The organism is Streptomyces sp. NPDC001933, assembly GCF_042890955.1.
Lineage (GTDB): Bacteria > Actinomycetota > Actinomycetes > Streptomycetales > Streptomycetaceae > Streptomyces.
The window spans coordinates 1-82,269 of record NZ_JBIASS010000023.1 but is presented as its reverse complement, the minus strand read 5'-3'; the positions used below and the strand labels follow the sequence as shown (position 1 = coordinate 82,269).

At 68.9% G+C, this 82,269-nt stretch carries 78 protein-coding genes and 18 pseudogenes; 57 read left to right on the top strand and 39 right to left on the bottom strand.

The features are described from left to right. Positions 1-328: 328 nt before the first annotated feature. The 9 genes and pseudogenes from ACFYY7_RS37540 to ACFYY7_RS37500 all read right to left on the bottom strand — a co-directional run bounded on the left by ACFYY7_RS37540 (position 329) and on the right by ACFYY7_RS37500 (position 5,016). The gene (locus ACFYY7_RS37540) at positions 329-553 is read right to left on the bottom strand and encodes a hypothetical protein (protein WP_388668415.1); all 225 of its coding nucleotides are present in this window, start codon (positions 551-553) and stop codon (positions 329-331) included. After that, positions 550-1,131 (bottom strand): hypothetical protein, encoded by a 582-nt coding sequence (locus tag ACFYY7_RS37535; RefSeq protein ID WP_388668412.1) that lies wholly within the window; start codon positions 1,129-1,131, stop codon positions 550-552. The genes ACFYY7_RS37540 and ACFYY7_RS37535 overlap by 4 nt, the downstream gene beginning before the upstream one ends. Positions 1,132-1,155: 24 nt before the next feature. Continuing rightward, a complete protein-coding gene (locus ACFYY7_RS37530) occupies positions 1,156-1,464 on the bottom strand; it encodes a sulfurtransferase TusA family protein (RefSeq protein WP_388668409.1) in 309 nt (102 codons plus the stop codon). After that, positions 1,461-2,126 carry a class I SAM-dependent methyltransferase gene (locus tag ACFYY7_RS37525; protein ID WP_388668406.1) on the bottom strand — a complete coding sequence of 222 codons (666 nt, stop codon included), beginning with the start codon at positions 2,124-2,126 and terminating at the stop codon, positions 1,461-1,463. The genes ACFYY7_RS37530 and ACFYY7_RS37525 overlap by 4 nt, the downstream gene beginning before the upstream one ends. A gap of 374 nt (positions 2,127-2,500) precedes the next feature. Continuing rightward, positions 2,501-3,214, bottom strand: coding sequence for a cation transporter (locus tag ACFYY7_RS37520; protein ID WP_388668403.1), 714 nt, complete (start codon positions 3,212-3,214; stop codon positions 2,501-2,503). Continuing rightward, positions 3,215-3,550, bottom strand: coding sequence for an ArsR/SmtB family transcription factor (locus ACFYY7_RS37515; RefSeq protein ID WP_388668400.1), 336 nt, complete (start codon positions 3,548-3,550; stop codon positions 3,215-3,217). 56 nt (positions 3,551-3,606) lie between these two features. Further along, entirely contained in the window at positions 3,607-3,906 is a 300-nt protein-coding gene (locus ACFYY7_RS37510) for a hypothetical protein (RefSeq protein WP_388668397.1), read from the bottom strand. Between the two features lie 534 nt (positions 3,907-4,440). Continuing rightward, positions 4,441-4,597, bottom strand: a pseudogene (locus ACFYY7_RS37505) (FAD-dependent oxidoreductase); the annotation flags it as partial. Continuing rightward, complete coding sequence (locus tag ACFYY7_RS37500) at positions 4,594-5,016, bottom strand: arsenate reductase ArsC (protein ID WP_388668429.1); 423 nt, start codon at positions 5,014-5,016, stop codon at positions 4,594-4,596. The gene ACFYY7_RS37500 and the pseudogene ACFYY7_RS37505, both read right to left, overlap by 4 nt. A gap of 95 nt (positions 5,017-5,111) precedes the next feature. Between ACFYY7_RS37500 and ACFYY7_RS37495 the strand changes: the two genes are divergently transcribed. From ACFYY7_RS37495 to ACFYY7_RS37465, 7 genes and pseudogenes are all read left to right on the top strand, one after another. After that, complete coding sequence (locus ACFYY7_RS37495; RefSeq protein WP_388668395.1) at positions 5,112-5,420, top strand: ArsR/SmtB family transcription factor; 309 nt, start codon at positions 5,112-5,114, stop codon at positions 5,418-5,420. Next, complete coding sequence (gene arsB / locus ACFYY7_RS37490; RefSeq protein WP_388668392.1) at positions 5,417-6,535, top strand: ACR3 family arsenite efflux transporter; 1,119 nt, start codon at positions 5,417-5,419, stop codon at positions 6,533-6,535. Before ACFYY7_RS37495 ends, arsB begins: the two co-directional genes overlap by 4 nt. Then, positions 6,535-7,008: pseudogene (locus tag ACFYY7_RS37485) on the top strand (NAD(P)-binding domain-containing protein); the annotation flags it as partial. The gene arsB and the pseudogene ACFYY7_RS37485, both read left to right, overlap by 1 nt. Positions 7,009-7,186: 178 nt before the next feature. Beyond that, entirely contained in the window at positions 7,187-7,957 is a 771-nt protein-coding gene (locus tag ACFYY7_RS37480) for a MerR family transcriptional regulator (protein ID WP_388668389.1), read from the top strand. Further along, entirely contained in the window at positions 7,954-8,265 is a 312-nt protein-coding gene (locus ACFYY7_RS37475; protein ID WP_388668386.1) for a hypothetical protein, read from the top strand. The genes ACFYY7_RS37480 and ACFYY7_RS37475 overlap by 4 nt, the downstream gene beginning before the upstream one ends. 96 nt (positions 8,266-8,361) lie before the next feature. Beyond that, positions 8,362-9,354 carry an arsenic resistance protein gene (locus ACFYY7_RS37470; RefSeq protein ID WP_388668383.1) on the top strand — a complete coding sequence of 331 codons (993 nt, stop codon included), beginning with the start codon at positions 8,362-8,364 and terminating at the stop codon, positions 9,352-9,354. A gap of 107 nt (positions 9,355-9,461) precedes the next feature. After that, positions 9,462-9,779 carry a DsbA family protein gene (locus tag ACFYY7_RS37465; protein WP_388668381.1) on the top strand — a complete coding sequence of 106 codons (318 nt, stop codon included), beginning with the start codon at positions 9,462-9,464 and terminating at the stop codon, positions 9,777-9,779. Here the strand turns inward: ACFYY7_RS37465 and ACFYY7_RS37460 are convergent. After that, a complete protein-coding gene (locus tag ACFYY7_RS37460; RefSeq protein ID WP_388668426.1) occupies positions 9,754-10,512 on the bottom strand; it encodes an NAD(P)-binding domain-containing protein in 759 nt (252 codons plus the stop codon). The two genes, ACFYY7_RS37465 and ACFYY7_RS37460, sit on opposite strands and share 26 nt — an antisense overlap. Positions 10,513-10,532: 20 nt before the next feature. Next, on the bottom strand, positions 10,533-10,838 hold the full coding sequence (locus ACFYY7_RS37455; RefSeq protein ID WP_388668432.1) for a hypothetical protein: 306 nt from the start codon (positions 10,836-10,838) through the stop codon (positions 10,533-10,535). A 14-nt stretch (positions 10,839-10,852) separates the two neighbouring features. On the opposite strand from ACFYY7_RS37455, the pseudogene ACFYY7_RS37450 reads away from it, so the two are divergent. Together ACFYY7_RS37450 and ACFYY7_RS37445 are read left to right on the top strand one after the other, a co-directional pair. Continuing rightward, positions 10,853-10,942 (top strand): annotated as a pseudogene (locus ACFYY7_RS37450) (helix-turn-helix domain-containing protein); the annotation flags it as partial. Between the two features lie 3 nt (positions 10,943-10,945). Next, positions 10,946-11,068: a hypothetical protein gene (locus ACFYY7_RS37445; protein ID WP_388668378.1), complete on the top strand. Its 123-nt coding sequence runs from the start codon at positions 10,946-10,948 to the stop codon at positions 11,066-11,068. Between the two features lie 21 nt (positions 11,069-11,089). On the opposite strand, the gene ACFYY7_RS37440 is transcribed toward ACFYY7_RS37445, so the two are convergent. Continuing rightward, positions 11,090-11,455, bottom strand: coding sequence for an ArsR/SmtB family transcription factor (locus tag ACFYY7_RS37440; RefSeq protein WP_388668376.1), 366 nt, complete (start codon positions 11,453-11,455; stop codon positions 11,090-11,092). 104 nt (positions 11,456-11,559) lie between these two features. Here ACFYY7_RS37440 and ACFYY7_RS37435 point away from each other — a divergent pair, with 104 nt between their 5' ends. The 3 genes and pseudogenes from ACFYY7_RS37435 to ACFYY7_RS37425 all read left to right on the top strand — a co-directional run. Then, the gene (locus tag ACFYY7_RS37435; RefSeq protein ID WP_388668373.1) at positions 11,560-12,960 is read left to right on the top strand and encodes an NAD(P)-binding domain-containing protein; all 1,401 of its coding nucleotides are present in this window, start codon (positions 11,560-11,562) and stop codon (positions 12,958-12,960) included. 59 nt (positions 12,961-13,019) lie between these two features. Further along, positions 13,020-13,486 (top strand): annotated as a pseudogene (locus ACFYY7_RS37430) (ArsI/CadI family heavy metal resistance metalloenzyme). Then, positions 13,483-13,656: pseudogene (locus tag ACFYY7_RS37425) on the top strand (MFS transporter); the annotation flags it as partial. The pseudogenes ACFYY7_RS37430 and ACFYY7_RS37425, both read left to right, overlap by 4 nt. On the opposite strand, the gene ACFYY7_RS37420 reads toward ACFYY7_RS37425, so the two are convergent. Continuing rightward, entirely contained in the window at positions 13,625-13,864 is a 240-nt protein-coding gene (locus ACFYY7_RS37420; RefSeq protein ID WP_388668371.1) for a hypothetical protein, read from the bottom strand. The pseudogene ACFYY7_RS37425 and the gene ACFYY7_RS37420 sit on opposite strands and share 32 nt — an antisense overlap. Before the next feature lie 153 nt (positions 13,865-14,017). Next, on the bottom strand, positions 14,018-14,236 hold the full coding sequence (locus ACFYY7_RS37415) for a hypothetical protein (RefSeq protein WP_388668368.1): 219 nt from the start codon (positions 14,234-14,236) through the stop codon (positions 14,018-14,020). Between the two features lie 313 nt (positions 14,237-14,549). Between ACFYY7_RS37415 and ACFYY7_RS37410 the strand changes: the two genes are divergently transcribed. From ACFYY7_RS37410 to ACFYY7_RS37400, 3 genes and pseudogenes are all read left to right on the top strand, one after another. After that, on the top strand, positions 14,550-15,668 hold the full coding sequence (locus ACFYY7_RS37410; RefSeq protein ID WP_388668365.1) for a PP2C family protein-serine/threonine phosphatase: 1,119 nt from the start codon (positions 14,550-14,552) through the stop codon (positions 15,666-15,668). Between the two features lie 150 nt (positions 15,669-15,818). Then, positions 15,819-15,968: a hypothetical protein gene (locus ACFYY7_RS37405; RefSeq protein ID WP_388668362.1), complete on the top strand. Its 150-nt coding sequence runs from the start codon at positions 15,819-15,821 to the stop codon at positions 15,966-15,968. A 26-nt stretch (positions 15,969-15,994) separates the two neighbouring features. Beyond that, positions 15,995-16,451: pseudogene (locus tag ACFYY7_RS37400) on the top strand (transposase); the annotation flags it as partial. A 27-nt stretch (positions 16,452-16,478) separates the two neighbouring features. Here ACFYY7_RS37400 and ACFYY7_RS37395 read toward each other — a convergent pair. Further along, on the bottom strand, positions 16,479-16,973 hold the full coding sequence (locus ACFYY7_RS37395; protein ID WP_388668359.1) for an AAA family ATPase: 495 nt from the start codon (positions 16,971-16,973) through the stop codon (positions 16,479-16,481). A 181-nt stretch (positions 16,974-17,154) separates the two neighbouring features. Between ACFYY7_RS37395 and ACFYY7_RS37390 the strand changes: the two are divergent. The 5 genes and pseudogenes from ACFYY7_RS37390 to ACFYY7_RS37370 all read left to right on the top strand — a co-directional run. After that, positions 17,155-17,349: pseudogene (locus ACFYY7_RS37390) on the top strand (hypothetical protein); the annotation flags it as partial. 113 nt (positions 17,350-17,462) lie between these two features. Further along, positions 17,463-18,257 (top strand): annotated as a pseudogene (locus ACFYY7_RS37385) (DUF6919 domain-containing protein). Between the two features lie 413 nt (positions 18,258-18,670). Then, a complete protein-coding gene (locus tag ACFYY7_RS37380) occupies positions 18,671-18,868 on the top strand; it encodes a hypothetical protein (RefSeq protein ID WP_351267202.1) in 198 nt (65 codons plus the stop codon). Positions 18,869-19,939: 1,071 nt separating this feature from the next. Next, a complete protein-coding gene (locus ACFYY7_RS37375; RefSeq protein WP_388668423.1) occupies positions 19,940-20,560 on the top strand; it encodes a hypothetical protein in 621 nt (206 codons plus the stop codon). After that, entirely contained in the window at positions 20,557-21,267 is a 711-nt protein-coding gene (locus ACFYY7_RS37370) for a hypothetical protein (RefSeq protein ID WP_388668354.1), read from the top strand. The genes ACFYY7_RS37375 and ACFYY7_RS37370 overlap by 4 nt, the downstream gene beginning before the upstream one ends. A gap of 816 nt (positions 21,268-22,083) precedes the next feature. Here the strand turns inward: ACFYY7_RS37370 and ACFYY7_RS37365 are convergent. Further along, positions 22,084-22,242 (bottom strand): hypothetical protein, encoded by a 159-nt coding sequence (locus ACFYY7_RS37365; protein WP_388668351.1) that lies wholly within the window; start codon positions 22,240-22,242, stop codon positions 22,084-22,086. Between the two features lie 102 nt (positions 22,243-22,344). On the opposite strand from ACFYY7_RS37365, the gene ACFYY7_RS37360 reads away from it, so the two are divergent. Next, the gene (locus ACFYY7_RS37360; RefSeq protein ID WP_388668349.1) at positions 22,345-23,526 is read left to right on the top strand and encodes a hypothetical protein; all 1,182 of its coding nucleotides are present in this window, start codon (positions 22,345-22,347) and stop codon (positions 23,524-23,526) included. Here ACFYY7_RS37360 and ACFYY7_RS37355 read toward each other — a convergent pair. Beyond that, entirely contained in the window at positions 23,489-23,974 is a 486-nt protein-coding gene (locus tag ACFYY7_RS37355) for a hypothetical protein (protein ID WP_388668346.1), read from the bottom strand. The two genes, ACFYY7_RS37360 and ACFYY7_RS37355, sit on opposite strands and share 38 nt — an antisense overlap. A 163-nt stretch (positions 23,975-24,137) precedes the next feature. On the opposite strand from ACFYY7_RS37355, the pseudogene ACFYY7_RS37350 reads away from it, so the two are divergent. The 6 genes and pseudogenes from ACFYY7_RS37350 to ACFYY7_RS37325 form a co-directional block, all read left to right on the top strand. Continuing rightward, positions 24,138-24,324 (top strand): annotated as a pseudogene (locus tag ACFYY7_RS37350) (IS701 family transposase); the annotation flags it as partial. A gap of 471 nt (positions 24,325-24,795) precedes the next feature. Beyond that, positions 24,796-25,896, top strand: coding sequence for a hypothetical protein (locus ACFYY7_RS37345; RefSeq protein ID WP_388668343.1), 1,101 nt, complete (start codon positions 24,796-24,798; stop codon positions 25,894-25,896). A 3-nt stretch (positions 25,897-25,899) separates the two neighbouring features. Then, positions 25,900-26,763: a DUF3592 domain-containing protein gene (locus ACFYY7_RS37340; protein WP_388668340.1), complete on the top strand. Its 864-nt coding sequence runs from the start codon at positions 25,900-25,902 to the stop codon at positions 26,761-26,763. A 26-nt stretch (positions 26,764-26,789) separates the two neighbouring features. Then, complete coding sequence (locus ACFYY7_RS37335) at positions 26,790-27,110, top strand: hypothetical protein (protein ID WP_388668337.1); 321 nt, start codon at positions 26,790-26,792, stop codon at positions 27,108-27,110. 424 nt (positions 27,111-27,534) lie between these two features. Next, a pseudogene (locus ACFYY7_RS37330) lies at positions 27,535-27,749 on the top strand (ATP-binding protein); the annotation flags it as partial. 110 nt (positions 27,750-27,859) lie between these two features. Then, positions 27,860-28,078 carry a hypothetical protein gene (locus ACFYY7_RS37325; protein ID WP_388668334.1) on the top strand — a complete coding sequence of 73 codons (219 nt, stop codon included), beginning with the start codon at positions 27,860-27,862 and terminating at the stop codon, positions 28,076-28,078. A 371-nt stretch (positions 28,079-28,449) separates the two neighbouring features. On the opposite strand, the gene ACFYY7_RS37320 is transcribed toward ACFYY7_RS37325, so the two are convergent. The 7 genes and pseudogenes from ACFYY7_RS37320 to ACFYY7_RS37290 all read right to left on the bottom strand — a co-directional run bounded on the left by ACFYY7_RS37320 (position 28,450) and on the right by ACFYY7_RS37290 (position 35,562). After that, complete coding sequence (locus tag ACFYY7_RS37320; RefSeq protein ID WP_388668331.1) at positions 28,450-29,079, bottom strand: sigma-70 family RNA polymerase sigma factor; 630 nt, start codon at positions 29,077-29,079, stop codon at positions 28,450-28,452. A gap of 249 nt (positions 29,080-29,328) precedes the next feature. Further along, complete coding sequence (locus ACFYY7_RS37315; RefSeq protein WP_388668328.1) at positions 29,329-30,069, bottom strand: hypothetical protein; 741 nt, start codon at positions 30,067-30,069, stop codon at positions 29,329-29,331. A 136-nt stretch (positions 30,070-30,205) separates the two neighbouring features. Next, a pseudogene (locus tag ACFYY7_RS37310) lies at positions 30,206-30,577 on the bottom strand (copper chaperone PCu(A)C); the annotation flags it as partial. Between the two features lie 146 nt (positions 30,578-30,723). Continuing rightward, a pseudogene (locus ACFYY7_RS37305) lies at positions 30,724-33,013 on the bottom strand (heavy metal translocating P-type ATPase). Next, positions 33,013-33,222 carry a hypothetical protein gene (locus ACFYY7_RS37300; protein ID WP_388668325.1) on the bottom strand — a complete coding sequence of 70 codons (210 nt, stop codon included), beginning with the start codon at positions 33,220-33,222 and terminating at the stop codon, positions 33,013-33,015. The pseudogene ACFYY7_RS37305 and the gene ACFYY7_RS37300 overlap by 1 nt, the downstream one beginning before the upstream one ends. A gap of 187 nt (positions 33,223-33,409) precedes the next feature. Continuing rightward, a complete protein-coding gene (locus tag ACFYY7_RS37295; RefSeq protein WP_388668322.1) occupies positions 33,410-34,069 on the bottom strand; it encodes a DUF5134 domain-containing protein in 660 nt (219 codons plus the stop codon). Beyond that, positions 34,066-35,562: a PepSY-associated TM helix domain-containing protein gene (locus tag ACFYY7_RS37290; protein WP_388668319.1), complete on the bottom strand. Its 1,497-nt coding sequence runs from the start codon at positions 35,560-35,562 to the stop codon at positions 34,066-34,068. Before ACFYY7_RS37290 ends, ACFYY7_RS37295 begins: the two co-directional genes overlap by 4 nt. Positions 35,563-35,863: 301 nt before the next feature. Here ACFYY7_RS37290 and ACFYY7_RS37285 point away from each other — a divergent pair, with 301 nt between their 5' ends. From ACFYY7_RS37285 to ACFYY7_RS37250, 8 genes and pseudogenes are all read left to right on the top strand, one after another. Next, positions 35,864-36,913: an ABC transporter substrate-binding protein gene (locus tag ACFYY7_RS37285; RefSeq protein WP_388668316.1), complete on the top strand. Its 1,050-nt coding sequence runs from the start codon at positions 35,864-35,866 to the stop codon at positions 36,911-36,913. Positions 36,914-36,942: 29 nt separating this feature from the next. Further along, a complete protein-coding gene (locus tag ACFYY7_RS37280) occupies positions 36,943-37,935 on the top strand; it encodes a FecCD family ABC transporter permease (RefSeq protein ID WP_388668313.1) in 993 nt (330 codons plus the stop codon). Continuing rightward, positions 37,932-38,717, top strand: coding sequence for an ABC transporter ATP-binding protein (locus ACFYY7_RS37275; RefSeq protein WP_388668310.1), 786 nt, complete (start codon positions 37,932-37,934; stop codon positions 38,715-38,717). Before ACFYY7_RS37280 ends, ACFYY7_RS37275 begins: the two co-directional genes overlap by 4 nt. A 156-nt stretch (positions 38,718-38,873) precedes the next feature. Beyond that, entirely contained in the window at positions 38,874-39,080 is a 207-nt protein-coding gene (locus tag ACFYY7_RS37270) for a hypothetical protein (protein ID WP_388668307.1), read from the top strand. A gap of 448 nt (positions 39,081-39,528) precedes the next feature. Then, complete coding sequence (locus ACFYY7_RS37265) at positions 39,529-40,119, top strand: hypothetical protein (RefSeq protein WP_388668304.1); 591 nt, start codon at positions 39,529-39,531, stop codon at positions 40,117-40,119. Positions 40,120-40,711: 592 nt separating this feature from the next. Beyond that, positions 40,712-45,550: a discoidin domain-containing protein gene (locus ACFYY7_RS37260; RefSeq protein ID WP_388668301.1), complete on the top strand. Its 4,839-nt coding sequence runs from the start codon at positions 40,712-40,714 to the stop codon at positions 45,548-45,550. 155 nt (positions 45,551-45,705) lie between these two features. Further along, entirely contained in the window at positions 45,706-45,936 is a 231-nt protein-coding gene (locus ACFYY7_RS37255; RefSeq protein WP_388668298.1) for a transposase, read from the top strand. Between the two features lie 4 nt (positions 45,937-45,940). Beyond that, positions 45,941-46,297: pseudogene (locus ACFYY7_RS37250) on the top strand (DUF4259 domain-containing protein); the annotation flags it as partial. 399 nt (positions 46,298-46,696) lie between these two features. Here ACFYY7_RS37250 and ACFYY7_RS37245 read toward each other — a convergent pair. Both ACFYY7_RS37245 and ACFYY7_RS37240 read right to left on the bottom strand, forming a co-directional pair. Further along, positions 46,697-46,834: pseudogene (locus tag ACFYY7_RS37245) on the bottom strand (type I methionyl aminopeptidase); the annotation flags it as partial. A gap of 93 nt (positions 46,835-46,927) precedes the next feature. Continuing rightward, positions 46,928-47,785, bottom strand: coding sequence for a phytanoyl-CoA dioxygenase family protein (locus ACFYY7_RS37240; protein WP_388668295.1), 858 nt, complete (start codon positions 47,783-47,785; stop codon positions 46,928-46,930). 71 nt (positions 47,786-47,856) lie between these two features. Between ACFYY7_RS37240 and ACFYY7_RS37235 the strand changes: the two genes are divergently transcribed. The 3 genes from ACFYY7_RS37235 (at position 47,857) to ACFYY7_RS37225 (ending at position 50,627) form a co-directional block, all read left to right on the top strand. Beyond that, positions 47,857-48,753 carry a helix-turn-helix domain-containing protein gene (locus tag ACFYY7_RS37235; RefSeq protein ID WP_388668291.1) on the top strand — a complete coding sequence of 299 codons (897 nt, stop codon included), beginning with the start codon at positions 47,857-47,859 and terminating at the stop codon, positions 48,751-48,753. Between the two features lie 207 nt (positions 48,754-48,960). Further along, positions 48,961-49,725, top strand: a complete 765-nt coding sequence (locus ACFYY7_RS37230; RefSeq protein WP_388668287.1) for a phytanoyl-CoA dioxygenase family protein — start codon at positions 48,961-48,963, stop codon at positions 49,723-49,725. Next, a complete protein-coding gene (locus ACFYY7_RS37225; protein WP_388668284.1) occupies positions 49,722-50,627 on the top strand; it encodes a helix-turn-helix domain-containing protein in 906 nt (301 codons plus the stop codon). The genes ACFYY7_RS37230 and ACFYY7_RS37225 overlap by 4 nt, the downstream gene beginning before the upstream one ends. A gap of 98 nt (positions 50,628-50,725) precedes the next feature. Here ACFYY7_RS37225 and ACFYY7_RS37220 read toward each other — a convergent pair whose 3' ends face one another. The 3 genes and pseudogenes from ACFYY7_RS37220 to ACFYY7_RS37210 all read right to left on the bottom strand — a co-directional run. Next, complete coding sequence (locus ACFYY7_RS37220) at positions 50,726-50,974, bottom strand: GH36 C-terminal domain-containing protein (RefSeq protein ID WP_388668281.1); 249 nt, start codon at positions 50,972-50,974, stop codon at positions 50,726-50,728. 27 nt (positions 50,975-51,001) lie between these two features. Continuing rightward, positions 51,002-51,496, bottom strand: coding sequence for an alpha-galactosidase (locus tag ACFYY7_RS37215; protein ID WP_388668420.1), 495 nt, complete (start codon positions 51,494-51,496; stop codon positions 51,002-51,004). After that, positions 51,390-52,265: pseudogene (locus ACFYY7_RS37210) on the bottom strand (glycoside hydrolase family 36 N-terminal domain-containing protein); the annotation flags it as partial. The gene ACFYY7_RS37215 and the pseudogene ACFYY7_RS37210, both read right to left, overlap by 107 nt. Before the next feature lie 164 nt (positions 52,266-52,429). On the opposite strand from ACFYY7_RS37210, the gene ACFYY7_RS37205 reads away from it, so the two are divergent. The 10 genes from ACFYY7_RS37205 to ACFYY7_RS37160 all read left to right on the top strand — a co-directional run bounded on the left by ACFYY7_RS37205 (position 52,430) and on the right by ACFYY7_RS37160 (position 67,427). Beyond that, entirely contained in the window at positions 52,430-53,587 is a 1,158-nt protein-coding gene (locus ACFYY7_RS37205; protein ID WP_388668278.1) for an ROK family protein, read from the top strand. Between the two features lie 180 nt (positions 53,588-53,767). After that, positions 53,768-55,039 carry an ABC transporter substrate-binding protein gene (locus tag ACFYY7_RS37200; RefSeq protein WP_388668275.1) on the top strand — a complete coding sequence of 424 codons (1,272 nt, stop codon included), beginning with the start codon at positions 53,768-53,770 and terminating at the stop codon, positions 55,037-55,039. After that, the gene (locus tag ACFYY7_RS37195; RefSeq protein WP_388668272.1) at positions 55,039-56,028 is read left to right on the top strand and encodes a carbohydrate ABC transporter permease; all 990 of its coding nucleotides are present in this window, start codon (positions 55,039-55,041) and stop codon (positions 56,026-56,028) included. Before ACFYY7_RS37200 ends, ACFYY7_RS37195 begins: the two co-directional genes overlap by 1 nt. 5 nt (positions 56,029-56,033) lie before the next feature. Further along, the gene (locus tag ACFYY7_RS37190; RefSeq protein ID WP_351265419.1) at positions 56,034-56,879 is read left to right on the top strand and encodes a carbohydrate ABC transporter permease; all 846 of its coding nucleotides are present in this window, start codon (positions 56,034-56,036) and stop codon (positions 56,877-56,879) included. Positions 56,880-56,963: 84 nt separating this feature from the next. Beyond that, entirely contained in the window at positions 56,964-58,949 is a 1,986-nt protein-coding gene (locus ACFYY7_RS37185) for a glycoside hydrolase family 5 protein (RefSeq protein WP_388668268.1), read from the top strand. 54 nt (positions 58,950-59,003) lie between these two features. Next, on the top strand, positions 59,004-60,761 hold the full coding sequence (locus ACFYY7_RS37180; RefSeq protein ID WP_388668265.1) for a beta-galactosidase family protein: 1,758 nt from the start codon (positions 59,004-59,006) through the stop codon (positions 60,759-60,761). A 49-nt stretch (positions 60,762-60,810) separates the two neighbouring features. Then, positions 60,811-62,490, top strand: a complete 1,680-nt coding sequence (locus tag ACFYY7_RS37175) for a glycoside hydrolase family 13 protein (protein ID WP_388668262.1) — start codon at positions 60,811-60,813, stop codon at positions 62,488-62,490. A gap of 48 nt (positions 62,491-62,538) precedes the next feature. Next, the gene (locus ACFYY7_RS37170) at positions 62,539-65,607 is read left to right on the top strand and encodes an alpha-mannosidase (protein ID WP_388668259.1); all 3,069 of its coding nucleotides are present in this window, start codon (positions 62,539-62,541) and stop codon (positions 65,605-65,607) included. A gap of 739 nt (positions 65,608-66,346) precedes the next feature. Beyond that, entirely contained in the window at positions 66,347-67,306 is a 960-nt protein-coding gene (locus ACFYY7_RS37165) for a recombinase family protein (protein ID WP_388668256.1), read from the top strand. After that, positions 67,293-67,427, top strand: coding sequence for a hypothetical protein (locus tag ACFYY7_RS37160; RefSeq protein WP_388668253.1), 135 nt, complete (start codon positions 67,293-67,295; stop codon positions 67,425-67,427). Before ACFYY7_RS37165 ends, ACFYY7_RS37160 begins: the two co-directional genes overlap by 14 nt. A gap of 151 nt (positions 67,428-67,578) precedes the next feature. Here ACFYY7_RS37160 and ACFYY7_RS37155 read toward each other — a convergent pair whose 3' ends face one another. From ACFYY7_RS37155 to ACFYY7_RS37140, 4 genes are all read right to left on the bottom strand, one after another. Beyond that, the gene (locus ACFYY7_RS37155; protein ID WP_388668249.1) at positions 67,579-69,261 is read right to left on the bottom strand and encodes an IPT/TIG domain-containing protein; all 1,683 of its coding nucleotides are present in this window, start codon (positions 69,259-69,261) and stop codon (positions 67,579-67,581) included. Between the two features lie 270 nt (positions 69,262-69,531). Next, positions 69,532-70,251, bottom strand: a complete 720-nt coding sequence (locus tag ACFYY7_RS37150) for a glycosyltransferase (protein WP_388668245.1) — start codon at positions 70,249-70,251, stop codon at positions 69,532-69,534. Beyond that, complete coding sequence (locus ACFYY7_RS37145; protein WP_388668242.1) at positions 70,248-70,442, bottom strand: hypothetical protein; 195 nt, start codon at positions 70,440-70,442, stop codon at positions 70,248-70,250. The genes ACFYY7_RS37150 and ACFYY7_RS37145 overlap by 4 nt, the downstream gene beginning before the upstream one ends. After that, positions 70,439-70,885 carry a hypothetical protein gene (locus ACFYY7_RS37140; protein ID WP_388668239.1) on the bottom strand — a complete coding sequence of 149 codons (447 nt, stop codon included), beginning with the start codon at positions 70,883-70,885 and terminating at the stop codon, positions 70,439-70,441. The genes ACFYY7_RS37145 and ACFYY7_RS37140 overlap by 4 nt, the downstream gene beginning before the upstream one ends. Before the next feature lie 347 nt (positions 70,886-71,232). Here ACFYY7_RS37140 and ACFYY7_RS37135 point away from each other — a divergent pair, with 347 nt between their 5' ends. Continuing rightward, positions 71,233-71,376 carry a hypothetical protein gene (locus tag ACFYY7_RS37135; RefSeq protein ID WP_388668236.1) on the top strand — a complete coding sequence of 48 codons (144 nt, stop codon included), beginning with the start codon at positions 71,233-71,235 and terminating at the stop codon, positions 71,374-71,376. A gap of 399 nt (positions 71,377-71,775) precedes the next feature. On the opposite strand, the gene ACFYY7_RS37130 is transcribed toward ACFYY7_RS37135, so the two are convergent. Beyond that, positions 71,776-72,276, bottom strand: coding sequence for a GNAT family N-acetyltransferase (locus ACFYY7_RS37130; protein ID WP_388668233.1), 501 nt, complete (start codon positions 72,274-72,276; stop codon positions 71,776-71,778). A gap of 133 nt (positions 72,277-72,409) precedes the next feature. Here ACFYY7_RS37130 and ACFYY7_RS37125 point away from each other — a divergent pair, with 133 nt between their 5' ends. Next, positions 72,410-73,132 (top strand): ArsR/SmtB family transcription factor, encoded by a 723-nt coding sequence (locus tag ACFYY7_RS37125; protein ID WP_388668417.1) that lies wholly within the window; start codon positions 72,410-72,412, stop codon positions 73,130-73,132. A 1,252-nt stretch (positions 73,133-74,384) separates the two neighbouring features. Here ACFYY7_RS37125 and ACFYY7_RS37120 read toward each other — a convergent pair. The 4 genes from ACFYY7_RS37120 to ACFYY7_RS37105 form a co-directional block, all read right to left on the bottom strand. Next, the gene (locus tag ACFYY7_RS37120) at positions 74,385-74,759 is read right to left on the bottom strand and encodes a WD40 repeat domain-containing protein (RefSeq protein ID WP_388668230.1); all 375 of its coding nucleotides are present in this window, start codon (positions 74,757-74,759) and stop codon (positions 74,385-74,387) included. Positions 74,760-75,016: 257 nt separating this feature from the next. Beyond that, positions 75,017-75,178, bottom strand: a complete 162-nt coding sequence (locus ACFYY7_RS37115) for a hypothetical protein (protein WP_388668227.1) — start codon at positions 75,176-75,178, stop codon at positions 75,017-75,019. Between the two features lie 213 nt (positions 75,179-75,391). After that, on the bottom strand, positions 75,392-75,523 hold the full coding sequence (locus ACFYY7_RS37110; RefSeq protein ID WP_388668225.1) for a hypothetical protein: 132 nt from the start codon (positions 75,521-75,523) through the stop codon (positions 75,392-75,394). Positions 75,524-75,565: 42 nt separating this feature from the next. Further along, complete coding sequence (locus ACFYY7_RS37105) at positions 75,566-76,558, bottom strand: Lrp/AsnC family transcriptional regulator (RefSeq protein WP_388668222.1); 993 nt, start codon at positions 76,556-76,558, stop codon at positions 75,566-75,568. Between the two features lie 256 nt (positions 76,559-76,814). On the opposite strand from ACFYY7_RS37105, the gene ACFYY7_RS37100 reads away from it, so the two are divergent. The 3 genes from ACFYY7_RS37100 (at position 76,815) to ACFYY7_RS37090 (ending at position 79,230) form a co-directional block, all read left to right on the top strand. Next, entirely contained in the window at positions 76,815-78,215 is a 1,401-nt protein-coding gene (locus tag ACFYY7_RS37100) for a UbiD family decarboxylase (protein ID WP_388668219.1), read from the top strand. A gap of 76 nt (positions 78,216-78,291) precedes the next feature. After that, positions 78,292-78,957, top strand: coding sequence for a UbiX family flavin prenyltransferase (locus ACFYY7_RS37095; protein ID WP_388668216.1), 666 nt, complete (start codon positions 78,292-78,294; stop codon positions 78,955-78,957). 102 nt (positions 78,958-79,059) lie between these two features. Then, the gene (locus ACFYY7_RS37090; protein WP_388668213.1) at positions 79,060-79,230 is read left to right on the top strand and encodes a hypothetical protein; all 171 of its coding nucleotides are present in this window, start codon (positions 79,060-79,062) and stop codon (positions 79,228-79,230) included. Between the two features lie 159 nt (positions 79,231-79,389). Here the strand turns inward: ACFYY7_RS37090 and ACFYY7_RS37085 are convergent. Then, positions 79,390-79,889, bottom strand: a pseudogene (locus ACFYY7_RS37085) (transposase family protein); the annotation flags it as partial. 258 nt (positions 79,890-80,147) lie between these two features. Here ACFYY7_RS37085 and ACFYY7_RS37080 point away from each other — a divergent pair. The 4 genes and pseudogenes from ACFYY7_RS37080 to ACFYY7_RS37065 form a co-directional block, all read left to right on the top strand. Next, the gene (locus ACFYY7_RS37080) at positions 80,148-80,690 is read left to right on the top strand and encodes an amidase family protein (protein WP_388668210.1); all 543 of its coding nucleotides are present in this window, start codon (positions 80,148-80,150) and stop codon (positions 80,688-80,690) included. 266 nt (positions 80,691-80,956) lie between these two features. After that, positions 80,957-81,163: pseudogene (locus ACFYY7_RS37075) on the top strand (transposase); the annotation flags it as partial. 5 nt (positions 81,164-81,168) lie between these two features. Then, positions 81,169-81,330 (top strand): annotated as a pseudogene (locus tag ACFYY7_RS37070) (IS5/IS1182 family transposase); the annotation flags it as partial. A 426-nt stretch (positions 81,331-81,756) separates the two neighbouring features. Next, the coding region (locus ACFYY7_RS37065; protein ID WP_388668207.1) for a DJ-1/PfpI family protein at positions 81,757-82,269 on the top strand (513 nt) is incomplete at its 3' end.

The window sequence follows — 82,269 nt, the reverse complement described above, 5'->3', positions numbered from 1 at the left end:
TTGTCATATCTGGTGGCCACAGCACGGTTGCGTTTGAGGCGATTGATGCCGCACTCGACCGCGTGGCGCTCGCGGTAGTCGGCCGGATCGAAATGGATCCGGTGCGCGGCAAGATGGCGGATGCCGGGTGGCGAACTGGTCGGCGGGGATATCGAGCATGAGTGCACCGCGGTCGAGCCAGACGTGGCCCCCAGGTGCCGGTATCGCCCCACCGGATGCCCGTGCACAGCCGCGAGTGGCCCAAACCCGATCGCCTCAGCGGGCGTTGAGGGGTGGCCCATGCCGTTACTGACTTCGGCTCGGCAGGGTGACGTTGGGGTGTCGAGGGTCAGCCGGTGCCGGCGTCAGGCGCGGTCCGGATCCTGCAGAGCACCTGGTCGTAGAAGTCGTTCTTCAGGTCGAGGTGGCGCTGGGTGAGCGCGTTGCGGGGAACCTGGGCCTCGACCGCAAGCGCGACGATCGTCAGCGCTTCGTCCGAGTGCTCCGGGGCACCGCTCAGGATGCGGTCCATCGAGGCGCGGATGCGGTCGTGCTCGTCGGCGGCGGGGCTCATCCGGTCCGCTCGTGGCGGTGGATGCGGTCGTGTTCGTGGCGGTCGGCCAACTCGCGCAGCTGCCCGGCACGCCGGGCCAGCCGGTCGGCGAGCGGACCGCGCAGCGCCTCGGGCGCGGAGTGTTTCTCCAGGGCTTCGGAGTGGGCGAGGAGGCCGGCGGCGTGGTGGTCGGTGCGCGCGATGTTCGCGCACGACGGCCGGCAGCGGTCCCGCCGCGGGGAGTCTGTGGCGTCCAGCCGGTGGCACAGCGCCCGGCCCGGGTTGTAGACGCACATCAGCAGGGAGCGCGGGCTGTCGCAGACGGTCGGGGCGGGGTTGCCCAGGATGTCGCGGGCCTGGTGGTGGGTGCGGATCGCCCCGGCGAACGCGGGTGCCTGTGCGGCGGCGTGGGTCGCACGCCGCGCGGAGGGTCCGGAGATACCGACCCCGTGGGCGAGGCCGTCGCGAAGGGTGGTGAGCGTGTCGGCGGTGGCCCGGGAGGTCTCGATGCCGAGCAGTTCATGGATGCCGTCGCGGCCTCGGGTGCTGGTAGTTCCGGCTGTCGGAAGCTGCTGAATGCCACCGCGTTCTCGCGCCACGGATCGATCGGCGGGTGGTGCGATTCATTCCTGGGGGACCGTAGTTGGCGCAGGGTGCCAGGGTGCGTCAGCGCGCACGGAGCGAGCGTCTGCGGCCAGCCGGATCCTGTACACCGACCGGTCGCCCGGTACGGGGCCGAGGTAGTCGTGGCCGACCATGTGACACCAGGCCGGAAGGTCGAGCGGAGCTGCAGGGTCTGTCGCGATGACGTGGACCACGGTGCCCGGTGGCACGTTTTCGATCTGCTTGCGCAGGCGCAGCAGGAGTGTGACGCAGAGCAGTCCGGTGCCGTCGACCGTGATGTCTGCGGCGGGTATCGGGTCGGTGTTCATCGGGGCAGGGTCTGGGTGACGCGCCAGAGGCGGCGGGGCAGGTCGCCTTCTTCGAAGGTGTGGACCTCGCCGAGGGTCCAGCCGTCGGCGAGGGAGTCGACCAGGTGACGGGGGAAGAAGTGCACGGCGAAGCCGCCGTGTTCGTAAATGTTGTCGCCGTGGGCGGTTCCGGCGCCGTAGTGGGCGTCGCCGGTGTGGCGGACGGTGTAGACGAGGACTCCGCCGGGACGGAGTACGCGGCGGATCTCGCCGGCCAGGGCGTGGATCTCCTGGGTCGACAGGGCCATGCACAGCAGCATGTGCGCGAAGACCGCGTCGATGGAGGAATCCGGCAGGGGGAGTGGCTCGCGTACGTCGTGGACCGCGGTGCTCACGCGTTCGGCGACGCCCTGGGTCCGGGCGGCCTGCTGGAGCTGTTCCAAGCCGATGGGGCTGAAGTCGGTGGCCTGGACGGTGAAGCCCTCGCGGGCGAAGTGCAGGGCGTCGCGGCCGTGGCCGGTACCCAGCTCCAGCACGTCTGTGGCTCCGGCCGCGCGGAAGGCTTGCGCAGCGTGGACGGCGGGCGCGGAGGGCTCCTCGCCGTACATGCCGGGGTGGGCGGTGTAGGTGTTCTGCCAGTGCTGCCGCTGTGCTTCGGCCAGCTCGCTGGCGTCGTCGCTCATGTCTGCTCGTTCCCCTTGCCGGATCTGCTGGACAGCCTAGAGGGCGCTGGTCAGGGCCTGTCGGACCTGATCGATTGTGGGGACCCCGGCCAGGCCGTCGGCGGTTTGGTAGTGGCGGCAGGTCAGGCCCGCCTCCCGGTCGGGTTCTGCGAAGGGGTCTCGGCCGTCGATCAGGATCGTCGGCGAGCCGGTGAAGCGTTCGGTCTCGGCGGCGGCGTGGTCGGTAATGCGGGTCTGGAACGTCAGTCGTGCAGACCGAGTTCACCGAGTGCCTGACGCAGCCGCTCGGCTGCGTTCTCGGTGTTCGGGCAGCCGGGAACGATCAGCGGCTCGATCTTCATTGCGTCCTTGGGCATGTCGTGTCCTGGGATGGTTCAGCTGCAGCAGTCGCAGCCGGGGCGACAGCCACAGGGATCGACCTCCGCGACGGCGGTCGGCGCCGCAGGGGCCATGGCGGGTGCGCAGCAGCCCTTGCCCTGCCAGGCGTCGCGGCCTTCCTTGACGGCGATGGCGGCGATGACGAGGGCAGCGACGGGGTCGGCCCAGGACCATCCGAGCAGCAGGTTGGCCAGCAGGCCGACCAGGAGCACGGCGGAGAGGTCCGTGCACAGCAGGGTCTGCTTGGAGTCGGCGACGGCAGAGGCGGAGCCGAGTTCGCGGCCGGCTTTGCGCTGGGCCGCAGAGAGGAACGGCATGATCGCCAGGGAGAGAGCCGCGAGGACGATGCCGGGGATCGAGTGGTCTGCTTCGCCGGTTCCCGTCAGCGCCCGGACGGAGTCGACGCTCACGTACGCGGCGAGCGCGAAGAACGAGACTGCGATGATCCGCAGGGTGCGCTGTTCGCGGGCCTCGCGGACGGCGTGATCGCGGGCGGAGAACTGCCAGGCGACCGCGGCGGCGGAGGAGACCTCGATGACCGAGTCTAGGCCGAAGCCGATCAGAGCCGTGGAGGAAGCCAGGGTGCCGGCGGTGATCGCGATGATGGCTTCAATGATGTTGTAGGCGATCGTCGCGGCGACGAGCAGGCGTATGCGCCGGGTGAGGGTGTCGCGGCGGGCGGGGCCGGGGCCGAGGGATATCGCGGTCATTCAGCAGCAGCCCTTCTCCGCGGCGTCCGGGCAGGTCTTGTCGGCCTCGACGGCGACCACGGCCGCCCGCAGGTCGTCGAGTGCGTGGCCGAGGCGTTGGTCGGCGAGTTCGTAGCGGGTGCGCCGGCCGTCGGGCACGGTGACGACCAGGCCGCAGTCGCGTAGGCAGGCCAGGTGGTTCGACAGCCGGGTCCGGGAGATCCCCAGGGTGTCGGCGAGGTCGGCCGGGTAGGCCGGTGCCTCGCGCAGGGTGAGCAGGATGCGGCAGCGGATGGGGTCGGCGAGGGCGCGGCCGAACCGCGCCAGCACCTCGATGTCAGCGGCGAGAGTGAGCACGCCACGACAGTACATCGAATCCTGAATTCATGGAATCGTGGATTATTGGCGGGTGATCAACACGGCGTAGGCGTGGTCCTGGCGGGTGAGGCGGTGCCAGGTGTCGGCGGTGTTCTGGTGGATGCCGAGCAGGCGGCTGACGATGACGCGGGCGGCTCGGAGGCCAGTTCGATCAGGGCGATGTTGCGGGCCGTCCGCGGTCGGACGCCGAGCAGCCGGAGGCGGCCGGTCAGTCGGCTGGAGCTGAGGTGCTTGGCGGGGAAGCGGCCGGGGAACAGCCAGTGCTCGGCGGCTGTGTCCCGTTCCATCGCCTCGGCGTGGAGCGTTCGGAGGTGGCCGTCGAAGGGCGGGGGCACCTGTACCGGGACCTTTCCGAGCCGGAGGATCACCGCGCTGCCGCTGAAATCGGTGTGGCCGACGATCAGGGCGGTAAGCGGTAATACGGGAGGGTTCCTGGGCGCACAGCAGGGCAAGGAGTCCGGCCGCCTTGTCCGCGACGGTGATCTCGTCGTCGTGGATGAGCCGGTCGACCAAGCGCCACCGGGCGTCCTGAGTGATGAGCTGCCCGGCGAACACCGAGGTGGAGACGTCGACGGTCAGCGTTCGAGCGTGGCACTTGTGGCCGGTCCGGACGAGGACGCCGTGTACACGGAGGCCGCGGGCGGGTGGTCGTCCAGCCAGACGCTCAGGAGATCGTGGGTGCACGAGCTCGATGCTGCGCTGCGAGTACGCCCCCTCCGGGTCGATTAGTACCCGCAGTCGCACCAACCGGGCCGGCACGGGCCGGGTCGCTTCCTCGCTGAGCCGCAGCACCCCGGCCGCCGCCCCGCTCATTCGCACTCCCGCCCCGTCTCCGTCCTCCAGGACGTCCTCGGTGTCGTGGTCCTGGTGAAGTTTTCGACCTCGGTGGTGGTTGGTCGGGGAGCCGCCGACGAAGATGCTGCTGCCGAACAGGGGAGGTCTGAGCTGGGCGTGGGCGGTGTAGAGGGCGGCGGTGTATCCGGCGGGGCCGGAGCCGATGATGACGACATCGCGTATGTCGCTCACGCCGTGGTATCCGGGGCGACCTCGGCGATCAGGCCCTGGACGAGGGTCTTGATCTCGTCGCGGATGGGGCGGACGGCTTCGACGCCCTGTCCGGCCGGGTCGTCGAGCTTCCAGTCCAGGTAGCGCTTGCCGGGGAAGACCGGGCAGGTGTCTCCGCAGCCCATGGTGATGCACACGTCGGACTCGCGGACGGCGTCGATCGTGAGGATCTTCGGGGTCTCGGCGGAGATGTCGATGCCGACCTCGGTCATGGCCTCGACGGCGGCGGGGTTCACGGTCTTCCCGGGGTTGGAGCCGGCGGAGCGGACCTCGACACGGTCCCCGGCCAGGTGGGTCAGCCACGCGGCGGCCATCTGGGAGCGGCCGGCGTTGTGGACGCAGACGAACAGTACGGACGGCTTGCCGGAGGACTCGGCCATGGTGATCGTTCTCTCTCGTCGCATGGCGGAACCCGGCCGCCAATGACTTCAGCCCCCGCTGGTATCAGCAGGCAATGATGTGAGAGTATCAGTGAATGCTGACTTCAGTCGATCCTGATGTGATCCGGGCGCTGGGCGATCCGCTCCGCCTGAAGATCGTGACCCTGCTGGCGCGCGAGACGCTCTGCACGACGCACCTTGTCGAGGAGACCGGGGCGAAGCAGACCAACCTCTCCAACCACCTGAAGGTCCTTCGCGAGGCCGGGCTGGTGGAGACCGAGCCGTGCGGCCGCTTCACCTACTACAGGCTCAAGCCCGAGGTCCTGGCCGGTCTGTCCGAGCAGTTCGCCGCGTTGGCCGAGTCCGCCCGTACCGCAGCTGGGAACAAGAGGGCCTGCCCGTGACCACCGAGCGCACCACGAAGGCCCCCGCTGCGGACCAGGCTGGGGGAGAGGGCGACTCGATCGTCAGGAAGCTCTCCACTCTCGACCGGTATCTCGCGGTGTGGATCCTGCTCGCCGTGGCCGTCGGCCTGGGCCTGGGGCGTCTCATCCCTGGGATGAACGACGCTCTGGCGAAGATCGAGATCGGCGGGATCTCCCTGCCGATCGCGCTCGGCCTGCTCGTGATGATGTACCCAGTCCTGGCCAAGGTCCGCTACGACAAGCTCGACACCGTCACCGGCGACCGCAAGCTGATGGTGTCCTCGCTGGTCATCAACTGGATCGTCGGCCCGGCGGTCATGTTCGCCCTGGCGTGGATCTTTCTGCCGGACCTGCCCGAGTACCGCACAGGCCTGATCATCGTCGGCCTCGCCCGCTGCATCGCCATGGTCATCATCTGGAACGACCTCGCCTGCGGCGACCGCGAAGCAGCCGCCGTACTCGTCGCCCTCAACTCCGTGTTCCAGGTCATCGCGTTCGGCCTGCTCGGCTGGTTCTACCTCGACCTGCTGCCCCGGTGGCTGAACCTCGGCGACGGCCAGGGCCTGGACGTCTCCGTCTGGCACATCGCGTTGAACGTCATCATCTTCCTCGGCATTCCGCTGCTGGCCGGCTTCCTCACCCGCCGCATCGGCGAGCAGAGGATGGGCCGCGAGAACTACGAGGCGAAGTTCCTGCCGAGGATCGGCCCCTGGGCTCTGTACGGGCTGCTCTTCACCATCGTCATCCTGTTCGCCCTCCAGGGGAAGACGATCACCTCACAGCCCCTGGACGTCGTACGGATCGCACTGCCGCTGCTCGTCTACTTCGCGATCATGTTCTTCGGCACCTTCCTCCTCGGCAAGGCCCTCGGACTGGCCTACGACCGCACCGCGACACTGGCGTTCACCGCCGCGGGCAACAACTTCGAACTCGCCATCGCCGTCGCCATCGCGACCTTCGGCGTCACCTCCGGCCAGGCCCTGTCCGGAGTCGTCGGCCCACTCATCGAAGTCCCCGTCCTGATCGGCCTGGTCTACGTCGCGCTCGCCTGGCGCAAGCAGTTCGCCGCCGACGCGGTGACGACGGCACCGTGATGCACATGGTGGACGTGGCGGTGATCGGCGGCGGGCAGGCAGGGCTCGCCGTCGGCTACCACCTGTGCCGCGACAAGCTCGACTTCGTCATTCCCGACGCGCAGAGCACGCCCGGCGGGGCATGGCAGCACACCTGGGACTCCCTGCACCTGTTCTCCCCGGCCACCTTCTCCTCCCTGCCCGGCCGCATCATGCCCACCCATACCGGCGAGGAGTACCCGGACGCCGGACACGTGGTGGAGTACCTGACCGACTACGAGCAGCTCTACGGCCTGCCCGTCCAACGCCCGGTCCGCGTCCGGGCGGTGCGCCGGGACGCGGACCGGCTGCGGGTGGAGACGGACACCGGCGAGTGGCCGGCGCGGGCGGTCGTCTCCGCGACCGGCACCTGGTGGCGCCCCTTCCTGCCCGCCGTCCCCGGCCAGGAGGCATTCACCGGCCGTCAGCTCCACACCACCGGCTACCGCAGCCCACTCGGCTACGGTGACTGGACGGGACCGGCCTCCGCCACGCTCATCGGCGTCGGGCGCCACGCACGCGATGCCGCCGAGGACATCGCACGGCTCCTGACAGCACGGCCGAGGCCGCGGACCGGTGCCACCAGCACCTGGGCTTGACCTTCGAGTCGAGTTGAAGGTCTACCGTCTGGCCATGACCACCTACCGGATCTCGCAGCTGGCGGAACGATGTGGCGTTCCGGCCACCACGCTGCGCTTCTACGAGGACGCCGGGCTGCTGCTGGCCGAGCGGACACCGTCGGGCTACCGCCTATACGGGGAGGATGCCGTCGAGCTACTGGCATTCATCTCCTCGGCCAAGCTCCTGGGCCTGGCACTGGAGGAGATCCGCGAACTTCTGGATGTCAGTCAGGAGGGGGTGTGCGCGTCGGTACGGGAGCGGATGGTGTTGCTGGTGGCGGGCCGGATCTCCGAGACGGAGGGACGGATCGCCGAGTTGTCGGCGTTCTCCGCGCACCTGGCCGCAGTGCACGCCGACCTGTCGGGTCCGGCCCCGGACGGCGGGTGTGGGCCGGACTGCGGTTGTACCACAGGCCCGGCGGCTGCCGGGCCTGTACCGGTGACGCTGTCGCGCACCCGGCCCGCACCCATCGCCGAGCCGTGGCGGGAGGCGCTGGTGGCCTGCACCCTGGGCGGCCCCGAGCTGGAGGAACGCACCGAACAGTGGAGGCGAATGGTGGGCAGAGCCGAGAACCGCGAGGAGATCCCGGACGGTCTGCGGCTGACGTTCCGCGCCGACATGGAACTGGCCGGGCGGGTCGCCGCCCTGGCGGCGGCCGAGCAGGGCTGCTGCTCGTTCTTCGACTTCACCCTGCACTTGACCCCTGCCGCGCTGGAGCTGACCGTGCGCGCGCCCGAAGCCGCAGCCCCGCTGCTTGCCGACCTGTTCGGAGCGACCGTATGACCCACCCCATCTCCTCTTCCCGCCGCCCGCGTCCCTGGGGAACGGTGGTCGCCGGCGTCGCCGCGGTGGCAGCGTGCGCGGCGTGCTGCGCGGGCCCCCTGCTGGCCCTGCTCGGCGGGATCGGCGCGGCCTCGGCACTCGCTTCTGTGTGGTTTCCCGCTCTGGCGGTGGCGACTGTTGCCGCCGTAGTGGGCGCCTTCGTGGTGCACCGCCGGCGCCGGGCAGCAGCCTGCCGCAGCACGGCGGACCCGGTCGACCTCGGCCTGCCCTCCGTCGGCGCTCTCCGGGACGCCGATCACGTGCGCTGACCTGGGGCGAGGCCCGGGCCGTCAGCCGGCGCCTGTGAGGATGACGAACACTACGGCCGCCATACAGGGGGCCGGTATGGAGCATGGGAGCACGCGGTGTCGCAGGAACCGTCAGGTCTGGTCGAGCGGATGGAACACCACCAGATCGCGGTGTATGTCGGAGCGATGGCAGCGGGCGCCCTGGTGGGCTGGGCGGCACCGGCTGCCGGGCCGGGCCTGGAGCACGCCATCAACCCGGTCATCGGCGCCCTGCTGTTCGTCACCTTCCTCCAGGTCCCGGCCGCCGAGCTGGTCCGCTCCCTGCGGGATGGGAGGTTCCTGGCCGCCGCCCTGGTGGTGAACTTCGTCGTGGTGCCGCTGGTGGTCGCCGCGATGTTCGTCTTCCTGCCCGCCGACCAGGCCGTGCGCATCGGCGTCCTGCTCGTGCTGCTGTGCCCGTGCGTGGACTACGTGATCGTCTTCTCCGGACTGGCCGGCGGATCCAGCCGCCGCCTGCTGGCCTCAACACCGCTGCTGCTGGTCGCGCAGATGCTCCTGCTGCCGGGATTCCTCTACCTGTTCATGGGCTCGGAACTGGCCGATATCGTCGAGATCGGTCCGTTCGTCGATGCGTTCGTCGTCCTGATTGTCATCCCGCTGGCACTGGCCTGGGCTCTGCAGGCGTGGGCGGCCCGCCGGCCGGTCGGGCAGAAGGTCTCCGACGCCGCTACCACAACGATGGTTCCGCTGATGGCAGCCACCTTGTTCGTCGTGGTCGCCTCCCAGGTCCCCAAGCTCGGCGACAGCCTCACCGACGTCGCCGCCGTCATCCCTTTCTACGTGGCCTTCCTGATCGTCATGGCCTTCGCCGGGAAGACGGTCGCCCGCCTGTTCCGCCTGGACGCCCCGGCCTCGCGGGCGATCGTCTTCACTGGCGCGACCCGTAACTCCCTGGTTGTCCTGCCCCTCGCGCTCGCCCTGCCCGACGGCCTGTCGGTGGCCGCGGTCGTGGTGGTCACCCAGACCCTCGTCGAGGTCCTCGGCATGGTCGCCTACGTCCGCCTGGTCCCCAGCATGGTCCCTGCCGACAAAATGACCGCAATCGCGTGACCGGTCAGCGCGGCCGCGGCGCTGTGAGCACGCGGGGCGCCCTGCCCGCGACGCCGTCCAGCAGATCACCGAGCAGCCGGCCTGAGCGCCTGCGGCATGCTGGAGGCATGCGGATCGAGGTCGTGGTCGTGAAGGAATGCCCGAACGAACAACTGGCTGTTGGCCGGTTGCGGCAGGTGCTGGAGGCGTCCGGGCTGGACGACGCCGATGTCGTCACACGGGTGGTCACCGACCAGGCCGAGGCCGAACGCATCGGCTTCACCGGCTCCCCGACCATCCTCGTCGACGGTGAAGACCCGTTCGCGGAAGCCGGACGGGCGCAGGGGATGGCCTGCCGCCTCTATCGCACGCCTGAAGGCTTGGACGGCGCTCCCAGCACCAGTCAGCTGCAACAGGCGCTTACGACCACCTCCCGCCACTCCTGATCCTGGTTCGCCCGGCCACTGCGGTACGCATTCGCTCCAGGACGTGCCCGGCATCCCGGCCGACGCAGCGCAGGATTTTGGACGAGAAGCTGCGCTGGAACTCCATGCCGACGAAGGCGAGCCCCGGGACCGCAGGGGAGAGGCCGCCCTGATGCAGCGGCGCGCCATTGGTGGCCAGGACACCCGATCCCGTCAGGTAGGGAAATGCGAGGCGGTATCCGGTGGCGAGCAGGACAGCGCCGACCTCCTCCTTCGTTCCGTCGGCCCACACAATGCCGTCGGCCGTGAACCGGCTGAACACGTCGCGTCGGTCGACGCCGTGCTGATCCAGGGCGGTGCGGTGGTGGCCGTCATCGGGCACGGCGACGGGCACCTTTGCCAGTAGCCGCCGGATCGGTGCGATGTCGAGGCGGGTGTGCTTGAGCCACCAGTGCAGGTCCTGGCCCAGCGGGCGCTGGGGTGTCCATCCGATCGGGCGCCGGGTGACCAGGGTGGTGTCGGCGAGCGAGCCGAGCTCGGCGACGATCTGGATCGCGGAATTGCCCCCGCCGACCACGACGACCCGCTGCCCGGCGAATGCGTCCGGGCTGCGGTAGTCGGCGGCGTGCAGGATCCGGCCGCCGAAGTCCGCCTGTCCGGGGACGTCGGGAACGAAGGGTGTGCCGTATTCGCCGGTCGCGCGATGACCGCCTGCGCGGTGAACTCCCGCCCGTCCTCGGCCCGTACGGACCAGGTGCCGTCCTGGCGTGGCACTCAGGTGAAGGTCGTCGAGGTGTGGATGTCGGCGGGTAGACGGTTGGCGTAGTCGCGCAGGTAGCCCACCACTTCGTCCCGCCTCGGGTAGCGGTCCGGGGCGCCGGGGAAGCGCATCCCGGGCAGGGACGAGTACCGGGCCGGGGAGAACAGGGTGAGGCTGTCGTAGTAGCGCGGCCAGGACCCGCCCGGCTCCGCCGCGGCCTCCAGCGCCAGAATGCGGGTGAAGCCGTGTCGCGGGGCGAGGGCCGCGGTGGCCAGGTCGGACTGCCCGGCACCGATGACGACGAGACCGGCATGCTCCATAGTTCGCCGGCGGGATCGGGCTGACGGTCGGCGAGATCGCCGACCGCTGCACGCTGAAGCCGTCGACCGCCTCGGAACACCTGAGCCTGCTGCGCCGCAGCGGCCTGGTGGTCTCCCGCAAGGAAGGCGAACAGGTCTTCTACCGGGCCGACGGCGCCACGATGGCCCAGCGCATCTCCGCCCTCCAGGCACACCTGGCGCGCTGCTGCCCGCCCGACTGCACCGGCTGACCTGCAGGCGCGAACCGGAGGTCAGGTGCGCAGGTCGAGCATGGCGGACATGGCCGCCACGACGGACGGCGCGACCTGGTAGTACACCCAGGTCCCCCGCCGCTCGGAGGTCAGCAGACCGGCCTCGCGCAGCTTCTTCAGGTGGTGGGACACGGTCGGCTGGGAGACGCCGACGTCGGAGATGTCGCACACGCACGCCTCACCGCCCGGATGCGAGGCGACCTTGGAGAACAGGCGCAGCCGCACCGGGTCGGACAGGGCCTTGAACATGACGGCCATCTTCTCCGCGTCGTCCTGCGACAGCTCCCCGGCGGTGATCGGCGGGTAGCACGGCACCACAGTCCCCGCCTCCAGGACCGGCAGCTCCGCAATCTCTGACTTCGACATATGTCTATGTTGACACTTGTCGATACCCGGTGCCAAGCTCCGGATATCGACAGCAATCGAAACAGCTGTCGGATCGGCCGCCTACCACGGAGGACATCACTGCAATGACCACCACTGCAGACCTGCCGGTCGTCGTCATCGGAGCCGGCCCCGCCGGGCTGGCCGCCGCCGCCCACCTGGTCGAGCGCGGCATCGAACCGCTGGTCCTGGAAACGGGACCGGCCGCCGCCGCAGCGGTTCGCGACTGGTCGCATGTGCGGCTGTTCTCCACCTGGGGCGAGGTCACCGACCCGGCCGCCGAGAAGCTCCTGGCACCGACCGGCTGGACCAAGCCTGACCCGGCCACCTACCCGACCGGCGGGGACTGGGCCGAGCATTACCTCCAGCCCCTGGCCGACGTCCTGGGCGACCGCGTCCGCTTGGGCGCCACTGTCACCGGGGTATCGCGCACCGGCCGCGACCGCATCATCGACGCCGACCGCGAGACCCAGCCCTTCGTCGTCCACTTCACCACCGCCGACGGCAGCGAGGAGCGTGTCTTCGCCCGCGCGGTCATCGACGCCTCCGGCACCTGGACCACCCCCAGCCCGGCCGGGGCCAGCGGCCTGCCCGCCCTCGGCGAAAAGACGGCGGCCGACCGCATCACCTACCGCGTCCCCGACCTCAAGAACCCGGCCGCCCGCGCCCGCTACACCGGCAAGCGCACCGCCGTCATCGGCTCCGGCGCCTCCGCGTTCACCGCCCTGGCCACCCTCGCCGACCTCGCGAAGGACGAGCCCGGCACACACGCGGTATGGATCCTGCGCCGCGGCATCAGCGGCTCCACCTTCGGCGGCGGCACCGCCGACCAGCTCCCCGCCCGCGGCGCCCTCGGCCTGGCCGCGAAGGCCGCCGTCGACAACGGCCACGCCGACGCGGTCACCGGCTTCCGCACCGAAGCCATCGAACGCGACACCGACGGCCGCCTGATCCTGACCGGCGAGGACGGACGCCGCCTCGACCCAGTCGACGAGGCCATCGTCCTGACCGGCTTCCGCCCCGACCTGTCCTTCCTCTCCGAGATCCGCCTCGGCCTCGACGAACGCCTCCAGGCTCCCACCGAGCTCGCCCCGCTCATCGACCCCAACCAGCACTCCTGCGGCACTGTCTACCCCCACGGCCACCGCGAACTCTCCCACCCCGAACCCGGCATCTACCTGGTCGGCATGAAGTCCTACGGCCGCGCCCCGACCTTCCTCGCCATGACCGGCTACGAGCAGGTCCGCTCCGTCACAGCCGCCATCGCCGGCGACACCGAATCCGCCGACCGCGTCGAACTCACCCTCCCCGAAACCGGAGTCTGCGGCGGCGCCGGACTCTTCGACGCCCCGGCCACCGACCAGACCGACGCCGGAGGATGCTGCACCACCCCGGCACCCGCACTCGTACAGATCGATGTCGCCACCCCTCTGCCGATCGCAGCCACTGCCGACGAACCGTCGTCCGGCGGCTGCTGCGGAGCCTGAGCCCCAGCGCCCCGGCCCATGACGGCCGGGGCGCTTCCACCTGTGTCAGGAGGGTCGTCGTGTCCCGAGTACGGCTCGCACTGCGTGTCCCCGACCTTCCCGCCTCGATCGCCTTCTACAGCAAGCTCTTCGGCACCGAGCCGGCCAAACTGCGCGACGGCTACGCCAACTTCGCCATCGCCGACCCTCCGCTCAAACTCGTCCTCATCCAGGGCGCACCGGACGAGGACACGCGCATGGACCATCTCTGCATCGAAGTCGACACCACCGAGCCGTCCACGCCGCCACCACCCGCCTCGCCGACCAGCGGCTGACGACTGACGTCGAGAACGACACCACCTGCTGCTACGCACTTCAGGACAAGGTCTGGGTCCACGGCCCCGGCCAGGAATCGTGGGAGGTGTACGTCGTCAAGGCCGACGCCGACTCGATGACCAAGCAGAAAGGCAGTACCTGCTGCGCGGGCACGCCCGTCGCCGAAGCAGGCCCGGGCGCACCGGCCGAGGCCGGTGGCTGCTGCCCGTGACCGAGCTCGACGCCCCCAGGGTCGCGACCGGAACAGGGGACCGGTCGCGGCCCCGCGCCGTACATCCGGCCCTGTGCGTCACACAGATCACCAGCTGGGGAAACGTCTACTGCGCCTTCCCGGTCCTGAACCCAGCCATCACCGCCGACACTCCCGGGCAGTCAGCAGGTCCCATGTCTCCGCCTCGGTGAAGACTTCCAACGGCACATCCGCCACCTGCGCACGCAGCGGCGCCCACTCACGCCCCGACGGCTCATCCCGCCCTACCAGCACCACCATCACGTTCACCGGCACCGGACCGAACTGCTCCTCCAGCAACCCCAGCAGCCACCCGTCCAGGTACCGGCCGGTCTGCTCCCACGTGTCGAAGAACAGCACCGCCCACCGATGCCGCCCACACAAACGCTCCAGCTCCGAAACAAACACCCGACTCAAACCCGCCTCATCACCCCCACGCCCACGCCGCTGCGCCAGGCTCCGGACCGCAGCCGGTCCAGCCCCTGAGCCGCGGTATCCGGTTCGCCATCGCGGTCACCACGCCGGCCCCGGGATCAGCGACGCCGCACCCAGAGCGGCCTGCGTCACCACCCGGCTCGACACCGACGCCTCCCCCTCCCCAGGCCCCGGCTCGGCGGGCATCTCCTGCTCCAGCGCCTTGTCGAACTCCTTGAGCGGACCGCCCTGCTCAGCCGACTGCCGGGCCAGCTCCCCCAAGGCCTGCTGCACACCACGCACGTCACTCTCATCCACCACCGCAGTCACCGCACCCGTCCGCCGCGCCGCCCCCTGCCACTTGGACCAGCAGGTCCCGAAGGCTGGGATGTACCCATCTCTTCGGCCGGCGCGCGCTGGAGCCGTACTTCCGAGACCGGAAGTCACGGCAGGGCCGGCGGACGGACAGAGTGAGACCGCCGCAGGAAGGATGGGAGGAGACCCGGCCCGTGCTCGTCGGCTGGCCGGGGGTGCGCTGTCGGTGGAGCATTAGGGGTATATGGGTGTGCGGTGTTCGTGGGATCAGCTTCTGGAGCCGCCATCAGGCCGTGGTCTGGTGGCGATCCCGTTCGTGCTGATTGTGACGATCACCGTGCTGGATATCTACACCGGGCGCGATGTGCAGCTCGGCCCACTGCTGGTCATCGCACCCGCTCTGACCGCCTCCCTTGCCGGGACACGGCTCACCGCTCTCGCCGGGGTACTGGCAGTGGCGGCCCAAGTGTTCATCGCCGCCTCCCTCGGCGGACTGACCACGCCCAACCGCATGGCGCAGATCATCGCGCTGACCGCGCTCTCCGCCTTGGTGGTCTTCATGCGGTTCGTAAGGGAGCGGCGCGACCGGGCGCTGAGCCGGGCACGCTCCGTGGCGGAGACGGCTCAGCGGGTTCTGCTTCGGCCTCCGCCACGCCGGATCGGGCCGTTGCAGGTGGCATGGCTCTATATGTCCGCACAGGACGAAGCCGAGATCGGCGGCGATCTTTTTGCGTTCACCCGCGCCGACCACCCCGCGACCCGGGTGGTCATCGGCGATGTCCGGGGCAACGGGCTGGCCGCCATCGGCGAGGCCTCGCTGGTGCTGGGAGCATTCCGTGAGGGCGCTCACCGGTATGCGACCCTCCCCGAGCTGGTGACTGCCCTTGAAGACAGCGTCTCCCGGAACCTGGAGGACGTGGCGGACACCGAGCACGACCTCGGCGAGCACTTCATCACCTGCCTCGTCCTGGAGATCCCCGACGACGCCCCGCCGGCCGCCGAGATGATCAACTGCGGGCATCCTCCGCCTCTGCTGGTGCACGATCAGCAGGTCACAGTCCTGCATGCCCGACAGCCACTGCCTCCGCTGGGCGTGTGCGAACGGCCGATCGACGACGACCGCATCGACCCGTTCACCTTCACATGCGGTGACATGCTCGTCCTCTACACCGACGGAGTCATCGAAGCCCGCTCGCCGTCCGGAGCGTTCTACCCGCTCGCCGAACGAATCGCCTCCTTCCCCACCAGCAGCCCCGACACTCTGCTGCACCACATCCACCGCGATCTGCTCACCCACATCGGCGGCCACCCCGCCGACGACGCCGCCCTCCTGGTCATCGAACGCACCCCGTCCCACCGGCCGCACCTCACACCCCATTCCCTTGGTCACCACCGGCACCAGCTCAGTGGATCGCCCCCGCACCCAGGCCGCTGAACCCAGGACCGGGCGCCCCCCCGGTGCGCCGGGCACACTGCTGCGGACGCTTTGGCACGGGCGCGGGCCCGGACGCGAGGGAGGCCGCGGTGGCTCCACAGCCGGCGGCAGCTCGTCGAAGACCACCCGCTGCGGCTATGTCCCTGGCGCATGGAAACCACCACCGCGGCAGGCCAGACCTTGAAGAACACTGAAACCAATCGTTGCCTGGAGATCGACTCCACCCCCTACTACGGCGTCAAGGCGCTGGTGACCACCTGCAACAGCGACGAACTCCAGCAACTGTGGACCCGAGGCTGAGAAGACTCTGGCCTGTCGGCGCCGCGAAGGCCACCCGCGGCTACGACACGGGCAAGAAAATCAACGGTCGAAAGCGACACCTGGTCGTCGACACCCGCGGGCTTCCCTTGCTCGTCATGGTCACTCCCGTCGACCTCCACGAGCTGCTGCCGCGAAAGAAGTCCTCTTCCGGCTCCGTCTGATGCACCCCGAGATCACGATCGTGTGGGCCGACTCCGCCTACGCCGGAACGCTCGTCGACTGGGCGAAACAGCGCCTCACGCTAAGGACACCTCCGGCTTCGACGTGCTGCCCCGCCGCTGGGTCGTCGAGAGGTCGCTCGCCTGGATAATGCACGCCCGCCGCCACGCAAGGGGCTACGAACGGCTCATCCAGCACTCCGAGACCTTGATCACCTGGGCGGCCGTCACCCGCATGACCCGGCGGCTCGCCTGGAAAGGCGCCACCCTCAGCTGGCCGAGAAATCCGGCGCCGGCTGACAGCTGACCGGGCTGCATCGCAAGGGTTCGGTCAGCCGCGTCGTCCCAAAGGCGGGGTGTCGAAGAGAGCCAGCTCGTCATCGGCGGGTGCCTGGAAAAGCTTCACATACTCCTCGAGCAACTCGCGGCTGACTGGGACAGTCCCCGGCCCACCCTCCCGGCTCCGGGCTTCGAGTCGGCGGCACAACTCATCAATCGGCGCAGCAAGGTAGTGCAGCTCAACGGGGATCTCGATTGCGCGCGCCGCCAAGCGCTTCTCATCCCGCTCAGAGCGTCCCCAGAAGCCGAACTCCAAGATCACAGTCTGTCCGAGCCTCAGCAGGTCCTGGGCATGAGCCCAAAACCGCCTCTCGAGCCGGTCACGCAGCCGTTCATCGAACAGGTCGACACCGAGATCCGCCAGCCATTCATCCGGACACAGACGCACCGCCGGAATCTCTCTCGCCATGCGCTTGGCCAGCGTTGTCTTCCCAGAACCGGGAAGCCCGCACAGCAGGATCAGCCTGGGCTCGGGATTCACATCCATCAAGGCCCTCCACAGCACCGCAGCAAGGTCATTCCGGCATGCTCGCGCAACCGCCCCGGGCAACGGAAATGGTTTTCCGAGCCCGTGACTTCACTCTCCGCACGCTCGTCTCAGCCCCGCCCGCGCTCGATCTCCCCCTATCCCGGCCCAACGATCCCTTCACCAGGCCCGTTACGGGCCCCTCACCGCACACCGTCTCGGCTATGGCTCCATCGACACCATGAACCGGGCCGGCGCCTGGATCCTCACCGAACTCCGCGCACAGGGATGGATTGGGCTAATCGGCTCCTGGAACAGGGCCCCCGGCCGCACCGCCACAGACGCTCTCGCTCTCATCGACTTGACCATCCGTCGTGCCTCACACGCAGGCCAGTGACCCTCTGTCGTGACCACTCACCCTCTGCGCGCCGCCCGCGACCGCAGGCGAACCGCTGTACCGCATCACTCTGCCAACCGTCCTGGAGATTGATCACGCCGATCCTGCCGTGGATGACCCGTTCCGACCGGCGCCGCTGGCGTTCCGCCCGGACCATTGCCGAACTCGGCGAGCTGATGGCCCTATGGCTGGAGGGCGAGATCGGCAGCTGGCCCGGCTACCGGCCCCGCTGCGGCCCGGACGAGGAGACCCTGCCCTGGACCGGAGTGCTCGCCGCCGTCGACCGTGCCGGATACCTGACCATCGGCAGCCAGCCGGGCTTCTCCAGCGAAGACTTCGACGGCAAGGCATGAGGGCAGCGCGCCGCGGTTGAGGGGTTCATCGCCGACCGCGCACTGCTCCTCGCGCTGACCGACGCGGCAGCGAAGGCGGGGACCGACGTACGGCTTCACAGCCTGCTGGACACCTGGGGTAGTAGCGCCAGCACCGTCACCACCCGGGTTGGCGAGCCGAACACGGAATTCGGCACGCCCCTGAGCATCGGCGACCTGCGCTTCATGTGGCGCGGTTGTGCCCCGGAGGCAGTCGACGCGATCGCCGAAGCCAACTACGTGACGATCACTGATCGCGAGTACGGCCCGCACGCGCGGCTTTGGAAGGTTCTCGAGCAGGTCGTCACCCGGCCGGTCCCGCCCCCGCCGGCACCCGCGCCCCGTTTTGTGCGCCGGACGTGCGGCTGCACCGACATCGGCTCCCAGGGGGGAGTAGCAGCCCGGACAAACCCCCACCCATGCGCCACGATTGACTTGCACGGCCGGCCAGGGAGCCCCGGTGTCCCCGCGCCCACTCCCCGGCCAGGCCGTGCCACACCGCATAACCCCCGGAAACCCGGGCACCAGGCCCTATGACCCGAGCTTGAGTAGGCACATCCCCCGACCCGCTCAAGCCACCTCGGCCCCCACCAGCACCCCCGGCTGGTGGGGGCCGACGCGTGCCACGACACGCCCTTCGCGAGAGCTGCGGCACGGAAATGTGATGGGAGCCACTGCCGATTTCCTGGGCCTCGGGAAGTCTTGGAAAGTCTCGAAAGATCTAGTGATGCCCAGTGTCAGAGAATCCAGCCAATGTTGTACTAGAATGTCATGAATTTCCCCCTGGTGTTGTCAAGTCCCCTTGCAGGGTCGCTGGTCTGACGCACCGTCCAACTACACTCCTCATCAACGCAAAAGGAGCCCCGCTTCCTCGACGCGGTTTCCTAGGCCATGGGTCGAGGGGGCTCCTTGCGCGGCGTCCAAGCATCAGCAAGACGGAAGGACTCCGGATGCAGAGTAACGCGAAACCACCTCCCGAGCACAGCTTCGGCGTGGACAGAGGACGTGGACCAGTTGCCCGTCACCTGCGGAAATGGCTGGTCAGCCGTGGACAGAGTGTCCACACAAGTTTCATGTGCGGCGTGGCGTACCGGCTCGGCGACTTCGCGACCGGCCTGGTCATCGCCTGGCTGATCGCCCGGTACTGACCGGTCGTAAGAGTGAGGCCCGACACCACACGGTGCGGGCCTCACTTGGTTTCGCGCGACTTCCAGAGCCTTCACAGGAGGCTTATGACGTGCCTGGCTCAGTTGCGATGACCTTCGCGTTGAGGTCGCACCAGGTCGTTGAAGTGCCGCCGGAGGCAGCCCAGTTTCCCTAGTGCCAGTACCTGTACTTCGCGGCACCCGGCGTCTCGCACCTGATGGCAAGGAAGAACGACGATCCGCCAGTACAGGAGATCTTCGCTCCCTTGTGACTGCCGCTACCTACGATGAGCTGCGGATAGCTCGGGCAGATGAGTGCCGGGCGTGCCAACCGGTCGCGGTGTACGACGGCTCACCTCCGCTTGCGCGGAGAGGACATGGCTCGGCAGCCGATTCCTTCGCCGCAGATCGGCTCGCCTCCGCCTGCTCGGCACCTCGGTGTGGGACAGATGCACGGATTTCCCGCAGAGGCGAGCTGCGAACGGGCTCCGCACGCTCCCCCTGTACGTCGCGGAGTGGCTGAGGCTCGGGCTGGCCGATCCTGCTGCTGGCGTACGGCTCGGAACCGCACTCAGCCTGCTGGCCCGCGTGGGCGCCGAGGAGCACGGCATGCTCCGGGAGGTTGTCGTGGACTCGGTGCACCGGGGCACGTCAGCGCTGGAGAGCGCGATGTGGATGTTCGGGAGGCCCGTCGGGTGGGCGCTCGACCGGAGACTCCGGCGATGAGTGGAACCCAGAGGTGGAGCCGTGCCCGGGACCGGCTGAACGTCGCACGATGAGACCGCGCCAGTGGAGGCGCGAGTAGAACGCGGTCAGGTGAGTCCACAGGCACCTTCCAGCCAGTATCGGGCCAGGAGCCCCACCGGGCCGGGCGGACGCCTCCCGCCAGCGCTCACGGAGGCCGGTGCTCTGCGCGATGCGCGGCACGGACCAGGTGAGGAGGTTCTCGGCCTGCGCTCCCAGCCAACTGAAAGCGGACACCGGGGCGGTGGCGGACGGGTGTTTGGTGTGTGTGGGAGGCTCGTGAGGCTGAGGGAGTGGCAGCGGGTCCGGCATCATCACTGTGTGATTGTGATGCAACCCGTTCTGGAGATCTTCGCTGCCGACGACTTCGCGCTTTGGCCGGTTGGCGAGCACGAGTCGTACGGCTACCTCGTCCTGGACGGGGAGCTGACTCCGGCGGAGGTCGGCACGGCGGTTATGCGGATCGCCGACTGCAACGACTTCGAGCCGGAGGAGGAGCACGGGCCGTGCCCGACCGACCCGCTCGGCGCGTTCCTGCACGGGCTGCTCACCATGCCCGACCTGTTCGCCGCCGGCGGGTTCCGGGTGACCGACATAGCCACCGACACCGTCTTCGTCGAGCCGGGCTGCTGCAACGGCCTGGAGACCTGGCGGGACTGGCGGGAGGTGCTGGACGGCACCGGCTGCTCCTACTTCGGCCACGACCCGTCCTCGGCGGCCGAACGTGTCGGCGACACCGTGCGGCTGACTCTCGACGCCCACGCGAAGGATGGCAGCCCGGTGATCGAGCTTCCGGTGGACCAGGTGCGTGCGCTCGTCACCGGTGCCCAGGCGGACTTGCGGGACTTCCTCAGCCTCGCCGGAACCTGGGCCGAACAACACCTGCCGACACACGCCGCCGCCGTCACGGCCGCCTTGGCCCGGGCACTGGACCTAGAGCTCACAGAGTGACCAGCTTCCTGACCCACCGGGCGCGCGTGCACGACGCCCGGCTCCCCCTCCACCGGCGGCACAGCGCGCTGCGTACCTGCCTCACCGTCTTTGCTCCTTACGGCCTGCGGGCTACGTACCACCACCTCACGCTCAGCGCCGCGATCCCCCGGCGGCTGGAGGCGGACCCGGACGCGCTGGCGCGGGCGGTGGAGGAACTGCACGAGGCGCGGGTGCTGTGGCTCGTGCGGGCAGAGGAGTACGCCGTGCAGCGTCGGGCGGAGAAGCAGGCCGGGCGGCGGGCTGTACCGAACCCTCGGCCGTGGTGGCTGCGGAGCTGGTGGGAGAGCCCGGACCGTGCCTGGTTCGAAGATCCGTTTCGCCACCCGTCGCTGCGACTGTCCGAGTACGTCCGGCGGCAGAACGCGCTTCTGGACGGCGCAGATCTGCCCGGCTGCCCGGCTTGCGGGGACGAGGGACCGCTGGAGCCGAACTCGACCGGGCATGGCTGGGTCGAGCTGTGCCGTGGGTGTGCGTGGGCGCCGTCGCCGTGTCCGTGCGGGCAGCGGCACCGGCTCGTGTCGGAGCTCCCGTACGGCTGGAAGGAGATCTGGCAGCGGGCGCACATGAGCGATGACGGCATGCTGAACCCACACCGGCCTGCGAGACAGCCACTCGGATGCGGCACGGCGAACGCTCGGGAAGCCAAAGCCCGTGAACCACGGTGAACCCACGCGCAGGACCACCACAGCCATCAGCTGACATACAGGTTCCGCCCCAACGCTCAGGATTCCGGGAACCCGCACGTTTTCGCCCGCACGGACACCAAGGCCTCCTTGTTGCTGGCCTTCAACGGTGTCGTGCTCGCCGGAATCGCCAGCCTCGCCGACAAGGAACTGCCAGCTTCGTGGTCCGTAAATGCGGCTACCTGCGGCATGCAGTCCGCCTCATCCTTGCCGCGCTCGCTCTGCTCGTGCTGGCCGCTGCCAGCACCGCGCTGTGAGCAGTAGAGACCGCGTCCTGGCAGGGCTACTTCCCGGGCCTGACCGGCCCCACTCGGCGCCGTCACCCATCCCGCAGCGGTGAGCGCGCCGTTGATGGCCGACCCTTCCTTGGCTGATCACGCCCAGCCGTAACGATGGCCCGCCTCTCCGGGCCGCCCGCTTCCGTCGATCACCCGCGTATCCCGCGCTGGTCGAGGTCCGCTCGGCGCTGACCGAACTCCGGCCCCCGCCGCCCACTCGGATCACCCCCTGCCGGCGGCCGGGCCGGGTGCACGGTGACGGTCAGTGGATCCCGGCTGTGGCCCAGGCGGCATGGATCTGTTCGTAGGCGGTCTGGACGTGAGTCCACACGGCCTTCCGAGGTGGAGTGCGGCCGCTTCCGTGACCACCACAAGGTCTGGCTGCTCCCCGTTCGCCGGATGCGCGATCTTCACCGACATTCGGCCGCGGCATCCACGAGCGGGGGACACCGCGGATCCCCTCCACGCCGCCCGTGCCGCTGAGGTCACTTCGCTCTGGCGTCTTGCCGGCACTTGACGATCAGCGCCGGTTGTCGCCGGGGGCGAGCAGGCTGGTGACCTCGGCGATCGCCTCGAGGTAAGGGGGAAGCGCACTTCCGGACTCGCGCTGGTGGTCGGTGTCGACATCGGGCCGGGGCTCACGGCATCCGGTGGATGCGATCGCAAGGCGGAGAGGCACCGGCCACGCAACCGTTCGAGTTCGATAAGAGTCTAGTGACCGGAAACCTTTCTCCTGGAAGGCACCGCCCGTTTTCCCGCGTCCCAGCAGAGGATCTCTCCAATGCCGATTCCCGTGCACAACCGTCGCGCCTCCCGTGCCGTTGCTGCCACCCTCAGCGCTGCCGGCCTGATCGCACTGGCTGCGGCTCCTGCCGCCTTCGGCGATGAAACCGCACCCGAGTTGGTCATCGGGGGCATCGAGCCGGTCAACGGGGTGAAACCTGGGAGCAGCTTCGATCTGTCGGCAACCGTGGCGAACAAGGGCACCAGGGCCGCCGAGAAGGTGTGGGTCTCCTACGGCGTCACCCGGGGACTCGACTTCGCGGAGGTTCCCTCCAACTGCCGGACACAGCAGGTCCGGTCCTACGACGAGATGCCCGAGAGATGGATCGCGGTGTGTGCGTTCGACCAAGTGGTGGAGCCGGGCACCGTTTACACGCCCGAGAGGCCTCTCCGCGTCGAGGCACTGGACCGCGCGCTCAACGACGAGCTGCGGGTGAATGTCTGGGACGTCGATCCCGGAGCGGACGAGAACGGCACCCAGCCGGTGGCGGGAACCGCGCCGGCGGTGAAACTGGTCGAGGGACAGGCCGGGAGCGAGGGGACCGCACGAGTTGTCAATGTGCCCGTCAGCTCCGTCAACACGGCCGACTACCAGGTGACGGGTGCCGCGCTGAAGGGAAGCGTCGGTGACACGGTGAAGATGAAGGTGAAGTTCGTCAACGCCGGGCCCGCCTGGATCCTGACCAAACAGGGGGAACGGTCCGTCAGCGTCACGATCACGCCTCCCGCCGGAACGTCGGTCGTCAAGCGCGGCCAGTTCTGCCAGGCCAAGGGGAAGGCGTACGTCTGCGGCATGCGGTCGCTGAACGAGGGCAGCCAAGAGACCTACACCTTCGAGCTGAAGATCGACAAGCGGGTGGCGAACGCCGAGGGCCAGGTGGCCCTGAGCACCGAGGCGCGGCCATTCGACCCCAACAAGGCCAACGACAAGGCCGACATCACGCTGGACGTCACGGGTGGGGAGCCGACTGGCTCGACGGGCGGCTCAGCCAATGTCTCGGGTGGCTCGGCCGACGGGTCGTCGACGGCCGGCGACGACGGGACCACGACGAACGGAGGCACCCTGGCAGAAACCGGCTCCTCGACGCTGCCGATCACGGGCGCGGCTGCCGCAGCGGTGGCCACGGGCGCGGGCATGCTCTTCATCGTGCGCCGTCGCCGGACCCAGAGCCCGAGCTGACGACCTGGCGGCGGTCGCTTTCACAGGCGTCGAGGCGTACGGCGGACAGGTAGTGCGTACTCTGAGGGTTGACGTCTGCGGACAGTAGGAGTTTGCGGTCCGACGGGTCGAGGACCTCGGTCAGTTCATGGATGGGGTAGCCGAAGAGGTCGAAGTCGCCGAAGGCGACCGGAACGTCGGCGGCCCGGTCCGGGACGCGCTCGGTCCGCTCGACGATCAAGTGCCCCATGATCTGATCGGCACAAGCCGTGCAGGCATAGGCCGTGACCAGGATGTCGCAGTGAACGAAGAAGAAGGTCCAGTGCGCTCCGCACATCCACCCGCCGGCGCGGATGTCCGCCAGAGTTGACGCCGTCCACTGTGCCGCATGCTCGGTCATGCCGAATCGCAGGACGCCTGCGTTCGCTGGGAGGACGAGCCCGGTGCCGGGCATCAATCGAAAGGTCACTCGAATAGTCTGCCGGGACGCGGCGGTTGGGCCACCCCGCTTGCGTTCCGTTCGTCCCGACACAGATCCGAACCCGCACAGCTCCCCAGCCATATCGGGCGACGTTCTGGTACTGCAACGGTGTTTGTGGTGAAGGTTGGGCAGGTCAGTCGTTGGTGTGCTCATGGGTGGGGACCTATCTGATGCCCGGTCGTGGGCGGGTGAACTGAGTTCTTTGCACGAGCGGTTTCGTGCACCGTTTCGCCAGGTCTGATCCGCGTGAGTCGGTGCTCGCGTACATGCGGGGACTGCTCGCTCGGCTGGAGGAGCGGAAGAACGGCTGGATGCCGGCGGACCGAGCCGGAAGGGCGAATGTTTTTCACGTCATGGCCACCACCCGGCACGACACCGTCGTCACCTGCCGGGTCATCGACCACCTCGTCCACGGCCTCGTCACCTGATGGGACCGGCAGGGCGGCTGTACTCCGAGGCCATTGTGCGCCGTTACTTCCATCCCTCGGCGGAGGCGATTGCCGAGGCCACCAGCCTGCTTGCGCCCAGCGACAGCCGACGCCGACCGCGGACCGGGGCGGGACCGTCACGATCCGTCCTTCCGTCCCAGGGAATGAGCTGCCCGCACTCCAACGCGCGGGCGGGAAAGAGGTACTTGGGGCGGACGCGTTCGCCACCGGTCCGTATCGACCGCGAGCGCTCCGGCCGGCACTGGCCACTCCGACACCGGGCGAACTCAGTGCCGTGCAGCACCACCTCAGCGCCGGTACCTGCCGGAAGATCATACTGAGGTCTAGCGGACGTCACCTGAGCCCAGCACAATCGCCCGTATGACGATCACCACGAGCGCTGCGCCGCCCACGCACAACAGGCCCGTCGCGCTCGCCCGGGGGTTCCTCACGGGCGGCGTGACGGGGGCGTCCCTGGCGGCCGTCGTCGTCGGGATCGTCATTGAGAACGAGCCGCTGATCGTCGGGGGAGTGTTCCTGCTCGCGGTCTACGTCCTGATCCGCTACCTCGCCGGCATGCCGAGGCGCGCCCGGGAAGCGGCGATCCCGCCGCACTCGGCCCTCGCGATGATCGAGAGCCTGGAGGCCGTCGGGGGTGAGACGAGCGACATACCGGTGAAGTTCGACCTCACCGTCGCACCGGACGACGCACCGGCGTACCGCGTCGAGTTCACGCAGGACATCAACCTCGCCGACCTGCCCGACTACCGGCCGCGCAGCATCCTGGTCGTCCAGTACCCGCCGGACCGGCCGCTGAAGGTGAGGATCGTCAAACGACCGACACCGGACTGGGAGGAACGGGCCGCCTCGGCCCGCCTCGACTCGGCACCCGGACCGGCCCGGGCGAGCGACCCCTTGGAAGGCTGCGGTGCCACCCTGGTCGGGTCCCTCGGTCTGCTGCTCGGCGCGGCCCTGGTCGTCCTGTTGTTCCGCGCGGACCTGTTCGACCAGGACGACACCGACACCGCGCGGCCGTCGGTCTCCTCCTCCAGCACCTCCTCGTCGTCCACGACCACCGTGTCGTCGGCGTCCGGCACGGTGGCCCTCGGACCTGGCCAATCCTTCCTGGACGAGGGCAGGTTGGGCCGTTCCGTCGCCGCGCTCGCCAAGGGCGAGGACAAGCAGCGGGCGCTCACCGTCGTCGTACAGGAACGCCTGCTGACGGTCGTCTTCGCCCCCACCGGCACCCAGGCGGCCTCCCGACTCGACCTGGATTCCCTGCCGTACGACCGTGTTTCCGCCCTGGTGAAGGAGGCCACGACCACGCTCGGCATCGGCTCCCCGCGCACCTGGCAGCTCACCGCCGACCGCCTCACCGGCAGGGTGGCCCTCAGGGTCTCCGTGACCGGCACCGAAGGCACTGCCTATCTGGAGGCGGATGGGCAGGGCAAGGTCGTACGGCGCGTCTCGGCAGGAGGCTGATCCATGGACTGGCATGTGTATCTGGCGCTGTGGTGCGGGGTGTTCGGCGCGTGGGCGCTGGTCGGATACGGGAGGTCGCTGGCCGGGATGACCCGGGCGCAGCGGACGGTCCGGGCGACGGGACGGATCGAGCGGGTGGACGAGCCCCGGCACGGAAGCTCCCCGAGCGACGGGATAGCCGTAGTCGTCTCCTTCCAGGACCCTTCCACCGGGCAGGAGTTCACCGTCACCAACGAGGGTGAGCGCGGCGAGAGGATCAGCGTGGCCTGGACGGGCCGGGAGATCGGCGTCCACTATCCGCGCGGGAGACCTCACGCCTTCCGGTTCGCCAACCACCTCTCCGAAGGAGGGCGCGGCCTCGGCTGGGCGAACTTCGCGCTCTTCCTCGTCTACGCCGGTCTGGTCGCCGTTGCCGCGATCGACTGGGGCTGGCCGTGGGCGCTGCTCGGCTTCTGCGGGCCCTGGGCCCTCTCCGGCCTGTACCACCTGCCCGGGAACATCCGCGACAGGAACGGCCGTATCGACCAACTGGCCGCCATGGCCGCCGTACCCGGCCGTGTCGTCGCCGTCCTCAAGAGTGTCACCGTCGACTCCAACGACGGCCACACCCTGACCAACCTGATGCCGGTCGTCACCTTCACCACCCTCGACGGCAGGGAGGTCACGGCCTACTGCGAGTCCGGAATACTGGACCCCGCCGGATCACGGGACCTGGACCTCACGATCCACTACGCCCCCGACGACCCGGCCCTCTTCGTCCTGGACGTCGAGGCCGAACGCCGCTCCTGGAAGCGGGACATGGCCGTCAACGTGGTTGGTGTGCTGGTCGTGGTGGCGGCAGCCGTGGTGGGGGTGGTCGCGCTGTGACCCGGGAGCCGGGCTGTCTTCCCGCCATGGAGCCGCTGACGTTCGACTACGAGAACCTGCATCTGCGCGTGGACCGGGGGGTGTTCGAACTGTTCAACATGGGCAGATCCGAGCTCCGGGTGCCGCTGCGGTGGCTCGGGGCACTGGTGCACTACAAGAAGCCCGCCCGGTCCGGCCAGTTGTTCATTGGCACCGTACGCGATCCGAACGCCGTGCTCTACGGCACCGACCGGGCCGCCTTCTGGTACAGCACCTCGCCCGCGTTCCGGGTACCGCCCGGCGACGAGCCGTTGTTCCGTGCGTACTTCACCGAGGTGGCCGCGCTAGCCGACCGGAGGGTGGTCTGAGACGGAAGCGGCGGAGCCGAAGGTCTTCCAGCACGACCGTCTGTACATCCAGGTCGACCGGGGGACCGTCGAGGTCTTCCGGCGCAGTAACGTCATCGGGCCGTACCGCTACCCGCTGGCCTGGGTGACGGTGTACGCCGAGGCGCGTCAAGGGGGCCGGACCCGGCTGTGCTTCGGGATTGCCGAGGATCTGGGCGAGCCGGTCTACGGGTGCGTGCCGAACTCCGGACCGGTGTTCTTCCGGCACGAGATCCCGGCCGCCGACGAACCCCTCTACCGCGACTTCTTCACCGAGCTCGCCCACCTGGCCGACCGCCCGATCGCCTCGTGGAGTCGAAGCCGGGCAGTCGACGGCTATGGCCTTGACTCCGGCTGCCCCAAGCACCGGCTCCCCGTCCCGATTTTCCCTGCCCGCTTGCCCTTCTTCCAGGTCCTGACCGAACGGGAGGAGAAGAACAGCGTCGCCATCGCCTCCAACGAGTCCTTCGGCGGCTGGACCAAGACCTTCACCGCCCCCGCCTCTGCGCGGCCATCGTCGACCGCCTCACCTTCAACGGCACCATCATCGAAACCGGCACCGACTCCTACCGGCTCGCCAGCACCCGAGCCCGAGCCGAGGAACCAGTCAAGGCCAGCTGACATACGGCCGAATGATCGCCTGCAGGTCCGGCGGATCAGGGCAGGAACGCGTCGCCTGTGCTCTGCGAGCTCTACCATCGTCCACGTCGTTCCGACGGTCAGGGGGCTTGATGAGGCAGCAACTCGTAGAGCACATGCGAGGCTGGACCGCACGACGAAAGATCTTGGTCTATCTGATTGCGCAGTCGATTCTGCTCGGTCTGGTCATCATGATCGTCCGCGCTTGGAACGCCGATGCCGCCTCTCTCGCCTATCTCGGTCCATGGCTCGGCGCAGCCGTCGGCGGACTGATCGGCATCACCCTCGGATCGAAGAGGCCATCCCCGTGACCGCTCAGCCGCGCTGATCTCATTAGCACCGGGCGAGCCACGCAGCCACATGCTCAGAACGTGCCTCGACGGCCAGCCGCCCAGGCAGTGCCGTAACTTCTCGGGCTCTGGCTCGACTTCCGTGCTCTATGCACACTGAGTGACAGCTGCACCGGCTCCGGCCATGATGATGAGGACGTGAAACGTTCGTCCCGTCGCTTCAACAGGCGCCGCCGGGGCGCCCGAGGCCAGAAGGCCGAGTGCTCGTGGCGTCGGCGCCGGTAGTGGGCTTTGGCTCCCATGGAGGCCGTCAGGGAATCCGCCGGGGTGCGCGTCTTTTCGCGTGCGGCGGGACCGGGGCCGCCCCAACGCGGGAGCGGCCCCGGTGCGCGCTAGGCGGCCTGGGCCAGGGCCTCCGCTTCACCGCGCTCCAATTGTGCGGTCAGGGCGGTACGCGCGCGGGCCACTCGGGAGCGGACCGTGCCCACCGGGCAGCCCGCTGCGCGGGCGGCCTCGGCGTAGGAGAGCCCGAGCAACTGGGTGAGGACGAACGCCTGTCGGCGGTCGTACGGGAGCGCGGCCAGGAGCTCCTGGAGCGCCACTCCTTCCTCGAAGCCGGGCAGCCCTGTCGGCTGGCCGCGCTCGACGGTCGCGCGCCAGTCGTCGGTGTCGGCGAGCAGAGGACGCGCGGCGGCCCTGCGGAAGTCGTCGACGACGGCGCGGCGCGCGATGGTGAGGAGCCAGGCACGGGCCGAGGAGCGGCCCTCGAAGCGGTGCAGGGTGCGCAACGCGCGCAGGAACGTGTCCTGCGCGAGGTCCTCGGCGGCCTGCGGATCGGCAGACAGATGGGCCACGTACCGCACGACGTCGCGGTGCAGGGCCCGTACGAAGGCGTCGGCTGCCTCGCGGTCCCCGGCGCGGGCGGCGAGCGCCCAGCCGGTCGAGACGGCGTCCTCCGCAGTCCTGTCACGCGGGACGGAGGCGCACTGTGACCCGCGCGGGGCGGGCAGTGTGGTGTTCATCGCCAGGTGTGTCCTTCACGGATCGGTCCGGCCCCCGGGCGTCCGGTGACGGCGCATGGTTGCGCACCGCGGCCACGGCGCGCGTGGCGGCGTACGGGACGGATCCGGGTCTCCGGTGAATGGGGCACCCGGGCCCTTCGGGGCCGGGTGTGCCGGAGGACTCCCGCTGCGCGCGGGTACGGTGGCGGGCCGGTCGGTGACCGGTCGCGGGCCAGGGGTGTACGTCCTCCGGAAATGCCTGCCGCGTCCTCAGAACGCGGCAAGCACCCCGGGCGGCCCGCGCCGGTCCCGCGCGCGAGCGCACCGCAGGCCCAGCGGCAGCCGGTCGCTCAGGCCCCGGTGCGGGCGCAGGCGGCGGCGCGGGGACGGCAACGGCGCTGTGAGGAGGGGGCGGAGGGGAGCGAGCAGCCAGCCCGCGACCGCGCGCAGGATCTGGAAGGCGGCGTGTTCGCCGCGGGCCAGCCACACGCCGCAGACGAGGGCGGCGAGGACGTGCGCGGCAAGCATCCCTGCCGAGGACATCCCGGCCATGTCGTGGCCCATATGGGCCATCGAGCCCATGTGGCCCATGGCGGAGGCGTGATCCATGCCGGCCATGTGTTCCATGCCGGTCATCGCGCCGCTCGCGGCCGAGTGGCCCATGCCTGCCATGTGGTGCATGGACGTCATGGTGTCCGTCGGCGCCGTGCTTGCTCCGGCGACGGTCTGCGTGGCCGTACCCCCGGCTGTTCCGAGGGCGGACTGCGCGGCGGCGAAGGCGTTGTGCAGCACGCCCTGGGTCACGACGGCGAGGCCCGTGACCAGCCAGGGGCCGCGCTCACGGGCGGCGAACCACCAGCCGGGGACCGCGAGCGCGAGGAAGCCGGTGGCCAGCACCCAGAAGGGAATCGGGGCCTCGGACATGAGGACGTGTCCGGTCGCGGCGAGCGTGACGGAGACGGCGGCGAACATCGCCGCCCTCATCGCGCGTCCGACCGGTCCCGCTTCCATGGCGCCTCATGCTCCCATCGCGGGGGGTCGGGCGACATGGCAGGACCGCTTGTTTGCCCTCAATGCCGTAAAGGTGCCTGCTGGAGCGGAGTTCCGGCATATGCGGCGGGAACAGGCGGCGGTGTGGGACATGGGGCTACGGGCCAAGAGGGCGGTCCGTCTCCGTACCCGGCCGAACCACCACCGCCCGGACCTTCAACGGCTTCCCGTCGGCGAAGCGCAGCGTGAAGGAGACCTCCTCGCCGGGCCGCCACGTCCCCTTCGGCCGTACGGTCACGTCGATTCCGTGCGGGGCCATCGTGAGCCCGTCCCCGGCCGGGACGATGACGGAGTCCACCAGCTGCCGGTAGGCGGCGCCGGAGGACGTCATGCGGTGTTCGCTCAGCGCGGGAGGCGCGGTGGTGTCGGGCGAGTTGACCCCCACGAGCCGGTCGGCGGAGCCGCCGTCGTTGGTGAGGGTGAAGAAGGCGGCGGTTTCCGGCGTCGAGCCGGACGACTGGTAGACGTAGGCCCTCGTGACGGCCACATGCGGGGGGCTCCCGGCATGTCCGTTCGCCGTCCAGACGCCGAGTCCGGCGAGAGCGAGGGCGCAGGCGAGGACGGGAACGCCGACGGCGGTGGCCGGGGCACGCAGGCGCGCGGAGAGAACAGGCATCAGAAGGCCACCCTGGAGGAGGGGCGCCAGCGCCGCGCGACTGCCGCCGCCGCAGCCGGCTGCCAGCGGCGCAGGCGGAGGCTGCCGAGGACGACGAGGACCGAGCTCAGGGACATCGCGGCGGCTGCGAGCATCGGGTTGAGCAGGCCCACCATGGCGAGCGGGACGGTGACGGCGTTGTAGCCGAAGGCCCACAGCAGGTTGCCACGGATGGTGGCGAGGGTGCGGCGGGCGAGGCGTACGGCGTCGGCGAGGGCTTCGATGTCCTCGCGGACGAGGGTGACGTCGGCGGCGCCGATGGCGACATCGGTGCCGGTGCCCATCGCGATGCCGAGGTCGGCCCCGGCGAGTGCCGCCGCGTCGTTGACGCCGTCCCCCCACCACCGCGACCCGCTTCCCCTCCGCGCGCAGCGCGCGGACGAGCTCCGCCTTGCGCTCGGGGGTGCAGCGGGAGTACGTCTCGTCGATGCCGAGCGCGGCGGCGACGGCCCGCGCGGGCTCCTCCTGGTCCCCGGTCGCGAGGACGGGGTGCACGCCGAGGCGACGGAGCCGGTCCACGGCGTGGTAGCTGCCGGGACGTACGACGTCACCGAGCGCGAGGACGGCCTCGGGCCGCCCGTCGACGCGTACCAGGACGGGGGTATGGGCGGCTTCCAGGGCGGTGGCGAGGGCCGCGCCCAGTTCTTCGGGCAGCTCACCCTCGGGGGCACCGACTTCGACGAGTCGGCCGTCCACGTGTCCGCGCACGCCGTTGCCGGGTGTCGCCGTGAAACCGCTGAGCGCGTCGGGCCGTACCGCACCCTCGGCGAGGGCGTGGTACGCGTGGAGGACGAGGGCCCGGCCGAGCGGGTGCTCGGAGCCGGTCTCGACGGTCGCCGCAAGCCGCAGCACCTCCTGTGCACCGGGGCCTCCCGCGCGTGTGGTGAGGGCGGCGACGGTGAGGTGGCCCGAGGTGAGGGTGCCCGTCTTGTCGAGGACGACCGTGTCGATCTGCCGGAGGGCTTCGAGGGCTTGCGGTCCCTTGACGAGGACACCGAGCTGGGCGCCTCGGCCGGTGGCTGCCATGAGGGCGGTGGGGGTCGCGAGGCCGAGTGCGCAGGGGCAGGCGACGACGAGGACGGCGACGCAGACGGTGACGGCCGGCTGCGGGTCCGCGCCCGCGCCGAGCCAGAAGCCGAGCACAGTGACCGCGAGGGTGAGCACGACGGGTACGAAGACCCCGGCCACGGTGTCGGCGAGCCGCTGGGCGCGGGCCTTCCCGGCCTGGGCCTCGGTGACGAGAGCCGTGATGCGGGCGAGCTGGGTGCCGGCACCGACGGCCGTCGCGCGGACGAGCAGGAGCCCGCCCGCGTTGACCGAGCCGCCCGTGACGGCGGACCCGGCCGCGACCTCCACGGGGCGCGTCTCACCGGTCACGAGGGACAGGTCCACGGCGGACGTGCCCTCCACGACCTCGCCGTCCGTCGCGACCCGTTCCCCGGGCCGTACGAGGAAGACCCGGCCCACCGTGAGGTGCGCGGCCGGGATGGTGCGCTCCACGGCCCCGTCCCGCACCGTCACTTCCTTCACGCCGAGTTCGGCGAGCGCGCGCAGGGCGGCCGAGGTACCGCGCCGGGCACGGGCCTCCAGGTGACGGCCGAGGAGGACGAAGAGCGGGACGGCGACCGCCGCTTCGAGATAGACGTGCGCCGTCCCGTCCGACGCAGTGGGCATCAGCGTCAAGGGCATCCGCATGCCGGGGGCGCCGGCACCGCCGAGAAAGAGCGCGTACGAGGACCAGCCGAAAGAGGCGAGGACGCCGAGCGAGACGAGCGTGTCCATCGTCGCCGCGCCGTGCCGCAGCCCGCGCCGGGCCCGCTCGTGGAAGGGCCACGCGCTCCAGAAGGCGACGGGTGCGGCGAGGACGAAGCACAGCCACTGCCAGTTGCGGAACTGGAGCGAGGGCACCATCGACAGGACGAGGACGGGGACGGCGAGCAGCGCGGTCACCAGGAGCCGCTGCGGGGCGCCGGCCTCGGCCTCCTCGGCGTCCTGGTCCCCGCCGGACGCGTGCGACTCGGGTAGACGGGCGGTGTACCCGCCTTCTTCGACGGCGGCGACGAGCGTGTCCGTACCGAGATCCGCAGGATGCTCGATACGGGCCGTACCGGTCACGAGGTTGACGGTGACGCGCACACCCTCCAGGGCACCGATCTTCTTCTCGACCCTGCGTACACAGGCCGCGCACGTCATGCCACCGACGACCAGATCAGTCGTGACGAGGGTGTGCGGGGCGGTTTCCCGGCTCATCAGTGGCCCATCCCGCCCATGTCGTGCGAGCCCGGGTCGTCATCCTGGTGCGAGACTCCCCGCATGTCGGGGGCGACCGGCCCGGCGAGGTGTCCCACCCCGTACGAGACGGCGAAGAGCGCGACGAGCAGAAGCAGGAAACCCCCGAGCCGCGCGTACGGCACGGGGGTGGAACGCCGTCCGGGAGAAGGCGTCACCGAGTGGTCCATGAGGGAGACTCCGGGCGAGAGTGCGGGTCGTACGGACCAGAGGTCGGCCGCACCGGGCCGCGAGTTCCCCCGCGCTCAAGTGGTGTGCGTCACACAACGGACGCTTGTGGCGTGTGGTCCCAGCAGCATCACGCCCCTGGGACCACACGAGCCCGACACCCGTTCAACCGACGTCGATCGCCACGGATCACCCCATCACGACGAACATCATCGCCATGCCCAGAGCCATCAGCCCGTGACAGCCCACGTCCCAAGCGGCGTGCGCCGCCCCGCCCGAGGACGCGCCGCCCGTCGTGCGGGGCAGGACGCGGCCCGTGTCGAAACCCTTCGCGAGCCACCACAGTGCGAGCGCCAACAGGACGAGCGCGAGCAGGCCCGCGCTCCAGCGGTCGCCGGTGCCGCTGAGCGTCATCGTCGCGAGCGCTCCCGGGGCAGACATGTCCGTCCCGGGCATGTCGTGCGCCTGGGCCGCGCCCGACGCACCCATCGACATGCCCGACGACATCGCGGCGACCATCCACGCCATCGCGCCGGTCATCACGGCGTGCGGCAGGCTGCTCGCAAGGGCGCGCACCCGAGGTTCCGGGCCGTTCGGCAGGGCGAGGGCAGCCAGCACGAACCACACCGCAACGGCGGAGAAGAAGATCACCTGCGGCGTACCGGGCAGGTCCATGCCCCAGGACCAGGACATCGCGAACATGGCCAGGGCCATGACCGCGTGCAGAGCGTGGGCGAGCCGCGCGGTCCACGGGTGGGAGCGGGCAGCGAGGGCGCGCCACAGGCCGTAGGCGGCGAGCGCGCAGAAGAGCAGCGTCAGAATCCAGCGCAGCCCGGTGGCGGCGATCATCGGGCCATCTCCTTCGGTGTCTCGGCGTGCGCGTCCGTGCGCGCGCGCTCGCACCGGCGTGCCCGCGCGACCGCCAGGTCCCCGAACAGGAAGCAGACCAGGGGCAGCCCGAACAGCGGCAGGCAGTAGGCGAGGACAGCGGTCATGACGACGAGCGGCGCCATGGCCCTGCCCGGCACCCGGCGCCAGGCTCCCCGGGCCGGCGGCCGGCCGAACCGCGTCCCGCCCGCCCGGGTGGGCCTGCGCAGCCACCACATGCGGTAGCCCCAGAAGAGCATCCCGATGAGTGCGATCGCGATGAGCGCGAGGACGATCTGGTTGGCGAGACCGAAGAGCAGCCCCATGTGGGCGTCGATGCCCCATCGGGTGAGCTTGGCGAGGACGGGGAAGTCGTCGAACACCAGCTTGTCCGTGACCTTGCCGGTGACCGGGTCGATCGCGACCGAGTCCTGCTGCTCCGGCCAGTGCCGCGTGTTCTCGCGGACGACGTACGCGCTCTCGGCGTCTGCCGGAGCGGTGATGACGAGCTTGCCGCGCAGCCCCTCGGAGCGGGCGATGCGGACGGCCTCGTCGAGATCGATCCGCGCGGCCGAGGACTCCGCGGGGGATTCACCCGAGTCCGCCCCTGCCGAGCCGCTGTCGTGAGAGCCGTGGCCGAGGGCCGAGGAGACGGAGGGCGTCGCGCCGCCCAGCGAGTCCTGGATCCTGCCGATGTTCACGCCCGCGTGTGCCGACCAGGTCAGCCCGGTCGCCGAGAGCGCGAGGAAGCCGGCCGACACCCACAACCCGACGGCCCCGTGCCAGGACAGCGTGCGCCTGCGCCCCTTCGGTCCCCGGCGCGGCACGAACAGCTTGCGCAGCCGCTCCCTGCCGCGCGGCGCCCCGAGCCACAGCGCGAGCCCGCCCAGCACCTCGACCCACAGCCAACTCGCGGCGATCTCGCTGTAGTTGCGGCCGAAGTCGCCGAGGTTCAGGGTGCGGTGCAGACCGTCGAACCAGGACCGCACCGGCAGCCACTCGCCGAAGGTGCGCAGTGTGCCGCGTACCTTCGCGTCGTACGGATTGACGAAGGCGGTCTGTGTGTAGCCCTCGGGCAATCCCTCGACGTTGAACGTGACCCGCGTCGTGTCGTCGTCCCCTGCGCCCTTGGTGACGGAGACGAGCTGCCCGCCGGGTATCGCCTCGCGGGCAGCATCGACCTGAGCGGTGAGCGGCTTCGGCTCGCCGTGCGGGGTGACCTTCAGCTCGTGGCGGTAGACGACGGACTCGATCTGCGGGGTGGCGGTGTAGAGCAGCCCGGTGACGGCGGCGACGAGCAGGAACGGGCCGATGAGGATGCCTGCGTAGAAGTGCAGGCGCAGCAGGAGGGGCCGCAGCCCGCTCCAGGTGCCGCTGTTCTTCGGCGGGGGAGTGGCGAAGTCCTCGGCCGGGGCGCTCTCCTCGGCTGGGCGTTGCCGGAGCGGTGGGGACGCAGCAGGCGTGGTCTCGGTCATCGACACTTCCTCATGCGTGGACCGGTGGGAACGGTGACGTACAGGAGTCGGAGCAAGGGGTGCGCGAGTTCCCGCGCGCAGGGTGTGATGTACGGCACAGGAGGTGTGCGGTGCTGCGACGCGCCCGGACGAGCCACGCCGGGCCATTCGTTCCGTGCGCACAGGCTTTGCGCCCCGCCCGCCGACCGGGCAATCGCCGTTGCCGCATCACGTCCCCGACCACCGGGAACTTCTCCGCCCCTGCCGCCGACTCCTGCAACAGCACCTCGAAGCACCCGACTTGATCACCGAGGAGAACCCGATGCCGACACCCAGGGTGCCCGCCGTCGCCCTCGCCGCTTTCCTCTGCCTCACCGGGGCCGGCTGCTCGGACTCCGGCCCCGATGCGGACAGCAAGAAGACTGGCTCCACCGGCAAGGCTGCTTCCGACGCACAGGGCGTGTACCCCGTCACCCTCAGGAACTGCGGGCTTAACCAGACGTTCGACAAGGCCCCCAGCCGGGTCGTCGTGATGAACGGGGCCTCGGTCGCCGAAGTGTCCACGTTGCTCGCCCTCGGCCAGGGCGACCGGATCGTCTCCAACCAGCAGACCTACGGCATGTCCGAAGTCCCCGGGCGCGCCGACGAGATCAAGAAGCTGCCCAGAGGCGGGGTGAAGCCGAACGACGCCTTCGACATCCCGCGTGAGGCCATGATCGGTCTGCGTCCCGATTTCGTGCTCTCCACCACGTCCTACGGTTTCGACGCCACGAACGGCTTCGCCACCCGCGAGCAGCTCAAGGAGGTCGGAGCGCGTACCTACGTCTCGTCCGAGGGCTGCGGACAGGACAACCTGAACATGACGATCGACGACAGCTACGAGCTGCTGCGGGACATGGGCAAGGTCTTCGGCGTCGAGGCAAGGGCCGAGAAGCTCGTCGCCACGGAACGGCAGAACATCGCCGACGTGGAGGAGAAGGTCGGCGACGCGAAGAAGCCGAAGGTCATGGTCATCTTCTCCAACATGACCACGGGCGGCAACGACTTCAGTTCCGTCGCCGCCCACGGCATCTACAACGACATCCTTGCCAAGGCCGGCGGCAGCAACGCCTTCGCGAGCGCGTCGAAGAGCTCCTTCGCCGACCTCAGCAAGGAGAAGGTCGCCGCCACCGAAGTCGACGCCCTCGTGGTCGTCAGCTACAACGACCCGAACCCGACGGCGTACGCGAAGAAGCTGCTCAAGGAGTTCCCCCAGTGGCCCGCAGCCAAGAAGAACAAGTTCGTGGTGCTGTCCGACTCGATGTACCTCGGCCCCAGCAACGACATGGCGGTCGAGAAGATCGCCAGGATGCTGCACCCAGACGCCTTCTGAGCCGTCTCCCGCTGTGGGTCTGCGTTCTCGTGCTCACCGTCGCGCTGCTGATCTCGACGGTCCTCGCCGTCGGCAGCGGTGCGATCAACGTGCCGGCCGGCGACGTCTGGACGGTCCTCGTCCACCACGTCACCGGCCGGGGGCCCGTGGACGATGTCGCCCTCGACCAGATCGTCTGGCAGTTCCGCACCCCGCGTGTGGTCCTCGCCGCGGTGGTGGGGGCGGGACTCGCAGTCTGCGGCGCCGTCCTGCAGACCCTCGTTTCCAATCCGCTCGCCGATCCCACGGTGCTCGGCTTCTCGCACGGAGCGTCACTGGGAGCGGTCCTCGTGATCACGCTCGGCGGAGCAGGGCTTGGCGGACTCGGCGTTTCCGGCGCGGCGTTCGTGGGAGCACTCCTGGCAGGGATGCTGGTCTTCGTGCTCGGGCAACGCGGGGGACGGCTCGCGCCCACGCGGCTCGTGCTCGCCGGGGTCGCGGTCGGCTACGTGCTGCTGTCGGCGACGAGCTTCGTCCAACTACGGGCCACACCGACCGAGCTGCGGGGTGTCATGTTCTGGATGCTGGGCAGCGTCTCCGGCGCCCGATGGAGTCAACTGCCCACCGTCACTGCCGTGGTGGCGATCGGGGTGACGCTGCTCGCCCTCTTCGGGCGGCGTCTGAACGCGCTGCTCGCCGGGGACGAGTCGGCGACGTCGCTCGGCGTGGACGTGCACCGCACCCGTGCGGTGCTGCTCGTGGTGAGCGCACTCCTGACCGGGACCGTCATCGCCGTCGCAGGTGGAATCGGCTTCGTCGGCCTGATGATCCCGCACCTGGTACGCCTCACCCTCGGCGCAGACCACCGCAGGTTACTCCCGCTGAGCGCACTCCTCGGGGCCGTTTACCTCGTACTGGTCGACCTGCTCTCCCGTACCGTCAACCGGCCCAACGAACTGCCGCTGGGCATCCTCACCGCACTGCTCGGCGCACCGTTCTTCCTCTGGCTGCTGCGCCGCAACAAGGGGCTCGACGCCGCATGAGACTCACCCTGGACGGCCTCCACGTCACCCTCGACCACACGCCGGTCCTGCACAACGTAGGACTTGACGTGGAACCAGGCCAGATCGTGGGCCTCGTCGGCCCCAACGGGAGCGGCAAGTCCACCCTGCTACGAGCCGTCTACCGTTCACGGCGGCCCGCCGCGGGGGTCGTCAAGGTGGGCGGCCGGGATGTGTGGCGGCTCTCCTCACGGGCCGCCGCCCGACACACCGCCACCGTCCTCCAGGACGGGGCGGGCGCGGGCGGCCTCACCGTCGCCGAGACAGTGGCGCTCGGCCGTACCCCGCACCACGGGGTACTCGGACGCGACGGCGAGAGCGACCGGCGCGCCGTCGCCGAGGCGATGGAGAGCTGCGGCATCGCGTCGCTCGCCGACCGCGACCTCTCCTCCCTCTCCGGCGGCGAACGCCAGCGCGTCCTGCTCGCCCGAGCCCTCGCCCAGGTCCCGGAACTCCTCGTCCTGGACGAACTGACCAACCATCTCGACATCCGCGCCCGGTTCGAACTCCTCGGCCTGATCCGTAAGACCGGCGTCACGACCCTTGCCGCGCTGCACGACCTCGACCTCGCCGCCCGGTACTGCGACCGCCTCGTCGTCCTCCACCATGGCCGCGCAGTCGCCGCGGGCCCGGCCCTCGACGCCCTCACCCCGGGCCTGCTTCACGAGGTCTTCGGGGTCCGCGCCCGCGCCGAACGACACCCGGACGGCGTCATCCGGGTCATGTACGAGGCGGACCCGCTCGCCTCGACCCGACCGGCGTGACGCAGCAGACGAAAGGACGTACCACATGCCCACGGAGGCCCAGCCCGGCCCGCTGCGAGTGCTCGTCTTCGGCGCCGCACTGCGGGCCGATTTATCCAACGCCCGCCTCGCGTCGCTCGTGGCCCGGCTGATTTCCGAACCCGTGTCCACCCGGACATGTTCAGCCTTGCCAACAGCTACCAGGCCCTCGCGGAGGACGGAACGCTGATCGACCCGGGGCTGCAGCAACGTCTGTCCGAAACCGTGGCCGGTTTCCTCGGCCTAGTCGAAGCCGATGTGCGTTACGTCTGTCTGGAGCGCCGGTGGTACGAATTCCTGGGCGACCGTACTGAGGCGTCCATCACCCAACGGGCCGAGGAATGAGCCCGACCGAGGGGCCGGCGCCCGGTGCCAGCTGATATTCCGCCGGGCTGGGGTGTCCAGGCGCACCCGGAGTAGTCTTGCGAACTGCTGACAGGAGCCGGTGCCGAAGGCGGTGTCGCAGCAGAAGAAGGAGCACCGCTTCAGGGTCGATGACCTACAGCCGCACGAACCGGGCCAGCACGGCGGGTCGCGTTCCGAACCGCAGCACCCCGGCCGCCGCCCCGCTCACCCGCACCCCCGCCCCGTCCCTGCCCTCCAGGACGTCTCCGGGTCGGCGTATGGCTTTCTTTCCTCAGCTGCGTACGGACGCATCCCCAGGTTCTGTCTGAGGGGGCGGGCAAGGTGGAGGAGCTGGGCTGGGATCGGTGTGCTGTCCCTTCGTGAGCTGGACGATCTCCCGTCAAATCTCGTTGAAAGGGTCTGGCTGCGGTGTGCGAAGGTGGCGCGCATGGGTAACTCGCGGGCGTATCCGGTCTTCCGTACCACCGACGCCGAGGAGTCCTGGACGCAGGCATTGCGCCTGATCGCTCTGCTGGAGGAGCGGGGCGACGAGGTGACCTTGATGGCCGATCTGCTGACCGTGAAGGACGCGCGGCGGATGGCGGCGGCGCTGCCCGGTGCAGGGTTCGACTACGCGGATGCCCGGGTGGACCCGGCGACGGGTGAGTTCCTGGATTTCGGCCTGGACATCGGCACCGCGGAGCACTCCGTGCTGGAGGCGGAACTCCCTCTGTCCGTCCTGCACTACGTCGCACCGGGCACCGTGGAGCGCCGGTTCGTGGAGGCGGTGGGCCGAGGTATCGCTTCGATCGGCTTGCCCGGCAGGTGGCCCGACGATCCGGAGACGGATTCGTACGGCGTCTCGAAGTACGACGGCGTGGAGGTCCTGTTCAACTGCGACGACTTGAACTGGTCGCAGCGGACCGATCACCACACCGTGTTCGCGCACGTCGACAAGTGGGGCGATCTGCCACGAGCCAGGGGCCTCGCCGCATTTCTCGGCAGCACCGTGCTGGGGGAGGCCCAGCTCGGGTGGTGAGGCGCCGGCACTCGGCGCGTCCACCTGCTGGATGAGGACAGATCGGCTTTCCCGGCTCGGCCGCCCGACCCGGCTGGCCATCGTTCCCTCGCTCGGCTGCATCTGCAGTGCCCAGCCACGGTCTGGACGAGGTCGGGCATGGAGTCGCGAAGGTCGGCGCGGACGAGCTGGTGGTGGCGGTGGGCCAGACCGCTTCAGAGCCTACCGGCGGGCCCGAAAGGGAAAGACCGAAGACCTGGCATAGATCAGATCAATCGCCAGCACCGGAGGCGCGGAAGCCGGGTCGCGATGAGTCGATGAGAGCGAGACGCGGCCCCGTTGCGCTTACCTGGACGCTGTCCTGGGTTCGCTTCGCCGCACGCCGACGCGCCGCAAGTGCGCCTGTTGGAACCCTTGTCGAGCGAGAATAGATCTGATCTACTTCCCACGCCATTGGACAGGATGCGAAACATCCTGGCATCCCTGAACGCAGGGGTGTGGGCAGGAGGGAGGCCTCGATCCCGCGACTTGAGGACGGTTGTGCGGGCGGATGGGCCGCTGAAGATCCACAACGGCGTGGCATCGGCCATCTCGACAAGTACAAGGACGTGAAATGAAAAGATTGCACAAGATCCAGTGCAGCGTCGTCGCGCTCGCGATGGTGCTCGCCTTTGCGGTCGGCAATGCACTAACGGGACCGCAAGCCCACGCTGCTCAAACGGGAGGCACGGCGCCGTACCTGAACCAATGGGCGGTCTCCGGTCCCTACACCAATCCAGTGGTCGAGCAGTCTCCCGAACCCGTTGTTCCCGCCATCGGCACCTCGTTTGCTGCCCCGAGCAGCAACGAGACGTCGACCTGGCAGTACTTCGACGATCGCATCTTCAATCGGAACTACGACGACTACAACGACCTGATGGGCTACTTCGACGTCAAGCAGGGCCAAGCCACGACCGACAAGTGGGTTGTGGCCGCAAGCTACGTCTACAGCCCGACCACGCAAGACGTTCAGTGGCAGGTTGGCAGCTCGGGCGTGTACCGGCTGTTCGCAAACGACGCTCAGGTTGGACAGCAAGGCAGCGTCGTGAACAGGGTCAACAAGAACGGCACGAAGTATCCTATTCAGCTGAAGCAGGGCTGGAACAAGCTTCTGATCGAGATTCGGCACAAGAACACCAGCAAGAACAAGAACTTCCTCGGCTTCTACGCGAGACTGTGCGACGGCAAGGGAGACCTAATCCCCGGCCTGACGCCCTCTGTGGCGGGCCCGAATGCATCCAACAATCAGCTGTCTGTTGTCACAAAGGGTCTCAGTGTTGACCGGGATGCGTTCGAGAAGCGCAACGTGAATACGCCGGCGAACGACTATCCTTCCAATACCTTGCCGTACGCCTACGACGAGAATCCGTACGTCGGGATGGTCGCGACCATCGACGGCAATCGGAACACGTCAGGTATCGCCCCACAGGCTGCTCCGTTCACTTTCCAGGCCGCCGGTGGAGCTCCTGGGTACTCGTGGACCGTCGCGCATGGCCAACTGCCGCCCGGGCTCACACTAGCGGCCGACGGTCACATCGACGGCACGGTCTCGGACGGTGCACAAGGAAATGCACAGAAGGATTATGCCTTCACCGTGAAGGTGACCGACGCTCAGGGTGCGTCCGCGATGCAGCAGTACACCATCACGGTCAAGAGGAACCCGGTCGATTGGTTCATCAACGGGAAGATGGCGGCCCTGTCACACACCACAGGGACCATGCCGAACCTGTACGACCCGAACTACAACTACGATGAATGGGCCCAGAAGGCCAAAGAGATGGGCATGACCATGCTTTCGACAGAAAGCATCCAGAACACCATCTACTACTGGCCGTCTCCGAATGCGAACCTGACCCCGAGTGACAGCAACAAGCTGTACAAGTACAACGCGCTGTACAAGGCTGATGACGGCACCTGGCACGTGAAGGACCGTGTAAAGCAGGCCAAGGAGGCTGCCGAGCGTTACGGATTGAAGTTCGGTGTCTACCTCTCATCGCTGCACGAGGGGTCCGAGATTCTTGAAAGCGACATCCAGGGCTTGGTCGCGCGATACGACCCGTGGTACGTGTTCGCCGATGGTGGCCCCGAGTCCTATTCCAACATCGACGTCGCCTGGAGCTCGGCCCGCAACTACAACGACCGGGTACTCATCGATGCGAACCCGAATGCGCAAACAGGCGATCAGGACATCACGTTGCACGAGCGGCCGTTCTGGAACAGCGAACCGTACACGGACGGCGGCTGGCATACCGGAATCCTGCCGCAGGGCAGGAAGGTCGCCCATGAGGAATGGAATGATCCCTACACCACAGCCCTGGACATCTGGACCCAATACGCCAAGGGCAATGAGCGGGACAACTGGGCCGAAGCAACAAAGGAACTGATCAACCAGTACGGCCACGGCTACGTCATGAACTATGACTCCTCGATCACCGTGACCCGCGGCATGGACAACCTGAGCAGCAATCTGGACAACACCAACATCTTCTCGATGGTCCCGATCTCCTCACAGCAACTGTCGGACATGCGCGCGTCGATCGTGAAGTGGATGGACAACAGCGCCGGGCATGATCTGCGCGAGTCCATGTACGGCACCACGCCGTACACCATGGACTACACGCTCAAGCCGGGCTGGTACACAGACCCGCAGAAGGCCATCGCTCACGGTCAGGGCCCCGAGTGGGGCTACGCCATGGCTCGCGACCAGTACACCTACATGCACATGGTCAAGAACCAGATTTCCGGCGTGGCGAAGTCAGGCTTCGGCGGCCAGGACCAAATGAGCCGGATCGGTCCGTTCGACTACAAGGTCGACGCCGTGAAGTGGCTGAACAAGGGGCTCGCGCTGCCATTCACCACGGAGCGGGACGGCAATAAGTACTACATCAACATCGACACGTCCCAGGTGACTGCGGATCCCATCGACACGATCATCAAGATCAGGACGAAGAGCCCGGTCAGGGAATACAAGATGACGAGCGTCAAGCTGTTCAGCAGCCAGACCTCGAAGAAGGCCCTGAAGCTCAGGGCCGAGAGCTACATGAACGACTACACCAACTTCTTCGCGCCGGCGAAGCTCAAGTTCACCAGCGACAACGAGGCGGTCGCAACGGTGGCCGGCTCCGGCCGGGTCAAGGCTGTCGGCGACGGGACCGCGACCATCACGGTGACCGCAACCTACGACGACGGTGTGAACGATCCTCAGGTCAAGACCGATACGTATCCGGTCAAGGTTCGCAAAGGTGCGATCTCGGCATCCCTCTCGCTTGTCGGCGTGAACATGTTCACGAAGGGGGCGCAGTTCTGGGGCCAGTTCTCGACGAACAAGGACCTCCCAGTGACCTTCAAGGCCTTCACCCGTAAGGGCGGCACGGTCGACATCCTCAATGCGTCCAAGATCAAATACCACTACGCGTCCGTCGACGGCAAGCGCGACAACGCGGCCGGCAAGATCGTGGTCACCGAGGTACCGGCCGACGAATCGCCGTTCGTTGTCGAAGGCAACACGATGAAGTTCACTGGCAAGGTCGCCAAGCCGACGATGTACAGCTACTGGGCCGACATCACGGTGGATGGGAAGACCTACACCTCAACCCGGAACTACGTCACGCTCCTCCCCGATTTCAATGCCGCGCAGGGGATCGCACCGGAGGTGTCTACCGACAGCGAGCACGCGAGCAAGTTGTCCGACGGCACCATCAATGATGCGTCGGGAGCCAACTCCGAAAAGTGGGTCGTGCCGGCCGGCGATGAATCGCCGAGCATCACCTACGACCTGCGGAAGATGCAAGACCTCACTCGCGTCAACGTCTTCTTCAACCATCACATGCCGAATCGCGACAATGTGACCTACTACAACGTGCCGAAGAAGGTGAAGATCGAGTACAGCGAAGATGGGGTGAAGTGGACCAAGGGAAACGAAACGTCGGTCCTGTCTGGGGCGGGTTTGCCGAAGTCGAAGGACACGCAGGCCGTTCCGACGAGTGACACGACACTGTACGGCTGGGAACAGGAGGGCCTCTACTACAACTATCCGGTCGATCCGGACCATTCCAGCGTGAAGGCGCGCTATGTGAGGGTCTCGTTCCCCGGCGGTGGCCAGAACGGCAGTCCGGTTGACGTGCTCGAGGTTCAGGCCTTCTCGTCGAGAGATCTCACCGCACTCGGCAGCATCAAACTGGATCCGAAAGTAGGCGCGGCCGGCCGCACCGTCGCGACTCATGTAGCAGGATTCTCCTTCCTCGGTCAGCCGATCGACCTGGGGGATGCAAAGCTCGCTTTCACCAGCGACGATCCATCCGTGGCCGAAGTCGGAGCCAACGGTGTGGTAACGGCCGCCGAGAAGGGGCGCGCCAGAGTCAGCGTGACCACGGAGCTGGATGGGTACCGCGCAAGCGATTACTTCTACGTCGACGTGGATGCATCCGGCAAGCTGTCCACTCCGGTATTCCTCAAAGAAGTGAAGCTGTCGCTCAACAAGAGCGACATCAAGACGAAGGAACCGATCGTCGGAGCAGTCGAAGGAACCCTGAGCACCGGCGCGAAGGCAGACCTGTCCAAGGCGACGGTCGCCTACGCGTTCAGCGACGACCGTCTGGCGAATGTACCGGGCAGCAACACCATCGTTTTGAAGGAGCCGATCACCGGCACATTCAAGGCGACTGCAGAAGCGGTCGTGACGTTGGACGGGGTGAAGGTACGCTCGAACCAAGAAGCGATCGTTGCGCGCAGCGCCAACATTGCCGATCAGGCAAAGGTGACGGTCTCCTCGGTCCGAGATCGAAACGGCGACCCGGACGGCAACAATCAAGACGACCGCTATCTCGGCACAAAGGCCATCGACGGTTCCAAAGCCACGTCCTGGGCGGCGAAGAAGGCTGACCGGACTCCGTGGATCAAACTCGACTTCCCCACTGCCGTGGAGATTGACCGCATCAATCTGATCGATCGCGGAGGGTCCGGCGACCGGATCGTGGAAGGAGTCCTGGAATGGGAAGGTGGCAGGAAGCGGGTCACCGACATCCAGTGGGATGGCCAACCTGACAATGTCGTGATGCTTGATGCACCCGTCAAGACCAACTGGGTGAAGTTCACCATCGATCCCGATGGCAAGTACGAAAACCCAACCGGCGCGGAGAGCGGTTTGGTCGAGCTTGAGGTGTACGAGGCGCAGAAGGTGACGTCCATCGTCGACTTCAAGACCGTTGCCGTCGATACGAAGGTCGGCACCGTGCCAACGCTGCCTGCGCAGACCGAGGCCGTCTACAGCGACGGCACGACCAAGTCCGTCGATGTGACCTGGGACCCCATCTCGGGGGACAAGGTGGCCAACGCTGGATGGTTCACCGTGGCGGGAGCTGTCGCCGACACGTCGGTCAAGGCGCGTGCGGTCGTCACCGTGATCGACAAGTAGCCAGCCCTGCAACTCAGTTGCCGAAGGCGAAAATGATCAAGCCGGCTCCCGCTGCCGCCCAGGCCTGGGCGGCAGCGGGAGTCCGTCATGAAGCTCCCTCTTGATGATGGACACCTGGAGACTGGGACGTGAGGTTCCAGAGGAAGTAGTGCCAGGTGGGAAGCAAGAGCAACCGCAGTAGGCGGTATGCGGAGGAGTTCAAGCACGACGCGGTCGCGCTGGTCCGGTCCTCCGGCAAGACCGTCACCGAGATGGCCCGGGAGATAGGGGGCAGCGCCGAGGGACTGCGGAACTGGGTCAAGCAGGACATGATCGACCGCGGGCAGGGGGCGCCGGGCGAACTGACGAGCACAGAGCGGGAAGAGTTGCGTCGGCTGCGGAGGTAGAACCGTGAGCAGGCCGAGACGATCGAGGTGCTGCGAAAAGCGGCGGTCTTCTTCGCGAAGGAGAGCGATCGATGAGCGAGGTGTACGCGTTCATCGAGGCGGAGAAAACCACACACTGGACGAGACGGCCCAGGACAATCGCGAGGAGCTCGTGCGGGCGACGCTCATCCGCACCATCCAGGCCCTGGACCACCTCGAAAGCCCGGAAGGCGCGGAAGCTGTCGCAGCCGCCGCTCTCATAGCGGCACAGTGCCCGGGCGGTGAACCAATCAGTACAAGTTACGGACCTGAAGAAGCCCTCCCAGCCTTCGCCGACGATCTTCGGCCGCTTGCTGTCGAGGCGCTCGACCGAGTACTTGCTAAGGAGTCAGAGCTCGCCGACCTCTGGGACGAGACACCCAGTGGTCCGAAGTGGCGCCAGACCATCAGCCGTCTTCGCGCCGTCCTCGCACCGGAGTCAGGGCAGGGCTTTGTGATCCGGTTGACGGTCCGGCGTTTCATCTGTGGGGCGGCGGACTGTCCGCGTCGGACGTCCGCCGAGCCGTTTTCCAGGTTGGCCGCCCCGTACGCACGGTTTACCAGGCGGCTCAACCGCGCCCTGAAGCGAGTGGGGCTCGCGCTGGCCGGGCGGGCCGACGCTCGGCTGGCAGCCCAGCTGGGCTTCGGCGCGGGAAGGATGACCTTGTTACGCAGGTACCCATTCGATGTCGACGAAGCCACCCGTCCTCTGCGTGCCGTAGGGACAGCGGGGTGGGCTCTCTTACGGCCGTGCCTGCGAGGGCAGGGTGAGGATCTCGACTCCGTCGTCGGTGATGGCGATGGTGTGCTCTCTGCGCGCGGTCCGGCAGCCCGTCGCGCTGCGCAGCGTCCAACTGTCGGCGTCGGTGACGAGCGTGGCCGGTGCGGACCACCGTGGGCTGTGCCGGCTGTGTCATGCGGGTCGGACGAGCCTGCCGCTCGTTGCTGACGGCGTCAGCTCTCCCGGCCCAGCTCAACCAGCCATCGGCCACAGGCGGGGGCACAGTGCGGGATCGGTGTAGTCGGGGGTGCCGTCCGGGCGGGCAGCGACCAGATGGTCGAGGTGGTGACCGGCCTTGGTTCCGTCAGGATTGAGGACAGTGGCGTGGCGATTGTCGCCGGGCTGCAGGTGGATGGCGATCGACCGGCGTGGTTCGCCGCTGTGGTTGGGTCCGCTGCCATGGAACGTCTTGCAGTGATGGAAGCTGATCTGGGCGCGGGTGAGCGGGACGCTGACGATGCGGAGATCGTGCTCGCCTGCGTGCCGCTCGATCGTGGTGAGGTCCTGGTCGAAGAAGCTGAGATCCGGTTGTTCGTTCCAGCGGTGGCTACCCGCCGCGAACATAAGAGGCCCATGGGCGTCCGTGACGTCGTGGAAGGGCACCCACGCGGTCAGCATCTCCTCGCTGGAGCAGCTGCGCCAGTAGTGCCGGTCGGTGTGCCATCCGACGTTGCCCGGTCGAGCCGAACCGTACGGCTTGTACAGCAGTTGGTCGTGCCACAGTCGGATCTCCTGCGCTCCGGCAAGTCGGGCGGCCGCCGCGGAGATGTAGGACTGGCGTACGAGAAGTGCCAGGTCCGCGACCCGCAGTGACGCATGGTCGTTCTTGCGCAGCACGTCGCCGTCGGTGGAACGCCACCCCCAATGCTTCCCTTCCGGGTCGCCGTGTACTTCGTGGTCGACATCGTCGGCGTAGTGGCGACGCATGCCGCGCTCGGCGGCGTCCAGTGCCTCGTCGGTGAGGACCGGCGGGGAGACCCAGTACCCGTTCTCCTGGTAGAACGCCACGTCCTCGTCAGTCGGAAGCAGATCGAATGTCTTGTTCGTCATACCTCGGACGTTACGAGAACAGGTCTTGCCTCAGCGTGCAGGTGACCCGGGCGAATGTACACAATCCTCGGGTGACGATCGAGCGCCCCACTGGACTCAGCGCCGGGTTCCATGCGCACCTGCGGCAGGCCGGCGTGCCCGGGCTGGCCCACGCAGGTGATCAACATGCCCCCACCAGCTGGGTAATCGGCAGCCACACCCACGACGTCTGGGAGCTGTACCTGCAGCTGACCGGTCCACCGACCCGTTGGACGGTGGCGGACCACACCTGGCATGTTCCGGCGCGCGGCCTGCTGATGGTGCCTCCAGACGTGCCGCATGCCATGGCGGAGTCCAGTACCGCGCCCTACCACTTCCACTTCGCCGCGCTCGCGCCCGCGGACATCGTGCCGCCGGACGATCTGCACCCCCTGTGGGGGCAGCGCCGGCCGTTCGTGATCACGGATGCCGGATCGATGGTGGCGCCGTTCGCGCTGTTCCTGAGGGAGGTCGCCACGCACCAGCCGCTACGCACCGTCGGACTGGCCTGTGCCGCCGCCTTGCTCGTGATCGAGGCATCGCGGCTGGCCGACAGCCGACCACCGGTCCGCCATCTGGCTATGCATCCGGCCATCGCAACGGCCAATCGGCGAATTGAGAACCATCTCGCCGACGGCCTCACGGTCGATGACCTGGCAGTGGCCGCGCACTTGTCACCCGCCCACTTCGCCGAACTGTTCCGCACCGAGATCGGTGAAACACCTGCCCGGTACCGCACCCGCCTGCGCATGGAACGCGCCCGGCTGCTGCTCGCTGAGACCGACCTGCCGATCACTGTGATCGCCATGGACCTCGGCTACTCGTCGTCTCAGCATTTCGCCACGGCCTTCCGCCGTGAGACCGACACGACGCCGTCACGGTACCGCTGTGCGGTCAGGAGCCATGGTCCTTCCGGGCCCGCTGGGTTCGTTCTCGCCGATCAGGCATAGGGCTGGTGCCGGGGCCCGGCAGAGGACGTGACCGACCGACTGATCACCGGCCTGCAGCCACCGGAGGAAAGCCGCGACGGATCACGTCCGTCTCGCAAACACCGCCGTCCGTCGCGGGTCTACAGAGAGCGCTGGCCGGATACCTAATGTCGTTCCCGAACCCGGCCGCACTCCGACCGGTCAGGACGTGGGAGGAACACAGTGACGATGACGTTGGGAACGGCCGACCTCACGGCCCTGGCCAGCCATTACAGCGAGAACGGTTACGTGCTCGTCAAGGGGTTGCTGAGCAGGGAGGAGGCGGCTGCCTACCGCCAGTGTGCCCACGATGTGCTGGCCATGCTGGACGACGACGAGAACGCGACGTGGGACTCGGCGGCCGGCATCGCGGCCGGAACACCGACCCGGCTGCAGCATCTGCACGACGTGCAGTTCTACGCCGCGGCGTTCTCCCGGCTGCTGACGGACGAGCGCTTCACCCGCATCGCCGCAGCGGTGCTGGGCGGGCCGAACGTGCAGCTGCATCACACCAAGCTGTTCGTGAAGCCGCCGGAGAACGGGTCGCCGTTTCCTCCGCACCAGGACCACCCGTTCTTCCCGCACACCTTCCACCGCGTCGGTGCCGCGATCTTTCACCTGGACGACGCTCCGGAGGAGAAGGGCTGCGTTCGGATCGTGCCGGGCAGCCACCGCCAGGGGCCTCTGGAGCATGTGGAGGATGGCGGCCATCACCTTCCTGACGTGTCGTTCGACGCGACCGTGCCGCTTCCCGCCGAGGCCGGGGACGTGCTCTTCTTCTCCTATTTGACCGTCCATGCCTCCGGTGTCAACCTCAGCGGCGAGGCTCGCACCACCTGGCTGGTGCAGTTCCGGGACCCGGCGGATCCGCCAGTGATCCGGGCGCATGACCACTCACTGGGACAGGGCATGATGCTGGCCGGCGTCGACCCCACGGGCAGGAGAACCGGTTGAACCTGAAGAATGTGGCGAATGCCGGTTCGCTCACAGAGCTGAGTGGTGTGCTGCAGACCTGCCAGGCCGGGGCCTTCCAGGTCGACTTCTTCAGCTGGGGCTTCTATCCGACGTCGCCATGGCGCAACTACTGGCACCGGCACTCCTTCTATGAGGTCTGCCTTGCCTACAGCGGCGCCGGGCGGTTCAGCATCGGCGCGGAGCATCACGACGTCGGTGCCGGTGACGTCTTCCTCGCACGGCCCGGTGACGTGCACGAGATCGAGTCAAGTCACACGGACCCCCTGGGCATTGCCTTCTGGAGCTTTGCTCTACGGGCCGGGAAGCACGGCCCAAGTCCTGGAGAACGGGGCTGGTGGTCGGGGCTCACCGACACCACAAGGCCGGCGGTGTCACGGCGTATCGGTTCGTTGGCGTCCCTGGTCACGGCACTTGGCGAGCATGCGGCTCCGGTACGGTCCGGGTACGAGTCCGTACTCTCCGGCCTCGGGGCCGCACTCGTGGTGGACACCGCGCGAGCCTTCGCGGCCGAGGAAGATCTGTGTACACGGTCACCTGCGGCGACCCGGCTGTCGCCCGCGGTGGTGGCGATGCAGCGCTACCTGGCCGACAACCTGTCCCGGCCCATGACGGTCCGGGACGTCGCGGCCGCCGTTCACCTGTCGGCACGCCATGCCGAGCGGCTGTTCCGGCACGAAACCGGTGGCTCGTTGATGGCGACCCTCCGCCGGATGCGGCTCGGTCTGGGCGCGGCCCTGCTCCTCGACGCCGGCACTTCAGTGACGGAAGTGGCCCAAGCCTGCGGTTATTCCGACGTCCGTGCCTTCAGCACCGCGTTCCGGCGCCTGTACGGCCACCCACCCCTTGCCCACCGTGCCCTTGAGGGCACGGTGCACCTGTGACGACACTGGACCTGTGCCCCCGAAGAGAGCCGAGGCGAGTCTCTCGACACAGAGGGTTCAGGCCAGGTGGTCCGGCATAGAGGTTCAGAACCTGGTACTCAGGCGGTCCGGCGAAGCCGGATCAGCGAGCTGGCGTAGTCGCCGGCGGGCAGGGCCGGGCCGATGCCGCGTCGTACCAGGACGGCGCCGCTGTGGGGCGTGCCTGCGTCCAGGTCCGGGTACCGGGCCGTGGGGTCAAGGGCCGGCAGGACGAGTGCTGTGGGTGGGTGGCCGAAGCGGGTCGTGGGGCGCCATGCGAGAACGGCGTGTTCGGCGCCGTCCTGGGAGGCGTAGTGCACGCCCGTCACGCCGCCGGAGCCGCTCAGGCGATGCTGTCACCCGTGCTGTACGAGGGGGCGGATCTCCTTGTAGCGGGCGACGAGCGCCGCTGCCTCGTCGAGTTCCTCCTCGGACCAGCGGGTGAGGTCTCCGCCGAGGCCGAGCGCTCCGGCCATCGCCACGTGGCAGCGGAAGCGCAGGGGAGTGGCTCGGCCGGTGGCGGTGTTGGGACTGTCGGTCACTCGGGCGGCCACGGTCTGCGCGGGGAAGAGCTGGCTGAAGCCGTGCTGGATGCCGATCCGGTCGACGGGGTCGGTGTTGTCGGAGGTCCAGGCCTGGTCGGTGCGGGCGAGGATGCCGAGATCGACCCGGCCGCCCCCCGCCCGCGCAGGCCTCGATCCGCAGGCCGGGGTGGTCGGCGCGCAAGCGGTCCATGATGCGGTACACGGCGCGGGTGTGGTCGATCCACAGCCGGTCGGGGTCGGGATGTCCCGGCCAACCTGCCTCGGTGACGAGTTGGTTGGCGTCCCACTTGAGCCAGTCGACGGCATGGTCACGAACCAGTCGGTCCAAGCTATTTAGCGCCCACGCCTCGACCTCGGGGCGGGCGAAGTTCAGCATGAGCTGATTGCGCAGCTCGGTGGCCTCCCGGGTCGGTGTGTGGACGACCCAGTCCGGATGGGCAGGGGTTGGCGTGGTCGCTGGTGACGCCGCAGCGGCTGGTGAAACGGTCTCGGTGACCGTGAGCCGGTCGCGCTGCAGCTGGAACTCGCTGTTCCAACCGCCGACGAGGTGGCTGAGGCGGTAGTCGGGCAGAGGCGGCGCCGTCCAGGAGGCGGAGTCCAGCCGGTCGACCGTGATCGGACCGGCGTCCTCGGCCCCGGTGTGGGTGAGTTCCACCCAGCGTTCGATGACGTCGCTGCCGGGGCGGACCCGGTAGCAGAGCTCGGCAGTCAGCGAGTAGTGACGGTCGGTCAGGCGCAGGCGAATCTGCCCGTCTTCGATGTGGTGGCCGGTGAAGTGCCACTGGGCGCCCCGCGTGCCGTCGGCGAAGCAGACCTGGAGGCTTGCCGGCCCGAAGCGGGCTACGGTCTGCGGAGCGAGTTCGTCCGGGGCGGCGTCGGCCTCGAAGCTGCTTGGCCGCGGGGGAGGCGGCGTCGGGCAGCGCCTTGAGCTCTGCGTCGTCGAGGCCGGGCCCCCAGCACAGATGTCGGGGGCTGCCGTCGGAGCCGATGCGTAGGGCGAACACGCTGTGGGGGTCCGGAGGACCGCGAGCCCGAGGGCGCGGTCGAACGTAACGGTCGAGGACGTTCGAGGCACGAGTGGTCCCAGGAAGCTGTCGAGCGAACATGCGGATCGATGCGCGACGGAGGGGCGGCCGCCGGCAGGGCCCCAGGCGAGGCCCGGAAGTGACCCGAGAGTAGGGTCACGGTCCGCGAAAATCAATACTGGACGAACTTATTTATTTGCCTTACGTTGCCGTCGTGTTTCCAAAGCAATCAGGGCCGTTGGTCACCGCCCCGGCCGAAATCGCCGTCCTGAGCCTCCTGTTGGCCGAGAGCCCGCTCAGTCGGGTCGAGCTGGCCCGGCGCACAGGGCTGTCCTCGACCGCAGTGACCAAGGCTGCCAGGCCGTTGATCGACGGCGGCTACCTGCACGAACTTCCTCCGGAGCGGACCGCTCCGGGGGCCGGGCGCCCGGTGAACCCGCTGTCCGTCACCCCGGACCGCGAGTTCTTCGTCGGTGTGAAGATCAGTGCCGACACCCTGTACGGCACGGTGTGCGACCTGCGGTCCCGGCCCCGTGTTCATGCCAGCCGCCCGCTGGATGACCGCGAACCGATGGCGGTGTGTGCCCTGATCGCTGACATGGTCGACGAACTGCTCGATGCGGAACCGGAGTTCCGGGCCCGGACGCGAAACCTGGGGATCGCCGTCTCCGGAGACGTCGACAGGCCCCGGGGGAGCGTGCGCTACTCGGTGCTCCCCGGCTGGCGCAATGTGCCGCTCGCCGACATCGTGGCCCGTTCGACAGGGCTGAACGTTGTGATAGACAACGATGTCAAAGCCTTGACCGTCGCCGAGCACTGGTTCGGCGAGGGCATCGGGACCGAGTACTTCGCGCTGGTCACTATCGGCGCGGGCATCGGCTCCGGCATAGTCGTCAATGGCCAACTGGTCGACGGTGCGTACGGGGTCGCCGGCGAGATGGGACACATCAGTGTCGATCCGGCGGGGCCGCGCTGCCACTGCGGTGGGATCGGCTGCGTCGAGGCGATCGCATCGAGTGACGCCATCCTCGGCGCGGTGCGCCGAGCCACCGGCCGAAAGGACCTCGACTTCGACGGCACGGTCCGCCTCGCCCGCGACGGAGACCCCGCCGCGCGGGAGGCGTTCGTCCGAGCCGGTAAGGCCATCGGCGTCGGCATCGCCACCCTTGTGAGCCTCCTGGGCCCCGAACGTGTCGTCGTCACCGGAGAAGGGCTCGAGACCTACGACCTCTTCGGAGCACACATCAAGGGGACCTACGACGCGCGCTGCTTCAAAGCGGCCGCGAAATGTCCGCTGACCCTGCGTCCTCTGCCCTGGGAGGAATGGGCCCGAGCCGCCGCCGTCGTCAGCGTCCAAGCGCTCTTCCCGTGAAGACACCGCGGACCTCGACGAACCGCCACACCATGAGCGCCGTCTGACCGGGTTACCGGTCATCGGCCCACGTCCCCGGCGTGACCGGTGTCCGTCACCGCCTGCCAGCTGTGAACGTCGGACACCGGCCCCGCCGGACAACACAACCCGCACGCCCACATCACCACGCGAGGAAACGACATGAGCGCACAGAGAGCCCAGCTTAGCCGCAGAGGATTCCTCGGAGGATCCCTCCTCTTCGTCGCCGGAACGGCGATCGGCTGCACCACCAGCCCGACCGACGGCTCCTCGTCCGGAGCGAAGACCACCCTGAACGTCTGGTCCCACGCCTACGGGGAGGCCGGCACCCAGCAGGCCCTCACCCGCTACGCCACCGAGTTCACCAAGGCGAACCCGGACATCGCCGTCAAGGTCACCTGGGTGCCCGGCGACTACACGGCCAAGCTCAACGCGTCGCTGCTCACCGACGCAGCACCCGATGTCTTCGAACACGGCGACTTCACGCAAGGACTCGCCCGCCGCGGCCAGGTCGCCGCACTCGACGCGCAGTACGGAAGCGCCAAGGACGACTTCAACCAGGGCGACCGTGACCTGGTGACCGTCGACGGGAAGCTCTACGGCGTCAAGATGCTCGACGACGTCCAGATGCTCTACTACCGCAAGAGCGCCCTCGCCAAGGCCGGGATCACCCCGCCCACCACCTTCGACGCGCTCGTCACCGCCGCCAAGGCTCTGACCACCAAGAAGAGCAAGGGGCTGTTCGTCGGCAACGACGGAGTCGGCGAGACTCCGGCCCTCTCGGTGTTCTCCAACCGCGGCGAACTGGTCGCCGACGGCAAGGTGGCCTTCGCCTCGCCCCAGGCCGTCGAGGCCGTCACAGCCCTGAAGCGCCTTCACGACGACAAGTCCCTGCTGCTGGGCTTCACCACCGACTGGTGGGATCCCTCGGCCCTCGCCCAGGGCGTCGTGCCGATGCAGTGGTGTGGGCTCTGGGCCATGCCCGCCATCAAGGACGCACTCGGCGACGACTTCGGCATCCTGCCGTGGCCCGCCTTCAAGGCCGGCGGTGCTCCGGTCCTGCGAGTCGGCGGCTGGACGAGCTGCGTCAACGCCAAGGGCAAGAACGTGGACGCGGCCAAGAAGTTCGTCCAGTGGCTCTGGATCGAGCAGACCGATCTCCAGAAGGACTGGTCCGAGAGCTACGGCCTCCACGTCCCGCCGCGTAAGTCCGTCGCCGCCACGGCCGGCAAGCTCAGCAAGGGAGTTGCCAAGGAGGCCGTCGAGCTGGCCGCGAAGTACGGCAGGAGCAACCCGAACACGTGGGACTCCGCCTCCGGCACCCCGTTCGGCGCCGCCGCCGCGAAGATCGTCGCCGGCCAGGGAGACCCCGCGCGGCTCCTCGCCGATGCGGCCCGACAGGCCCAGACCGCCGTGGACAAGCAGCTGTCCTGATGAATGCCACCACGCACTCCGTGCCACGCTCCGAGAGAGCAGGGCGCCCCGCGGACATACCGCGGGGCCCCGCCCGGACCCGCGGTCGCCGCGCCGACCTGCGTGCCTGGGGCGCGTTCGCCCTGCTCACCGCTCCGATGCTGATCGGCCTCGGAGTGTTCAAGTACGTCGCCATCGCCTGGAGCTTCCTGCTCAGCCTCAGCGACGCCCAGGGCACCATCGCGCTCGGCGACTGGGTGGGGATCGACAACTACCGGCAGCTGTTCGACGACGCCGTCTTCCGGACCTCGCTGGTCAAGATCCTGCTGTTCACCCTGTTCATCGTGCCGATCACGTTCGCGGCTTCGCTCGGCCTCGCGCTCCTCGTGCACCGGATCCGGCGGGGCCGGGCCGTCCTGCGGACCGCGTTCCTGATCCCAGCCGCCGTCTCGTACGTCGCGGCCTCGCTGCTGTGGAAGATGTCCCTGTTCAGCGGGATGCCGGCGGGCATCGCCAACACGGTCGGCGGCTGGTTCGGGATGGAGGCCGTCCCCTGGCTGCAGACCAGCTCGCCCCCGCTGTACTGGATCGTCCTGGTGACCCTGCGACTGTGGCTCCAGGTCGGGTTCTACATGGTGCTCTTCCTCGCGGGCCTGCAGGCGATCCCGAAGGAGATCTACGAGGCCGCGGCCCTGGACGGAGCCACCGGGCTGCGTCTGCTGCGCCGGATCACCCTGCCGATGCTGCGCAACACCTCGGTGGCCGTGCTGATGCTGCTGTTCATCGCGGCCTTCCAGGCGTTCGACGAGTTCTACAACCTGTTCGGCGGCGGTCTCTCCGGAACGGGCACCGCGCCGGTGAAGACCCCGCTGATGTACCTCTACGACACCGCGATGGGCGTCCAGAACTACGGTCTCGGATCGGCCGGCGCCTTCGTCCTCACGGCCCTGATCGTCGGAGTGACGCTGGTCCAGGGGCGGATCACGGGCTTCGGAAAGAGCGAGGAGTGAGACCGGTGACGACCGTACGAGAGGGAGCGCGTGCCCTGCGGCGTCCCGCGCGCGGCTTGCTGGCCGGAGTCCTGATGGTGGTGTTCCTGGCCCCCTTCTACCTGATGCTGCGCAACGCGCTGATGGACACGCGGACCCTGACGGCGCCGGAGTGGACCTGGTGGCCCTCGACGATGCACTGGGAGAACTTCACCTCCCTGTTCAGCGACCCCACCCTGGACATGGGCCGGTCCCTGGCCAACTCCCTGCTGATCGCCGCGATCACGGCGCCGGTGTCGACTCTGCTGGCCTCGGCCGCCGGATTCGCGCTCGCCCGCATCCCCGTGCCCGGACGTGGCGTCGCGCTCGGCCTGGTCCTGGCCACGCTCATGATCCCCGGCTCGGCGACCTTCGTGCCCACCTTCGTCGTCGTGGGCTCGCTCGGCGGCATCAACACCCTGTGGGGCATCATCGCCCCCGGGCTCTTCAGCCCCTTCGCGGTCCTGCTGTTCCGCAACTTCTATCTGCAGTTCCCCCGAGAGATCGAGGAAGCCGGCCGCCTGGACGGCCTCGGCTGGCTCGGCCTCTACCGCCGGATCGCCCTGCCGTCGTCCGGAGCCATGCTCGCCTCCCTCGGCGCGCTCGCCTTCATCGACAGCTGGAACGCCTTCCTGTGGCCCCTGGTCATCGGCCAGGACCCGTCCTCCTGGACGGCGCAGATCGCCCTGTCCACCTTCCTGACGGCGCAGACCATCAACCTGCCCGGCCTGTTCGCGGGCGCCGTCGTGACCATAACCCCACTGGTGGTCATGTTCCTGGTCGCCCAGCGCCACATCGTCGAAGGCATCGCCCACACCGGCCTCAAGGGCTGACGACCCCTTCGGCTCCCCGATTCCGGACCGCCGGTCCGGTATGGCAGCACCTCCTTCACATTCCACGCCTTGGAGGGCAGCACCATGAGATCGATCAGTCGCAGTTCCGCCGGCCGAGGAGGCATCGGGCGGGCACTGCCCGCAGTTCTGGCCGCGGCGGCACTCCTCGTCGGCCTGACGCCCGGCACGACGTCGGCCGCAGCCTCCGCCGAAACCACCGTGACGACCGTGCTCACGGGGGAGCAACTCGCCGCGTCCTGGCGAGGACCGCTGAGCACGCGCGGTCGGTACATCGTCGACGCCGACGGCAACCGCTTCAAGCTCAAGGCCGGCAACTGGTCCGGCGCCCAGGGCACCTGGGAGGGCAGCGGCGACGTCAACGACCCCGCGAACCACCAGGCGGACCAGAAGTCGAACAACATCCCGCTCGGCCTGGACCGCGTCCCAATGACGCGGATCCTCGCGGACTTCCACGCTCTCGGCCTCAACACCATCCGTCTGCCCTACGCCGATGCGATGATCGACGACGACACGGTGGTGCCGGACGAGGCCGTCACGGCCAACCCGGAGCTCAAGGGCAAGACCCCGCTCGACGTGTTCGACGCCGTCGTTGCCGCACTGACCGCCGACGGCTTCGCCGTCATCCTCAACAACCACACCACCACCTACCGCTGGTGCTGCGGCCTCGACGGCAACGAGCGCTGGAACAGCAGCCAGACCACACAGGAGTGGGTCGACAACTGGCGGTTCATGGTGAACCGCTACAAGTCGAACAAGCGGGTGGTCGGCGCCGACCTGCGCAACGAGGTCCGCCGGGACTGGAACGACGACCCGAACTGGGGCTGGGGCAACGAGCACGACCTCTACAAGGCGTTCCAGGAGGCCGCCCTCAGGATCCAGGATGCCCACCCGGACATACTGGTCATCATGGAGGGCATCAACTGGCAGGGCATCCCCCAGGGCATGTTCCCCCACGGCCGGCCGACGCTCACCCCGGTCCGCAACCTGTCCAACACCCTCATGTACTCCAACAAGCTGGTCTACTCCGCCCACTTCTACGGCTTCACCGGCCCCAACCACACGGGCTCGACAGGTGGTTGGCAGAACGGCGAGACCAACGACCCGCGCTACCGCGACCTCAGCCCCGAAGACCTGATCAAGGTCATCGACGACCAGGCCCTGTTCGTCACCGAGTCCGGTCAGCACTTCACCGCCCCGGTGTGGGTCAGCGAGTTCGGTACGGGTGGACGTGGGCAGACCGACCAGAAGGAGACGGACTGGTTCAACCGCTTCACCGACATCCTGGTGGAGAACGACACCGACTTCGCGGTCTGGCCGCTGACCGGCTGGATCACCGACGGCAAGATCAATGACGACTGGGCGCTGGTCTCCTACGACGAGGCCGGCAAGCGGCAGAGCGTCCTCGACCCCGGTGACTGGCGCGCCACCGCCTGGAACAAGCTCGTGAACGCCACCGGTAAGACCGGCAAGGTCGCCGAGGCCGACCGCTGGAACATGCTGAACGTCGCCTCCGGCAACCAGAACGCCTCGTCCTGGATGCGCGCCCACGCCCCGGTCCAGACCCCGGGCAACCTCCAGGGCTCCTGCCCCGACGGCCAGCGCCTGATCGGCATCAGCCGGGAGAACCGCCGCGGTCTGTGCACCGACGTCAACAAGCTCGCCACCGGCTCGGGCGACTGGGTGGTCGTCAGGGACCAGACGACCGTCACCCAGGACTGGGCTCCCTACTGGGAGAAGCTGGAGTGCCCCACAAACCACTACGCGGCCGGATTCGCGTTCTGGGACACCGCGATCTCCGGACTTCTCTGCGCACCCGCGGCCGGCACACTGCCGAAGACCAACCGCGTCGCCTGGTTCGACCGAGGTGACAACCCGGCGCTGAACGAGACGCAGATCAAGAACGACTGGGCCCCCTACGACTACAAGGGGCAGTGCCGCACCGACGAGTACCTCGCGGGCGTCGCCTACACCTTCAACCGGACCCAGGGCGCCCCGGCCCACGGCAAGCTGGGCGTCCCGGACGCCCTCCTCTGCCGCCCCCTGAGCTGACCGACAGCCTCAGGCCCCGGCACCCCAGCACCGACACCTAGGAGCACCACAGTCATGCCTCGACTGGAGATCGCCGCAGACGGATTCCGTCTCGACGACCGACCGTTCCGCATCATCTCCGGCGGACTGCACTACTTCCGCGTCCACCCGGAGCAGTGGGCCGACCGGCTCCACAAGGCGCGGCTGCTGGGACTCAACACGGTAGAGACCTACGTCCCGTGGAACCTGCACTCGCCCCGGCGCGGCGAGTTCCGCGCGGACGGAGGTCTCGACCTGCCCCGCTTCCTCGACCTGGCCGCCGCCGAGGGACTGCACGTCCTGCTCCGGCCCGGCCCGTACATCTGCGCCGAGTGGGAGGGCGGGGGACTGCCCTCGTGGCTGCTCGCGGACCAGGACATTGAACTGCGCAGCCGCGATCCCCGCTACCTGAAGGCGGTGGACGACTACCTCGAATCCCTCCTGACGACCGTGGGCCCGTACCTCTCGACCCGCGGCGGACCCATCATCGCCGTACAACTGGAGAACGAGTACGGAGCCTACGGAGACGACTCCGGATACCTCGCCGAACTGGCCGAACTGTTGCACCGGCACGGTGTGGACGTCCCGCTCTTCACCTGCGACCAGCCCTCCGACCTGAAACGTGGCGGCCTCGACGGAGTCCTGCGCACGGTCAACTTGGGCAGCCGCGTGGACGCCGGGCTCGCCGAACTGCGCACCCAGCAGCCCGAAGGCCCGCTGATGTGCTCCGAATTCTGGATCGGCTGGTTCGACCGGTGGGGCGGCACCCATGTCACCCGCAGCGCGGAAGACGCGGCGGCCGACCTCGACCGGCTCCTCGCGGCGGGTGCCTCGGTCAACCTCTACATGTTCCACGGAGGCACCAACTTCGGCTTCACCAACGGTGCGAATGACAAGGGGACCTACCGGCCCACCGTCACCTCCTACGACTACGACGCCCCGCTGGACGAGGCCGGCGACCCCGGCCCCAAGTACGCGGCGTTCCGCGAGGTCATCGCCCGGTACGCCCCCGTGCCCGACGAGCCGGTCCCCGCGCCCGCACCCAAGCTCACCGAGGCCGTCGCCGACCTCTCCTCCTGCGCCGGCCTCCTGGACCAGATCGAGCTGCTCGGCGGCCCCGCGGTGCACGCCGACCACCCGGTCACCATGGAACAGCTCGGTCAGTCCTTCGGATTCATCCTGTACGAGACGACGCTCCCGGACGCCGGCCGCACAGTGCTCCGCGTCGAGGAGGTGCACGACCGGGCCCAGGTCTTCGTCGACGGGCAGCCGATCGGCGTCCTGGACCGGGAGAACCACGAGCACGCGCTCACCTTCCTCGTCCCCCGGCGGGGCGCCCAGCTGGCTGTGCTCGTGGAGAACCAGGGCCGTGTGAACTACGGGCGGGCGATGCACGACCGCAAGGGACTGCTCGGTGCCGTCACAGCCAACGGCCTGATCCTCGTGGACTGGTACAGCCGTCCGCTGCCGTTGAACGACCCGAGCGCGCTCTCCTGCACGGCACTGGATCCCTCCGCGCCTCCGGTCGGGCCGGCCTTCCACCGCGGGCACGTGGACATCGCCCGCCCGGCCGACGGTTTCGTCGACCTGGATGGCTGGACCAAGGGCCTGGTGTGGATCAACGACTTCGCGCTCGGCCGCTACTGGTCCCGAGGTCCGCAGACCACGCTCTACGTCCCCGCCCCGGTCCTGCGGGCGGGCCGGAACGAGATCACCGTTCTCGAACTGCACGGCTCCACGACCCGGACGGTGGAGCTCCGCGGGACACCCGACCTGGGACCCGTCGAGGACTGAGACCGCCGCCCCTCGACACGCCACCACCATCCGCTGAGAGAGACTGACGATGTTCCCGTACGCTTCCGATGCTCCCGACACCGTCGCTCCGGCGGCAGCCCCACCGGGATGGTGGCGGGAAGCCGTCATCTACCAGGTGTACCCGCGCAGCTTCGCCGACGGGAACGGCGACGGCATGGGAGACCTTCCCGGCATCCGCAGCCGACTGCCTTACCTGAAGGAGCTCGGCGTCGACGCCCTGTGGCTGAACCCCTTCTACGCCTCCCCCCAGGCGGACGCGGGCTATGACGTCGCCGACCACCGGGCCGTCGAGCCCGTGCTCGGTACCCTCGCGGACGCCGAGGAGCTGATCCGGTACGCCCACGAGCTCGGGATGCGGGTGATCGTGGACCTCGTGCCCAACCACTCCTCCGATCAGCACGAGTGGTTCCGGCGCGCGCGGGAGGAGGGACCGGGCTCGCCGTACCGCGACCGCTACCATTTCCGCCCCGGAAAGGGCGCGAGCGGGGAGCTGCCGCCCAACGACTGGACCTCTGTATTCGGCGGCCCCGCCTGGACCCGCACGGAGAACCCGGACGGCACTCCCGGCGACTGGTACCTGCACCTCTTCGCCCCCGAGCAGCCCGACTTCGACTGGGAGCACCCGGCCGTACGGCACGAGTTCCGCTCGATCCTGCGGTTCTGGCTCGACCGGGGAATCGACGGCTTTCGGGTCGACGTCGCCCAGGGCCTTATCAAGGCCGAGGGACTGCCCGACATCGGCCGCACCGACCAGCGCAGGATGCTCGGCACCGAGGCCACGCCGATCTGGGACCAGGACGGCGTCCACGAGATCTACCGCTCGTGGCGCCGAATCCTCGACACCTACCCGGGGGAGCGGATTGCGGTCGCCGAGGCGTGGGCGCCAACAGCGGAACGCACCGCCCTGTACGTACGCCCCGACGAACTGCACCAGACGTTCAACTTCGCCCTCATGGGCGCCTCCTGGGACGCCGAGGAGATCCGGCAGGTCGTCGACACCTCACTGGAGGCCGTACGGACGGTGGGTGCGTCGGCGACCTGGGTGCTGTCCAATCACGACACCTGCCGGCACGCCACCCGGTTCGCCGGTCCGCAGCCCGAGGGACAGCGCCATCGGGCGGGCGATCGCACCCTCGGCCTGCGCCGGGCCCGCGCCGCCACGCTCCTGATGCTCGCACTGCCCGGTTCCGCGTACCTCTACCAGGGCGAGGAACTAGGCCTCCCCGAGGTCACCGACCTGCCGGACGAGGCGCGCCAGGATCCGGCCTTCGCCCGCAGCGGGGAAACGGACGGATTCCGCGACGGCTGCCGGGTGCCGATGCCGTGGACCGTCGCCGGCCCCTCGCACGGCTTCGGAACGGGCGGTAGCTGGCTGCCGCAGCCTGAGGGCTGGGGAATGCTCAGTGTCGAGGCCCAGATGAGCGACCCGGACTCGACGTTGGAGCTGTATCGTGCGGCGCTCGCCCTGCGCCGGCGGCATCCGGGCCTCGGCGCCGGCGACACCGTCCAGTGGGACGACGCACCCGACGGCGTCCTCGCCTTCCGGCGGCCGGGCTTCGTCTGCACGACCAACACGGCGGACCGGGCGCTGACCATCCCCCTGCCAGGGCGCCCGCTGCTTTCCAACTCCCCGATCGAGGACGTCGAAGGCCCGCCTGGCGCGGCTTTCGCCCTGCCCGCGCACACCACCGTGTGGTGGACGGCCTGACGCACCACGGCCCCGCCAGCCTTCGCCCGAACGACCACGGAGACATCGATGCACAGCAAGCAACGCCTCACCGAGCAGCGGCTCGCCCGCGTCCTCGACGAGCGGATCAGACCCGCCGTCCACGCCCGTACCGTCCCGCTCGACATCGCGATCTGGAACGTCCCGGGCGAGCCCGTACCCGTCGCCGAAGGCCTGGCCGCACCGTACGAGCCGGTGACGCTGGGTCACCGCTGGGGGCCCGCGTGGACCACGAGCTGGTTCCGGATCAGTGGCAGGGTGCCGGAGGAGTGGGCCGGTCGTCGTGTCGAGGCTGTCATCGACATCGGCTTCAACTTCACCGGTGCGGGCTTCTCCAGCGAGGGCCTGGTCTACCGGGCGGACGGCACCGTCGTGAAGGCCCTCAACCCACGCAACGCCTACATCCCGGTGGCCGACCGGGCGGTCGGCGGCGAGGAGTTCACGTACTACATCGAGGCCGCCGCCAACCCGAACCTGAACGATGACCACCTGCCCAGCCACACCGGCGACCGGCCTTCCTGGCTGACCGGCAACGACAGCACCACCATCACCGGCGCTCCGATCTACCAACTGCTCCGCCTCGACCTGGCGGTCTTCGACGCCGCGGTGTGGGAACTCGCCCAGGACCTGGACGTTCTCGGCGAGCTCATGCGCGAACTCCCCGAGGCCGAACCACGCCGCTGGCAGCTGCTGCAGACCATCGAACGGGCCCTGGACACCATCGACCTGCAGGACGTGTCCGGCAGCGCCGCCGCCGCCCGCAAGGCGCTCCGCCCCGCGCTCGAGGCTCCCGCTGCCCCCAGCGCCCACCGCATGTCCGCCGTCGGACACGCCCACATCGACACCGCCTGGCTCTGGCCACTGCGCGAGACCGTACGCAAGGTCGCCCGGACACTCTCCAACGTCACCCACCTCATGGACGACCACCCCGGCTTCCGCTTCGCCATGTCCCAGGCCCAACAGCTCGCCTGGCTCAAGGAGCACCGCCCCGAGGTCTACGGCCGGGTCCGGGAGAAGGCGAAGACCGGACAGTTCCTTCCCGTCGGCAGCCTGTGGGTGGAACCCGACACCAACATCATCGGCGGCGAGTCCCTCGCCCGGCAGCTGATCCACGGTAAACGCTTCTACCTCGACGAGTTCGGCGTCGAGACGAAGGAGATGTGGCTGCCCGACACATTCGGTTACAACGCGGCCATGCCACAGCTGATGAAGCTGGCCGGCGTGCGCTGGTTCCTCACCCAGAAGATCTCCTGGAACACCACCAACAAGTTCCCGCACCACACCTTCTGGTGGGAGGGCATCGACGGCACCCGCATCTTCAGTCACTTCCCGCCCGTCGACACGTACAACGCCGAGATCACCGGCGCCGAACTCGCCCACGCCGTGAGGAACTTCCAGGACAAGGAGGCGGCCAACAGCTCACTTCTCCCATTCGGCTACGGAGACGGCGGCGGCGGTCCCACCCGCGAGATGCTGGCCCGGGCGTCCCGCCTGGAGGACCTGGAGGGCTCGCCGCGGGTCGCCATCGAGAGCCCCGCCGACTTCTTCGAGCGGGCGCACGCTGAGTACGCCGATGCCCCGGTGTGGCTCGGCGAGCTCTACCTGGAGTTCCACCGCGGCACGCTCACCAGCCAGCTGCGCACGAAGCAGGGAAACCGGCGCAGCGAACATCTCCTTCGGGAGGCCGAGCTGTGGTCCGCCACCGCAGCCGTCCGCACCGGATTCGCCTACCCTCACGAGGCCCTCGACCGGCTCTGGAAGACGGTGCTGCTGCACCAGTTCCACGACATCCTGCCCGGTTCCTCCATCGGGTGGGTGCACCGCGAGGCCGAGGCGACCTACGCGTCGGTCACGGCCGAGCTGCACGGGATCGTCGACGCCGCCCAGCGCGCCCTGGCCGGGAAGGGCGAGGAGCAGGTGGTGTTCAACGCCTCCCCGTTCACCCGCGACGGCATCCCCGCCTTCGGTGCGGCGCCGTGCACGGGATCGCCGGACCGTCTCGTGGCGCCCGTGCCGGTCGAGGGCGGCCACCTCCTCGACAACGGGCTCGTCCGCGTCCGGATCGACGCCCGGGGACTGGTGACCTCGGCGTACGACATCACCGCAGCCCGCGAGGCCATGGCACCCGGCACGGCGGCCAATCTCCTCCAGCTCCACCAGGACTTCCCCAACGAGTACGACGCCTGGGACATCGACGCCTTCTACCGCAACACCGTGCACGACCTCCGCGACGCCGAGTCGGTGCGCGCGGAGACCGACGGTGTGCGGGTCGTACGGACCTTCGGCGACTCCCGGATCGAACAGTTCATCTCCCTCGGGGAGGGATCCCGGCGCCTGGACATCGACACCGAGATCGACTGGAACGAGAGGGAGAAGCTCCTCAAGGCCGCCTTCCCACTCGACGTGCGGGCCGACCACTCCAGCGCGGAGGTCCCCTTCGGGCACGTCCAGCGCCCGACGCACACCAACACCAGCTGGGACGCGGCCAAGTTCGAGTTCTGTGCCCACCGCTTCCTCCACGTCGGAGAACGGGGCTGGGGCGCGACCGTGGTCAACGACTCCACCTACGGACACGAGGTCACGCGTGATGTCCGCTCCGACGGCGGCACCACCACGACGGTCCGGCTCTCGCTGCTCCGTGCCCCGCGCTATCCCGACCCGGACTCCGACCAGGGCCAGCACCACCTGCGGTACGGATTCGTGATCGGCGCCGACATCGCGGACGCGGTGCGCGAGGGATACGGCTTCAACGTCCCCGAGCGCTCCGTGCCCGGTTCCTCGGCGGACGTCGTACCCCTGGTGGCCACGGATGACGACGCCGTCGTCATCGACACGGTCAAGCTCGCCGACGACCGCTCCGGCGACATCGTCGTGCGCCTCTACGAGGCACACGGAGGACGGGCCACGGCCCTGCTGAGCACGGGCTTCCCGCTGGAGTCGGCCACCGTGACTGATCTCCTGGAACGCCCGCTCGCCCCCGGCGAGGAATCCGGTGCCGCCCGGGAGACCGACGCCGGACAGGTGTCCCTGAACCTGCGCCCGTTCCAGATCCTCACCCTCCGGCTGCGCTCTGTGTCCACGGCCCATACCGAACGGTGACGCACCACTGGTGAACGGGTGACGGAAGGAGGGGAAAGGATGGCGTACGGAGCTCTCGACATCGGGGGGCACGAAGATCGCCGGGGCCCTCGTCGACGGGGACGGCCGCCTCTTGGCCAGGTACCAGCGGCCCACGCCGGCGCGAGAGCCAGCCGGAGCCCCCGCCACGACTAAGAGAAACAAGGCCGGGGGGCGACACGGGAAATCCGTGTCGCCCCCCGTTACCGTCTTCGTGGCTCTGCAACGGAGCCTCCGGCTTTCGGGTCCGGCATGACTTCCCCCCTGTTGCGGTTGATGATCCGGGGGTGGTGTCACCGGGCCCGGAGGCATCGACGGACCGCTGATGAGGGGCTTGAGCACCGGCTTCACCCGAGCCGGAAGAGCTCTCCGTAACGTGGATGTGGCAGCTCGGTGCCGAGGCAAGGCCGGACGAAAGCGTGATGGAGGGGCCTGCACGTGATCGACACCGGCGACATCGACGTCTTCCTCGGTCTGGACGTCGGCAAGGGCGAGCGATCTCGCCTGACGGCGAGGTGCGGTTCGAAATCGCCGCGCCGCGCCGCTTCGACCCCGTCGTCGGCGCGGACGGACTGCACTCCAACGTACAGCGCCTCGTCTTCGATGACGAGTCCGCTGCAACGCCTTCATCGGGGCCTGCCTCGGGGTTCTGACCCTGCCGAACGTCGCCGACCTCGACCGCGAGCTCCTCATCCACGTCTGTGTCGGCCGCGCTGCCGGCATGTACGGCGCGCGGCACCTCGGCGACGCGCGGGCCTTGTTCCTGTTCCGGAGCGAGCCCGAGCTCGACTACCACCACCGCGACGTGCCCCGGCAGAAGGAGCTACTGCGCGGTGCGTTCGCCGGCATGCACACCCACGTTGACCGCTGGCTGGACGGACTCGACCACATCCCGGCGTTCTACTTCGACTCGATCACCCAGCTCCGCATGGACACCTGGTCGCAGGGGAGGGTGACGCTCGTTGGCGACGCGGGCTACTGCCCCGGTCCGGCCGTCGGCGGCAGCACCAGCCTGGCCGTCGTCGGCGCGTACGTCCTCGCCGGAGAGCCGGCACGGGCGGGCGGCGACCACGAGCGCGCCTTCCCCGCCTACGAGCGCGTGATGGCGGAGCACGTGCGCAGCAGCCGCGCGGCAGCGTTGAGCGCGGCGAAGACCCTGATCCCCATGTCCCACCTCGGCGTGTGGGGACTGGCCCAGGGCGCCCGCCTGATCTCCGCCCTGCCCGCAGGCCCCAGCCGCGCCCTCGTTCGGGCCGGGGTGACCCGGTTCTTCTCGGAGAAGATCTCGACCCGTGCCACCCGGCGGCCGGAGCTGGAGGCCGCCGTGAAGCTCGCCGGGGAGATCCGCTCCTCCGGCGTCGCCGTCACGCTCGTCGTCCACGAACACAAGCGGCTCGGCCGCGGCATCGAACTCGCCATGTTTGCCGAGGAACTGAAGGCCAGTGACATCGACCTGGAGTTCCTCACCGGCGAGCTCAAGGGCTCGCACGACGCCTCCGGCATCGTGTTCACCGTGCTCGCGGCCATGTCCGGCATGGAGCGCGAGTACATCCGCGACCGCACCCTCGAAGGCCACGAGTCCGCCCGCAAACGCGGCAACCATCGGCGGCGCAGGCGTCACCGACGACGGCATGCTTTCCATGGCCCTTCAACTACGCGAGCAGGAGGTGAGCCTGCGTGATATCGCCAAGCGGCTCGTCATCACCGCGGGCACGAGGAAGGGCCGGCACCCCTCGCCCGCCACCGTCATGCGGATGCTGCGTGAACACGATGAGCAGGCCGCCACGGCGGCAAGCGCGTGATCACCCCGCTACTTTGCGGCTGGTGTCCGAGCTAGGACTTCGGGGCCACCATCCAGCGGTCGTCCGGCGCCCGCAGCCGGGCCCCGCGCTCCGGCCGGTCCTCGAATTCCCCGCTCGGCGGAAGCCGGCTGTGGTCGGCCAGCGGCGGCGATCAGATGGCGGGTCCATCGAGATAGGTGTAGGTGCTCTGGGAGCTACCGCCGAGGGTGCTGACCGTGATGGCGATTCCTCCAGCGGGGTGGGGCGGGGCTGATGCGGTGATCGTATGGTCGGAGATGACGACGAAGGCCGCGGGGGTGTTGTCGAAGGTGACTCCCTGGGCGGTGGCGAGGTTGGCGCCGGTGATGGTGACGTCGGTGCCGCCGCTGGTTGGTCCGGTGTCGGGGCTGACGCCGGTCAGGGTGGGGGTGTCGAGGTAGGTGAAGGTCAGGCCGTTGGCGTTCCCGACGGGGGTGATGACGGTGACGGACACCGGGCCGGAGGAGGGAGCGCCGGGGACGCCGACGGTGACGGCGGTGTCGGTGACGGACTGGATGGTGGCCACTCTGGAGCCGAAGCGCACCGAGGTGGTTCCGGCTAGGTTGGCTCCGGTGATGACCGCGGTGCCTCCGCCGGTGACGGGGCCCATCGTGGTGGTGATCCCGGTCAGCAGCGGGGCAGGGCCGTAGTAGAAGGTGCCGAAGGCGCCGGTGCCGTCGGGGGTGGTGACGGTCACGGGGACCGGGCCCTGTCCGGCGGGGGCGCGGACGGTGACCGAGTTCGCGGTGTTGGCCAGGATGGTGGCGAGTCTGTCGCCGAAGCGCACGGCGGTTGCACCGGCCAGGTCGTGCCCCCGGATGGTCACGATAGTGCCACCGGCGGTGGTGCCCTGGCTCGGCACGAGCGTCAGGGCGATCACGCTGACTGCATTGTCAGCGTTGTCCGTCACGTACAGCCGGGTCCCGGCAGGGGTGACCGCGATGCAAGTCGGGCCGTTGCCCACGGGAATGGTGCCGGTGACGGTGTTGGTGGCGGTGTCGATCACGCTGACGCTGTTGTCGACATAGTCGGCGGTGTAGGCGGCGGTCCCGTCCGGGCTCACGGTCACGAAGCGGGGCATGGTGCCCACCCCGATGGTGGCGATGACGGTGTTGGTGGCGGTGTCGATCACGCTGACGCTGTCGCCGCCTGCATTGCAGACGTAGGCGCGGGTGCCGTCCGGGCTGAAGGCAATGATCACCGGCACGTCGCCGGCGGTGAAGCTGCCGGTGACGGTGTTGGTCGTGGTGTCGATCACGCTGACGGAGCTGTCGCCGACGTTGCAGACGTAGGCGCGGGTGCCGTCGGGGGAGACGGCGACGCCGATCGGCACGGGGCCGGTGGTCACCGTGGCGGTGACGGTGTTGGTGGTGGTGTCGATCACGCTGAGGGTGTTGGCGTTCTGGCTGGTGACGTAGGCGCGGGCGCCGTCCGGCGAGACCGCTACCCCGAGGGCTCCGGCGCCGACCGCGATGGTGGCGGTGACGGTGTTGGTGGCGGTGTCGATCACGCCGAGGGCGCCGTCGTCGAACAGGGTCACGTAGGCGCGCGTGCCGTCCGGCGAGACCGCCGGGAGGGTCGGGCCGCCGCCGGCGGCGATGGTCGCGGTGGCGGTGTTGGTGGCGGTATCGATCACGCTGATGGTGTTCGACGCCCGGTTCGTGACGTAGCCACGTTCCCCGTCCGGGGTCAGTGCCACCCCCAGCGGGGAGCTGCCGACGGGGATGGTGGCGTCAGCCGACGGCAGCACCGTGGAGCGTTGCCGTGGCAGCGCGACGGCGGCGAGCAGCGGATCAGGTCGGGTCAAGACGGTCACGGCGCAGCCTTTCTTAGCACGTATCGGGGAACCGCGGCCCCTGTCCCGGGGCAGGCCGCGGCTGATGCCGCTGGGTTCGCCTGCGGCGGTACGGCCCGCGCTGCAGGCTGCCGACGGTCCTCACCGGTCCCCATGGCCCGAACGACCACGCCGAAGAACCGCTCCAACCGCCTCCAGCATGTGACCCGGCAAAGGATGGGCGGCCCGCCGGATTCACTACTCAAAGTGATGCACAGTGTCAAACGGGTGAGAAGAGCCAGTCGTGCGATATCACCCAAACGGCCCAGTGCGCGACGCTTCGGGATGCTTGATCTCCCGCATCACCAACGTCAGGGCATCCTGATCGTTGTGGAGGATGTGGCGCCGGGCATGGATCAGGGCCTGCTCGACGCCTCGGCGGATGCGGGGCATGTGGTCGGTGTGGGTCCAGAGCACGCCCGCGTTGAAGTACGGGCGACCGCGCAGGTGGGGCCAGCGCTCGGCGGCTCCGGGCACTCGCCGATTTTTGGCCGGGTTGAACTCGTCCCGCACGGCGCCGGTCTCGTCCGGCGCGAGGGAGCCGAGCGGCTCGCTCACGTCTCCGCGTACGAGCACGTCGGCGTCCACGTAGATCAGGTAGGGACGGCGGACGAAGCTCGGCGTGAACTCGAACCGCAGATAGGTGGTGACGGTGATGTACGAGGCGTCCGCCATGGGCGAGGAGCGCAGAGGGGCGCGTCGGCGGAGGTAGAAGGAGCCGAAGCCGGCCCGCTTGGCGAGGTCGGCGAGGAGGAGGGTCTGCGCCGGGGCCAGGTCGAGGGTGAGGACCCGTACGGCGGCGTTGCGGCGGGCCGCCCGGGGTGAGGCTGTCGGCCAGGCCGGCGAGGGTGGCGAGGCCGGGTACGAGGTAGTGCTGGTCGATGCAGAGGCCGAACGCGTACACGGGGACTTCGCCTTTCGGGCGTGTGCACGGGCGTGACGGAGGGGTCGGCAGCGAACGCGGGTGCTCACCGGCTGTCCCGGGCTTCGGAGCGGGCGAGGATTTCGAGGCTCTCGGGGTCGTCGGCCTCCCAGCGGGGCTCGCCCCCGGTCGGCGGTCGCAGCACCCACACGGTGCCGCCGGCGCGGACGTCGGTGACGATCGCCCGCCGTCCGTCGCCGTCCCGCACGAGGTCGCCGACCCAGGCACGCTGGGCGCTCACGAGGCGCCTTCCTCGTACGTGTCCGGCTGCGTGAACCAGCCGGAGGCCGCGTCCGCGGTGTTGCGACGACGCCGGGCCTGGCCGGGGGTTCGACGGGCCGGTGTGCCGTTGGACGCGTCCGCGAGGAACCCTCCCCGATCGCGGAGGAGGACGCCGAGAGCCGCAAACTGGGCGGCGTCGGCAGCGACATGCGTCGGGCCGCTGACGACGACGCCCCGGATCATCCCGGTGGACAGGGCGGCCGTGACGGCGTGCCAGCCCGGTCGCTCCATGAGCGGCAGCGCCGGGTCGGGGTCGGACCACGCGCCGGCGACGTGCCAGTGCCGGGCGTCGGCGTAGTAGCGGCCACGCTCCTCGCTCTCACCGAGGGCGGTGGAGATGGTGGCGCAGGAGTAGACGGCGACGGGTACGTGCCCGCGCCCGCCGGGCGGGTTGTTCGGCATGCCCACAAGGCTGCTGGGCTGCGGAGCTCGGGCCCAGGCACGGGCCGTCGCAGTGAAGAGACTCCGTATCCGGTCGGACCGCCACGTCCCGTGGCAGTCGCGTTGATGGCGCGCTCGTACCTACTACGGGCCGGGTACTTCGACTCGTAGGTCAACGCTTCGACGGCGCCCGGCTCGACCTCGGCGGGGATGCCGATGGCCGCGTCATGGGTGGCTGCGGAGGCGCAGCGCGGCCCGCTCGTCGCGGTCCATGGACCGCCGTGGCGCCTGCTGGCCAAGGAGCACGGCGATGTCCGTACCTAGCGCGTCGGCGATCGACAGCAGTGCCCACGGGTGGGGAGGCCGGGATGTATGTGCGACGGGTCGTAGGGTCCGGGATGCGCCGCGAGACGTACACGGTCGTGGACGGCGAGGGACGGGTGGTCGAGATGGTGGGCGACTACCTCGCCCTGTGCACGTCTGCAAACGTGGCGGGGCGGGCTATCCGCTAGGGCGATGCGGTGGGCGCGGCGCTGTTCGCGCTCGATGGTGCCGTCCGGGCCGGTCGGGCTCACCGGGCGGGGCTGGAGTGCGGTGAGCCTGCCGAAACCGGCGGCAGTGAGTACCGCGGGCTCGACCCGGGCGAACACATCGCGCAGGGTGCGTTCGCCCGGAGCCCTGAACCGGCCGGTGAAAGGATCGAAGGGCAGCCCAGCCGGGCCAGGACATCCTGGTCACAGCAGCGTACCCACTCGGCAATGGCGGTCAGGGAGTTATGACCGGCGCTGGTCACAGCACACACACACCGACCGTGAGCAACGTCGCCAGGCGGAACCGCACCCCACGAGGACTACGCGGGTCGGGCACCCGGCCCAGTGCGTCGAGCAGCCTGGACGGCACTACTGCTGACCTTACCGGGGCCGAACTGGTTGGCCGGTCGGTGCAGTGAGTTCTTTGGTCATGAAGAAGCGGCTGGTGCCCGGCGGATCGCAGGGGACCTCTCCCAGGAGTTCCCACCCCTGTTTCCGGTAGAAGCCGGGAGCCTGGAAGGTGATCGTGTAGAGCACGGCTGTGCGGCAACCGCGGGTGTGGGCCTCGTCCTCGGCCTGCCGCAGGATTTCTCTTCCCAGCCCGCTGCCTCGCAGCTGAGGCGGCAGGTAGAAGAGGTCGATGAAGAACAGCCCGAGCGAGGTGCGCCCGGTCAGTCCGCCGACCGCCTGGTGCGTCTGGGGATCACGGACCAGGACGGCGAGCGGTTTGCGGTCGGCAATTCCCGTGTTCTCGATGTTGAAGCGGTCCAGCGCCTCGGAGATCACCGCGATATCCGCCGCCGTGGGGGCGTCGGTGACCACGAGGTCCGTCCGGAGTTCGGGATGTGGTGAGGCGGTGACAGCCGTGTCGGACGCGGTCATGGTTTGCTCCAGTAGGTGAGCGGAGGCGGCTCGGCCTCGCGGGTGGATGCAGGTGCGGGGCCGGCAAGCCCTGCGCACGTGCCGACGCTAGGAGGTGGACGCTTCGACGAACGTCGAAGGGACGTCGGCGACAATGGGCAACGTGGACATTCAGCGCGCAGGTCAGGACGTAGGGGTAGACCTGGCGGGCGTGGCCAGGCTGCTGGCCGACGGGACCAGGGCCGCCTTCTGCCTGGCACTGCTCGACGGCCAGGCGTGGACGGCGAACGAGCTCGCGCGTTACGCCGGAGTCGCACCGTCCACTGCGACATCGCACCTGAACCTGCTCGTCAGTGGCGGACTCCTCGTCGAGGAGCGGCACGGACGCCACCGTTACATACGGGTGGCCGACCTCAGGGTGGTCGAACTGATCGAGAGTCTTGCCGCGCTGGCCCCGCAGCGCAGCGCCCGACCACGTTCGCTGTCAGCCTCCGGCCGACAGCAGGCACTGGCCCGTGCACGGCTGTGCTACGACCACCTGGCTGGAACCGTCGCGCTGGCGATCACCGACGCCATGGTCGAGCGCGGACTGCTGGAATGGGGGCCCGAGCCGAGCCTGACCGGCAAGGGCACCCTCTGGCTGACCGAGACTGGTATCACGGTGCCCGGCGGCTCCCGCCGACCGCCGGTGCGCGCATGCCTTGACTGGACCGAGCGCCGTCCCCACCTGGCCGGCGCAGTAGGTGCTGCCCTTAGCGCCCACGCACTCGCCGCTGGATGGATGACGCGCATCGGCACCACCCGCGCCCTCATCGTGACGCCAGTCGGCCGTCGGGCATGGCACGAGCACCTCGGCCTGCAACCTGCTGACCTCTGACCCTGTGGCGGTCTTCGACAACCCAGACGTAGCCGGACCCACGGCAGTGCGAACGTTGTCCGATGCGGCAAACGGTTGTGGATGCGTCGGGCAACGCCGTGGCGGAATACAGCAGGGGCCCCGCGTCGACGACCGGTACTCAGACGGCAAGCCGCACTATTGCCTTGTCGGACCCCGATTACTCCGCGGACCTCACATGCGCTCGGCGACAGACCAAGCGCCTTCCCGCCCCGGTACGGATTTCTCGGAGCCCGTGCCGGGGCGGAGTGCTGTCCCGTTACGTTTCCGCAGCGCGTAGGTCACCAGCCTCACCGTCGCCCGACCAGATCAACTGAGACAACGGCCGCCAACTACCCCTCCAGGGCCAGGTCACCTGAGATTTCCGGCAGCCGAACGTCTCAACCGATCTGGTCGCTGCTGGCCCCAGCTGGGCCCTGGGTCCAGATCACTTGCGACGGGACACCGGCGTCGCCGCCCCTGCCACCGCCAGGCGCAAGGCCAAGAAGGCCCACTGCATCGTGCACTGGCGCTTCCTCACCCCTGCCCAGCAGGAAACGCTGATCACCCGCTACCCACACGGCCCCCGGGCACAGATCAGGTTCCTCCTGGACCACTACAACAACCTCCCCGACGTCCTCGCGTCCCTGCTCGGCATGCGCCGCTGGGTCGTCCGCCGGATCGCCCGCGGCTGGGCGATCCCGCTCAGCTACGCCCGGCGCGACCAGCTGCGCTGGCGAGCCGTCACACAGGGGCCAGGTCTCGCCCTCCTCCACCGTCGGGAACCCGCCGAACCGCGTGGCGGCGAACTCCCAGGTCGCATGGGGCTGCGCAGGAACGGCCGGAGGAACGGCGTGCCGTCGGCCGCGCCCACGCGTACGTGTCTCGGGCGGGCTTTGGACTGGCTGGAGCACGGTGCGCGTCCGCATCAGCGGCCGCAACAACTGCACGACCTGTTCCTTCTGAAGTGCGGACACGCACGCATCGTATGCGGTGGACCAGCAGCCGCGTCGATCGCGTGTTCCAGGCCCGGCCCGAGACCTGGCCGACGCGGTGCGCCCGCACGTCAGCAACCTGCGCATCCCCCCACGTCACCTGGCACCGGCCTGTCCAGACCTCACCGAAGTCCGCGCCGCACCTCGCTTTCGTCGACCAGGCGCAGGTAGCGGTCCAGGACAGTGGGACACCCCCGGGGTGCACCGCGCAGGACCTGGTCAGCGGCGGGCCAGCACCGCCACCTCATGGCCGAACCCCACTACCAGCCAGCCATCCGAAGTGACAGCCACCGCGAATACCTCCGCGGGGAACACCAACTCTGGTCCGGCCGGCCGGTGGTCAGGTCCCACACCCGCACCATCCCTTCACTGCCGGTGTGGGTGACGGCGACTGGGCGGCCGTCCACCACCCCCGTCGCCACCACCTCCACATCGCAGTGGAAGTGATCTTGCAGGGGTTCGCCGATCTGCTCGCGGGTGGTCAGGTCCCACACCCGCACCGTTCCGTCATAGCTGCCAGTAACGGCGACGGGGCGGCCGTCCACCATTGCCGTCGCCACCGCAGTCACCCAGTTGGTGTGTTCGTGGAGGGGTTCGCCGACCTGCCGACCGGTGGCCAGATCCCACACGCGCACCGTCCCGTCCCTGCCACCACCCCCGTCGCTACTCCAATCACCCCGTCGGTGTGACCGGCGAGGGTCTGCCAGAGGCTGCGATCGACCATGCTGCCAGTCGCCCACTCCACCCCCCACGGCGCGGCGGGTTCGCCCTCCACCAGTACGGCGGTGATCCGCGCCGCCAGTCCCCGATCCCCGTACCGGGCGGCATCCAACGCCAGCAACTGCCTCCGTACCCCCGCGCCAGCATCACGGTGCAGGTGCGCCGACGCCCGCTACACCGCCCCCGTCAGCAGCCCAGCAGGCCCCGAAGCCGCATCCACCAGCCCCAGCACCTCCTCCGGGTCGGCATTCATCAGAAATCCCGGATCCGCCAACCGCCCATCCGCGCCCGCAAGCACGGCCTCAACCCCGTCAAAGTTCCGATCATCGGACATGCCCGCACCCAACCAGCCAACCACGCAATTTCGTAGCCAATTACGAAACCTTACTGACGAACCCTCCAGCAGTCTCAGCGACAAGACCCGGCCCAGACCCACAGTCCGCCACCGCCTCACCAATTCGGGCGGGTTCTAACCCACCGCCCTACAACTCGAACGCCAGCTGGCCAGAAAGCCGAAGCGGCATGCCGACACGCTCGTTGCCGCGAGCTACTGGAAGGCGTCCTTCGTCAGGCCGCACGGCAGCCCGTTCTCCAACAGCCCGCTGCTGCTTCGGCAGGTGTCCGGCGGCCCGCAGGGGCAGCCGTCCCGGTACCCGGCGCTGAAGGCCTTGCTGGTCATCGTGCCGCCGCGCCGTCCCTGCGCCCGCGTCGGCCCCTGACCTCAACGGCGCTCACCCACCCCGAGGCCGTGGTTGCGTGCGACGGAGCCGTCGCGCTTGAGAGTGCGGATGATCGGGGCGGTCTCGACCGTGTCGATGCCCAGGAGAGCGCCGATGCGGTCGGAGAGGTACGCGTAGAGGGACTCGTCGTCGGAACAGAGAACGTTGGCCAGGAGGTTGGTCCGCCCCGTGGTGGCGGCGGCGTATGCCACTTCGGGGTGGCCCGCCAGCGCGGCGCCGGTGGCGGCGAGCTGCGAGGGCTGCACAGACATCCAGATGGCAGTGCCGGTGGGGTTGCCCAGGAGACGCTCGTCCACGTCCAGCACGAAGAAGAGTGCTCCAGCCGTGCGCAGATGCGCGATGCGGCGGCGCACCGTCGACTCATGGCACCGGGCCTCCACGGCCAGCGCGGCGTGCGGCGCGCGGCCGTCGCGGTTCAACGCGGCGAGCAGGACCTGGTCGAGATCGGTGAGCTCCACCGCCGCCGCCTGGGAGTGAGGGGGCGGGTACGAGGGCGCGAGTGCGTCCATCTGTTCCCGGCTCAACGCGGAAGTGGGACCGTCCCAAGTGATCGGACCGCCTTTGAACAGCCGCAGCATGCGGTGCGCGGTGATCGAGGTGACGCGGCGGCTCGAAGGGAGCCTGTCCATCAGCAGCGCGTCCCGGTCGCTGTCACTGTGGACTGCGAGGTGGCAGATAATCTCGGTGCCACCGGAGGCGAGCTGCACCCATCGTGTGTCCCCGCGCTCGGCCAGTGCCTGGGCCAGGCCGAGCGAGGCGCTGGGAACGCACTGCAGCCGAAGCGCCCACACGGTCTGCCCGACGGGACGGGGATTGAGCCGGCCCACGACTCGGAGCCCGGCCGTCTCACGCAGCCGGGCGTAGCGGCGGGCGGCCATCTGATCGGAGACGCCCAGCACCGACGCAATCCGGCGCAGTGGTGCACGGCCATCAATTTGCAGTGCATGGATGAGCTGGAGATCGATGTATTCCACGCACCCCGACTCTATCTCGCGCAATATCCGGCATGCCTGTCCGGGCTCGTTGCGCCTGGTCCGGGCCGGTCCGGATCCTGGCGATGCATGCCCGCGCGGTGACTGTCCTCGCGGAGCTGCCCCTTGTGGGCAACCGCTCAACGCGCAGCCGCTGCCGTCACGAAAGAGAAGAGGAGGACGGGAGGCACGGGTGTAGTGCCCGGTTCCCCGACGACACATGAACGCATTCCGTGACCTTCGGCATTACATCGACCACATGACGCAGACGCTCGGGAAGGATGAGGTCCTCCGGATCGACGGCGCGGACCGGGACCTGGACATCGGCGGGATCACCGAACTGATGGCGGAGAAGGAAGGCCCCGCGCTGATGTTCGACAACATCCCCGGCTACCCGGCGGGGCACCGTGTGTTCACCAACTTCATGGGGACCGCTGCCCGGACCGCGGTGGCACTCGGGCTGCCCCACGACACTCCGAAGCTCGACATCGTGCGGGCCTGGAAGGACCTGAGCAAGCGGCTCGAACCCATCCCTCCGGTAGAGGTCGCCACGGGCCCGGTTCTGGAGAACGTCCTGGTCGGCGACGACGTGGATCTCGGCATCTTCCCCACGCCGCGCTGGCACGACGGGGACGGCGGCCGCTACATCGGCACTGCCTGCATGGTCATCACCCGCGACCCCGACAGCGGCTGGGTCAATGTCGGCACCTACCGGGCCTGTGTCCAGGGCCCTGACCGGCTCTCGTTGTGGATGCTCGGCAACCGGCACGGCAAGGCGATCGCCGAGAAGTACTGGAAGCGCGGCCGGACCTGCCCGATTGTGGTGGTGGTGGGCCAGGACCCGATCCTGTCGACAGCTGCGGCGATCGCCGCGCCGTCCGGGATGTCGGAGTACGACCTGGCGGGCGGACTCCGCGGGCAGGGCGTCGAGGTCCTGTACGCATCGGGCAGCGACCTGCCGGTCCCGGCGTACGCGGAGATCGTGATCGAGGGCGAACTGCCGCCGGTCGAGGAGGAGTCCGTGCTGGAGGGGCCCTTCGGGGAGTGGACCGGCTACTACACGCACTCGGGCCAGGAGACCGTGGTCCGGATCAACCGGATCATGCACCGGAACGACCCGATCATCTTGGGCGCCCCGCCGATGCTCCCGACCGTCCCGGCCGGTGACCAGGCTGTCCCGCTGTACTCGGCATCGGTCACCTGGGACCATCTGGAGGCCTCCGGCGTCCAGAACATCAAGGGCGTGTGGGCCTACGCCCGCCAGCTCATGGTGGTCGTCTCCATCGAGCAGACCGGCGCGGGCGACGCCATGCACGCACTGCTCGCGGCGGCCGGGCGCAAGCGCACCGGCGGCATGGAGCGGTACTTCGTCGTGGTCGACGAGGACATCGACATCACCGACATCAACCACGTCCTGTGGGCGATGTTCACCCGCGTCGACCCGTCCGAGTCCATCCAGGTGCTGCGCGCGCCGACCACTGCCATCGACCCGCGACTGTCGCCCGACAAACGCGCCGTCGGCGACCTGTCGATGGGCATCGTGCTGATCGACGCGTGCAAGCCGTTCGCGTGGAAGGACCAGTACCCGGCGGCCAATCGCGTCGACGAGACGATCCGAGACGAGCTGCGCGAGCGCTGGGCGGGTGTCCTGTCGATGTAGCCCGGCACAACAAGGGAGGGGGCGGCGCGTCCCCTCCCCGCCAGCCCGTTCCCTTCCGCCGCAACAGGAGCCCGCCGTGACAACCGCTTCCCCCACCCGCCTCATCGTCGGAGTCACCGGCGCCACCGGGGCCCCGATCGCTGTCCGCCTGCTGGAAATCCTGCGGGAGGTGCCGCAAGTGGAGACTCATCTGGTGCTGAGCACCTGGGCCCGCTCCACCATCGAGGTGGAGACGTCCCGCACCAGCAGGCACTGCGCCGAACTTGCCGACGTGACACATAAGTTCGGCGATCTGGGCGCCACGATCTCCTCCGGGTCCTTTCCGGTCACGGGCATGGTCATCGTCCCGTGCAGCATGAAGACGCTTGCGGCGGTACGGCATGGCCTGGCCGACAACCTGATCGCCCGTGCAGCCGACGCCACACTCAAGGAACGCCGTCCGCTGGTCCTCGTCCCCCGGGAAACACCGCTCAACGAGATCCACCTGGAGAACATGCTCGCCCTCTCCCGCATGGGAGTCCGCATCGTCCCCCCGATGCCGGCCTTCTACGACATCCCGAACGGCATCAGCGACCTCGTGGACCACATCGTCATGCGGATCCTCGACCAGTTCGATCTCCCAGTGGGCACCGCGGACATCGCGGCGCGATGGCAGGGCCTGGCCCATACGCGCAGTCGCGGACCCATGTCAGGAGTGGACCGGATGCGGCGGCGCAGCCCAGGAGACGGCGAACGCCAGTAGCCCGGTCGGCGGGGCTCGGGACACCCTTGAGTATTGCCCCGGAGCGAAGTCCTTCGCTCCGGGGCCGACCTCCGAGCCGGGGGCAGTGTTCCAGTACGGGCGGTGGAGGCCACGGACACCGGCGACGCCCACGCCCACGACGGGGGAACCGCGCTGACCGGCTACCGCGGCCCGGCCTCCGAGCCCGCCGGCCCTCCGCCCCGTGGCCGGGTGCAGATATCCGGGACCAGGGACGCCACCGCCTCCACCGGCGGAATCAGAATGCTGACTTGATCTTCGCGGGGCTGTTGTTGGTGAGGAACGCGGTGACGTCGGCGGGTGTGGGGAACCTGGCAGTCGAGGGTGGGATGGTGTGGTCGTGCCCGGCCCAAACGGGCTGGACGGTACGGAGCTCACCGAGGTGCAGGAGTAACGAGCTGGTGCATGATTGCGTTAGAGCTGAGGGTGCCTGAGCTGGGGCTTGTATCGGCCGATGGTGTTGCGGTCGAAGACGAGGCTGGCGATGGCCCGGTAGGTGGCGGGCAGGACATCCCGTCGGTGTGTCCAGCGGGTCAGTTGTTTCCAGCGTTTGTGGTCCGCGAGGGCGTGTTCGACGGTGATGCGCTTCGACGAGTGCCGGGGGCGGGCTCGCTGGCGGGCTTCGTGGACCTCAGGAGGGCTGATCTTGTTTCCCTCCCTGGGCGGGGTCACTGCCTGGCCGGGGTGATCACGGCGGAGCCCGAGGTAGCCGTCGTCCAAGAGGACCTCTACGTCGGGAAAGTGCCGGAAACAGGTACCGACGCCTTCGTTGCGTGCGGCGGTCGCTCATGCATCCGGCCAGTTCGCAGGGCAGCAACCCATAACGTGCGGCCTCGGTTGTCGGCGATGACGGTGGCCTTCATCGTGTTCTGCTTCTTCTTGCCCGAGACGAACGCACCAGAGCGAGATCCTCCAACCCATCACCCCAGCGAGTCCCTTTCACGGAAAACGGAATGTGTGCCAGAACCCATTTCTCGTGAACACTCCCGGGCCCGTCGACCTCCGGTCGCTGCCTGGCGTGCCGGGCGAAGTTGTGGCGGAAAGTGAGAAAAGCCACACCCCGACATGGTCTCTCGCGTCCGCTAAAGTCGAGTGAGACCAGCCCTGAACTGGGATTTTGCGTCGCCCACAGAGATGTGATCGCCGCGGGTCAAGCTTTACTGGAGGTTCGCATGACCGATCTGGCATTTCGCTCCGCAGGCCAGCTCGCTGCCGCCGTCGCGGCGAAGGAGGTGTCGAGCGTCGAGTTGCTCGACCACTACCTCGCCCGTGTGGAGCAACTCGATCCGAAGGTGAACGCCATTGTCGCCCGAGACGAGGAGGGTGCGAGGGCCGCAGCGCTGGAGGCCGACCGCACGGTCTCGCGCGGCGAACCGCTCGGCCGCCTGCACGGCGTCCCTGTGACGATCAAGGACAGTCTCGAAGTTGCGGGCATGCGGACCACCGGGGGTTCGGCTCGTTGGGGACAGCATGTCTCAACGAGCGACGCCGAGTCGGTCGCGCGCCTCAAGAACGCGGGAGCGATCGTGTTCGGCAAGTCCAACATGCCGCCGGACGCCCGGGACTGGCAGACCTACAACGAGGTTTACGGGACCACGAACAATCCGTGGGACCCGACCCGCGGACCCGGCGGTTCGTCCGGCGGGTCCGCCGCGGCGCTCGCCGCAGGGCTGACCGGCCTAATGGAAGGGCTCCTTGGCCCGACATCCGATTAGCCGTTCATGACCCCAGCGACCTGCAGGGCCCTCGGTCTGGACCGGAGCTGATGGCTCACGAGCACGTAAGAGGTAGTCCCCGCAGGGGGCTTGGACCACGATCATCATCGGTGATCACGCGACAGCTCTCGTCGCCGACTGCGAGTGTCAGCACACGTCAGTCTTCTTTGAGGGCTCCAAGGCCCCGATCGTCGGTGGACGTTGTGCTGACGCCAGCGGCCGACGACGAGAATGGACCTTCAGTAGCTCCAGCTGCCGCCCATTAGATCGTCGGACGGAAGCGGAGCATCGTCGTCGACACCATCGGCCTCCTGCTCGCGGTGCTGGTCACCGCGGCGAGCGTGCAGGACTCCGTAGCCGGCACCCAACTCCTCGACCAGGTCTCCGCCGAACACCCCGGCATCCGCAAGGTCTGGGTCGATGGCGGCTACCGCCGGCACCTCGTGGAACACGCAGCCGCACTCGGTATCGACATGGAGATCACCGTCGCCTGGCCCGCGACTACGAAACCCTGCCCACACGCTCCGAAGCCGTGATCCACCTCGCCATGACCGACCTCATGGCCCGCCGCCTCACCGGCGAAGCCACCATCTCCTGGCGCGACCTGACACCACAGACCAAACAGCAGATCCCGGGATAAAACACTGGGAGAAAACGACCTCTTGCAACCCTGGCGCCGGCATCCGGAAACCAGCCTGTACTCGCCCCTACCGTGCCTTTGCCCTACCGAGCGCGAACCGCGCCAATCTGATACGAGGACAACCAAGGCGCTGTCACGTTGTTGAGTGTGTGCGTGTCTGACGGCCTGAGCACGGAGCCGGAACCCGGTACCACCACACCCGACACACCGTCAGGCACTCACACTCAACAACGTGACAGCGCCCGTGGGGCGCTTTCGTGGGCAGGGCGTCGGGTTGTCGGCACACGGGGTCGGCACACGGCCGGACCGCCGGAATGAATTGACAGTAAGCTGTCATAATGACAGTATGTTGCCGTGCTCTCGACGGTCACTTGTGGTCGTCGTCGGAGAGCGAGGCCGATGGGACAGTTCCGCCGAGGAGGCGTCATGACCGACATCCGTAGGACCGTGCACCTGGCCGTGTACGACACCCTCGCCGACTGGGAGACGGGGCACACCACCGCCCATCTCGCGCAGGCCGGTTTCACCGTACGGACGGTCGGCCCCACCACCGGCCCCGTCACCACCATGGGCGGGCTGCGCATCCTGCCCGACCTCGCGCTCGCGGACCTGCGCCCCGAGGACAGCGCGCTACTGGTGCTCCCCGGCGCCGGGCTCTGGGACACCGGTGACACGCTCGCCCCCTTCGCCCGGGCGGCGCGCGGCTTCCTGGACGCCGGGGTGCCGGTCGCCGCGATCTGCGGTGCGACGGCGGGCCTGGCCCGCGAGGGTCTGCTCGACGACCGCGCGCACACGAGCGCGGTCTCCTTCTACCTCGCCGCCACGGGGTACAAGGGCGGCGAGCGTTACGTCGACGCGGACGCGGTGACGGACGGCGACCTCATTACGGCCGGGCCGACCGAACCGGTCGCGTTCGCCCGCGAGGTCTTCGCACGGCTC

What these genes read in the sequence shown, in the direction of transcription:
- ACFYY7_RS37540 (WP_388668415.1), bottom strand. Translation starts at nt 553, where the DNA reads ATGAGCCCCGCCGCCGACGAGCACGACCGCATCCGCGCCTCGATGGAC.
- ACFYY7_RS37530 (WP_388668409.1), bottom strand. Translation starts at nt 1,464, where the DNA reads ATGAACACCGACCCGATACCCGCCGCAGACATCACGGTCGACGGCACC.
- ACFYY7_RS37525 (WP_388668406.1), bottom strand. Translation starts at nt 2,126, where the DNA reads ATGAGCGACGACGCCAGCGAGCTGGCCGAAGCACAGCGGCAGCACTGG.
- ACFYY7_RS37520 (WP_388668403.1), bottom strand. Translation starts at nt 3,214, where the DNA reads ATGACCGCGATATCCCTCGGCCCCGGCCCCGCCCGCCGCGACACCCTC.
- ACFYY7_RS37500 (WP_388668429.1), bottom strand. Translation starts at nt 5,016, where the DNA reads ATGGCCGAGTCCTCCGGCAAGCCGTCCGTACTGTTCGTCTGCGTCCAC.
- ACFYY7_RS37495 (WP_388668395.1), top strand. Translation starts at nt 5,112, where the DNA reads ATGCTGACTTCAGTCGATCCTGATGTGATCCGGGCGCTGGGCGATCCG.
- ACFYY7_RS37480 (WP_388668389.1), top strand. Translation starts at nt 7,187, where the DNA reads ATGACCACCTACCGGATCTCGCAGCTGGCGGAACGATGTGGCGTTCCG.
- ACFYY7_RS37475 (WP_388668386.1), top strand. Translation starts at nt 7,954, where the DNA reads ATGACCCACCCCATCTCCTCTTCCCGCCGCCCGCGTCCCTGGGGAACG.
- ACFYY7_RS37465 (WP_388668381.1), top strand. Translation starts at nt 9,462, where the DNA reads ATGCGGATCGAGGTCGTGGTCGTGAAGGAATGCCCGAACGAACAACTG.
- ACFYY7_RS37455 (WP_388668432.1), bottom strand. Translation starts at nt 10,838, where the DNA reads ATGGAGCATGCCGGTCTCGTCGTCATCGGTGCCGGGCAGTCCGACCTG.
- ACFYY7_RS37440 (WP_388668376.1), bottom strand. Translation starts at nt 11,455, where the DNA reads ATGTCGAAGTCAGAGATTGCGGAGCTGCCGGTCCTGGAGGCGGGGACT.
- ACFYY7_RS37435 (WP_388668373.1), top strand. Translation starts at nt 11,560, where the DNA reads ATGACCACCACTGCAGACCTGCCGGTCGTCGTCATCGGAGCCGGCCCC.
- ACFYY7_RS37405 (WP_388668362.1), top strand. Translation starts at nt 15,819, where the DNA reads ATGGAAACCACCACCGCGGCAGGCCAGACCTTGAAGAACACTGAAACC.
- ACFYY7_RS37395 (WP_388668359.1), bottom strand. Translation starts at nt 16,973, where the DNA reads ATGGATGTGAATCCCGAGCCCAGGCTGATCCTGCTGTGCGGGCTTCCC.
- ACFYY7_RS37380 (WP_351267202.1), top strand. Translation starts at nt 18,671, where the DNA reads ATGCAGAGTAACGCGAAACCACCTCCCGAGCACAGCTTCGGCGTGGAC.
- ACFYY7_RS37375 (WP_388668423.1), top strand. Translation starts at nt 19,940, where the DNA reads ATGCAACCCGTTCTGGAGATCTTCGCTGCCGACGACTTCGCGCTTTGG.
- ACFYY7_RS37360 (WP_388668349.1), top strand. Translation starts at nt 22,345, where the DNA reads ATGCCGATTCCCGTGCACAACCGTCGCGCCTCCCGTGCCGTTGCTGCC.
- ACFYY7_RS37345 (WP_388668343.1), top strand. Translation starts at nt 24,796, where the DNA reads ATGACGATCACCACGAGCGCTGCGCCGCCCACGCACAACAGGCCCGTC.
- ACFYY7_RS37340 (WP_388668340.1), top strand. Translation starts at nt 25,900, where the DNA reads ATGGACTGGCATGTGTATCTGGCGCTGTGGTGCGGGGTGTTCGGCGCG.
- ACFYY7_RS37335 (WP_388668337.1), top strand. Translation starts at nt 26,790, where the DNA reads ATGGAGCCGCTGACGTTCGACTACGAGAACCTGCATCTGCGCGTGGAC.
- ACFYY7_RS37325 (WP_388668334.1), top strand. Translation starts at nt 27,860, where the DNA reads ATGAGGCAGCAACTCGTAGAGCACATGCGAGGCTGGACCGCACGACGA.
- ACFYY7_RS37320 (WP_388668331.1), bottom strand. Translation starts at nt 29,079, where the DNA reads ATGAACACCACACTGCCCGCCCCGCGCGGGTCACAGTGCGCCTCCGTC.
- ACFYY7_RS37315 (WP_388668328.1), bottom strand. Translation starts at nt 30,069, where the DNA reads ATGGAAGCGGGACCGGTCGGACGCGCGATGAGGGCGGCGATGTTCGCC.
- ACFYY7_RS37300 (WP_388668325.1), bottom strand. Translation starts at nt 33,222, where the DNA reads ATGGACCACTCGGTGACGCCTTCTCCCGGACGGCGTTCCACCCCCGTG.
- ACFYY7_RS37295 (WP_388668322.1), bottom strand. Translation starts at nt 34,069, where the DNA reads ATGATCGCCGCCACCGGGCTGCGCTGGATTCTGACGCTGCTCTTCTGC.
- ACFYY7_RS37290 (WP_388668319.1), bottom strand. Translation starts at nt 35,562, where the DNA reads ATGACCGAGACCACGCCTGCTGCGTCCCCACCGCTCCGGCAACGCCCA.
- ACFYY7_RS37285 (WP_388668316.1), top strand. Translation starts at nt 35,864, where the DNA reads ATGCCGACACCCAGGGTGCCCGCCGTCGCCCTCGCCGCTTTCCTCTGC.
- ACFYY7_RS37275 (WP_388668310.1), top strand. Translation starts at nt 37,932, where the DNA reads ATGAGACTCACCCTGGACGGCCTCCACGTCACCCTCGACCACACGCCG.
- ACFYY7_RS37270 (WP_388668307.1), top strand. Translation starts at nt 38,874, where the DNA reads ATGTTCAGCCTTGCCAACAGCTACCAGGCCCTCGCGGAGGACGGAACG.
- ACFYY7_RS37265 (WP_388668304.1), top strand. Translation starts at nt 39,529, where the DNA reads ATGGGTAACTCGCGGGCGTATCCGGTCTTCCGTACCACCGACGCCGAG.
- ACFYY7_RS37260 (WP_388668301.1), top strand. Translation starts at nt 40,712, where the DNA reads ATGAAAAGATTGCACAAGATCCAGTGCAGCGTCGTCGCGCTCGCGATG.
- ACFYY7_RS37240 (WP_388668295.1), bottom strand. Translation starts at nt 47,785, where the DNA reads ATGACGAACAAGACATTCGATCTGCTTCCGACTGACGAGGACGTGGCG.
- ACFYY7_RS37230 (WP_388668287.1), top strand. Translation starts at nt 48,961, where the DNA reads ATGACGTTGGGAACGGCCGACCTCACGGCCCTGGCCAGCCATTACAGC.
- ACFYY7_RS37215 (WP_388668420.1), bottom strand. Translation starts at nt 51,496, where the DNA reads ATGCCGTCGACTGGCTCAAGTGGGACGCCAACCAACTCGTCACCGAGG.
- ACFYY7_RS37200 (WP_388668275.1), top strand. Translation starts at nt 53,768, where the DNA reads ATGAGCGCACAGAGAGCCCAGCTTAGCCGCAGAGGATTCCTCGGAGGA.
- ACFYY7_RS37195 (WP_388668272.1), top strand. Translation starts at nt 55,039, where the DNA reads ATGAATGCCACCACGCACTCCGTGCCACGCTCCGAGAGAGCAGGGCGC.
- ACFYY7_RS37185 (WP_388668268.1), top strand. Translation starts at nt 56,964, where the DNA reads ATGAGATCGATCAGTCGCAGTTCCGCCGGCCGAGGAGGCATCGGGCGG.
- ACFYY7_RS37180 (WP_388668265.1), top strand. Translation starts at nt 59,004, where the DNA reads ATGCCTCGACTGGAGATCGCCGCAGACGGATTCCGTCTCGACGACCGA.
- ACFYY7_RS37175 (WP_388668262.1), top strand. Translation starts at nt 60,811, where the DNA reads ATGTTCCCGTACGCTTCCGATGCTCCCGACACCGTCGCTCCGGCGGCA.
- ACFYY7_RS37170 (WP_388668259.1), top strand. Translation starts at nt 62,539, where the DNA reads ATGCACAGCAAGCAACGCCTCACCGAGCAGCGGCTCGCCCGCGTCCTC.
- ACFYY7_RS37165 (WP_388668256.1), top strand. Translation starts at nt 66,347, where the DNA reads ATGTACGGCGCGCGGCACCTCGGCGACGCGCGGGCCTTGTTCCTGTTC.
- ACFYY7_RS37140 (WP_388668239.1), bottom strand. Translation starts at nt 70,885, where the DNA reads ATGCCGAACAACCCGCCCGGCGGGCGCGGGCACGTACCCGTCGCCGTC.
- ACFYY7_RS37135 (WP_388668236.1), top strand. Translation starts at nt 71,233, where the DNA reads ATGTATGTGCGACGGGTCGTAGGGTCCGGGATGCGCCGCGAGACGTAC.
- ACFYY7_RS37130 (WP_388668233.1), bottom strand. Translation starts at nt 72,276, where the DNA reads ATGACCGCGTCCGACACGGCTGTCACCGCCTCACCACATCCCGAACTC.
- ACFYY7_RS37125 (WP_388668417.1), top strand. Translation starts at nt 72,410, where the DNA reads ATGGGCAACGTGGACATTCAGCGCGCAGGTCAGGACGTAGGGGTAGAC.
- ACFYY7_RS37115 (WP_388668227.1), bottom strand. Translation starts at nt 75,178, where the DNA reads ATGTCCGATGATCGGAACTTTGACGGGGTTGAGGCCGTGCTTGCGGGC.
- ACFYY7_RS37110 (WP_388668225.1), bottom strand. Translation starts at nt 75,523, where the DNA reads ATGACCAGCAAGGCCTTCAGCGCCGGGTACCGGGACGGCTGCCCCTGC.
- ACFYY7_RS37100 (WP_388668219.1), top strand. Translation starts at nt 76,815, where the DNA reads ATGACGCAGACGCTCGGGAAGGATGAGGTCCTCCGGATCGACGGCGCG.
- ACFYY7_RS37080 (WP_388668210.1), top strand. Translation starts at nt 80,148, where the DNA reads ATGACCGATCTGGCATTTCGCTCCGCAGGCCAGCTCGCTGCCGCCGTC.